At 65.4% G+C, this 113723-nt stretch carries 107 protein-coding genes and 1 tRNA gene (2 of these 108 cut by a window edge); 55 read left to right on the forward strand and 53 right to left on the reverse strand.

Going from position 1 to position 113723, the window contains the following annotated elements; genetic code table 11:
- From WG901_RS19245 to WG901_RS19285, 9 genes are all read left to right on the forward strand, one after another.
- On the forward strand, window positions 1-253 hold the 3' end of the coding sequence (locus tag WG901_RS19245) for a thymidine kinase (RefSeq protein ID WP_339588735.1). 335 nt of this gene lie to the left of the window's left edge; only the last 253 of its 588 coding nucleotides appear in the window; its start codon lies beyond the left edge, outside the window; it ends in the stop codon at window positions 251-253.
- Window positions 250-927: a site-2 protease family protein gene (locus WG901_RS19250; protein WP_339588736.1), complete on the forward strand. Its 678-nt coding sequence runs from the start codon at window positions 250-252 to the stop codon at window positions 925-927. Before WG901_RS19245 ends, WG901_RS19250 begins: the two co-directional genes overlap by 4 nt.
- Window positions 928-997: 70 nt before the next feature.
- The gene (locus WG901_RS19255) at window positions 998-1504 is read left to right on the forward strand and encodes a DUF2239 family protein (protein ID WP_339588737.1); all 507 of its coding nucleotides are present in this window, start codon (window positions 998-1000) and stop codon (window positions 1502-1504) included.
- Window positions 1504-2403 (forward strand): tRNA pseudouridine(55) synthase TruB, encoded by a 900-nt coding sequence (truB, locus tag WG901_RS19260; protein WP_339588738.1) that lies wholly within the window; start codon window positions 1504-1506, stop codon window positions 2401-2403. The genes WG901_RS19255 and truB overlap by 1 nt, the downstream gene beginning before the upstream one ends.
- A 6-nt stretch (window positions 2404-2409) precedes the next feature.
- Window positions 2410-2679, forward strand: a complete 270-nt coding sequence (gene rpsO / locus WG901_RS19265) for a 30S ribosomal protein S15 (protein ID WP_339588739.1) — start codon at window positions 2410-2412, stop codon at window positions 2677-2679.
- Between the two features lie 164 nt (window positions 2680-2843).
- On the forward strand, window positions 2844-5162 hold the full coding sequence (pnp, locus tag WG901_RS19270) for a polyribonucleotide nucleotidyltransferase (RefSeq protein ID WP_339588740.1): 2319 nt from the start codon (window positions 2844-2846) through the stop codon (window positions 5160-5162).
- A gap of 247 nt (window positions 5163-5409) precedes the next feature.
- The gene (locus WG901_RS19275) at window positions 5410-6150 is read left to right on the forward strand and encodes an energy transducer TonB (protein ID WP_339588741.1); all 741 of its coding nucleotides are present in this window, start codon (window positions 5410-5412) and stop codon (window positions 6148-6150) included.
- A 203-nt stretch (window positions 6151-6353) separates the two neighbouring features.
- Entirely contained in the window at window positions 6354-8450 is a 2097-nt protein-coding gene (locus WG901_RS19280) for a PA5441 family protein (protein WP_339588742.1), read from the forward strand.
- Window positions 8447-9166, forward strand: a complete 720-nt coding sequence (locus tag WG901_RS19285) for a DUF3142 domain-containing protein (protein ID WP_339588743.1) — start codon at window positions 8447-8449, stop codon at window positions 9164-9166. The genes WG901_RS19280 and WG901_RS19285 overlap by 4 nt, the downstream gene beginning before the upstream one ends.
- A gap of 2 nt (window positions 9167-9168) precedes the next feature.
- On the opposite strand, the gene WG901_RS19290 is transcribed toward WG901_RS19285, so the two are convergent.
- From WG901_RS19290 to WG901_RS19310, 5 genes are all read right to left on the reverse strand, one after another.
- Window positions 9169-10410, reverse strand: coding sequence for a sensor domain-containing diguanylate cyclase (locus WG901_RS19290; protein WP_339588744.1), 1242 nt, complete (start codon window positions 10408-10410; stop codon window positions 9169-9171).
- A gap of 128 nt (window positions 10411-10538) precedes the next feature.
- Window positions 10539-11060 (reverse strand): DUF1993 domain-containing protein, encoded by a 522-nt coding sequence (locus WG901_RS19295; protein ID WP_339588745.1) that lies wholly within the window; start codon window positions 11058-11060, stop codon window positions 10539-10541.
- Window positions 11061-11168: 108 nt separating this feature from the next.
- Window positions 11169-12323, reverse strand: coding sequence for a GGDEF domain-containing protein (locus tag WG901_RS19300; RefSeq protein WP_339588746.1), 1155 nt, complete (start codon window positions 12321-12323; stop codon window positions 11169-11171).
- A 106-nt stretch (window positions 12324-12429) separates the two neighbouring features.
- A complete protein-coding gene (locus WG901_RS19305; protein ID WP_339588747.1) occupies window positions 12430-12924 on the reverse strand; it encodes a nitroreductase/quinone reductase family protein in 495 nt (164 codons plus the stop codon).
- A gap of 145 nt (window positions 12925-13069) precedes the next feature.
- Window positions 13070-13753, reverse strand: coding sequence for a GcrA family cell cycle regulator (locus WG901_RS19310; RefSeq protein WP_339588748.1), 684 nt, complete (start codon window positions 13751-13753; stop codon window positions 13070-13072).
- A gap of 91 nt (window positions 13754-13844) precedes the next feature.
- Here WG901_RS19310 and WG901_RS19315 point away from each other — a divergent pair, with 91 nt between their 5' ends.
- Window positions 13845-14738: an ABC transporter permease gene (locus tag WG901_RS19315; protein ID WP_339588749.1), complete on the forward strand. Its 894-nt coding sequence runs from the start codon at window positions 13845-13847 to the stop codon at window positions 14736-14738.
- A 25-nt stretch (window positions 14739-14763) separates the two neighbouring features.
- On the opposite strand, the gene hspQ is transcribed toward WG901_RS19315, so the two are convergent.
- The gene (gene hspQ / locus WG901_RS19320) at window positions 14764-15144 is read right to left on the reverse strand and encodes a heat shock protein HspQ (RefSeq protein ID WP_339588750.1); all 381 of its coding nucleotides are present in this window, start codon (window positions 15142-15144) and stop codon (window positions 14764-14766) included.
- Between the two features lie 155 nt (window positions 15145-15299).
- On the opposite strand from hspQ, the gene WG901_RS19325 reads away from it, so the two are divergent.
- From WG901_RS19325 to WG901_RS19350, 6 genes are all read left to right on the forward strand, one after another.
- A tRNA-Ser gene (locus WG901_RS19325) sits at window positions 15300-15389 on the forward strand.
- 166 nt (window positions 15390-15555) lie between these two features.
- Window positions 15556-16881 (forward strand): tyrosine-type recombinase/integrase, encoded by a 1326-nt coding sequence (locus WG901_RS19330; protein WP_339588751.1) that lies wholly within the window; start codon window positions 15556-15558, stop codon window positions 16879-16881.
- Window positions 16882-17016: 135 nt separating this feature from the next.
- Window positions 17017-17673 carry a helix-turn-helix transcriptional regulator gene (locus WG901_RS19335; RefSeq protein WP_339588752.1) on the forward strand — a complete coding sequence of 219 codons (657 nt, stop codon included), beginning with the start codon at window positions 17017-17019 and terminating at the stop codon, window positions 17671-17673.
- A complete protein-coding gene (locus WG901_RS19340; protein WP_339588753.1) occupies window positions 17670-19004 on the forward strand; it encodes a HipA domain-containing protein in 1335 nt (444 codons plus the stop codon). Before WG901_RS19335 ends, WG901_RS19340 begins: the two co-directional genes overlap by 4 nt.
- Before the next feature lie 124 nt (window positions 19005-19128).
- Window positions 19129-19608 carry an antitoxin Xre-like helix-turn-helix domain-containing protein gene (locus tag WG901_RS19345; RefSeq protein WP_339588754.1) on the forward strand — a complete coding sequence of 160 codons (480 nt, stop codon included), beginning with the start codon at window positions 19129-19131 and terminating at the stop codon, window positions 19606-19608.
- Window positions 19605-19931 carry an RES family NAD+ phosphorylase gene (locus WG901_RS19350; protein ID WP_339588755.1) on the forward strand — a complete coding sequence of 109 codons (327 nt, stop codon included), beginning with the start codon at window positions 19605-19607 and terminating at the stop codon, window positions 19929-19931. Before WG901_RS19345 ends, WG901_RS19350 begins: the two co-directional genes overlap by 4 nt.
- Before the next feature lie 449 nt (window positions 19932-20380).
- Here WG901_RS19350 and WG901_RS19355 read toward each other — a convergent pair whose 3' ends face one another.
- From WG901_RS19355 to hpaI, 5 genes are all read right to left on the reverse strand, one after another.
- Window positions 20381-22150 carry a TonB-dependent receptor domain-containing protein gene (locus WG901_RS19355; protein ID WP_339588756.1) on the reverse strand — a complete coding sequence of 590 codons (1770 nt, stop codon included), beginning with the start codon at window positions 22148-22150 and terminating at the stop codon, window positions 20381-20383.
- Window positions 22151-22378: 228 nt separating this feature from the next.
- Window positions 22379-22870 carry a Plug domain-containing protein gene (locus WG901_RS19360; RefSeq protein ID WP_339588757.1) on the reverse strand — a complete coding sequence of 164 codons (492 nt, stop codon included), beginning with the start codon at window positions 22868-22870 and terminating at the stop codon, window positions 22379-22381.
- Between the two features lie 220 nt (window positions 22871-23090).
- Window positions 23091-24359, reverse strand: a complete 1269-nt coding sequence (locus WG901_RS19365; protein ID WP_339588758.1) for a hypothetical protein — start codon at window positions 24357-24359, stop codon at window positions 23091-23093.
- A gap of 296 nt (window positions 24360-24655) precedes the next feature.
- Entirely contained in the window at window positions 24656-25690 is a 1035-nt protein-coding gene (locus WG901_RS19370; protein ID WP_339588759.1) for an amidohydrolase family protein, read from the reverse strand.
- A 204-nt stretch (window positions 25691-25894) separates the two neighbouring features.
- Window positions 25895-26686, reverse strand: coding sequence for a 4-hydroxy-2-oxoheptanedioate aldolase (gene hpaI, locus WG901_RS19375; RefSeq protein ID WP_339588760.1), 792 nt, complete (start codon window positions 26684-26686; stop codon window positions 25895-25897).
- 205 nt (window positions 26687-26891) lie between these two features.
- On the opposite strand from hpaI, the gene WG901_RS19380 reads away from it, so the two are divergent.
- Window positions 26892-28025, forward strand: coding sequence for an acyltransferase family protein (locus WG901_RS19380; RefSeq protein ID WP_339588761.1), 1134 nt, complete (start codon window positions 26892-26894; stop codon window positions 28023-28025).
- A gap of 182 nt (window positions 28026-28207) precedes the next feature.
- On the opposite strand, the gene WG901_RS19385 is transcribed toward WG901_RS19380, so the two are convergent.
- Window positions 28208-29200, reverse strand: coding sequence for a sugar phosphate isomerase/epimerase family protein (locus WG901_RS19385; protein ID WP_339588762.1), 993 nt, complete (start codon window positions 29198-29200; stop codon window positions 28208-28210).
- A gap of 242 nt (window positions 29201-29442) precedes the next feature.
- Between WG901_RS19385 and WG901_RS19390 the strand changes: the two genes are divergently transcribed.
- The 9 genes from WG901_RS19390 to WG901_RS19430 all read left to right on the forward strand — a co-directional run bounded on the left by WG901_RS19390 (window position 29443) and on the right by WG901_RS19430 (window position 45300).
- On the forward strand, window positions 29443-30483 hold the full coding sequence (locus WG901_RS19390; RefSeq protein WP_339588763.1) for an SIS domain-containing protein: 1041 nt from the start codon (window positions 29443-29445) through the stop codon (window positions 30481-30483).
- Window positions 30483-31637 (forward strand): N-acetylglucosamine-6-phosphate deacetylase, encoded by a 1155-nt coding sequence (gene nagA / locus WG901_RS19395; RefSeq protein ID WP_339588764.1) that lies wholly within the window; start codon window positions 30483-30485, stop codon window positions 31635-31637. Before WG901_RS19390 ends, nagA begins: the two co-directional genes overlap by 1 nt.
- Before the next feature lie 49 nt (window positions 31638-31686).
- Window positions 31687-34209: a phosphoenolpyruvate--protein phosphotransferase gene (ptsP, locus tag WG901_RS19400; RefSeq protein ID WP_339588765.1), complete on the forward strand. Its 2523-nt coding sequence runs from the start codon at window positions 31687-31689 to the stop codon at window positions 34207-34209.
- Window positions 34193-35860 (forward strand): N-acetylglucosamine-specific PTS transporter subunit IIBC, encoded by a 1668-nt coding sequence (gene nagE, locus WG901_RS19405; protein ID WP_339588766.1) that lies wholly within the window; start codon window positions 34193-34195, stop codon window positions 35858-35860. Before ptsP ends, nagE begins: the two co-directional genes overlap by 17 nt.
- Window positions 35861-35916: 56 nt before the next feature.
- Window positions 35917-38001, forward strand: coding sequence for a beta-galactosidase (locus tag WG901_RS19410; RefSeq protein WP_339588767.1), 2085 nt, complete (start codon window positions 35917-35919; stop codon window positions 37999-38001).
- A 41-nt stretch (window positions 38002-38042) separates the two neighbouring features.
- Window positions 38043-40223 carry a beta-N-acetylhexosaminidase gene (locus WG901_RS19415; RefSeq protein WP_339588768.1) on the forward strand — a complete coding sequence of 727 codons (2181 nt, stop codon included), beginning with the start codon at window positions 38043-38045 and terminating at the stop codon, window positions 40221-40223.
- A 172-nt stretch (window positions 40224-40395) separates the two neighbouring features.
- On the forward strand, window positions 40396-41145 hold the full coding sequence (locus WG901_RS19420) for a GntR family transcriptional regulator (protein ID WP_417603733.1): 750 nt from the start codon (window positions 40396-40398) through the stop codon (window positions 41143-41145).
- A gap of 289 nt (window positions 41146-41434) precedes the next feature.
- Window positions 41435-43963 (forward strand): TonB-dependent receptor, encoded by a 2529-nt coding sequence (locus WG901_RS19425; protein WP_339588769.1) that lies wholly within the window; start codon window positions 41435-41437, stop codon window positions 43961-43963.
- Window positions 43964-44364: 401 nt separating this feature from the next.
- Window positions 44365-45300 carry an SMP-30/gluconolactonase/LRE family protein gene (locus WG901_RS19430; RefSeq protein WP_339588770.1) on the forward strand — a complete coding sequence of 312 codons (936 nt, stop codon included), beginning with the start codon at window positions 44365-44367 and terminating at the stop codon, window positions 45298-45300.
- A gap of 25 nt (window positions 45301-45325) precedes the next feature.
- Here the strand turns inward: WG901_RS19430 and WG901_RS19435 are convergent, their stop codons facing one another.
- A complete protein-coding gene (locus tag WG901_RS19435; protein WP_339588771.1) occupies window positions 45326-45853 on the reverse strand; it encodes a helix-turn-helix domain-containing protein in 528 nt (175 codons plus the stop codon).
- Between the two features lie 136 nt (window positions 45854-45989).
- Between WG901_RS19435 and WG901_RS19440 the strand changes: the two genes are divergently transcribed.
- Both WG901_RS19440 and WG901_RS19445 read left to right on the forward strand, forming a co-directional pair.
- Entirely contained in the window at window positions 45990-47291 is a 1302-nt protein-coding gene (locus WG901_RS19440) for a sulfotransferase (protein WP_339588772.1), read from the forward strand.
- On the forward strand, window positions 47288-48313 hold the full coding sequence (locus WG901_RS19445) for a hypothetical protein (protein WP_339588773.1): 1026 nt from the start codon (window positions 47288-47290) through the stop codon (window positions 48311-48313). Before WG901_RS19440 ends, WG901_RS19445 begins: the two co-directional genes overlap by 4 nt.
- A 16-nt stretch (window positions 48314-48329) precedes the next feature.
- Here WG901_RS19445 and WG901_RS19450 read toward each other — a convergent pair whose 3' ends face one another.
- Window positions 48330-49367 carry an LLM class flavin-dependent oxidoreductase gene (locus tag WG901_RS19450; RefSeq protein ID WP_339588774.1) on the reverse strand — a complete coding sequence of 346 codons (1038 nt, stop codon included), beginning with the start codon at window positions 49365-49367 and terminating at the stop codon, window positions 48330-48332.
- Between the two features lie 189 nt (window positions 49368-49556).
- On the opposite strand from WG901_RS19450, the gene WG901_RS19455 reads away from it, so the two are divergent.
- Window positions 49557-50324, forward strand: a complete 768-nt coding sequence (locus WG901_RS19455; protein ID WP_339588775.1) for an SDR family NAD(P)-dependent oxidoreductase — start codon at window positions 49557-49559, stop codon at window positions 50322-50324.
- A gap of 115 nt (window positions 50325-50439) precedes the next feature.
- Complete coding sequence (locus WG901_RS19460) at window positions 50440-50904, forward strand: VOC family protein (RefSeq protein ID WP_339588776.1); 465 nt, start codon at window positions 50440-50442, stop codon at window positions 50902-50904.
- A gap of 90 nt (window positions 50905-50994) precedes the next feature.
- Here WG901_RS19460 and WG901_RS19465 read toward each other — a convergent pair whose 3' ends face one another.
- The 7 genes from WG901_RS19465 to WG901_RS19495 form a co-directional block, all read right to left on the reverse strand.
- Complete coding sequence (locus tag WG901_RS19465; RefSeq protein WP_339588777.1) at window positions 50995-52143, reverse strand: cytochrome P450; 1149 nt, start codon at window positions 52141-52143, stop codon at window positions 50995-50997.
- A 316-nt stretch (window positions 52144-52459) separates the two neighbouring features.
- Window positions 52460-53200, reverse strand: coding sequence for an SDR family NAD(P)-dependent oxidoreductase (locus WG901_RS19470; protein WP_339588778.1), 741 nt, complete (start codon window positions 53198-53200; stop codon window positions 52460-52462).
- Between the two features lie 22 nt (window positions 53201-53222).
- Window positions 53223-53780 carry a nuclear transport factor 2 family protein gene (locus WG901_RS19475; protein ID WP_339588779.1) on the reverse strand — a complete coding sequence of 186 codons (558 nt, stop codon included), beginning with the start codon at window positions 53778-53780 and terminating at the stop codon, window positions 53223-53225.
- A gap of 17 nt (window positions 53781-53797) precedes the next feature.
- Window positions 53798-54667, reverse strand: coding sequence for an SMP-30/gluconolactonase/LRE family protein (locus tag WG901_RS19480; RefSeq protein ID WP_339588780.1), 870 nt, complete (start codon window positions 54665-54667; stop codon window positions 53798-53800).
- A gap of 74 nt (window positions 54668-54741) precedes the next feature.
- On the reverse strand, window positions 54742-55047 hold the full coding sequence (locus tag WG901_RS19485; protein ID WP_339588781.1) for an antibiotic biosynthesis monooxygenase family protein: 306 nt from the start codon (window positions 55045-55047) through the stop codon (window positions 54742-54744).
- Between the two features lie 44 nt (window positions 55048-55091).
- Entirely contained in the window at window positions 55092-55958 is an 867-nt protein-coding gene (locus WG901_RS19490; protein WP_339588782.1) for an SDR family NAD(P)-dependent oxidoreductase, read from the reverse strand.
- A 111-nt stretch (window positions 55959-56069) separates the two neighbouring features.
- A complete protein-coding gene (locus tag WG901_RS19495; protein WP_339588783.1) occupies window positions 56070-56939 on the reverse strand; it encodes a TauD/TfdA dioxygenase family protein in 870 nt (289 codons plus the stop codon).
- Window positions 56940-56993: 54 nt separating this feature from the next.
- Between WG901_RS19495 and WG901_RS19500 the strand changes: the two genes are divergently transcribed.
- Complete coding sequence (locus WG901_RS19500) at window positions 56994-57662, forward strand: TetR/AcrR family transcriptional regulator (RefSeq protein ID WP_339588784.1); 669 nt, start codon at window positions 56994-56996, stop codon at window positions 57660-57662.
- Window positions 57663-57698: 36 nt separating this feature from the next.
- On the opposite strand, the gene WG901_RS19505 is transcribed toward WG901_RS19500, so the two are convergent.
- On the reverse strand, window positions 57699-58346 hold the full coding sequence (locus WG901_RS19505) for a carboxymuconolactone decarboxylase family protein (protein ID WP_339588785.1): 648 nt from the start codon (window positions 58344-58346) through the stop codon (window positions 57699-57701).
- Window positions 58347-58715: 369 nt separating this feature from the next.
- Between WG901_RS19505 and WG901_RS19510 the strand changes: the two genes are divergently transcribed.
- Both WG901_RS19510 and WG901_RS19515 read left to right on the forward strand, forming a co-directional pair.
- A complete protein-coding gene (locus tag WG901_RS19510; protein WP_339588786.1) occupies window positions 58716-59339 on the forward strand; it encodes a VOC family protein in 624 nt (207 codons plus the stop codon).
- A gap of 35 nt (window positions 59340-59374) precedes the next feature.
- Window positions 59375-60163, forward strand: coding sequence for an SDR family NAD(P)-dependent oxidoreductase (locus WG901_RS19515; RefSeq protein WP_339588787.1), 789 nt, complete (start codon window positions 59375-59377; stop codon window positions 60161-60163).
- 143 nt (window positions 60164-60306) lie between these two features.
- Here WG901_RS19515 and WG901_RS19520 read toward each other — a convergent pair whose 3' ends face one another.
- The 4 genes from WG901_RS19520 to WG901_RS19535 form a co-directional block, all read right to left on the reverse strand.
- Complete coding sequence (locus tag WG901_RS19520) at window positions 60307-61227, reverse strand: SDR family NAD(P)-dependent oxidoreductase (RefSeq protein ID WP_339588788.1); 921 nt, start codon at window positions 61225-61227, stop codon at window positions 60307-60309.
- 85 nt (window positions 61228-61312) lie between these two features.
- On the reverse strand, window positions 61313-63601 hold the full coding sequence (locus tag WG901_RS19525) for a TonB-dependent receptor (protein WP_339588789.1): 2289 nt from the start codon (window positions 63599-63601) through the stop codon (window positions 61313-61315).
- Window positions 63602-63779: 178 nt separating this feature from the next.
- Window positions 63780-64784, reverse strand: coding sequence for an alpha-ketoacid dehydrogenase subunit beta (locus WG901_RS19530; protein WP_339588851.1), 1005 nt, complete (start codon window positions 64782-64784; stop codon window positions 63780-63782).
- A 10-nt stretch (window positions 64785-64794) separates the two neighbouring features.
- On the reverse strand, window positions 64795-66057 hold the full coding sequence (locus WG901_RS19535) for a thiamine pyrophosphate-dependent enzyme (RefSeq protein ID WP_339588790.1): 1263 nt from the start codon (window positions 66055-66057) through the stop codon (window positions 64795-64797).
- 131 nt (window positions 66058-66188) lie between these two features.
- Here WG901_RS19535 and WG901_RS19540 point away from each other — a divergent pair, with 131 nt between their 5' ends.
- A complete protein-coding gene (locus tag WG901_RS19540; protein ID WP_339588791.1) occupies window positions 66189-66659 on the forward strand; it encodes an Lrp/AsnC family transcriptional regulator in 471 nt (156 codons plus the stop codon).
- Window positions 66660-66834: 175 nt separating this feature from the next.
- The gene (locus tag WG901_RS19545) at window positions 66835-67713 is read left to right on the forward strand and encodes a TauD/TfdA dioxygenase family protein (protein ID WP_339588792.1); all 879 of its coding nucleotides are present in this window, start codon (window positions 66835-66837) and stop codon (window positions 67711-67713) included.
- A gap of 236 nt (window positions 67714-67949) precedes the next feature.
- Here WG901_RS19545 and WG901_RS19550 read toward each other — a convergent pair whose 3' ends face one another.
- Window positions 67950-68864 (reverse strand): AEC family transporter, encoded by a 915-nt coding sequence (locus tag WG901_RS19550; RefSeq protein WP_339588793.1) that lies wholly within the window; start codon window positions 68862-68864, stop codon window positions 67950-67952.
- A gap of 11 nt (window positions 68865-68875) precedes the next feature.
- The gene (locus tag WG901_RS19555; RefSeq protein WP_339588794.1) at window positions 68876-69448 is read right to left on the reverse strand and encodes a cysteine dioxygenase family protein; all 573 of its coding nucleotides are present in this window, start codon (window positions 69446-69448) and stop codon (window positions 68876-68878) included.
- 124 nt (window positions 69449-69572) lie between these two features.
- On the opposite strand from WG901_RS19555, the gene WG901_RS19560 reads away from it, so the two are divergent.
- On the forward strand, window positions 69573-70445 hold the full coding sequence (locus tag WG901_RS19560; protein WP_339588795.1) for a LysR family transcriptional regulator: 873 nt from the start codon (window positions 69573-69575) through the stop codon (window positions 70443-70445).
- Window positions 70446-70760: 315 nt separating this feature from the next.
- On the opposite strand, the gene WG901_RS19565 is transcribed toward WG901_RS19560, so the two are convergent.
- The 4 genes from WG901_RS19565 to WG901_RS19580 are packed head-to-tail and all read right to left on the reverse strand — an operon-like array spanning window position 70761 to window position 72462.
- On the reverse strand, window positions 70761-71414 hold the full coding sequence (locus WG901_RS19565) for an SOS response-associated peptidase family protein (RefSeq protein ID WP_339588796.1): 654 nt from the start codon (window positions 71412-71414) through the stop codon (window positions 70761-70763).
- Between the two features lie 2 nt (window positions 71415-71416).
- Entirely contained in the window at window positions 71417-71776 is a 360-nt protein-coding gene (locus WG901_RS19570) for a hypothetical protein (protein ID WP_339588797.1), read from the reverse strand.
- Between the two features lie 14 nt (window positions 71777-71790).
- The gene (locus tag WG901_RS19575; protein WP_339588798.1) at window positions 71791-72114 is read right to left on the reverse strand and encodes a hypothetical protein; all 324 of its coding nucleotides are present in this window, start codon (window positions 72112-72114) and stop codon (window positions 71791-71793) included.
- 3 nt (window positions 72115-72117) lie between these two features.
- A complete protein-coding gene (locus tag WG901_RS19580; RefSeq protein WP_339588799.1) occupies window positions 72118-72462 on the reverse strand; it encodes a hypothetical protein in 345 nt (114 codons plus the stop codon).
- A 140-nt stretch (window positions 72463-72602) separates the two neighbouring features.
- On the opposite strand from WG901_RS19580, the gene WG901_RS19585 reads away from it, so the two are divergent.
- Together WG901_RS19585 and WG901_RS19590 are read left to right on the forward strand one after the other, a co-directional pair.
- Window positions 72603-73016, forward strand: a complete 414-nt coding sequence (locus WG901_RS19585; RefSeq protein WP_339588800.1) for a LexA family protein — start codon at window positions 72603-72605, stop codon at window positions 73014-73016.
- On the forward strand, window positions 73013-74281 hold the full coding sequence (locus WG901_RS19590; RefSeq protein ID WP_339588801.1) for a Y-family DNA polymerase: 1269 nt from the start codon (window positions 73013-73015) through the stop codon (window positions 74279-74281). Before WG901_RS19585 ends, WG901_RS19590 begins: the two co-directional genes overlap by 4 nt.
- A gap of 175 nt (window positions 74282-74456) precedes the next feature.
- On the opposite strand, the gene WG901_RS19595 is transcribed toward WG901_RS19590, so the two are convergent.
- The 16 genes from WG901_RS19595 to bioB form a co-directional block, all read right to left on the reverse strand.
- Window positions 74457-75101, reverse strand: coding sequence for an SOS response-associated peptidase (locus tag WG901_RS19595; RefSeq protein WP_339588802.1), 645 nt, complete (start codon window positions 75099-75101; stop codon window positions 74457-74459).
- Window positions 75102-75224: 123 nt separating this feature from the next.
- Window positions 75225-75482, reverse strand: coding sequence for a hypothetical protein (locus tag WG901_RS19600; protein ID WP_339588803.1), 258 nt, complete (start codon window positions 75480-75482; stop codon window positions 75225-75227).
- A 436-nt stretch (window positions 75483-75918) separates the two neighbouring features.
- Window positions 75919-76215: a hypothetical protein gene (locus WG901_RS19605; protein WP_339588804.1), complete on the reverse strand. Its 297-nt coding sequence runs from the start codon at window positions 76213-76215 to the stop codon at window positions 75919-75921.
- Window position 76216: 1 nt separating this feature from the next.
- Window positions 76217-76693, reverse strand: a complete 477-nt coding sequence (locus WG901_RS19610) for a c-type cytochrome (protein ID WP_339588805.1) — start codon at window positions 76691-76693, stop codon at window positions 76217-76219.
- A gap of 31 nt (window positions 76694-76724) precedes the next feature.
- A complete protein-coding gene (locus WG901_RS19615) occupies window positions 76725-77240 on the reverse strand; it encodes a cytochrome c (RefSeq protein ID WP_339588806.1) in 516 nt (171 codons plus the stop codon).
- Window positions 77240-78571 carry a DUF1552 domain-containing protein gene (locus WG901_RS19620; RefSeq protein ID WP_339588807.1) on the reverse strand — a complete coding sequence of 444 codons (1332 nt, stop codon included), beginning with the start codon at window positions 78569-78571 and terminating at the stop codon, window positions 77240-77242. The genes WG901_RS19615 and WG901_RS19620 overlap by 1 nt, the downstream gene beginning before the upstream one ends.
- A complete protein-coding gene (locus WG901_RS19625) occupies window positions 78568-80280 on the reverse strand; it encodes a DUF1592 domain-containing protein (protein ID WP_339588808.1) in 1713 nt (570 codons plus the stop codon). The genes WG901_RS19620 and WG901_RS19625 overlap by 4 nt, the downstream gene beginning before the upstream one ends.
- A gap of 5 nt (window positions 80281-80285) precedes the next feature.
- Window positions 80286-81506, reverse strand: a complete 1221-nt coding sequence (locus WG901_RS19630; RefSeq protein ID WP_339588809.1) for a hypothetical protein — start codon at window positions 81504-81506, stop codon at window positions 80286-80288.
- Between the two features lie 288 nt (window positions 81507-81794).
- Window positions 81795-82829 carry a winged-helix domain-containing protein gene (locus tag WG901_RS19635; RefSeq protein ID WP_339588810.1) on the reverse strand — a complete coding sequence of 345 codons (1035 nt, stop codon included), beginning with the start codon at window positions 82827-82829 and terminating at the stop codon, window positions 81795-81797.
- A gap of 7 nt (window positions 82830-82836) precedes the next feature.
- Entirely contained in the window at window positions 82837-84144 is a 1308-nt protein-coding gene (locus WG901_RS19640) for a sensor histidine kinase (protein ID WP_339588811.1), read from the reverse strand.
- Window positions 84145-84972: 828 nt separating this feature from the next.
- Entirely contained in the window at window positions 84973-85623 is a 651-nt protein-coding gene (locus WG901_RS19645) for a GntR family transcriptional regulator (RefSeq protein ID WP_339588812.1), read from the reverse strand.
- Between the two features lie 67 nt (window positions 85624-85690).
- Window positions 85691-86476, reverse strand: coding sequence for an enoyl-CoA hydratase/isomerase family protein (locus WG901_RS19650; protein WP_339588813.1), 786 nt, complete (start codon window positions 86474-86476; stop codon window positions 85691-85693).
- Entirely contained in the window at window positions 86463-87539 is a 1077-nt protein-coding gene (locus WG901_RS19655; RefSeq protein WP_339588814.1) for a phosphotransferase family protein, read from the reverse strand. The genes WG901_RS19650 and WG901_RS19655 overlap by 14 nt, the downstream gene beginning before the upstream one ends.
- The gene (locus WG901_RS19660; protein WP_339588815.1) at window positions 87539-88750 is read right to left on the reverse strand and encodes an acyl-CoA dehydrogenase family protein; all 1212 of its coding nucleotides are present in this window, start codon (window positions 88748-88750) and stop codon (window positions 87539-87541) included. The genes WG901_RS19655 and WG901_RS19660 overlap by 1 nt, the downstream gene beginning before the upstream one ends.
- Window positions 88747-89571 carry a methyltransferase gene (locus WG901_RS19665; protein ID WP_339588816.1) on the reverse strand — a complete coding sequence of 275 codons (825 nt, stop codon included), beginning with the start codon at window positions 89569-89571 and terminating at the stop codon, window positions 88747-88749. The genes WG901_RS19660 and WG901_RS19665 overlap by 4 nt, the downstream gene beginning before the upstream one ends.
- Entirely contained in the window at window positions 89571-90665 is a 1095-nt protein-coding gene (bioB, locus tag WG901_RS19670) for a biotin synthase BioB (protein WP_339588817.1), read from the reverse strand. The genes WG901_RS19665 and bioB overlap by 1 nt, the downstream gene beginning before the upstream one ends.
- A 126-nt stretch (window positions 90666-90791) precedes the next feature.
- Between bioB and WG901_RS19675 the strand changes: the two genes are divergently transcribed.
- The 7 genes from WG901_RS19675 to WG901_RS19705 are packed head-to-tail and all read left to right on the forward strand — an operon-like array spanning window position 90792 to window position 98624.
- Window positions 90792-92339, forward strand: coding sequence for a hypothetical protein (locus WG901_RS19675; RefSeq protein ID WP_339588818.1), 1548 nt, complete (start codon window positions 90792-90794; stop codon window positions 92337-92339).
- Window positions 92336-92842: an acetyl-CoA carboxylase biotin carboxyl carrier protein gene (gene accB / locus WG901_RS19680; protein ID WP_339588819.1), complete on the forward strand. Its 507-nt coding sequence runs from the start codon at window positions 92336-92338 to the stop codon at window positions 92840-92842. The genes WG901_RS19675 and accB overlap by 4 nt, the downstream gene beginning before the upstream one ends.
- A 4-nt stretch (window positions 92843-92846) precedes the next feature.
- The gene (locus WG901_RS19685) at window positions 92847-94214 is read left to right on the forward strand and encodes an acetyl-CoA carboxylase biotin carboxylase subunit (protein ID WP_339588820.1); all 1368 of its coding nucleotides are present in this window, start codon (window positions 92847-92849) and stop codon (window positions 94212-94214) included.
- A gap of 4 nt (window positions 94215-94218) precedes the next feature.
- A complete protein-coding gene (locus WG901_RS19690; protein WP_339588821.1) occupies window positions 94219-95676 on the forward strand; it encodes a pyruvate carboxylase in 1458 nt (485 codons plus the stop codon).
- 15 nt (window positions 95677-95691) lie between these two features.
- Complete coding sequence (locus WG901_RS19695; protein ID WP_339588822.1) at window positions 95692-97242, forward strand: class I adenylate-forming enzyme family protein; 1551 nt, start codon at window positions 95692-95694, stop codon at window positions 97240-97242.
- Window positions 97242-98465 (forward strand): thiolase family protein, encoded by a 1224-nt coding sequence (locus WG901_RS19700; RefSeq protein WP_339588823.1) that lies wholly within the window; start codon window positions 97242-97244, stop codon window positions 98463-98465. The genes WG901_RS19695 and WG901_RS19700 overlap by 1 nt, the downstream gene beginning before the upstream one ends.
- A gap of 9 nt (window positions 98466-98474) precedes the next feature.
- Window positions 98475-98624 carry a hypothetical protein gene (locus WG901_RS19705; RefSeq protein ID WP_339588824.1) on the forward strand — a complete coding sequence of 50 codons (150 nt, stop codon included), beginning with the start codon at window positions 98475-98477 and terminating at the stop codon, window positions 98622-98624.
- 39 nt (window positions 98625-98663) lie between these two features.
- On the opposite strand, the gene surE is transcribed toward WG901_RS19705, so the two are convergent.
- On the reverse strand, window positions 98664-99437 hold the full coding sequence (gene surE, locus WG901_RS19710; RefSeq protein WP_339588825.1) for a 5'/3'-nucleotidase SurE: 774 nt from the start codon (window positions 99435-99437) through the stop codon (window positions 98664-98666).
- Between the two features lie 145 nt (window positions 99438-99582).
- Between surE and WG901_RS19715 the strand changes: the two genes are divergently transcribed.
- The 4 genes from WG901_RS19715 to WG901_RS19730 are packed head-to-tail and all read left to right on the forward strand — an operon-like array spanning window position 99583 to window position 103060.
- Window positions 99583-100335, forward strand: a complete 753-nt coding sequence (locus tag WG901_RS19715) for a PEP-utilizing enzyme (RefSeq protein ID WP_339588826.1) — start codon at window positions 99583-99585, stop codon at window positions 100333-100335.
- Window positions 100332-100934, forward strand: coding sequence for a hypothetical protein (locus tag WG901_RS19720; RefSeq protein WP_339588827.1), 603 nt, complete (start codon window positions 100332-100334; stop codon window positions 100932-100934). Before WG901_RS19715 ends, WG901_RS19720 begins: the two co-directional genes overlap by 4 nt.
- Window positions 100935-100936: 2 nt before the next feature.
- Window positions 100937-102655 carry a pyruvate, phosphate dikinase gene (locus WG901_RS19725; RefSeq protein ID WP_339588828.1) on the forward strand — a complete coding sequence of 573 codons (1719 nt, stop codon included), beginning with the start codon at window positions 100937-100939 and terminating at the stop codon, window positions 102653-102655.
- A gap of 3 nt (window positions 102656-102658) precedes the next feature.
- Complete coding sequence (locus tag WG901_RS19730; RefSeq protein WP_339588829.1) at window positions 102659-103060, forward strand: hypothetical protein; 402 nt, start codon at window positions 102659-102661, stop codon at window positions 103058-103060.
- Window positions 103061-103192: 132 nt separating this feature from the next.
- Here WG901_RS19730 and WG901_RS19735 read toward each other — a convergent pair whose 3' ends face one another.
- The 4 genes from WG901_RS19735 to WG901_RS19750 form a co-directional block, all read right to left on the reverse strand.
- Window positions 103193-104176 carry a phosphotransferase family protein gene (locus WG901_RS19735; protein WP_339588830.1) on the reverse strand — a complete coding sequence of 328 codons (984 nt, stop codon included), beginning with the start codon at window positions 104174-104176 and terminating at the stop codon, window positions 103193-103195.
- Between the two features lie 3 nt (window positions 104177-104179).
- Window positions 104180-105388 carry an Rv3169 family protein gene (locus WG901_RS19740; RefSeq protein ID WP_339588831.1) on the reverse strand — a complete coding sequence of 403 codons (1209 nt, stop codon included), beginning with the start codon at window positions 105386-105388 and terminating at the stop codon, window positions 104180-104182.
- 14 nt (window positions 105389-105402) lie between these two features.
- A complete protein-coding gene (locus WG901_RS19745) occupies window positions 105403-105726 on the reverse strand; it encodes an EthD family reductase (protein WP_339588832.1) in 324 nt (107 codons plus the stop codon).
- Between the two features lie 240 nt (window positions 105727-105966).
- A complete protein-coding gene (locus tag WG901_RS19750; protein WP_339588833.1) occupies window positions 105967-106704 on the reverse strand; it encodes a GntR family transcriptional regulator in 738 nt (245 codons plus the stop codon).
- A gap of 194 nt (window positions 106705-106898) precedes the next feature.
- Here WG901_RS19750 and WG901_RS19755 point away from each other — a divergent pair, with 194 nt between their 5' ends.
- From WG901_RS19755 to bioD, 6 genes are all read left to right on the forward strand, one after another.
- The gene (locus WG901_RS19755; RefSeq protein ID WP_339588834.1) at window positions 106899-109256 is read left to right on the forward strand and encodes a TonB-dependent receptor; all 2358 of its coding nucleotides are present in this window, start codon (window positions 106899-106901) and stop codon (window positions 109254-109256) included.
- Between the two features lie 120 nt (window positions 109257-109376).
- Window positions 109377-111296, forward strand: coding sequence for a linalool dehydratase/isomerase domain-containing protein (locus tag WG901_RS19760; RefSeq protein ID WP_339588835.1), 1920 nt, complete (start codon window positions 109377-109379; stop codon window positions 111294-111296).
- A gap of 3 nt (window positions 111297-111299) precedes the next feature.
- Window positions 111300-111674 carry a hypothetical protein gene (locus WG901_RS19765; protein ID WP_339588836.1) on the forward strand — a complete coding sequence of 125 codons (375 nt, stop codon included), beginning with the start codon at window positions 111300-111302 and terminating at the stop codon, window positions 111672-111674.
- Complete coding sequence (locus tag WG901_RS19770; RefSeq protein WP_339588837.1) at window positions 111671-112429, forward strand: SDR family NAD(P)-dependent oxidoreductase; 759 nt, start codon at window positions 111671-111673, stop codon at window positions 112427-112429. Before WG901_RS19765 ends, WG901_RS19770 begins: the two co-directional genes overlap by 4 nt.
- A gap of 28 nt (window positions 112430-112457) precedes the next feature.
- Complete coding sequence (locus tag WG901_RS19775; RefSeq protein WP_339588838.1) at window positions 112458-113597, forward strand: 8-amino-7-oxononanoate synthase; 1140 nt, start codon at window positions 112458-112460, stop codon at window positions 113595-113597.
- Window positions 113594-113723, forward strand: partial view of a dethiobiotin synthase gene (gene bioD, locus WG901_RS19780; RefSeq protein ID WP_339588839.1) — the 5' portion only. Its footprint extends 494 nt past the window's final position; the window shows 130 of its 624 coding nt (coding positions 1-130); it begins with the start codon at window positions 113594-113596; the stop codon falls past the right edge of the window. The genes WG901_RS19775 and bioD overlap by 4 nt, the downstream gene beginning before the upstream one ends.

Raw genomic sequence — 113723 nt, forward strand, 5'->3', positions numbered from 1 at the left:
GTGCTACGGTCTGCGTACCGATTTCCGGGGTGAGCTGTTTCCGGGCTCGGGCGCGCTGCTCGGTATCGCCGATGCGCTGATCGAGCTCAAGGCGGTTTGCCATTGCGGCCGCAAGGCGACGATGAACCTGCGTGTGGACGAGGATGGCGCCGCCGTGCGCGAAGGCGCGCAGATCGAGGTCGGCGGCAACGACCGCTATGTCGCGTTGTGCCGCAGGCATTTCGGCGAAGCATTGGGACGCAACAGCGCATGATCGAGACCGTGATTCAGGCGGCGGCGCTGATCGTGCCGCTGATCGTCGCCATCGTCTTCCACGAGGTCGCGCATGGCTGGGTGGCGCGCGCGCTTGGCGATCCGACCGCGGCCGAGATGAACCGCCTCAGCCTCAACCCGATCCGCCATGTCGATCCGATCGGCACGATCGTGCTCCCGGGCTTTCTCGCGCTGGTGAAGGCGCCGGTGATCGGCTGGGCCAAGCCGGTCCCGGTCAACAAGTGGCGGCTGCGCAATCCGCGCTATGGCATGATGATCGTCGCGGCGGCGGGGCCGGCGACGAACTTCGTGCTCGCGGCGATGGGCGCGGTGCTGCTCGGGCTGCTCGTGCGATCCTATGGCCGCGCCACGTCCGAATTCATCGTGACCAACCTGATCAACTTCCTGCAGATCAACGTCTTCCTGGCGCTGTTCAACCTGCTGCCGTTGCCGCCGTTCGACGGTTCACACATCGTCGAAGGACTGCTGCCCCCCGCCGCGGCGGAGAAGTTCGAAAGGCTGCGGCCCTACGGCTTCGGGCTGATCATCCTGCTGCTGATCGTGCTGCCCTCGCTGGTGCCGAGCCTTTCGATCGTCGAGAGCTTCGTGGTACCGCCGGTGCAGTGGGCGGTCGGGCACTACCTCGGCCTGGCCGAGGCCGTCGCGCATCTGTGATTTTTATCCGGGTTTAATATTGACATTAATACCCGGATTAAATTATCGGCGCGGGCAGGAGGATTCTATCATGCCCGTTACCGCTTTCGTCGAGAATGCCTTGTTCGCGCGCGGTGCGCCTGAGGAGGTCGCCCAGCGCCTGCGCGGGCTCGCACCGGCTGCGCGCTCGTCGGACGTGCTCGTGTTCGATGACGAGAGCGGCAAGCAGGTCGATCTACCCGTCGAAGCCGCGCCCGAGGCACCGCGCGGACGAGGGCGGCCTTCGCTCGGCGTCGCGGCGCGCGAGGTGACGCTGCTGCCGCGGCATTGGGAATGGCTGTCTGGCCAGCCCGGCGGTGCCTCGGCGACCCTGCGCCGGCTCATCGAGGATGCGCGCAAGCGTGGCCGTTCGGAACGCGATTGCCTCGACGCGGCCTATCGCTTCCTCACGGTCATGGCCGGCGACCTGTCGGGCTACGAGGAAGCGATCCGCGCGCTCTATGCCGGCGATCGCGCGCGGTTCGAAGCGCTCGCCGCCGCCTGGCCTCAGGCGGTGCGCGACCACGGCCTGACGCTTGCCTGGCCGGAGATCGCCTGATGCCGCACGGCTGGATCATTCTCGACAAGCCGCTCGAACTCGGCTCGACCCAGGCGGTGGCGGCGGTCAAGCGCAACCTGCGCCAAGCGGGGCTCGGCAAGGTCAAGGTCGGCCACGGCGGCACGCTCGATCCGCTGGCGACGGGCGTCCTGCCGATCGCGTTGGGCGAGGCGACCAAGCTTGCCGGGCGGATGCTCGACGCGAGCAAGGTCTATGCCTTCACCGTACGCTTCGGCGCCGAGACCGACACACTCGATCTCGAGGGCAAGGTGATCGCGGAGAGCGAGCATCGTCCCGCGCCGGCCGAACTGGAGGCGGTGCTGCCGCGCTTCACCGGGCCGATCGAGCAGGTGCCGCCGGCCTATTCGGCGCTGATGGTCGACGGCGAGCGCGCCTACGATCTGGCGCGCAAGGGTGAGGTGGTGGAGCTAAAGTCGCGCCATGTGACGATCCACGAGTTGCGCCTCGTCGCGGCGGACGAGCAGGAGGCGACGCTCGAAGCCCACGTCTCCAAGGGCACCTACATCCGCAGCCTGGCGCGCGACATCGCGCGGGCGCTCGGCACGGTCGGCCACGTCACGATGCTGCGCCGGCTACGCGCCGGGCCGTTCGATCTTTCGCAGGCGATTTCGCTGGACAAATTGAACGCAATCGGTAACGGCGCCCCCCTTGAGAACGTGATCTTGCCGCTGGAGGCAGGGCTGGTCGACATCCCGGCTCTAGACCTCGGCTCGGAACAGGCAAGCATGGTCCGCCAGGGCCGGGTTCTGTCCGAGCTGGCTTTTGACGATGGGCTCTACTGGGCGCGGATCGGGGATCGACCCCTGGCGCTGGTGGAGCTTTCGGGCGGCGACGCCCGCGTGGTCAGAGGCTTCAACCTTCCCGATGTCGCGGAGTGAATGATAATGTCGGTTACCGCTGAAAAGAAGCAGGAAATCATCGAGTCCAACGCCCGTGGCAAGGGTGACACGGGTTCGCCGGAAGTCCAGGTCGCGATCCTCACCAGCCGGATCATCACGCTGACCGAGCACTTCAAGGCTCACCACAAGGACAACCACTCGCGCCGTGGTCTGCTGATGATGGTCAACAAGCGCCGTTCGCTGCTGGACTATCTAAAGAAGAAGGACGTCGAGCGTTACAACGCTCTCATCCAGAAGCTTGGCCTGCGCAAGTAAACGAGTTTCGAAGCGGCCCCGAGTGGGCCGCTTCTTGTATCAGCCCCGTGCGCAATTCGGCGGCGAGGGCGGGACCGGGGCCAGGAGCGCCCCAACCGGACCGGGACGGTACACCCGGCAGCAAACCCCGCAGGCAATAGGGCAGGCGGGTTGAAGGAAAATACATGTTCGACACGAAAACCGTATCGGTGGAGTGGGGCGGAAAGACCCTCACTCTGGAAACCGGCCGCATTGCCCGTCAGGCTGACGGCGCGGTCCTCGCCACTTATGGCGAAACCGTCGTTCTTTGCGCCGTCACGGCCGCCAAGAGCGTCAAGGAAGGCCAGGACTTCTTCCCCCTGACCGTCCACTACCAGGAAAAGTTCTTCGCGGCCGGCCGCATCCCCGGTGGCTTCTTCAAGCGCGAACGCGGCGCCACCGAAAAGGAGACGCTGGTCTCCCGCCTGATCGACCGTCCGGTCCGTCCGCTGTTCCCCGAAGGTTTCTACAACGAAATCAACGTCATCGCCCAGGTCCTGAGCTATGACGGCGAAGTCGAGCCCGATATCCTGGCGATGATCGCCGCTTCGGCCGCTCTGACCATTTCGGGCGTGCCCTTCATGGGCCCGATCGGCGCCGCGCGCGTCGGTTACGTCGATGGCGCCTACACGCTGAACCCCAAGCAGGACGTCGCTGCCGCTGGCGATCTCGACCTCGTGGTCGCGGCCACCGGCAATGCCGTGATGATGGTCGAATCGCAGGCGCGCGAGCTGCCCGAGGACATCATGCTCGGCGCCGTGCTGTTCGCGCACGACGAGATCAAGAAGGTGGTCAACCTGATCATCGATCTTGCCGAAAAGGCGGCCAAGGAGCCCTGGGACGTCGCGGTCACCGACAATTCGGCGATCAAGGAAAAGCTCAAGGGCATCGTCGGCAAGGACATCGCCGCGGCCTACAAGCTGACCGACAAGTCCGAGCGGTCGAACGCGCTCAACGCCGTGCGCGCCAAGGCCAAGGAAGCCTTCGCGAGCGAGGACGGCCAGACCCAGATGGCGGCCGGCAAGGTCGTCAAGAAGCTGGAAGGCGAAATCGTTCGCGGCGCCATCATCAAGGGTGAGAAGCGCATCGACGGCCGCACCAAGGATCAGGTCCGCCCGATCGAGGCCATCGTCGGCCTGCTGCCGCGTACCCACGGTTCGTCGCTGTTCACACGCGGCGAAACCCAGGCGATCTGCACCACCACCTTGGGCACCAAGGACGCCGAGCAGATGATCGACGGGCTGGAGGGTCTCTCCTACTCGAACTTCATGCTGCACTATAACTTCCCGCCCTATTCGGTCGGCGAAGTTGGTCGTTTCGGTGCGCCGTCGCGTCGCGACACCGGCCACGGCAAGCTCGCCTGGCGCGCGCTGCAGGCGGTTCTGCCGACCAAGGAAGAGTTCCCCTACACGATCCGCGTGGTGTCCGACATCACCGAGTCGAACGGTTCGTCGTCGATGGCGACGGTCTGCGGTGGCGCTCTGGCCATGATGGACGCGGGCGTTCCGCTCAAGCGTCCGGTCTCGGGCATCGCCATGGGTCTGATCCTCGAAGGCGACAAGTTCACCGTGCTGTCCGACATCCTGGGTGACGAAGATCACCTCGGCGACATGGACTTCAAGGTGGCCGGCACGTCCGAGGGCATCACCACGATGCAGATGGACATCAAGGTCGCGGGCATCACGCGCGAGATATTCGAAGCCGCTCTGAACCAGGCCAAGGACGGTCGCGCCCACATCCTGGGCGAGATGACCAAGGCCCTGGGCACCGCGCGCACCGAGCTTTCGGCGCACGCACCGCGCATCGAGACGCTGCAGATCGACAAGTCGAAGATCCGCGAAGTCATCGGTACGGGCGGCAAGGTGATCCGCGAGATCGTCGCCGAGACCGGCGCCAAGGTCGACATCGACGACGAGGGCCTGATCAAGATCAGCTCGTCGGACCTCAACCAGATCGAGGCCGCGCGCGCGTGGATCCTGGGCATCGTGGAAGAGGCCGAAGTCGGCAAGGTCTACAACGGCAAGGTCGTCAACATCGTCGACTTCGGCGCCTTCGTGAACTTCATGGGTGGCAAGGACGGTCTCGTCCACGTCTCCGAAATGAAGAACGAGCGTGTCGAGAAGCCGACCGACGTCGTCAAGGAAGGCCAGGAGGTCAAGGTCAAGGTCCTCGAGATCGACCAGCGCGGCAAGGTTCGCCTGTCGATGCGCGTCGTCGACCAGGAGACCGGCGAAGAGCTGGAGGACACGCGTCCTGCCCGCGAACCGCGCGAGCCGCGCGGCGATCGCCCGGACCGTGGCGGTGGTGACCGTCGTGGCCCGCGCAGCGGTGGCGGCGGCCGTGATGGCGGTCGTGACCGTGGTCCGCGTCGCGAAGGCGGCGGTGATCGCGGCCCGCGTCGCGACAGCGGCGACAACGGTGGCGGTGACCCGGGTCACATGCCGGCGTTCCTCAAGGACGACTGAGTCCTTCGAGAGCCAGAAAACAAGAAGGGGGTCGCGGCAACGCGGCCCCCTTTTTCTTTGGGTGCTTTATGATCCTCCCCTGCAAGGGGAGGTGGCAGGCCGCAGGCCTGACGGAGGGGTGTCCCCGTCTCGGAAAGGGCGACACCCCTCCACCACCCGCTGCGCGGGCGGTCCCCCTCCCCTTGCAGGGGAGGACCACAAGAGACCAAACCTTGAACCGGCGCCACCGCGCACAGATATCCCCTAGGTGTACGTTTCCGCATCTCCCCGTGCGCGCGTGATGTCGGCGCTGGCTTCGGGCGCCGTCGTGACTTTCGTGATCTATGCGCTGGTCATGGGCTTGGCCTTCAACGTGGTCACCCACGGCCGCGAGGCACTGGTCTCGGTCTTCTCCGACCAGTCGCCGCCTCCGCCCCCCAAGCCCGAGCCCAAGCGCGAGGAGCGCCGCAACGAGCGGCCTGCGGCGAAGGACGAGGCGAGTCCGCGTAATCTGAAAAACGAGGCGACCCCGGTCGTCGCGCCGCCCGTGGTGCCGCTGATCGTGCCGCCGCCGATCGTGGCCGCCACGCAGGCGGGAACCGGCCAGGCACCGCAGACCGGCGCGTCCGACCGGCTGGGACCAGGGCGAGGGGCGGGTGGTTTCGGCAACGGCACGGGTGGGGGCGGCCAGGGCGGCGATGGCGGCGGCGGCGTGCCCGCGGTCGGCCCGCGTCAGATCCGCGGCAAGCTTTCGTTCAATGACCTGCCCGACGGCCTTCTGAGGCCCGGCAGCGAAGCGAGCGTCGGTGTGCGCTACGTGGTCGAGGTCGATGGCCATGTCAGCAATTGCCGCGCCACCGAATCCAGCGGCTATTCGCAGGTCGACTGGACCGCCTGCCGCCTGATCGAGCAGCGCTTCCGCTTCAAGCCCGCGCGCGACCGCGAAGGCAATCCCGTGCGCGCGGCGATCGTCGAGACGCATAGCTGGTATATTCGGGAAGAGGATTGATTCCTCTCCGATCCCGCATTGCCATTCCCGCGCCCCCGCAACGTCACCCCTGCGAAAGCGGAGACCGCTGGCTGTCTCGTTCTGCCATCTCGGCGTAAACCGCCGGCGGTCTCCGCTTTCGCGGGGATGACGGGGGCTTTTGCACTTGCGCGCCCGCGCCCCCGCTGGAATTCTCCCCGCTACAACCCAGGGAGAATACCGAAATGCGCCGCATCGCTTGGCTGGCAGGCACCTTGCTCGGCGCGCTCGCGCTACCCCAGGCTGCGGGCGCCAGCGGCGATTTCGGTTGTGACCCGGCCTGGCGGCTGTTCAATCGCGAATTCAACCGCTGCTCGAACACGGCTCTGCTCTCGCCAGGCAACGACACGCGGGTCAATCTGCTGTTCCTCGTCCGTGATCGCCAAGCGGCGCCGGCGACGCGCTTCGCTTATCCGGGCGAGAATCTGGCTGAGCCCGGCCTCGGTCACAATTTCTTCTCCTGGCGCATGCTGCGCGGGGCCTTCTATCCGCAGGCCGAGGCGGAAGATCCCGAGGCACCCTATGGTTCACGCTGCATCAGCTTGGCTTCGGGCACCAAGGCCTTCACCGCGGCAATGCAGGCCAATCGCGGCCTGCCCGCGGGCGAGCGCGACAAGCTTGCCGCCGCGCGTGGCACGGTCGCGAAGACCTGTGGCGAGGCCAGCGCCGGCTCGCTCGTCGCGCCCGCGGACATCGCCTCGGCGCCGGGGCGCGAGTACCTCGGCTATCTCCAGGCAGCGGATGCCTTCTATGCCGAGCAGTGGGACGCCGCGCGCGACGGCTTCACCCGACTACGCGCATCAAAGGATTCCTGGCTCGCCGAGACCGCGGCCTACATGGTCGCGCGGACCGAGCTCAACGCCGCGCAGAACGCCGCCTTCGACGAATATGGCTCGTTCGACGCGGGCAAGGTCGACAAGGCCGCGGTCGGCCGCGCGCGCGGCGGCTTCACCGATTACCTCAAGCGCTATGCCCAGGGACGTTATGCCGCTTCGGCGAGCGGGCTCGTGCGGCGGACCCTGTGGCTCGGCGGGGATGCCGTGGGGCTGGCGCGCGAGTACGAACGCTTGCTCGCGGCGACCTCGCCCACAACGGCGGCCGCCGCGGACCTGGTCCAGGAGGTCGACAACAAGCTGCTGACCAATGAGGGGGGCAGGGCGATCGACGGGCCGCTGCTGCTCGCCACGGTCGATCTGATGATGATGCGCGAGCCCTATGATAATGGCCCGCAGCCGATCGCGCTCGCGCAGATCGTCGCGCAGGAAAAGAGCTTCGCGGGCCGTGCCGACCTCTACGGTTATGTCCTCGCGAGCCATGCTTTCTACGTCGAGAAGAACCCGGCCAAGGTGCTCCAGCTGCTGCCTGACGACGCGCGCCAGCCGGCCTATGCGCCGCTGGCCTTCAGCCGCCAGGTGCTGCGCGGCATGGCCCTGGCGGCGAAGGCCGATCGCAACGAGGCCGGCTTCTGGCGCGAGTTGCTCGGCGGCGCCAACGGGCCATATCAGCGCCCGATAGTCGAACTCGCGCTGGCGATGAACCTCGAGCGCAGCGGCCGCCTGGCGGATGTTTTCGCGCCCATGTCTCCAATCGGCGAAACCGCCATCCGCGAGATCCTCCTGCAGAACGTCGCCGGGGCCGACCTGCTGCGCTCGCAGGCGCGCGACGCCAAGCGCCCCGTGCACGAGCGTGACCTGGCGCTGTTCACCCTGCTCCACAAGCAACTCGCTTATGGCAATTATGCCGGTTTCGTCAGTGACAGCGCAATGCTCGGCGCCTCGGCGAGCAACGAAGGAGGACTGTGGGACCTGCTCGTGCAGGACCGCGTGCCTGCGGGCCTGTTCCGCAAGGCGACCTGGTCTGACGGCTATGCCTGCCCGGCGCTGTCGGCCACTGCCGCTACCCTTACCCAGGACCCGCGCGACGTGAAGGCGCGGCTGTGCCTCGGCGACTTCTACCGGCTCAACGGCTTTGACGATTTCGGGGTCTTCGCCGACGACGCGATGCGCCCCAAGCGGGACGAGCTCGGCGGCACGCCGACGCTGTTCGCGGGCAAGCCCACGCCCCGCGGCGACTTCTACGCGCAGATTATCGCCGATCCGAAGGCCGGCGGCGAGGACAAGGCCTATGCGCTGTTCCGCGCGATCAACTGCTATGCACCGAGCGGCAGTAACGCCTGTGGCAATGCCGACGTGCCCGAGAGCCAACGCCGCACGTGGTTCCAGCGCCTGAAGAAGGACCACGGGGCGAGCCCCTGGGCGCAGAAGCTGCGCTACTACTGGTGAGGCGGTTCTGGGCCGCGTTGCTCGGCGCGGCCTTGGTTGCGGGATGCGGTTCGCGGGAGCCTGAGCGGGTCGACCCGGCTGACCACGATGCGGTGTTCCTCTGGGCCGGCGTACCCTCGTCCGCGGTGCCGAAACGCGCACGGACGGTTTATCTGCTCGCCGGCGAGGTGCGTGCCGACGACCCTGGTCGGCTCGTGTCGCTGCGGCCCGGTACGCCCAAGGGCAGCGGCATGTCGCTGTGGTACACGGTCCGGGTGGAGCGGCTCGATTGGGAAGAGGGAGTCTATGCCCGCGTTCTTGCCGATCTCGCGCGCTGGCGTGAGGCCGGGAACGCGATCGAGGGGCTGCAGATCGACTTCGACGCCGAAACCCGAGGTCTCGCGGACTACGCGCGTTTCCTCGAAGGGCTGCGCCGGAGACTGCCCCGAGACTATGATCTGTCGATCACCGGCCTGATGGACTGGAGCGCGCAAGGCCATCCCGCCGCGCTGGCGCGACTGGCGGGTACGGTCGACGAAGTGGTGATCCAGACCTACCAGGGCCGCAAGACGATCCCGGGCTACGAAGCCTATATGGCTTCGCTGGCGCAACTGCCGCTGCCCTATCGCGTCGGCCTGGTCGAGAACGGCGAATGGCGCCCACCCGCAGGTCTCGCGCGCGATCCCGAATTTCGTGGTTACGTGGTGTTCCTGCTGACGCGCCCTCAGGCGCGGTAGAATCAGGCGACGGCGAGCCGCAACTGATCGTCGCGGCCGCCGCGGCGATCGGCCATGCGGACGCAGTTCTTGCCGGCCTGCTTGGCCACATAGAGCGCGGCGTCGGCCATCGGCACGACATCGGCCGGGCTGGTCGATGTCTCGGGTACCGAGGCGATGCCGAACGAGGCGCTGATCGGCACGCCGTGTGCGTCCGACAGGCCTTCGATCCGCGCGCGCAGACCTTCGGCTTTGATTTCAGCGCCTTCGAGGCTGCAGCCGGGCAGGATGACCATCAGTTCCTCGCCGCCATAGCGCGCGACGACGTCCGAGGGACGCAGGCCACCGATGAGCTGGGCCGCGACGTCGCGCAGCACTGCATCGCCCTTGGCATGGCCGTTCTGGTCGTTGAGCCGCTTGAAGTTGTCGAGATCGATCATGATGACCGAAGTCGAGCTGCCCGTCCGCTCGGCGAGGCTGACGTAGCGGTCGAGCGCGTCTTCCATGTAGCGACGGTTATAGAGCCCGGTCAGCGGATCGCGCAGCGACTGCGTGCGCAGCTTCTCACGCAGGGCGATGTTCGACAGAGCGAGCGACATCGAATCCGCCATGGCGCTGGCAAGACGACGGACGCCGTCGAGCAGTTCGCTGGCATGCTCGGCTTCGACGGCCAGCATGATCAGGCCATAGACCTGTCCGCGCGCCATCATCGGCACTTCGATCGTAGCGGCGTCGCCGATATGATGCATGCAGCACAAGGTGCGCGAAGCGGGATCGTTGACGTGCGGCTTGCCGCGCTTGAGCGCCCAGCAATTGCCCGGCAGCAGCGCTTCGCTCGGATCGAAGCCTTCCGAGGTGTTCCAGCTCTTGGCCAGATCCAAGCGATCGCGCGAATTGTTGAAGACGTAGAGCGCGCCGGCGAACTGGGGTAGCAGGCGCATGGCCGTGGCCATCAGCACGGCGCCCGCGTCGTCGTGGTCTTCCGCCGCCTGGAGCATGTCGGTCATGGCGAAAAGCTCTTCGACCTGGGCATGCGCTTCGCGCGCGGTCTCGGCCATCGCGCTGCGCTCGTCGAGTTCGTCGAGGCTCTTGCTGGCCAGGATCGTCGACAGCGCCAGGATCGTCAGGATCATGAGCAGTGCCGCGATCGTGGCGATGCGGGGGAAGCCCGTGGTCTGATAGGCAGCCACGCCGAGCGCGGCGCAGATGATCAGCTGCATGCCGATGAACGGCAGGGTCCAGCCATGGACGCCGCCTTCGGTCACCTTTTTGATCGATCCCCAAGCCATTCGGCTACCCGCGTGATGAATCCCGGGCGGGCTGTAGCAGCAAGGAAGTTAAGAATTATCCCACGGGGAGTTAACCCCGACGTAAGCACATTCCATCGAAAGACTTAACGCTTCACCCGCACCGCGCCGAGGAAATCGCGCTTGCCGACCGCCACGCCATGATGGCGCAGCACCGCATAGGCGGTGGTCGCGTGGAAGAAGAAGTTCGGCAGCGAGAAGCTCAGCAGGAAGTCCTCGCCGCGATATTCCATGCGGCCGACGCTGAAATCGAACACGACATCGCGATCCGCCGCTTCGTCGACTTCGCCGGGTTCCACCGCCTTGAGCGCCGCGATCGCGCCGCTCACCGCCTCGCGCAGCGGTGCGAAATCGGTCGGCGGTGTCGAGGTGTCGGGGCCCGTGCGCCCGTCGCGGAGCGCCTGAATCGCGCCGGCCGAGCTCAACACACAGTATTGGATCTGCTTGCCGAAGTTCCACATGTCGGGGGCGAGCCGGGCGTCGGTCAGTGCTTCCGGCGGCAGGCCGTTCTCCCGGCAATGCGCCTCGGCCTTGTCGATCAGACGACCGACCGAGGGCAGGATCTGCAAGAACATGCCGACCGTGGCGTTGTGGAGCGGACTGGACATGCGAAAGCTCTCCCCGAGTAACGATGGGGAGGCTAGGCCAGCCTGCTCGGTGGAGCAAACCGGCTAATCGGCTTGGCTAACGAAACCTTGCCGAGGCGCTTCGACGACTCAGGCGGCTTCGCGCGCCGAGCCTGGTTCCTTGATGATGAGATTCCGGCCTGCCGCCTTGGCGGCATAGAGCGCATCGTCCGCGGCTTTCATCGCCTCGCGTGGACTTGGATGGGCGAACACGTCGGCGATACCGCCCGAGAAGGTGATTCGCCCAAAGGGTATGTCGGTGGCGCGGTTCACCAGTCGACGCTCGGCCATGGCATCGCGGGCTTCGTCGAGCACGGACCATGCTTCTTCGATGGACTTGCCGCGGAACAGGATGACGAATTCCTCGCCGCCGTGGCGGGCGACGTGGCAATTCTCGTTCGAAATCTTGGCGAGTGTCTGCGCGACGGCCCGAATGACGCGGTCTCCCGCTTCGTGGCCGTGGGTATCGTTGACTCGCTTGAAGTGATCGATGTCGCAGATCGCGACACAGAGCGGTTCGTTCAGATCGAGAGCCGTACCGGTCTCGCGCTCGAGCACGCTCTCGAAGGCGCGGCGGTTGGGCAGGCCGGTGAGGTGATCGAGCTCGGCGCTGCGGCGCGCTTCGTCAAGGCTGCGCTGGAGCGCACGGGTCTGCATCTCGGAGCGGTTCATCTCCTTCTCGATCTCGCGGGTGCGGTCGAGCATGAGACGGGCGATGTTCGCCAGCTCGGTGATGACGATGCCGGCCTTCGAGACCTGCTCGAGTTCGCTGACGTGCTGTTCGAGCGCCGAATTGTATTCGTTGGCCGCGCTTTTGGCCGCGACCGTGGTCTGACCGAATTCCTGGATCGAGTGTTCGAGCTTGGCCATCATGGCGTCGAGCTGGGCGACGCCATCGTTGCGGCCGGTGGCGCGGCAGGCATCCTCGAGCCAGTGCATGTTCACGGGCTGGCGCGAGATGACGCGCTCCTCGAGCAGGCAGGCGAGCTTGGGATCGGCGCCCGTCAGCACGTCATGCGCGATCGCGAGCGTGAACGAGTTCACTTCGAGGTGATGGGTCAGCAGGAAGCTGCCGATATCGGTGAGCAGTTGGCGCCGTCTGCGTTCGCGCGGATCTTCGTGCTCGGCGGGCGTCGGCGTGTCGCCGGTGGCCTCGACCGTGTCGATGTCCTCGTCCCCGTGCGGTCCGGCGCCCAGCCCGAGCCAGCGCAGGATGCCCTTCGATTTCGCCTCATGATCGCTCATGCGCTGGTTAACGACGATTTTGCCATGAAATTAAGGCGCGGGGGCCGCTTTGCGCGGCTTTTTTCGCAGGCTGGCGCGATTTTTTTCGCGCGAGCGCCATCGGCGCTCAGGGCTGGAGCGGGGCAATCTCATCGCCGGGAGAGAAACAGACGATCGGTATCTCGCGATCGGTCGCCGCCTGATAGTCGCGGTAAGGTGGGTAGAGATCGGCCATGAAGCGCCAGATCGCCGCGCGTTCCTCGCCAATCGGCTCGCGCCAGCGGCAGCGAAAGGCCTGGCCGCCGATCTGGATGGTCACTTCGTCCGCGGCCCTGACGTTGTGATACCAGGCGGGATGGACGTCGGCGCCGCCCTTCGACGCGACGATCGCCACGTCGCCGCCGGTGTCGCCATAGATCAGCGGCGTCACCCGTCGCTCGCCGCTCTTGCGGCCGCGGGTCTCGAGCAGCAGCGTGGTGGTGAAGCGGTGCCCGCCGAGGTGGCGATAGTCGAGGATGTGACCTTCGCGTCCGCCCGAGGACAGATAGGTGTTGCGGTGCTGCGTCACGAATTCGAGCGTCGCGCGCTCGACCTCGGTCATCTCGACTTTGTCCCCGCCCATGCCTTCCTCCTTCAGGTCTTTGCCAGAGTGTCAGAGATGGCGATCCGGGAAAACGCGAAATGCTTGTCGGAGGCGGAACAGACAAGGCAACGGCGGCCGAGCGAGAGCCCGGCCGCCGTCTGATACTTCCTGGCTTTGCGGGTACTTAGCGCACGCGCGGACCGCCGAAAGGTAGCGGCGGAGGAGGACGGCGCGCGCCGCGCGGCAGCTGCGCCTGATAGGCGCGGCCGCAATGCTCAACGCAATAAGGGAACCCGGGGTTCACCTTCTCGCCGCAGAAATGGAAGTCGGGCTCGCCCGGATGGCCCATCGGCCAGCGACAGATGCGGTCGTTCAGATCGAGCAAGCTTGTCTTGTCGGCGATTTCGGCGCTCGGCTTGGCGGGCACCAGGCGACGCGGCGGAGCTGGGGGAATCGGCGCTTGCTGGTCGCCGGGACCCTGACGCAGGAAGCCGCCAGGGCCGACCGAGACGATGCGCGGGGTCGGGGCAGCCGGTGCGGGGGTGCCCGCTGCCGCTGCCGGCGCCGCAGGTGCGGCGGCGACGGGCGCGGGGCGCGATGGTGCGGGTGCCGGCGCGGGGCGTGGCGTGGCTTCGGCGCGCGGAGTCTCGGTCGCAGCCTTGGCGGGCTTCGCCGCAGGCGTGGCAGGAGCTTCCGTCTTCTCGTTCGGCTTGACCGGAGACGGGCGTGCCTTGAGACCGAGGCGATGCGCCTTGCCGATCACGGCATTGCGGCTCACGCCGCCGAGTTCGTCGGCGATCTGGCTGGCGGTGGAGCCGCCTTCCCACATCTTGGTCAGCTTCTCGATGCGTTCGTCGGTCCAGCTCATGCCTATTCCACTCGATCCATTCCGTGACGATGGCCGCCACATTGAGAAGGCGCGCTTGCCACGGCAAAGCGCACCCGATAGTCGCCGTCCCATGGCCGATCAACCCCACCGCGATCCTCAGCGCATTGAACCCGCCGGCACAAACGATGCCATTCCGGGACTGCGCAAGTTTCCGCCGCAGGGAGAAGCCGTGATCCACCAGGTGAACTGGCTGGGGCTCAAGACGCTCTATATGAAGGAGGTGCGGCGCTTCTTCAAGGTCCAGACCCAGACGATCTGGGCCCCTGCCGTGACGACCCTCCTGTTCCTGGTCATCTTCACCGTCGCCATGGGGCGCGGCGACCGCCAGGTGCTCGGCGTCAACTTCGCGACTTTCGTCGCGCCCGGCCTGATCGTCATGGGCATGATGCAGAACGCTTTCGCCAATGCCAGCTTCTCGTTCCTCTCTGGCAAGCTGCAGGGGACGATCATCGATTTCCTGATGCCGCCGCTGACCGAGGCGGAACTGATGGGCGCGATGATCGCCGCTGCCATGACGCGCGCGGTGCTGGTCGGCTGTGCACTCGCCCTCCTGATGGCCTTCTGGCCCGGAGTCTCGCTGCACGTGGCGCATCCCTGGGCGGTCGCCTGGTTCGGCCTGATGGGGGCGCTGTTCCTGTCGCTGCTCGGCTTCCTGTCGTCGATCTGGGCGGACAAGTTCGACCACAACGCGGCGATTACGAGCTTCGTTATCGCGCCGCTATCCTTGCTGTCGGGCACCTTCTACGTGATCGACAACCTTGCGCCGGCGTTTCAGACGGTTAGCCGGCTCAACCCGTTCTTCTACGTGATCTCGGGCTTCCGCTTCGGTTTTCTCGGTCAGAGCGACATCGGCAGCACCAACATGGCCGTATTGCACAGCGCCTTGGGGCTGGGCGTGCTGAACCTCGTGCTCGGTGTCGTGACCTATCTCGTCCTGCGTTCGGGCTGGAAGCTCAAGAGCTGACCGCCGGCGCGCCTCCTTGGCGCGATCAGTGGGTCAGGCCGCGGCGAAGCTGATAGCGCTCGCCGTTGAAATCCTCGAACAGCTGCTGCAGCGAAGGATGATCGACAGGGCCGCCGGCACCGTCGGCGAGCAGGTTCTGCTGGCTGACATAGGCGACGTAGCTCGAATCGCCATTCTCCGCGAGCAGGTGATAATAGGGCTGCTCGCGGGCGGGGCGCGATTCGGCTGGAATAGCCTGATACCATTCCTCGCTGTTGGCGAAGACCGGATCGATATCGAAGATTACGCCGCGAAAATCGTAGAGCTTGTGCCGCACGACGTCTCCGATCGCGAAGCGGGCTCTCGTCTGGAGAGGGGCTTCGATCAGGCGGCCCGCTTGGGGCGAGAAGAAATTGGCACGTTCCATGGGTGGGATATAGGTTCGAGGCCCAAGTGTAACAAGCAAGTGGTAAAAACGTTCCACGGATTTCGCATGACGGGGCTTGGCAAGCGCCACCTTCTCCGCTAACCGCCCGCTTCCGACCCGGCAGCCCCATCTTTGGGGGCGCTGAGACACTTCACGGAGAGGTGGCAGAGTGGTCGAATGCGCCGCACTCGAAATGCGGTGTACGGGTGACCGTACCGTGGGTTCGAATCCCACCCTCTCCGCCATCACCGCTTCCGCAGCGGTCCGCAGCAGTCCGGTAAGATTGTGTTTTTGCTCGAAAAATTGACTTTTAGCTGATCGATTCGGCCATAGCCGTTCGCCACGTTCCGGTCCGGAATATGGTACGCGGCATGGTAACGGCATCGGAAAAACATGGTCTGGAGATGAACCATGCTCAGCGACGCTAAAGTCCGGAATGCAAAGCCAAAATCCAAGCCCTACAAGCTCACCGACAGCGAGCAGCTCTATGTCCTGGTAACGACGGCCGGGGGCAAGAAATGGCGCTGGAACTATACTTACGAAAAGAAGCAGAAGACCCTGTGTCTTGGCGCATACCCCGCGCTGAGCATTGTCGAGGCTCGAACCAAGCGCGACAAGGCCAGGGCCGTTCTCGACGAAGGGCGCGATCCCGGGGTCGTCAAGAAGCTCCGGATCGAAGAGAACCTGGAGGCCGCGCGCAGCACCTTCGAAAAGGTCGCCCGCCTCTGGCATGCCCATTCGAAGTCGCAGTGGTCGTCGCGGCACGCAGACGACGTCCTCAGGAGTCTTGAGCGCGACGTCTTTCCGATGATCGGCAAGCTCCCGATCTGCGATATCACGCCGCCGCTCGTGCTCGAGCCGCTGCAAGTCGTCGAGGCGCGCGGCGCGAAGGAGACGGCGCACCGTCTGCGTCAGCGAATCTCGGCGAGCTTCGAATATGCGATCGCGCAGGGGTGGGCGGAGAAAGACCCCTCCGAAAAGCTCGGCTCCGTCCTCAAGTCCGTGAAGCGCGGGCGGCAGCCGGCGATCACCGATCTTGCGCGCCTGCAGAAGATGATCCGGGACGCCGAGGCGGACTATGCCCGGCCCATCACGCGCTATGCCTTGCGGTTCATCGCGCTCACCGCCGTACGCCCCAATGAGCTCCATGGCGGGGCATGGGCGGAGCAACAGGAGCTGGACAGTGCCGAGCCGCTCTGGTGCATTCCCGCGTGGCGGATGAAGGGAGACCAGGATCGCAAGGAGGATCCCAATGGCGATCACCTCGTGCCGCTCGCCCGGCAGAGCGTCGACGTGCTTCGCGCGATCTGGCCGCTGACCGGCGGCGGGCCCTACATCTTTCCCAATGCCCGCAATGCCCACAAGCCGATGAGCGAGAACGCCATCGGCTATCTGCTGCACCGTGCGGGCTATCATGGCCGCCACGTGCCACACGGGTTCCGGGCGTCGTTTTCGACGATCATGAACGAGTGGGTGGAACGGCACGGCAAGAAGCACGACCGCGAGGTGCTTGACCTGATGCTCGCCCATGTGCCCGAAAAGAAGGTTGAGGGCGTCTACAACCGTGCGGCCTACCTGCCGCGTCGTCGCGAGCTCGCGCAGATCTGGGCCGACATGCTCTGCGAGGGCCTGCCCGAGCCCGAACTGCTGATGAACCTGCCGGCGCGAGAAGTTGGACGCCATCGGCGCCGTGGCCGGCCTTTGGCGGTGACCGACAATTTTCGGTTCGCTGCGTAAGGGAGATTTGGCTTCGATCCCGTTCGGGAACATTTCGGTGATAGGCGCAGGCAAATCCGTTAAATGTTCCCGAACGGGACTTATTGAAAATTTAGCGCTGAACGGCTATTAAAGTCCCCGAACGGGAACAATGGTATGGTGAAAGTCCACAAGTCTGGCCTTGGCATTTCGCCTGACGTGCTACGCGCGGCGGAGCTGGCGGCGCAGTATGCCGAGATCGAAAAACATCAGAAGTTGTTCGATGAGACCGAAGAAGCGCGCCGCATGGCCGAGCTTGCCTCGATCATGGCGCTTTCGCAGGAGGGCTCACCCCTCGAACGGTCGCTTGGTCTGTCCGCAGACAAGCTTGCTGACATCCTGGGCCACGACACCTTCGGTCGCTATGCGCACATCGGTACGACGCCGGCGATGGAGGAGGACCTGCGCATCATGCGCGAGCTGAGACAGCTCCAAGGGCTCGACATATATCGATCTCCTGCCAGCGATGTCCTTGCCGCTATGGAAGCGCCCGTAGCGCCAGCGCGCGAGCATGGCGAAAGCGTGACGAAACCGGTGGCATCCAGGCCCGCGCCGAACCCAGCGGCAACACCAATCTCCTCAATAGCCGAAATCGGGCACCGGGTGCGCGATGCTCGCAAGGCGATGGGGATGACCCAGCAGCGCTTTGCGGATCTGGCCGGCGTGGGGCGCCGGTTTCTGGGCGAACTCGAACGCGGAAAATCCAGCCTCGACATCGGCCTGGTTCTCACGGTTTGCGAAGCGGCCGGCATCAAGATCGGCTTCCTGCCGTGACCATAAGGCTCTCGCTGGACGTGCGTCTTGATGGGGTGAGGGACCCTGTCGGGCGTCTCGATGCGCATGATACCGGTTCAGTGTCGTTCACCTACGCGCAAGGATATGCCGCGGGCGGTCGTCCGATCTCCATGTCTTTGCCGCTCGGCGCGGAGCCGATCGGCGATGGCCTTGCCCGGGCGTTCTTCGACAATCTCTTGCCCGAAAACGATCAGATGCAGCGCGTGATCGACCGCGAAGGTCTCGACCGTGCCGACATCGTCGACATCCTCGCTCATGTCGGCGGTGACTGTCCGGGCGCGATCTCCTGCGTTCCCGTGGGCGCCCCCGCGATCAAGGTTCCGGGAGACCTAGCCGCCGATTACCGGCCGCTCGAAAAGGACGAGATCGCCTTGATCGCGCAGCGCCTCGCGGACCGCGAGCCCTTGCCGGCCGAATTCGACGATCCCTCGCCGGTAGCAGGGGTGCAGCGCAAGATTGCGATCACGGTACTTGAGGACGGTCGATTTGCCTTTCCGATCGACGGTCGCAAGGTGCCTACGACGCACATCCTCAAGGTGCCGCGGCGCGGTGAAGCGGGCGAGGCGCTGCAAGAAGATGCGGCCTGCCGCATTGCCCACGCATGCGGTTTTGCCGTTTCGCGATCGCACCACACGGTCATCGAAGGCGTCGATGCGCTCCTGATCGAGAGGTTCGACCGCCTCGTCCACGAGGGCACCGTCTATCGGGTTCACCAGGAGGATTTTGCCCAAGCTCTGGGACTGCCGGCGCGGCTCAAATACGAGAGGAATGGCGCCGAAGGCCGGCGCTATGACACGCAGCAGGCTCGCTCGGTGCTCGACCGTCTCGCCGCTCCTGCCAAAGCGCGCGAGACGTTCGTCCTGGCCACGCTTTTCAACCTCGCCATCGGTAACACCGACAACCATGCGAAGAACCATGGTGTTCTCTATTCCCCCGATGGCAGCATCCACCTCGCGCCGCTCTACGATTTGCTGCCAATCCGCTTGCATGGACGCTTCACGCATCAGCTCGCCGTTCATCTCGGAGGCGCGACCGATTTCGACGACATGACAACGGACCACATGCTGGCCTTTCTCGCCGAGTTTGGATTGCAGGGGCCGCGTGCCAGGAGGTTCATCAACGGCCCGGTCCGCGAAATGCTCGAAACGATCGAGGCGCGATCTGGAATGCTTCGCACGATCGGGCTGAGGCTGTTCGATGATCTGATCGGGCGCGAGATCGATCACCTGGCGCAGATACTGGAAATTGATCTCGACATCCGCGAGCGCGACTACTTCGAGCCGGCCGGAGGGGGCTGGCTCGCGAGCTAGGGCAGCTATTCACCCAGTTTTCGTTTCAACGCGGCGTTGAAAATGCCATTTCAGTGAAGTTGCGGGGCGGCTTCAGTTGTATGGATGCCCAAGTGGGCTATCACTTTGCCCAAGGAGCATCAGTGTGGAGAGGTCCGTCATCACCCGCAAATCCCCTCCCGCAAAGAACGGGCAGGCATTCGACTTCTCGGCTGTTTATAAGGCGATGCCCGCGGATCGGATCGCGTTCATCAAGAACGGCGTGTCGGCACGCAAAGCCAAGCTGCTCTTCACTCGCTTCCAGCTTGACCAGAAGGTCATGCTCGACGCGCTGGGCCTGAAGACCGCGACCGTCAATCGCAAGGCGGTCAACGACGAGTCCCTATCGACCAACGAGGGTGAGCGGGTCATCGGGCTCGTGAAGCTGGTCGGCCAGGTCCAAACCATGGTCGAGGAGTCCGGGGATCCGGAAGGGTTCGATGCAATTGAGTGGCTATCGTGGTGGCTGAGAAACCCCCTCCCGGCTTACGGGGGGGCGATGCCGATTGACTATCTCGAAACCATGGAAGGGCAGGCCGTCATCTCGCGAACGCTCGCACAGATGCAGTCTGGCGTCTTTGTTTGAGCGGCAGCTTCTGGCGCATCGCAGCCGATACGCCTTCATACGAGGCGGATGACGTCTCGGGTGCCGACTTGCTGGCATCGGCTGAGCAAGTCGACCCCGCCAAGCACATCGGTTGGGAGGCCGAGCCTTCAGGGCGCGCAAGCATCGCTTTCGGCACGGAGTGGGTGAAAAGCCGGCGGTCGCTTCTGCTTGAGGTGCCGTCCGTTATCGTCCCCGAGGAGCGGAACCTGCTGATCAATCCGGTGCATCCCGATGCGGCTCGCGTTTCCGCGCGCAAAGTCAGGAAGTGGCTCAACGATCCGCGCGTTCTGCGCGGCGCCTAGTTCAGGGTAGTAAAACTATCTGATCTGCCACTAGGCCCACTTGTGGGGCGGGCACCCGGGCTTCGAGGCATGCTTGGTCATGAGCCGGAACTTTTAGCCAATCGCCTGTACAGAGATCCGGCGGCCCGGATGCCCTGGCGCCAAGACTCTTACTTTTTGCGCGGCTCTGCAACAATTCGCCGTGCCTGGCGGGCATCTGTTGCGTCCGATCTGAAGCAATCGCGCACGTTTGGTGAATTGCATTCAGGCGCTGGCGATGGTCGACAAAAGCCCAGAACTAGCGGTGCGTCTTGCAAAGCGGAGCCAAGACTCGAAATCGCCTTTCCGATCGCGTCGGGAGGCGAGGCGCTGATATCAGTCAAAGTCCCGGCGACGCAACTTGGGGACTGCGTCGCCGGGAGGAATCCCGCTGCCAGGGCTTAAGTGGCAGCGGGCAGGGACCTCGTTGATCAGAAGAAGAACCGTGCCGACGCAGACACGAGCCGACCGTAGAGCGTGCGGGCGGTCGCGATGCCGCTCGCGGGCACGGCACCGCTCGAGATCGCCGTGATGGCGCGCTTGTCGAAAATGTTGCTCGCGTTGATGCCGAGGACAAGCCGGTCGACCGGACGGATCTGGGCGAAGAGGCCGACCGTTGCATAGCCCGGCATCTTCAGCTGATTGATGTCCTGCGCGTAGCTGGCGGTCTGCCCCAGCAGGTTGGCGCCGACGGTGATCTTGTCGAGATCGATTTGCGGCGTGAGCGTGTAGAGCAGCGTGGCCTGATGGCGCGGCTTGTTTCCGACGAGGGTCGGTGTTTCCGCGGCCGTGATCTCGCCGCCGGTCAGCGTCACGCTGCCAACGACACTGAAGGGACCGCGGCGAATGCTGCCTTCGAACTCCGCACCGTAAGTCCGGTAGCCGCGCGACACGAGCGTCGGCGTCGGTATCCCGAGGTAGTCGGGGATCATCTGCACGTTGGTTTCCCGGGTGGTCGCGTAGAAGCCGGTGACGTTCAGCGAGATGCCATTGTCACGGTACTTGAGGCCCACTTCGCTCTGACGAACGGAATCGTGTCCCGCGCTATCGTCGAGCAGCGCGCCCGTGGTTGCGCTGATTGCCGGGGAGAAGAGGAGGGCGTCGGCACCCGCACGACCGCCCAGGCTGTGACGAGCGAACAGCGAGAAGTTCTCGGCAACACGGAAATTGATGCCGCCCGAATACGACACGTAGTCGTAGCGATAGTCGACGGGGCGCGAAGCACCGGCACCGATCAGGGGAACGCTGGCCTCGGCGCGGTCGATGATGCCGTTGCGGTCGATGTCGATCGCTGCCGAGCCCGAACCCTGAGCCTGAAGGCCCGAGACATTGCCACGATCATAGCGGATGGAGCCGCCGATCGCGATCTTGCCCTTGTGGAAGTTGAAGGAGCCATAAGGCGCCAGAACGTCGTAGTCGACGTTGACGCGCTGCGGTCCGGTGCCGGCGGCGAATGAATAGATGCCGTTGCGCACGATCGCGGTGCCGTTCGCTGCCGTGAGGTTGAGGAGCGCGGAGTGGCCGTTTCCAACGATGTCCTGAAGGATGACCGAGCCATAAGTTTCGCGATCGATCTTCTGGGTCGATGCATAGACGCCCGCAGTCGTCGTCAGGTCGCCGCCGGCGATCTCCCACACCCTGCTCGTGCGCAGATCGTTCGTCACGTTGCGCAGGCTGTTGATCTTGGTGTGACCAACCGAGGTGAGCGCGATGACGCCATTACCGCTGATGCTGGCCGGATTGGCGACGGTACCGGACTGGGGGCCAGTGGCGTAAGAGATACGGCCTCCAGGGCCTGCAAAATAGCTGATCAGCACATCACCGGAGAACTGGATCGAAGGATCGAACAGGTCGGCTTCGCCCGACATGTCCGAATAGCGGAAGCGGTTCGTGAAGTTCCAATCGCCCAAGGAGAACTGCAACTCGGCGCCGAGTGTCTTGGCCTCGACGCGATAGCCGTTCTGCAGGTTGTTGGTGACGATGTTGCCCGTGCCGTCAGCTTGCGTGATGCCGCCGATGTAACGCGACATCACCGTGTCCTGCGTCGCATCGAACTGCGGCATCGCAGCGATCACCGGCTTGTCGTTCGTGCCCGTGACCGACATCGGGCCAGTCGCGTAGCCGGGAAACTTGTCGTCGAGCACCTTGCCGTAAACGCGCAGGTAGCCACCTTCGAACTGCTTGGTGAGGTTGAACTTCACCTGGCCGCCGCGCGTGGCCGTATAACCGGTCTCGCGCGGGCCTTCGCCCTGGCGGTAGAATCCACCGACATGGAAGCGCCAGCCCCCACCGAGGCGGCCGCCGTAGTCGAAATCGACGCGCTTGTTGTCGTGGTCGAGGCCGGCCGAGACCTGGATCGAGCCGCCCTCGACTTCGCCGGTCTTGGAAATGAGATTGATTACGCCTCCCGGAGCATTCGAGGCGAACGTCTAGGCCGAGCCGCCGCGGATGGATTCGACCGAGGCCAGGTTGAGATCGGCGCGGACGAACAGGTCCGGACCCATGTTGGCGAGATCGCCGAATTCGAGAACCGGCAGGCCGTCTTCCTGGATCTGCAGATACTTCGCGCCGCTATTCACGAGCGGCAGTCCGCGGACGGTATAACTGTTGAGGCCTTCGCCTGCGCCGCCCTCGACCCGGATGCCGGGGATGTTACGGAACAGATCCGCGAGCGACGGCGCGCCGAGCTTCACGATTTCGTTTTCCTTGATCGAGCTCGTGGAGGTGGCGCTGTCGAGGCGATCTCGGCCACGGGCCACGCCCGTCGTCACCATGTCGCTGTCGTCGGCCTGGCGGCTTGCTTCCCAAGCCGTGACGGGCTTGGCTGCGTCCTGCGCGAAGGCGGCCGAAGCCTGCGCGGCCACGGCGATGGCGGCCAGCGAAACACAAGAATTGAAGATCGTGATACGGGTATTGAACATCATGCCCCCTGAAACGGTCACTCCGCATTTTTGCGGTGGTAGCGCTATCAGGGCGAATGGTTAAAATTGCCTTACTGGTATGCATGATTGTTCATGTGGTATTGAATTGGCATGCATTCATTAGCAGCGCACCAGGCAGAGTTTTGGCGGTCGTCGCGGATCTGCGCGTAACCGGCGATTATCTGCAGATACGTGCTAATCGAAATCTAGTTCGACGCGTCTAGCGCAGCGCGAGCGGCGCGTTGGCGCTCTGGGTCTTGGCTTCGACGACGAAGGCCGGAACCAGGTGGACCTTGTATTGGGTGGAGATCGAGGTGCAGCGACCCGTCGCCGGGTTCCGGTGGCCGTCGGCCGCCCGCTCCAAAGCCTGGTAAGCGCCATTGCAGGTATGACCGAGCACCGCGGCGCGGCCGACCGATGTGCCCAGGCGCAAGCCCAAGGGCGCAAGCTCGCCCTTGGCCGTGCGACTGTGACGGGCTCCGTATTGCAGGTCGTACATGTCGTCGATCGGCGTGTAGCCCGCGAGCAGGCCTTCCAGACCACCGTCGGGCGCGAACTTGAAGCGCACGCGCGCGGAGCGCAGCACGCGGTCGTCGGTCATGCTGTTGACGATGTTGTGGAAGCGCACGTCGACGGGATCGATCATCAAGACGCCGTCAACGATCCGCCCTCGGGTTGTCGCGCGGTATCGTGCGTCGGGCGTTGCCGCGTAGGTGGCGTAGGGCAGGGCGCTGCGTGTCGAGCTGAGCTCGATCGGATCGGCATTGGCGTAGAACCCGACCTCGACTTCCGGATCGTTGTCGAGGTCATCGACGTTCTTGAGCGTCATCAGGATACCCCAGGAGCCCGTGTACATCTCGGTTTGAAAGCCGTTCGAGCTCCCACTCGACTGGAAACTGGGCGAACAACCGACGACACGGTACCATTGGTTGTCGATGCCGCGTTCGCCATTCGTGCCCTGGAATTCCTCATGCGAGCACGTATCGACGGATCGCGTACGGCTAGCGCCCGGCTCCCGCGCATCGAGATCGAAGCCGTCGACCTTCACGCGGCCCGTCACCATGCGCCATCCCGGATCGACGGGAGCACTCGCGGGATTGAGGCAAATGTTCGTGCCGTCGGGCGCGGTTTGCACAGCGAGGGACAGGCGGCGCTCGTAGCTCTCCTTATCCTCGTCCGCTTTGCGCTGGCCCGCAGCCGTCTTCGAATAGGTCTCGATCAAGCCGCGCACGCCAGCGGACATGCCGGTCGGGCAGGCTCCATCCTTGCCGTCGGGCCCCAGGGCATAGGCGAACTGGGTCACCACGAAACCCGCCTCGCCGTTGCGGAACACTTCGTTGGTGATGCCGCGCGTGGAGTTTGTCTTCGCCGGATCGGCGGGGGAGGCCGCCGCAGGCAGCTGGGATGCGCCGGCAAGCAGGAGAGAAATGGACAGGGCAAGGCTCGTGCGAGCGAGAATGCCGCAGCGTTGGACTTTCCCAGCTATCACGCGCGCGCTCCCGTCAACGGATCAAGGTCGATGTGAGAGGATACCCAAGGTGCGCCGAGACGGCCGGGCAAGGTCGTGCATCGGCAGTCTGCCTTCGCTCCTGCGGAGAGATCGGGCGAACGCGGACCTTCGGATATCCTCTCGAGAAAACGGGTGCCCGCTGAAGCCTTGCTTCGCCAGTGCCTTTACACGAACTTTACATTCGATGGCGTACGGAGCGTGCGGTGAAAGCCTCATACTCCATCGAGTGAGACGGGCTCACGAGACGAGGCTAGGTTGCCGCGTCGGCGCGGTTCTTATCCTGGATCAAGCTTGTAGACCCGCTGGGCGTTGCTCCAGGCGAGCTTGCGGAATGTCGGCCGCTCTACTCCGGTCCACATGATCTTGAGCAACTCGCGCGCGATGCACTTTCCGGCGAGCCCGCCTTGGGCTGCCATCCGCGTCTGCATCGCCGAAGTCCCTACCGCAGCCAGGGTGCCACCGCGACCATCGATGCATCCACAGTCGCTGCCGAAGAGCAATTTGTCCTGGTGCCGGTCGAGAAAGCCGGAGGTGAACTCGGAATCCCGAGCGAGTTGGATCAGCCCCGACGGAGCGCCAAGGTCACCGAACATGTTGGGGTAGTCTGCGAGAAGTTTCTCGGTGAGACCACCGCGATTGACCTTGCCGGTCGGATAGGCTCCGCCATCGTGGAACTGGCTGTCGATGTTCCCCCAGAAGTCCGATGCATGGCAGACGAAACGGGTCTTGGGAAAGGCGCGAAGCATTGCCTCGATGCGGCTGAAACCCGCTATCCCGTAACGTGGCAGATTGGGCACGCTGCTTTCCTGGAAATGCATCATCACGGGTACGTCGAGTTCTGCGGCCAGCGCATAGAGGCGCTGCAGTTCGGGCCCGTCGACCGCGACCACACCCACGGTTTCGGCAAAGCCCTTTGCTCCGGCCCGAACGGCTTTGCGAAGGTTGATGGCCGCTTCGGGCGACGGAATGCGGGCCATGCCGGCGACCGATTCCTGCTGCTGCGCGCCGTCGGCGGCGAGCACCGTGCTCATGGCCCATCCCGAAATTCGTCCCGGATACTTCGCTGCAGTCGCTGCGAACCGATCGGCGGACGGGACCCCAGCAAGTACCAGGCCGTTCGAAATTCCCGCCCCGTCGAGATGTGCGATCAGCGCCGCATCCGTTGGGCGGTCGTGGAAATGACAGTCGACGATCTTCTCGCCGCGCCAAGGAGTATCGTCTTGTTGGGCGAGGCCGGCGGTGCCGACCATCATCGTGCCGCCTGCGGCGCCTGCTGCCACAATAAAGTCTCTTCGCGAAAGTGCGCTCATGTCCATCTCCCCAAATATCACAGGAGGCAGCAAACAACATTCGCATGCGTATGGAAAGGGGGGGCGTAATGGGGCGGCTGTTGCTGCCATCAGGTGGCATCGCGCACAGACGACGTGGTCGACACAGTTGCAAGCCAGCAAGCCCGCGGGTCGAGCGCTCGGACCAAGAGAATCATGGGCTGCGGCGCGGTTAGCGTCTGGCGCTCAATATCCTCGCGATGGAGGTCTTGTCGCCGAGGCGGAATAGGGTGCGAGGAGATCGCCAAGCGCGGCGGTGAAGATCGGGACGTCCGCGCCGACCGCCACGAAGGTTGCGCCAAGTTCCAGATAACGCCGGTTCAGGTCGACGTCGAAGGTCAGTATTCCCGCGGGCTTGCCGCAGGCCTGAATGCGGCCAATCGCTGACTCTACAGCGGCCTGGACGGCCGAGTGGTGCATGTTTCCCGTGTGCCCCATATCGGCTGCGAGATCCGCGGGACCGATGAACAGTCCATCCACGCCTTCGATCGCGGCGATCGCCTCTAGGTTGTCCAGTCCCTGACGGCTTTCGATCTGGACGAGCAGGCAGATCTGGTCATCTGCCGCATCGACGTAGTCGGGGATCGTGTTGAAGCGCGAGGCTCGCGCTATGCCAGCGCCCATCCCTCGGCGGCCCCGAGGAGGGTAGCGACATGCGGCGACGAGCTGGCGAGCCTGCTCGGCGTTCTCGACCATCGGAATGAGCAATGTCTGTGCGCCGATGTCGAGCAGCTGCTTTATCATCCAGCCTTCGCCCTGCGGCGGGCGTACCACTGGCATCGAAGGCGTGCTCTCTATCGATTGCAGCTGCGCGAGGATGCTGCGCAGATCGTTGGGGCCATGCTCGGCATCGATCACGAGCCAGTCGAAACCGGCCTGGCCGGCGATCGAGGCCGCATAGGCGTCAGCCATGGCAAGCCAGAGGCCGATCTGCCGTTCGCGCGCCAGAAGCTTTCTCTTGAAGACGTTCTCGATCACGTTCTCGCATCCCCAGCCCAGTCGGGCCCTTTTCCCTAAGACTCAACGGCCCGCATGGCGGGTCACTTCTCCAGCCGGATCAGCGCCACGAACGAACGATCGTCATCTTGGAACGTACGGCCATGTGGGTCTCATGATATATTGGTATTGACACCACTTCAATTGGTATGATGGTTGGCGATATAGCTTTGAACGGGAGAAGAATATGGCGAGCGTCGCACAAGCCGGGTCAACGGACCAGGCTCGGGATCGTGCGAGGGCGGTCCGGCTACCGTCGCTTGATTTGCTGCGCGGGCTTACGGTCGCGGGCATGATCGTGGTCAACGCCACGGCCGCGTTGAACTACGTGGCCGGGCCGGTCTTCCCAGTTCTGCTGCACGCGCGTTGGGCCGGCTTCACGGCGGCCGACGCCGTTTTTCCGGCTTTCATCACGATGGTGGGTGTCTCGATCGCGATCTCTGCGAGACCGGACGCGCCGCTGTCTGCGCGGCGGATCGCCTGGCGCGCATTGCGGCTGATCCTCCTCGGCCTTGTCTTGGTCAATCTGTACCTGCCGTTCTCGCCCGATCCTTGGCCGCCGCGGCTTCCCGGCGTTCTCCAGCGCATCGCAATCGTCTACGCGATCTCGGCGCTCGTCTATCCGCGCACGAGCTGGCGGTGGCGATCCGTTGCCGCGGCCACAATTCTCGCGCTCTACGCTCTACTTTGTCTTCTGCCCGTGCCCGGAGGTGTTCCAACGGATCTGTGGGAGCCGGGCCAGAACTTGGCATCCTGGCTCGACCGGCAGGTGTTCGGTGACTGGATGGGCGAGAAAGGACCGTTGGGCTACGATCCCGAAGGACTTCTCAGCACGCTGCCCGCACTCGCCCAGGCCTTCATCGGCACGATCGCCGGTGATCTGTTGCGAAGCAAGCTGTCGGTATCGCGACGATCGCAGGGACTGGCGGCCGCGGGTGTCGTCGGTATCGCGGCGGCTATGCTGCTCGATCCTGTGATCCCGATCGCCAAGCCGATCTGGACGACGAGCTTCGTATTCCTGAGCGCCGGCATCACGCTCATCGGGCTAGCGTTGTTTCACCGCGTGTTCGACGGCCGTGATCATGGGATGCGCAAAGGGGGGCTGCTTGGCAGCTTCGGCCGCAATGCGATTACCGCTTATGCACTCCACTATGTGATCATCAATTTCGTCATGAGCGCGCCGCTGCGCGCGCCGATGAAATGGCTCGCTCCGATCGTCGGAAACGAAACAGCTGCGCTCGCGCCGGTGGCGATCTTTCTCGCGATACTCTGGTTGCCCTTGGCCATCATGGATCGGCGTGGGTGGTATGTAAAAATCTAGTCGCCGAGGATCGCCGCGTCCCAGCGCGGGCTCTTCAGTTCGCAGTCTTCTTCGCCGAGTGTGTTCGAGAGGTCCGTTGGCCCGCGATTGTCCGTATCAGGCGAAAATGGCGAAGAGGGAAGCCGCGCACGGTGCAGGGCGCAAAGTCCTGTTCTGCATTGGTCGGCCTCCTTCCGACGAAGTCAGATCGGATTTTTGCGGACCATTCCCCGCAGATAGTCCACCGCCTGGATTTGGGCGGCCAAACTATCGGTACCACTTTGCGCTTCCTGTTCGACTATGATGTCGGCCACGTGGAATTGAGAAAGCGCCCGCATGATCGCATCCCAATCGATGGCGCCTGCGCCGAGCGGGGCGGGGGCCGGGAAGCGCAGGCCAAGCGACGGCGTGAAGCCGGCTATCCAATCCTTGACGTGGACCGAGCGCACCCGGCCACGATAGCGGCCGAGGAGCGCGATCGGATCCGCCCCGGCAAGTACCGCATTGCCGAGGTCGAGTTGTAGCGCCACCGCACCGGGCTCGGTCAGGCGCATCAGCCAATCGAGGATCGTGCGGCCTTCGACGAGCGCGAAGTCGACGTTGTGCGAATGGTAGCCGTAGATCAGCCCGCGCGCGCTGGCCATGTGGGCGAAATGGTTCATCCGTTCGGCAGACCATCGCAGGTCGTCACCCGACATGCCGGAGAATACAGCCGACAATGGCGGCTTCGGGCGGTCCTTGGTCGGCATGACCGACGGCAGGGCGGTGGTGACCCGCCAGGCTCCGATCGCGGCGCAGGCGTCCATCTGGCGCGCGGCTTCTTCGTCGGAGAGAGTTAGAGGCAGGCAGTGGGCTCCAAATGCCTGAAGGCCGGCCTGTGAAAGCGCCGAGCGGATCGCCGATGGGCTGTGCGGCGCAAAACCCGCGAATTCGACGGTGCGGAAGCCCGCCCGCGCCAAAGTGGAGAACAGGCCCGGCATGTCGGAGGCGAACGGCGCCTGCAGAGGGTAGAGTTGAACGCCGAAACGGATCGTTGGCGCTTCGCCAGGCCGTGCCAAGGCAGGGGCGGCAAGAAGCGCAGTGTACATCAGCAAAGATCGGCGGCTCACGGCTCCGGACATTTCACTCGTGTCGAGCCGCCCCGCGCGCTGATCCGCGCTGGAGGCGCGCGCCTGGTTCTTCTCATCTGGCGGCATCTGGCGTTCCCTTTTCCGCGACTCGAGCTCCCTCTAGGGAACCGAGTTCATGCCAATCTCTATCCCAATTCTCGATCTGCTCGCGGATCGTTCAGCCTGTTTGAGCAGGTCTGCGCTCGTGTGTTGCTAAGTAATGAGACCAATTTTGAGCTTGTGCAATACCAATTTCCGTGGAATTGAATTCGCCGCGTCGTCGTACCGCGAGGGCGAGGGAGAGGCCTGTTTCGTGATAAGAGAATCGAATGCCTGATCCCGATGTCGCGGCCCGCACGCTTATGTATGCCGAGGCGAAAGAGTCGGGCGATGCCGTGGCCCGTTTGCTCGAGGGCAATCGCGCGTGTGTCGAGCGCATTGCGGCTCGCCTTTCGGCCGTACCCCCCGCTGTCGTCTTGACGGCCGCACGGGGAAGCTCGGACCACGCATGCACTTATGGCCGTTACCTCATCGAGAATCGGCTCGGCATCGTCACGAGCTCGATAGGCCTGTCGACGGCCTCGATATACGACGCGCCAGCGCCCCATACAGCGGGTCTGTGCATTGCCGTTTCGCAATCGGGTGCCAGCCCGGACCTGCTTGCGGCCGTCGCGCGCGCCAAGGCGGGCGGAGCTGTAGTCGTCGGTCTGATCAATCAGCCTGATTCTCCCTTGGCTGCCATGTGCGACGAAGTCATCGCCCTGTCGGCGGGTCCCGAGCGCAGCGTTGCCGCGACCAAGTCCTTCATCTGCTCGCTCGCGGCGCTGGCCTGGATCGTTGCTGCCTGGTCGCGCGACGAAGATCTGCTTTCGGCCATCGAGGAACTGCCCCTACATCTCGCGAGCGCATGGGAACAGGATTGGTGGGAGCTTGCTGCGGCCCTTGTCGATGCGAGGCAGCTTTTCATCCTCGGTCGCGGACCGGGTCTCGGCATCGCGCAGGAAATGGCCTTGAAGCTCAAGGAAACCTCTCAGCTTCATGCCGAGGCCTTCAGTTCGGCCGAGGTCGTCCATGGTCCCATGGCGCTGGTGGGGGCCGGCTTTCCCGTGCTCTCGCTGGTGCAATCGGATGCTTCGGGCGCGACGTCGCGGGCGACTGCCGCGGATATGGCTGAGCGCGGGGCGAACGTGATGATCGCGGGGGGCGAAGCGGTAGGCGCGAAGCCTCTGCCGACGCTGCCGGGCCATCCGGCGCTCGAGCCGATCATGATGACCCTTTCCTTCTATCGGGCGGCGGCGAGCCTCAGCCTTGCGCGCGGGCTCGATCCAGACCAGCCCCCGCATCTCGCTAAAGTCACGAGGACTCGGTGATGCCGCGCGAGGCCTTGTGCGGAGCCCGCGTGCATGTCGCGGGGAAACTTGTAGAGGGCTACTGCGTCGTAGTCGAAAACGGCAGGATTGCCGCGATCGTTGCCGAGGCGGCCTTGCATCGCAGCGTTAGGCGCCGCGAACTCGCCGGCGGAACGCTCGCGGCGGGCTTCATCGATTGCCAGGTCAACGGCGGCGGCGGCATCCTGTTCAACGATGCGCCCGAGCTTGAAGCGCTGGAGACGATCGGCGCTGCTCACCGGCGTTTCGGCACAACAGGATTCCTGCCAACCATCATCAGCGACGACATCGAGGTGGTCGCGCGCGCAATCGATGCAGTTCGGTCCGCGATCGAGGACGGCGTGCCCGGCATTTTGGGCATCCATATCGAAGGACCCATGCTGGCGCCCAGCCGGCATGGCATCCACGATCCGCGTTTCTTCCGCGGTGCCGATCGTGCGATGCTGGAACTGGTGGCGAAACCCGGTCCTGGTCGTAGGCTCGTGACCGTCGCCCCCGAGATCGTGGGCGAAGCCGCTATTCGCGAGCTGGCGGCGAACGGGGTCATCGTTTCCGTCGGCCATACGGAAGCGACATACGACGAGGCGCGAAAGGCTTTCGCTGCCGGGGTGACGGGAGTTACCCATCTGTTCAACGCGATGTCCGGGCTCGTCAATCGCGCACCAGGCGTTGTCGGCGCGGCGCTGGAAAACCAGCACGCCTGGTGCGGCATCATCGTCGATGGGGTGCACGTGCATCCGGCCATGCTGAGGGTGGCGCTCAGATGTCGGCCGATCGATCGGTTCATGCTCGTGACCGACGCCATGTCTCCGGTGGGCACCGAGATGCGGAGCTTCAATCTGCAAGGGCGCGAGATTCAGGTCGGCATCGACCGTTGCGTGGACGAAAACGGTATCCTCGCAGGGTCCAACCTGACCATGGGACAAGCCGTCCGCAATGTAGTCGGCCTGCTCGAGCTGCCCTTGTCCGACGCCCTGACCATGGCAGCTGCGGCGCCAGCAGACTTCCTGGGCTTGCGGGGGAGGCGGGGGCGCATCGCCGTTGGCGAAGCGGCCGATCTCGTGTGGTTGGACGAGGACGTGAAGGTCGGCGCGACCTGGATCGGCGGCGAGGAATATCGCGAAGGGGAACTTTGATGCCTAGGGTCCCGGTCACCGCCATCCGCTCTCGCGAAGCTGACGAGGCATGACCGACGCGATCCTATCCGCGCCCTTCGATGGCTGGCTGGCGCCACTGGGCGAAGTGCCCGACGAGGCCTTCGCCACGGAGCTGCTGGGCGGCGGCGTCGCTCTTGATCCCCTCGAAGGTACGGTCCGAGCGCCTTGCAATGGGGTCATTGCCGTCGTGGCCGCGACCGGACACTCGGTAACCCTGCGCCACCAGAATGGCGCGGACATCCTAATCCATATCGGTATCGACACCGTGGTCTTGCGCGGCTCGGGGTTCGAGCGGGTCGTCGCGGTCGGCGATCGTGTAGCGAGCGGGGACGTGCTGCTACGCTTCGATCTGGACCAGGTTGGGCGAAATGCGAGAAGCCTTCTCACGCCGCTCGTCGTCTTGGGGGAGGACTTCGAGGTTGAGGCCTTCGCTGTCGATAGGCGCGTCAGCGCGGGCGAACCGATCGGCGTCTTTCGGCCCCGCGGCGACCGGTCGGATCGGCCTGCCGGACCCGTGGTGCCCGACCATCTGTGCCGCCTGCGAATTCCCTTGCTCCACGGCATCCACGCCCGTCCGGCCGCACGCATCGCCGCGACCCTCAAACCCTTCGAGGCTCAGGTGACGATCCAGGGCAATGGCGGCGAGGCAAACGCGCGCAGCGTCACGGCCCTTCTCAAGCTCGACCTGCGTCATGGCACCGAGATCGCGATCGCGGGAAGCGGAAGCGATGCCGTCCTGGCGGTCGAGGCGCTCGCCGCATCGATTGCGAGCGGCCTCGCCGACGAAGCAGCCGCCCGCGGCGATGGGTTCGAGTCCTCGGATGTCGTCTCGGACCGTGAGCTGAGAACACATCCCGATGCCGGCGCCGTGACCGCCGACCGTCATCGGATCGCGGGAATTCGAGCCGCGCCGGGCGGAGCGGAAGGCGTCGCCTTCCGCCTGCGAAGCGAGGATCGCTTGGTCCCCGAGCTTGGTCACGGCGTGGATGCGGAGCACCTTGTCCTGGAGACCGCGATCGAAGCTTTGCGCCAACGTCTCGCGAAGCAACCGGGCAACGAGATCGCCGAGGCCCATCTTGCCATTTGCGAGGACCCAGAGCTGCGAAAGGCCATGGATGACCAGCTCGCCTCGGGGCTTAGCGCCGCCGCGGCCGCGCGGGCAGCGCTGCGCGCAGAGGCCGCCGCGCTGCGGTCTTCGGGCAACGCGATACTGGCGGAACGTGCCGCCGACCTCCTCGATGTGGAGCGTCAGCTGATCGGGCTCATCCTCGGCGAGGTGGCCAGCACCGTGGAACAGCCCGACGGGGCCATTGTCATCGCCGAAGACGTGCTTCCCTCGCAATTCGTCAGTCTGGATCCAGCCCGCCTTGCCGCGATCGTGACCGCGGGTGGCGGGGCGACCTCCCATGTCGCGATCCTCGCGGCCAGTCGCGGCGTGCCCATGATCGTGGCTTGCGGGGATGCGATCCTCGACGTTGCGGACGGAACCGTGGTCGTCGTCGCCCCTGTTCGCGCCGAGGTGCTCGTCGATCCGCAGCCCGCGGCCCTGGCGGCGTTCCGCGCCGACATGAGTGCAGCCGATCAACGGGCTCGTGCCGAAGCGGCGAGCGCGCAGGAAGACTGCATTACGCGCGATGGTCGCAGGATCGGCGTGTTCGCCAACTGCGGATCGGTCGACGACGCACGGCGCGCCGCGATCAACGGCGCCGAGGGGTGCGGCCTGCTAAGGACCGAATTCCTGTTTCTTGGCCGCACGACCCCACCCACGCGCGAGGAGCAGGCCGCGACTTATGCGGCCGTCGGCGCGGCGCTCGCCGGGCGCCCGATTATCGTGCGAACCCTCGACGCCGGTTCGGACAAGCCGCTGGCCTATCTGCCAACGCCGGTGGAGGAGAATCCGGCGCTCGGGGCCCGGGGTATCCGGCTGTCGCTATCGCGGCCAGAAGTGCTGGCCGAGCAGTTCGAGGCGATCATAACCGGCCTTGCGGCGGACCAGCGGCGCATCATGTTGCCCATGGTCACGGATCTGGCGGAACTTCGCGCGGCCAAGGCGATCCTGCGTGATGTCGAGGCGCGGGTCGGGGCGGAAAACCCGACCGAACTCGGGATAATGATCGAGACGCCGAGCGCCGCCCTGCTCGCCGAGAAGATGGCCGAGGAAGCCGATTTCCTGTCGATCGGAAGCAACGATCTTACCCAGTACGTGCTCGCCGCCGATCGGCAGAACCCCCTTTTGACGGCAATGGCAGATCCGCTCCACCCCGCCGTCCTGCGCCTCTTTGCCCAAGCTGCCAAAGGGGCCCGGGCTCACGGTCGCTGGATCGGCGTTTGCGGAGGTGTCGCTTCTGACCCCGCGGCTACGGCGATCCTCGTCGGGCTGGGAATTGACGAGCTGTCGGTCAGCCCGCCGGCCGTGCCGGCGGTCAAGAGCGCCGTGCGCAGGCTGGTGGCCGCAGGCTGCGAGCCACTCGCGGCGGCAGCCCTTGATGCGACGAGCGCGAGCGAGGTCCGCAATCTCGTCGAGGAGCATTTTCATGCGTTTGCGCTTTGATCCGCTACAGCGCGTGGGACGCGCGCTCATGCTGCCAATTGCGGTCCTGCCTCTCGCTGGCTTGCTCCTGCGCCTCGGCCAGCCCGACCTGCTCGATCTCGCGTTCATGGCAGCAGCCGGGAACGCGGTGTTCGCACACCTGGGCCTCCTGTTCGCCGCTGGCGTCGCGGTCGGCCTCGCGCGGGAAAACAACGGCGCGGCGGGCGTCGCTGGCGTGGTGTGTTTCCTCGTCCTGACCGAGGGCGCAAAGACCTTTCTCGTAGCTCCACCAGGCATAGCGGCAGGATTACCTTCGCAGGCATGGGCCGATGCCGCGATCGCCAAGCTCAGCGTCCCCTCGGGGATCGCCGCTGGCCTCGTCTCGGGCCTGCTTTACAATCGCTTCCACACGATCCGCGTCCCGGAATACCTCGCCTTCTTTGGCGGTCGCCGCTTCGTGCCGATCGCGGCTGGCGCAGCCGGCGTTGTCGGAGCGGTCGCGCTCGGCCTTGGACTTCCCGCCATCGAAGGGGGCGTCGATACGGTCAGCCGCTGGGCGCTCGGTTCGGGGCCGGTGGGCCTGTTCATCTACGGCGCCCTCAACCGATTGCTGCTGGTCACGGGGCTTCATCACATCATCAACAACGTGGCCTGGTTCGTGCTCGGCGACTTTGGCGGTGCGACTGGCGATCTCAAGCGTTTCTTCGCTGGAGATCCCACAGCCGGGGGCTTCATGTCGGGCTTCTTCCCCGTCATGATGTTCGGCCTGCCGGCCGCCTGCCTCGCCATGTATCGCGCGGCGCCGCCGCACAGACGCGGTCAGGTCGGAGGTCTGCTGCTGAGCCTCGCGCTGACGTCCTTCCTGACCGGCGTCACCGAGCCGATCGAGTTCACGTTCCTGTTCCTCGCGCCGGCACTCTATTTGTTCCACGCGCTCATGACGGGCCTCGCGATGGTCGTCATGGACGCGCTCGGCGTGAAGCTCGGCTTCACCTTCTCGGCGGGCCTCGCCGACTATCTCGTGAACTTCGGGCTCGACCAGCGCCCACTGCTGCTGCTGCCGGTCGGTCTCGTCTACGCGCTCGTCTACTACACGGTCTTCTCTTTCGTCATTCGCCGTTTCGACCTCGCCACGCCGGGACGCGAGAGTGGGGCCCAGCTGGTCGAGGAACGGCCCGCCGAGACAGGCGGACGCGGGCTCGCCTTCCTCGAGGCCTTGGGCGGCAAAGAGAACGTGGTCGAGGTCGACGCTTGCACGACGCGACTGCGCCTCACGCTCATGACGCCCGCGAAGGCCGATGAAGCAGGGTTGCGATCTCTCGGTGCGCGGGGCGTGCTGCGTCCTGGCGGGGGGGCGGTGCAAGTCGTGCTGGGGCCGATGGCGGACATTGTTGCGGGTGAAATCCGCGAGGCCATGGGCGGCGGGAGAGCACCATTCGTCGCGGCCCATGTCGCCGCCGAGGAAGGGCTTGCGCGGGAGGATGTCCTCGCGATCATCGCGGCATTCGGAGGAGCTTCGAACGTGACCGAGCATCTAGTCCGGGGGAACCGGGTCATCGTTTCAGTCCGCGACGCGCCGGCCAAGCCGCCCACGATTGCGCTCGCCGGGCTGCGGGGCGTCGTGCGCGCGGCGCCAAATTCATTTCACGTCATCATGAAAAGCCGGCGGTGACGCCGCGGAAAAGCCAAGAGGCGCACGCGCGCCTGCCGGCGAAACGGGAGAACAAGATGAAGCTCGAACGCTCGGTCACGGCTGCCCTGGCTTGCCTCGGAATGACGCCGATCGCTGCCTGGGCTGAGGGCACAGGCAAATCGGCCGACACGATCCTCTACGGGGTCGCCTACTATGACGAGTACACCCCCGTCGACCGCGTCGAGAAGGACGCCGAGCTGATGAAGGCCGCCGGCATCAATGTCGTGCGCATAGCGGAATCGACCTGGGGGACGCTCGAACGGCAGCCCGGCGTCTTCGACTTCTCGCACGTGGATCGAACGCTGGCGGCGATGCATCGGCAGGGTATCAAGGTGATCGTCGGCACGCCGACCTATGCCATACCGACCTGGCTGGCGCACGAGCATCCCAACGTCCTCGTCCAGCCCGGCACCTACGGCCGTCGGCAGAACATGGACATCACCGATCCCGACTATCGTGCTGCCGCCGAACGCGTGATTGTCGCTCTCGTCGATCACGTGAAGGATCATCCCGCGGTGATCGGCTATCAGATCGACAACGAGACCAAGCACTACAACACCAATGGACCGCGCGTGCAGGCGGGCTTTGTCGAGGCAACGCGCCGGCGTTTCGGGAACCTCGATGCGCTCAACAAGGCTTGGGGGCTCGACTACTGGAGCAACCGGATAAACCGCTGGGAGGATTTCCCCTCGACGGTCGGCACGATCAACGCGAGCGTCGCCAATGCCTTCTCGGCCTACCAGCGCAGCCTCGTCACCGACTATCTGGCCTGGCAGGCCGGACTTGTGCGCGGTCGTGCCCGGACAGGTCAGTTCGTCACGCAGAACTTCGACTACGAGTGGCGGAACTATTCCTTCGGCGTTCAGCCCGACGTCGACCACTGGGCGGCCGGCAAGGCACTCGATATATCTGGCGTCGATATCTACCACCCAGGCCAGGACAAGCTCACCGGCGCCGAAATCGCATTTGGCGGCGACATAGCGCGTTCGGTAAAAGGGAAGAACTACCTGGTCGTCGAGACACAGGCACAGGGCATGCCCGAATGGACGCCCTATCCCGGGCAGCTGCGTCTTCAGGCCTACAGCCACCTCGCGTCGGGCGCCAACGGGGTCATGTACTGGCACTGGGCGACGACGGCCAACGCCGTCGAAACCTACTGGCGCGGTCTGCTGGGCCAGGACTACCAGCCCAATGCCGTCTACGCCGAGGCCAAGGTGGTGGGCGCTGAGCTCAAGCGCCTCGGGCCCAAGCTCGTCGACATGGAGAAGCGCAACAGCGTCGCGGTCTACGTCAGCAATACTGCGCTCAGCGCCTTCGATTCCTTCAAGATGGAAGCAGGCGGGCGCGGAGTTGGCTACAACGACGTGTTCCGAGGTTTCTACGACGCGCTCTACCGTCAGAACATCGAGGTCGACGTGCTGTCGCCCGCGACGACCACCCCGCTCGACAAGTACAAGCTCATCATCGTTCCGGCGCTCTACGCCGCGAGCGATGCCGAGATCGAACGGTTGAACGCCTACGCGAAGGCCGGGGGGCATCTCCTCTACACCTTCAAGAGCGGGTTCTCCGACGAGAACACCAAGGTCCGCTATGCGGCGCAGCCAGGCGGCATCGCAGAGGCGGCGGGGGTGAAGTATCAGCTCTACACCCGGCCGGTCGACGTATCGCTCCAGGGTGATCCGTTCTCGGTTGGGGCCGCCGACAACAAGGCACGCTGGTGGATGGAAATGCTCGAGCCGACCACGGCCACCGTCATGGCGCGCTACGACCACCCGGCCTGGTCGCGCTATGCCGCCATGACGCGCAATTCGTACGGTGCGGGCGAGGTCGAATATGTCGGCTTCATGCCGAGCGATGCGCTCGCCGAGAAGATTGTCGCCGATGCGGCGAGGCGAGCTGGCGTCGTCTGGGAAACGGGAAGCCGGTTTCCGGTGATCGTTCGCAGCGGCTATCTCAAGGGCGGGCAGCGCGTGCGCTACGTCCTCAACTTTTCCGGCGAAGCGCGCCAGGTGAACCTGGCCGCGACCGAAGGCAGCGACCTTCTGTCGGGACGCCGCGTCGATAGCGGCACGGCCTTGTCTCTGGCGCCCTGGGGCGTGGCCGTCATCGAAGCAAAATAATCGGGCGCCCGATGGCGCCTCGGTATCGCGAGAGGATCACAATGAACGACACCAAGCTTGGGTTGCGGCCCAGCACCCGCGCGGCGCTGACCGCTGCTGCGGCCCTTTGCGCTCTTGCCGTCGCTGCCTCGGCCAAGGCTGACGTCCGCCCGGCACTGATGCCGATGCCGCGCGAGGTCGAGCAGGTGGAAGGAACCTTGCGCCTCGACGCGAGGCTCGAGGCGAACATTCAAGGCTGCGCGCAGGGCATGGTCTCTTCGGCCACGACGCGTTTCCTCCGCGACGTGGTCACCCTCGCCGGTAGTCCCCTTGGATCCGGGACGGTACCGCTCGCGATCCGCTGCCTGTCGCACGATTCCAATGCCCTGGGGATCGGCGCCCGCGAAGGCTATCGCTTGTCGGTCGCGGCTTCGGGAATTTCGATCGAAGCCGACGGCGAGGCGGGCGTTCTGCGCGCTCTGGCGACCCTCCGGCAACTGGTCGGCCGTGATGCGCGCGGCCGCATGATCCCCGCGGTCCGGATCAGTGACGCGCCGCGCTTCGCCTGGCGCGGGGTCATGATCGACACGGCCCGGCATTTTGTCAGCGTCGCGACGATCAAGCGGCAGATCGACGCCATGGAGCTCGCCAAGCTCAACGTACTCCACCTCCATCTCAGCGACAACGAAGGCTTCCGGGTCGAGAGCCGCGTCTTTCCCAAGCTGACGACAATCGCGTCGCACGGGGAGTACTACACCCAGAACGAGATCCGCGAACTCGTGCGCTACGCTTCCGATCGGGGGGTGCGGATCGTTCCCGAGTTCGACCTGCCCGGGCACAGCCATGCCTTGCTGACCGCCTACCCCGAACTCGCCGTGGCTCCGATCGATCCCAAGGATCCGTTGGCGAAGCCCAAGAGCGCGCTCAATCCGGCGTCCGAACGCACCTATCGGTTCCTCGAGAAGCTGATCGGCGAGATGGCCCCCTTGTTCCCGGACCGACAATTCCACGTGGGCGGCGACGAGGTCTCCGACGTTGCCTGGGCGGGCAGTGCGGAAGTCGAGGCCATGAAGGCGCGGTATGGTCTGAAGACCAAGATCGAAGTCGAAGCCCGATTCCACGAACGGTTGCGCAAGATTCTCGCCGCCCAGGGCAAGACCACGGTCGGTTGGGACGAGATGGCCGATACGCCGCTGCCGCGCGACGTCATCGTCCAGGCGTGGCGCTCATCCAATCCGCTCTCGACGGCGACCGCCAAGGGGAACCGCGTCATCGTCTCGGCCGGGTTCTATATCAACGACCTCAGAACCGCCGAATACTACTACGGCCACGACATGCTCGATCCCATGGCCTATTCGACCATGTCAGCCGAAATTCTCGCCAACGTTCGCAAGAATCCCGTGACCGCGGCTCAGGTTTCCGATGGTCTCGTGGCGCGTCCGGTCCCACCTTTGACCCCCGAGCAGGAAAAGCTCGTGATCGGCGGCGAGGGGCCGCTCTGGGCAGAAGGGGTGAACGACGAGCTGCTCGATGGACGGTTGTGGCCCCGCGGCCTCGCGCTCGCCGAGCGGTTCTGGTCGTCGGCCGCTCTGACCGACACGACGGATATGTATGCGCGCATGCTGCCGGTCATGGAGCAGCTGCGCAGCCTCGGGCTTGCCGACGACAGCCGTAGGCGGGCCATGGTGTCGCGCCTGGCGCCCGACGCGCCCGAAGTGGTCCTTCGCCTGGTCGATCTGGTGGCGCCGACGCGGCTTGGCGCCAACCACGTCGAGGCAATGATGGGCGGAACGCCGGATCTCGTGGAGCTGACCGACGCCGCATCGACCGACGGGTCGCCGGCGCGCCGCTTCAGGGTAGACGTCGCCGCTTTTCTGGCGGGTGACAAGTCTCGCGGTATGCTGCTGAGGACCGCCATGCGGGGCTGGATCGACAATCGGCCCGCATTCGAGAAGGTGGCCGCGGGGCGTCCACTTCTTGAGAAGGCGATACCCACGGCGCGCGACCTGGCCGATCTCGCCCAACTGGGCCTGGCGGCGCTCGATGCGATCGAACTTGGCAAGCCGCTGGCGGTCAGGCCGTCGAACGATGGGCAGGAACTGCTGCGCAAACTGCGTGACTACGAGGCCGCCTCGGCAGACTTTGGCGCCATCGCGCGCCTCAAGCAGCCGCCCGCGGCGCTGATCATACTCCCGGCGCCCGATGTCGCGCGGCTGGTCGAGGTGGCGCGCAAGCTTCGATGAAAGCCGCAGGAGCGGCGAGCGCGGCGGCGCGATCGTGCGAGGCCGCAGCGGCAGGATCACATCTGCAGCGACGGTCGTGTCGAGCCATCCTGCAATGCGCTCTTCCTTACTGGTCCTCAACTGGTCTAGACAGGGAGGCGCATTCGGCCGTCCGGCGGATGCATTCAGGATGATGACCGCGCTCATGCTCAAGACCTTCGGCCGCCTCGACGATACGGACGCGACCCCGAAATACATGCAGATCGAGCGCATGCTGCGCGCCGCGCTCGCAAGCGACAGCCTGCGTCCCGAAGACGCCCTTCCGACCGAGCGAGACCTTGCGGAAGAATTGGGCGTGTCGCGTATTACGATCCGGAAGGCCATTGGCGCGCTCGTCGACGAGGGCCTGTTGCACCGGCGCCATGGCGCTGGAACCTTCGTTGCCGGCAACGTCGATCGCATCGAGAAGAGTTCGTCGAAGATCAGTTCGTTTTCGGAGGACATGATCGCCCGCGGCCTCAAGCCGCGGAGCGAGTGGGTCAGCAAGTCGAACGGGAGCGTGACGCCCGAAGAGGCGATCAATATGGGCCTGTCGCCAGGAACGCCGGTCTACCGTTTCAATCGCATTCGGTTCGCCGACGACCTGCCCATGGCGCTCGAATATTCGACGATCGATGCGACCTGTCTTGCCTCGATCGATACCGTCGACGCGTCGCTCTACGAAGCGCTCGCCCAAGCCGGCCATCGCCCGACCCGAGCCCTGCAGCGCCTCAGGGCGATCGGCTTCGACGACGATCGCGCGGCCCTTCTCGGCATGCCGTCCGGTTCGCCGGGGCTGTTGATCGAGCGGCGGGGCTTCACCAAGGCAGGTCGCCTGATCGAGCTGACGACTTCCTATTATCGCGGCGACGCCTACGACTTCGTGGCTGAATTGTCGGATTGACCCGGGCAGCCGCGGATCGTCGCGTCGGCTGACTTCACCATACCAATGAAATAGGCGTGCCCGTTCCGCGATTGCGGGCGGGCGCGATGCGATCGGCCGCCCTCTCGCCATGGCCGGCGCTCCGATCGTCACTTCCGCCCGCGAAATTGGTATTTAAATGGTACAAAAAGGGCTTCTTTTGTCTTGCTTGGAGGTATTGCGGAGGGTACCGATGCGATCGGTCGAGCACGCTGCTCGTCGTTTAGGTAGCGGGCGCCCAAAGGTGCCGCTGTCACAGGGGAGGGATCAAATGCGCAGAATTCGCGTCATCGCCTTGCTGGGGGCCAGCATTCTGGCGACGCCGGTCGCGGCACAGGACATGCCCGGCACGGCCCAGGCGCGCGAGGAAGACGGCCTCGCGGTATCGAACGACATCGTGGTGACGGCACGCCGGCGCGAGGAAACGCTCCAGGACGTTCCGCAGACGGTCAATGTCGTCACGTCCGACCAGATCGACAAGCTTAACGTTCGCACGCTCAACGACATCCAGTCGTTGGTCCCGGGCCTCACCCTTTCGGGGGGCGGCAGCTTCTCGACGACGGCGACCGTGCGCGGCGTTGCGTTCAACGTCGAGGCCAGCGGCAACAATCCCACGATCGAATTCTACCTCAACGACGCGCCGATCAGCTCGAACTTCCTCTTCCAGTCGCTGTTCGACGTCGGCCAGTTCGAATTGCTCCGCGGCCCGCAGGGCACGCTTCGCGGCCGCGCTTCGCCTTCGGGATCGATCACGGTCACGACGAAGCGGCCCGATCTCACCCAGGCCGGCGTGATCATGAACGCCACGGCCACCGACACGCATGCCTACAAGATCGATGGCGCTCTCAACGTCCCGATCATCGAGAACGTTCTGGGCCTTCGCATCGCAGGTGTCGCCGACTGGAACCAGAACGATCGCGTCCGTACGATCCGCGCGATCGACGACCCGACCCATAGCCTCGATCCCTTCCGATCAACCCAGGCGATCCGCGCGAGCGCGCGATTCGAGCCGGCCGACTTCGCCTCTTTCAACTTCATGGCCCAGATCCTCGACCAGAAGAATGGGAACTACCAGCAGGTCCAGTCCGCATCGCTGGTCACGGGGCAGCCGCTCACCGGTCAGCTGATCCGGCCCTACGATCGCCTGGCGATCACCGACCTCGGCAGCCGTGCGGGGCAGTATCAGCAGATGTACGTGTGGAACGCCGAGTTCCGGTTTGCCGGCCAGAAGCTGAATTACACCGGGACCCACAACAAGCAGGATCTCGTCTCGATCAGCGACAACGATTCCGCGGACTATTTCGCGCCGCCGCGCTTTGCCGTGCGAGAGCGTACTTTCGCAGATCCGGTGGGTAACCGCCAGGTCTGCTCGGGCAACCAGGATGGCCTGAGGCTGTCGTTGACCAACGGCGAATACTATCAGTGCACGAATTCGCTGGCATCGCGCAATTCGCACGAGCTCAGGCTGTCGTCCGACGCGCCGATCGCGGGCATCTTCGACTACGTCGTCGGCGCCCTCTACGACAAGAACACCAATCAGAACTACCTGACCCAGGAAACGCCGCTGCTCGCCGCGCCGACCTTCCTCCTGGCTGTCAATCTCACGCCGATCATCAGCCTCAGCGGCTCGACCGAGAAGTCGTTCTTCGGAAACCTCACCGCCAAACTCGGTGGTTTCGAGCTGTCGGGCGGCCTTCGCCACATCAACTACAAGAACTATTCGAGCATCAGCGTCAGCGGCGCGACGCTCAACGACGTGACCAACGACGACAAGGCGACCGTCTATACCGGCTCGCTGAAGTACAAGTTCAACGACAGTCTGATGGCCTATGCTCTCGTCGGAAGTTCCTGGCGGCCTGGCGTGCGCGTGGTCGGCAACTTCAGTGCCCGGCAGAGCGCCCGCGAACGCTCCTTCCTGAACCTCGACCCCGAAACCTCGACCTCGTACGAAGCGGGTATCAAGGCCAGCTTCATGGATGGTCGCGGCCGCATCAATCTCAGCGTCTTCCAGCAGGACTTCGACAACTACGTCTTCCGCGGACCGGGCGTCTACTACGTTAACTATCGCGCGCTCACTGCGACCGTGACCGTGCCCGAAGTCGCGAGCTTCAACTATGTGGCGGCTGTTCCCGTCCGCGTTCGCGGCATCGAAGGCGAAGCCTCGTTCAAGATCACGCCGAACTGGGGGATCACCGCGAACGCCAGTTATGCCGATGGAAAGATCCGCGGCGGTACCATCGCCTGCAACGATCTGAACGGCGACGGCATTCCCGACGCGAACTCCGTGCAGCCCACTCTCGCGCAGCTGCAGGCCGCGGTCGGCGCGGGTCAGAACGTCGCCCAGTGCTCGGGCTTCCGGAGCCGCGCGAACCTGACGCCCAAGTTCAACGCGAACCTGCAGACCGAGGCAGGCTTCAAGATCGGCCCCGTCGATGCCTTCGCCCGCGGCCTTGCGACCTACACCGGTTCCAATGACGGCGATCCCAACAACAGCTTCGACGATGTCGGCGATTACACGGTCGTCAATCTCTATGCGGGCTTGCGCGATCCCGAGGGCGCCTGGGAGATCTCGCTCTTCGCCAAGAACGTGTTCAACAAGCGGGTCGTCTTTGCGGGTGGCGGCAATTTCGGCGTCGGCACGGCGCCCGAGACCACCACTCTGACCACTCTGACCTTCGGTCCGACCGGTCAGCCGACGGGCAGCGTGTCGTCCTCCTTCTCGGCACCCTATTACCCGGTGTCGATCCTTCCTCCGCGTGAGCTCGGCATCTCCATGCGGTTTGCCTTCGGTTCGCGGTAAAAGGACTATTGTTGCTCCGGGACTATCCCGGAGCGGTTCGGCGAGGCCGATCGGGTCGTCCCGGTCGGCCTCGTTCGCGTATGCGTGTGTGTGTAGGGTTCGCGCTCGCCCGCAACGCGCCAAAGGCCAGTGAACCCGCGAAACCAGCCTGCCCCCGAGGGAGCAGGCTGGTACCGCCCGGAGGAGTTACTTCCCCAAGGCCCCGCCGGGCGGATGGTGTGAGCGAAACCTTCTTCGGCGACCTCGCCGTCCTGAACCGCGAGGAACCAAGCGCGAGGCATTCTACGGAGCGGCGATGCTAACAGATTGACGAGCTTCTTCCTGTCGCCCAGTTCGGTGCAGGTCAACGCCCGATTGCCCCTACGATCAACGAGGGGGCCGCAACAGTCTCAGGAGTTTCCATGTTCGCCGCCCCTCCCGCCGTCGTCGCCGAAGTCTTTGCCGAAATTCCGGTGAAGTATCGCAGGCGGGCAGCGTCTTCTCACTGGATCGACGTTCAGTTCCCAGGCCAGGAAATCCCGAGTTTTCTCGAGGGCCCGTGCTTCGATGCGGCCGGGAACCTATGGGTCGTCGACATACCTTGGGGCAGGCTCTTTCGCATCAGCGCGGCGGGCGAGGTTTCGCTGGAAATGGAATACGACGGCCATCCCAATGGCCTCAAGTTTCTCGCGGACGGCAGGGCGCTGATCGCCGACGGGCAGAACGGGCTGATGCTGTTCGATCCGGCGCGCGGGACAATCGAGCCTCATGTTGCGCGCGACCTGCTCGAGCCGTTCCTCGGGCTCAACGATCTCACCGTCGCGCGCAGCGGCGACGTCTGGTTCACGGACATGGGACTGTCGGGCCTGCAAAATCCCAATGGCAAGCTCTACAAGCTATCGGCCGACGGCCGGCTCGAATGCATGCTCGACGGCTTGCCCAGCCCCAATGGTCTCGTGCTGAACAAGGCGGAGACGGTCCTCTTTCTCGCCTGCACGCGCGCCAATGCCGTGTGGAAATGCCCGATCATGCCCGACGGCAGCCTGCGAAAGGTCGGCGTATTCGTGCAACTCTCCGGCGGGACGAGCGGCCCCGACGGCCTGGCGATCGACGAGGACGACAATCTTGTGGTCTGCCACAACGGGTTCGGAGCGGTCTGGGTCTTCAGCGCGATATTCGGTGAACCCAAGCTCCGCATCAATTCGCCGCGGGGGATCTATACGACAAATTGCGCCTTCGGAGGCCCGGGCAATCGATCGCTGTTCATCACAGAATCGCAGAGCGGCACGATCCTCAAGGTGGATCTCGAGGTGGCTGGCCGTCGGCTTCATCCGCCGGTCCTGGCATCGTCTCGTTGACCAGCCTGACCGAGGTCAGACAGGGCTATTCAGGCTCTAGCGAGGTCAGGAACTGCTCAATCACGGTCATGATCTCGGCGTGGCCGGAATTCACGCCGAGCTGCTGTTCGCGGCTGAGCGACAGGGCGACGCTCGTCGCCAGTAGAGCCAGGCCCGGAGCGGGGATCGCGCTTCGTACTGACCGTCGCCGCATCGCGGCCATGATTTCGGCAACCTGGATCGCGCGCGACTCTTCGATGAAAAGAATGACTTCGGTGCGCAGACCCTCGATCCGATTGGCGAGCGCCATGAACTCGGAAATCAGCCGGCTGTCGGTGGACGCGATCGCGGTGTTCCAAATCTCGCGAAGCGTGTGTTCGGACTTGGCCGCGTCGCGCAGGCGTTGAAGATCGCGATCCGCCGATCGCCGGAATAGCGCGACGACGAGCTCGTCCATCGTGCGAAAATAGTAGTAGACGAGGCGTTGCTTGACGCCGATCCGCTCGGCGATCCGGCGCGAGGTGAGGGCGGCATGACCTTCTTCGCGCAGCACGTCCTCGGCCCCGTCGAGCATCGCGTTCCAGTTCTCGGAACCGGGTTGTCCCATCCGTCGGCTGGGCGCGGTATCGGCGCTCGTCATAGGCCCCCTATCTTGCCGGCGCCTGCGTAGAGCTCCGCGGCTGCGACGTAAAGGCCGCACCCTGGCGGGCTTGACTTGGGATGCCCATGCTAACAAATTGACGAACATTAGCGCCGATCAATGGCGCCATGGTTTGGGAGAACCATTGATGAGCGATATCGACCGCGACCGGTGTCCGGACGCACAGGCGCTGATGGAGCATGCTGCGTCGCGAACGGGGCTCGACGACTTCGGGGATCCCGCGCGCAACCTCGGGCTTGGCATGCTGACGCGCTCGATCACCGAGGAAAGTTGGGCGGGAATGACGCCAAGGTCGCGCGTGCTCGCCATCGACTACCTGTCGCATCTCCTCGAGAACCGACTGCGCATGGCTGCGGATCGCAAGGCCCACCCGCAAATCGCGAGCGAGGCGATAACCAGGCCCCTGATCGTCGTAGGGCCGCCGCGTTCCGGCTCGACCCTGCTTCACAACCTTCTCAGCCTCGATCCCGACAGCATGGCTCCCGAGCACTGGCTGTGCAGCGAGCCATCGCCGCCGCCAGCGCTGGGCAAGCCTTCCCCGGCCCGGCTCGAATCCGCGAACCGGCAGATGACGACCCTGTTCGGGCTCATCCCGGACATATTCGTCACCCATCCCTACATGATCGAGGAAGGAGCTGGATCGCTCGCCGAGTGCGGCAGCGATATCATGAGCCTGGTATTCACGAGCCAGCAGCTCTGGTGCTTCTGGGGCGGCGAGACCTATCGGCGCTTCCTGCTCGATGCAGACCACACGGCCGCGCTATCCTTCCACCGCGAGTTCCTGCAGGCCGCGCAATGGCGGATCCCAGGCAAGCACTGGGCGCTCAAGGGGTCCGATCACATGCTATGGTTGCGCGAGCTCGCGCGTCTCTATCCCGACGCGACGCTCGTCTGGACCCACCGTGATCTCGCACAGCAACTCGGCTCGCTCGCTTCGGTCCAATCCATCTTGCGCGGGCTTCACGGCCGTCCGGTTACGCCCGAGGCGCGGCGCAGTCAGGGGCGAAAGGCCATCGATCTCCAGCATGCCGCGATCGAGAAGGCGATGAGGTCGCGTGACGCCATCGGCGAGGAGCGCTTCGTCGACGTTTCCTACCACGACCTGCTCGCTGATCCCGTCGCGTCTGTGCGCCGCATCTACGAGAAGAGCGGAAGGGCCGTTTCACAGGAACATGAGCAGCGGATCCGCCGCTGGCTCGCCGATCACCATCAGACCAAGCACGGCGTGCACCGGCATAGCCCCGAGGAGTTCGGCATGGACGGCGAGGAGATCAACACGCGCTTCGCGGCCTATCGAGATCGTTTTGGCTTTGGCTTCGGGGTGAGGCCCGAGCTGATGAGCGGGCAATGAGCTTCGTGCATTCCGGCGGCCTCGACGTGGGTTTCGACCGCTTTCTTGCGGAATGCCCCGCTGACCCTGAAATGCGCGATTCCGCGACGATCTGGTTCATGGATGACAGCGGCGATCTCGCGTTGCCGCGCGTTACGATCGATGCAGTTGCAGGTGACTGGAGCCGGCCCTGCCTGCAGCTGAACTATGTAGACGCCCGCGGCAGGACGCTCCGTATTTGGACACAAGGGCGCGGCTTGACGGGAGAATTCGAGGCTGGTCGCGCTTCGCTGCGTGGAGCCGGCCCGCTGAAATTTCGCTGCAGGGAGCCCTACGCCCGGTGGTCGGTGTCCTTTGCCGGCACGGCTCTCGGATCGACAACGACACGGCAGCTCGAAGGTCTGCCCGACGGCGCTCCCGTGGACCTCGCCTTCGAGCTCGAGGCGACCATGGCCGCGCCGCCGTGGCTGATGGGCGGGCTCACGCCCGAAGCGGCCAACCAGATGGCGGACGAGGGAGCCGCCGTGCTCATGGGCGGGCTGCGCTACGAGCAGCTGTGCCGCGTCGTCGGCACGATCGCGGTAGCGGGAGAGGCGCGGGCCGTTCGCGGCACCGGCATGCGTGTGCGTCGCCAGGGGGTAAGGCGCATGGGCGGCGCCCAGGGACATTGCCAGCACTCCGCGCTCTTTTCATCGGGACGCGGCTTTGGTGCAATCATCATGGCGCCCGGACCTGAGGGGCCGGTCGTGTTCAACGAGGCCTTCGTCCTGCGAGATGGCAAACGCCTTCCCGCGCGGGTGATCGAGGCGCCCTGGATGACGAGACTCGTCGAGAAGGGTGACGATGCTTCACTGCTTCTGGCGACGGAGGACGGGCCTGTGCGCATCGAGGGTGAAGTCCTGGCCTCGGTTTTCGACCGCGAGCATTTCGAGATGGCGGACAGTTCTATTCTCCATCAGGGCACGGCCCGCTATCGCTGGGACGGCGAGGAGACGATCGGGCTCCTGGAACGATGCACCCTCAGGAGCCGGCTCGACGTGTGAGCGCGTGAAATGACGCTCAGTCGCGGAAGTGCGGCATGACTTCCCTGGCAAAGAGGCGCAGTTCCGCAATTTGCTGTGCGACGTCGGGAACGCCGGTCGGCGTGATGAAGAACCACTCGGGATCGATGAGATCGCGGATCCGCGACATCTCCCGGCAGCAGTCCTCGGGCGAGCCGACCACCGCGCGGTTGGGCGCGAATTCCTCCAGCGAGACTTGTCGTCCCCCGAACATCACCTCGTCGGCGAGAGGGTCGCGGTCGGCCTTCGAGCCGAGGCTTTCGTAGCTCTGCCAGACCTTGACGATGTTCGGCAGGAATGCCGGATCGAGTTGCGCGCGTGTGGGCGCGATGTGCACGTCGCGCATGAGCGCGAGCGTCGCGGGACGCCGATGCTCGGCTGCGATGGCCTTGTAGGTACGGACCTTGTCCTGGAGTTCGAGCAGATGCTCGGCGAAGCTGATGAGCCAACCGTCCCCAAGGCGGCCGGCGCGCTTCATCGCGGGTTCGCTGACTGCGCCGATCCAGATCGGCGGGACCTCTCCGCGAAGGGGTGGGGGCACGACCGTGACGTCGTCGATGTTGAAGTGCTTGCCCTCATAGGAAAAGGGCTCGCCGCGCATCGCAAGCGGCAGGATCTCGAGGCATTCCTCGAAGCGCTTCGCGCGCGAACGGAAGTCCCATCCGCAGTTCTCGAACTCGTCCGGCTTGTAGCCGATCCCCGCGCCGAGGATGAAGCGATTGCCCGACATCTCGTTGATCGTGTTGATCTCCTCGGCGATCTCGAGGGGATGGCGCGAAGGTAACAGGAAGATGTTCGTGCAGAACTTCATCGTGCGCGTCCGTGCCATGAGCGCCGCCAGCATGGGGAGAGGCGCCGAAGGCTCGCTCGCCTCGTTGCCGCCGAAGGCGGTCGTCGTGGAAAACCGGTGGTGCCCGCACCAACCCAGATCGTAGCCCAGATCCTCCATCTCGTTGAGGTAGTCGAACAGCTTGCCATAGGGGTCGGCCGCCGCGCGATCGACCATCTTGCGATTGATGATGATGCCGAACTTCATGGCCCCAGGTCTCCCAGCCCGTGCGCATCTCATCGTGCGCCATCGCATTTTGGTTCGTCAGTTTGTTAGCGTCTGGGTTTGCTGTCAAGCGCAGGCGAGCCTCTGCTGGAATTGGTCGCGCGACCCGCGATTGACCCTCAACTGGCGCAATGCTACCAATGTGACGAACAAAAATTAAAGGAGAGGGTGATGGGCGGATCGGAAGGCCGGCTGGCCGGCAAGGTGGCGATCGTCACCGGTGCGGGGCAGGGCATCGGCGAGGCAATCGCCGTCGGCTATGCGGCGGCGGGCGCGCGAGTGATCGTAACGGGCCGCACCAAGAGCAAGCTCGACGCGGTGATCGAGAAGATCGCGGCCGCCGGCGGTACCGCGATCGGTCTCGAGGCCCTAGCCGGCGAGCGGAAGCATGCCGAGGCGACGGTTGCCCGCGCCATTTCCGAATGGGGGCGGGTCGATGCTCTGGTGAACAATGCCCATACCTTCACCGACTACCTCCCCCTTGACGATCCGAAGATGGAGGAGAACTGCATGGTCGATTTCCAATCGGCCTTCTTCGGTTCGTTGCAGCTGATGCAGCTGTGCTTCCCCCACATGGTCGCGCAGGGCGGGGGCTCGATCATCAACATGGGAACGGGCTTTTCGATCCGGTGCGAGCCGGGATTTCTCGCCTACGCGGCGAGCAAGGAGGCGATCCGCGCGCTGACCAAGACCGCGGCGCGCGAATGGGGCAAGCACAAGATCCGGGTGAACACCATCCTGCCCTCGGCGCTGACCCCGAAGTCGATCTGGTATCTCGAAGAGTCGGGGACATACGATCTCGAACTCGCGAAAGTACCGATGGGGCGCTTCGGCGAACCCCACGACATCGCGCCGACCGCGATCTTCCTCGCAAGCGACGATTCCGATTTCGTCACCGGCCAAACGATCGGCGTAGAGGGCGGCACGACGATGCTGTGACGGCGGGGCCTGCGATGTCGTCGTCAGTGGCCCTCCACGGGAGGACCGATGTCCGTCGATGCCAGCTTGGCCGACGATATCTCGTGAGAGATCCAAAAAAGGTGGGAGTGAAGCCGTGAAGAAGTTCATCAATCATGTCGATCACGTCGCCTGGCTCTCCCGGCCCGAGAACCTCGATGCGAACGTCGCCGAGCTCGAGAAGATCACTGGGGCCACCCTGACGCGTTTCGTGCGCAAGGATATGGGGTTCACCATGTGCATCAGCTGGGAGGCTGGCCTGGAGGTCGTGTCTCCGATGGTGGAGCGCACCGAATTCAACGCCTGGTTGTGGAGCGAGCTCGAGGCCAAGGGCGAGGGGATCAGCTCGGTCGTGTTCGGCGTGCGCGACCTCGAAGCTCACAAGGCCCGCCTCGAAAAGCTTGGCTTGGTGGTCGGGCCGTTGATGGATGACCATCCGGATTCGCCCTGGCACGACAAGCTCGTTCTCTGGGAGCGGATGGCCGGCGAGGTGATGAACACCAATATCGTCCTGGGAGACATCGACTACGCCGATGACGTCATACCCTTCGGAGACGCCTGACAGCGGCGCTTTTTCAAGGCGGCGACGATAGGCCGCATCTCCGCGGCCGGCCGACATTCCTCGGCACGCGCCCTTGCGAGAGGCGTCGCATCATCGCGGCTTGAGCGTCACGTGCAGTTCGGCGAGGCTGCGGAACGTGTAGGTGGGTTCGAAGCTGAAGCGACGCGCGCCGATCGGGCCATGATGCTCCTCGCAGATCGAGATGTCCTCGACCCGTGCGAGCAACCGCTCGATCGCGATGCGCGCTTCCATGCGTCCGAGTGGCGCCCCGAGGCAGCCATGGGCGCCTCGTCCGAATCCCATGTGGTCGCGCACGTGCTCACGATCGATGTCGAAAGCGCCGGGATCGGCGAACCGGGCGGGATCGTTGCTCGCGGCATTGTAGCACACGGTCGCGATCGTTCCTGCCGGAACGGCGAGATCGCCGATGCGCGTGTCGATGACGGCGAGCCTGTAGGCGACCTTCACAGGGCCATCGAAGCGCAGGACCTCCTCGACGAAGTCGGGGATGCGCTCGGGCTCGCGCTGGAGACGCCGTTGCAGATCCGGATTTTCGCCGAGGATCAGGATCGCCATGGCTATCAGCCGCGACGTCGTGTCCTGGCCGGCGCCGAAAAGGAAGCGCGCGAGGTTGGACAAGGTGGCGAAGTCGGGGCTCGACCCGTCCTTGAAGCGCGCCCCGACGAGGTCGGACATGAGGTCGCCGCGGGGCTGTACGAGCCGGTCGGAGAGGTATTGGTCGAACCGCGGCTTCATGAAGATCAGCGGATCGGGCCCGACCTTGTGAACGGCATCACCCTCGATCTGGCTCGGAGGCGCACCGATGAGATCGAGCAATTCCGCCCGGTCGGCCTCTGGAATGCCCATGAGATCCGAGATGGCATAGATCGTCGTGGCATGGGCGTATTCGGGCATCACCGAGCACCGGCCTCGCGTGACGAAACCGTCTATGAGCCGGTCGCACAGACCGCGCAGATAGTCCTCGTTCTGCTTGAGCCGCTTGTAGGTGAGCAGGCTGCCGAGCAGCATGCGCAGCTCCGTATGCCGCTTGCCATCCATGCAGACGAGGTGATCACCCCAGGGCATTTCGCTGCGGTGCTCGGCGAGCTGGGCGCCGATGTCGCCCGAGGCAGGCTCGAAGGGCAGGCCCGGAAGCGGGCCCACCACCGAGCAGGCGTTCGACCAGATGCCGGTGCGGTCGTTCAGTATCTCGAGCGCTTCGGCAAAGCCCGTCACCATCACGGTGTCGCGATACGGCTCTCGGAATACAGGCCCCCGCGATCGCAAGACGTCGAAATACCCGCGCGAATCCGCGATCACAGCCGGGTCGCTGTAGAAATCTGGTAGCGTCTGGCCCATCCGCCCTCTCACCGACGATGCTCCGCATGTTGCGGACACAAGTTGTTCGTCAACTTGTTAGCAAGGTTGCGAAGCCATGGCAATCGTCACGCCTCGAATGACGCGCGCTGGCGTCATCGCACCAACGACGGGACGTCGCCGGAGAAATCGATCAGATTGCTGGATCGTCGGCGCTGCCCAAAGCAGCGCCGACCCGCTAGTTCAGGTAGCGACCACCGTTCACGCTCAGAGTGTGGCCGGTGATGTAGTCAGCGTCCTCGGAAGCGAGGAAGGCGACGGCCGCGGCGATGTTCTCGGGCCGGCCGGGCCGCTTCATCGGCGTCATGGGCGCGAAGGCCTCGACGTCGACCGGCGATTCCTGCAGCCCCTCGGTGTTCACGAAGCCAGGCGGCACGTTGTTCACCGTGATCCCGCTCGTCGCGTATTCCATCGCGAGCGACTTGGTGAAGCCGATGATCCCGGCCTTGCTGGCCGCGTAGTGGGTCTGGCGCGCCGAACCCGTCTGGGCCGACGAGGACGAGATGTTGACGATCCGGCCCCACCCGGCCGCGACCATGTCGGGAAGGACGGCCTGGCAGCACAGGAACGGCCCCTTGAGATTGATCGCCATCAGGTCGTCCCAGATCTGTTCGGTGAGGTCTTCGAACTTGCAGAAGGGCGAGAGTGCGGCATTGTTGACCAGGATGGCGATGGGGCCGAGCACGTCGCGCGTCGCCGCGACGGCCTTGGCGATATCGACGGCGCTCGCCGAGTTGCCGCCGCAAGCCATGGCCTTGCCGCCACGATCGCGGATGAGCGCGGTCGTCTCCTCCGCACCCTCCCGGTTGAGATCCCAGACCGACACGGCGGCGCCGTCCTTGGCAAGCTTCAGCGCGATCGCGTGTCCCAGTCCACGTGCACCGCCGGTGACGACCGCGACCTTACCCTTCAACGACATGACGATTTCCTTCCTTGACGACTTACCAGCGACCGCCCGTGCCGGCTGCGAGCGGGCGCTCGTAGGACGGATCGGTCCGGTCGCGATTGCCGCGCAGATAGCCCGAGCCAGGCAGGGCCGCGCCATTGGGCAGGGTCGCCTTGCCTTCGAGCGCGATCTCGACAGTCGCGCGCCGCAGCGCGATCCGCCATTCGCCGTCGCGCTTCTCGAGGCGATCGATGTAGCGGCCTGCGAGAATCCGGCCGGTCTCGCCGCCCTGATCGAGGAAGATGCCGAGGCTGTAGCTCTCGGCATGAGCGACGTCGCCGTCGATCTCGCACATGTGCATCGTCACGTTGTGGAGGTTCGCATCGAACAAACGGCCGTGCGCGGTGTTGGCGTGTTCGCCATATTCGCGGCCGGAGATTTCCTTCTGGCCGAGCTCGTGGATCCCGTCGGCATGATAGCTGCTCGTCACGAGATCGACGTCGAAGCGGTCGTTCCCGCGTGAATTGCGCTTGATGCAGTCGAAGATCGCTTGGCGATCTTCGACTTCCTGCATCTTCGCCTCGAGCGCGGCGAGACGGTCCTCGGTGGTCATGTTGCCTCTCCTTCCAATCAGCCTGCGAAACGGTTTTCGAGGCGGCCTTTCGCGCCGAGCCCGTCGATGACGTAGAGCGCGCCGGCGCCTTCCTCGGTCGGCTCGCCCTGGGTGCCGTGGGCAATCGTCGTGACGAAGAGCCGGTCGAGATCGGGGCCGCCGAAGGCGACGCTCGAGACGAGCTTGACCGGCATGTCGATCACGCGCGCGAGCGTGCCGTCGGGGCGATAGGCGGCGACCTTGCCGGCCTGGTAGACCGCGACCCAGTAGAGACCGTCGACATCGACCGTGGCGCCGTCCGGCAATCCGCCGATCTCGCGGGTGTTCACGAAGACGCGGCGATTGGACACGCCGCCCGTCTCGATGTCGTAATCGTAGGCGAAGGTCGTATCGACCCAGCTGTCGGAGAAATAGAACGTACGTTCGTCGGGCGACCAGCAAGGGCTGTTCGAGAAATGGATATTGGAATCGAGCCGGGTGACCGTGCGGTCGGGATCGAGCCGAAAGAGACCGCCATCGGGCGCGGGCGCGGTGAAATTCGCGGTGCTGCCACCCATCAGGAAGCGACCACGGCTGTCGACCTTGCCGTCGTTGTAGACATAGGGCGGGGGATCGGGAAGCGGATCGACCATTTCGAGCGCGCCGGTCTCGAGGTCGAGGAAATGAATGCCGCTGCGCAGGGTGACGACCGCGCCGCCGCCTTCGCGCAGCACGAGCGTGGTCACGACGGTAGGCATGTCGAGCGTGCGCGTCGCGCCGGTCGCAGGCTCGTAGGAGTGAACCTTGCACCCGGAATTATCGATATAGTAGAGCCGCTGTGTCGCGGCATCCCACATCGGGTTTTCGCCGCCCTGGCATATCGGGGCCTCGAGCCTCGTTATCTTCATCGTCCTCTCCTGATCGTTAGGGCCCGATTTTTTGGGCCTGGCCGTAACGGGCCTTGTCGTTGCGAATGCGATCTTCAGCGCAGCCGTGTCTCACCGACGGGATCGAAGTGGACCGTCGTCTTCGCGCTCGCGACATAGGGCAGCACGTGGCTGCGGAACTCGGCGTGCGAAGGCTCGGGACGCGAGGCTAGATGTGCCTCGATCGATTCCCAGTAGGCGAGGAACATCACGTTGTTCTCGTCCTCGACGCCACGCAGCGCGGTGAAGGAGATGATGCCGGTAAAGGTCTCGGTGAGCGGCAGGGCCTTCTCGGCGAGCACGCCGAGGAATTCCTCCATCATGCCGTCCTTGATGACGATTTCGGCGCGTTCCAGAACCATGTCGTTACTCCCTGTCGCTGCAAATCGGCTCGCGGCGATGCGCGTCACTTGACCTTGTGAGGATAGTAGGTAGCCGGCACCGCGCCGGTCGTCTCGCGGACCGAGGGCGGGTACTTGCCGTTGGCCTCGGTGATGCCGAAGCCCTTGCCTTCTTCGGCGCCGATCACGGTCGCGCCGTTGAAGCGCATCATCTCGGGATCGTTGTAGATCGCCCAGGCGACGTGGCCGGTATAGTCGGGCGATTCCAGCGTGCCTTCGAGGTGCGCGAAGCGTTCGGGCATGGCTTCCATCATGCCGGTAAGCCGCTCGGTCGTCAGCGCGCCCATCCAGATCGAGACCGCGGCGACGTTGGCGCCAGCGTCAGCAAAATCTACGCCCATGTCGAAGGCCATCTTGTCGAGCCCGGCCTTGTGCGCGCCGTAAGCAGGACCAAAGCAGTAGTGCATGGCGCCCGGCGACGAGGTGAAGACGATGAGGCCCTTGTCCTGCTTCACCATATGACGGGCGGCGAACCAGCTCGCGGTGAAGCCGCTCTTGATGCCGACATCGATCATGTTGCCGATCTGGCGCGGCTTTTCCCAGAACTGACCCGGCGCGCTGAGCGCGTCCGAGACCGCGGCGGCATTGTTGACGAGGATGTCGATCCGGCCCTGCTCGGCGATGACCCGCTCGATCAGGGCTTCGACATCGGCGTCGTTGGCATGGTCGCAACGCGCGGCGATACCCGTGCCCCCTGCGGCGGTGACTTCAGCCGCGGTGGAATGGATCGTGCCGGGCATCTCGGCCGATCCTTCCTTCTCCGACCGGCCCGTGACGTAGACGATGCAGCCGTGGCTGCCGAGCGCGCGCGCTATGCCTCGTCCCGCGCCGCGGCTTGCGCCCGTCACGATCGCCACGCGTTGCTCGCTCATTCTGGTCTCTCCCGTCGCTGGACGCCGTCTTCGCGCCGCGCTTCCTTTGCGTGCCTCCCCGGGGGAGAGGCGATCATGTGTCGATGCTGCTTCGTCTCGTTTGCGAAACGCTCAGTAGCCCGCGTCTTCCGATATGCCGGCGCCGATCGCCTCGGTGCCCTTCAAGGTCGTGCGGTGCATCACACGGCCGGCTTCGTCGTCGTAGGGGTAGGAGCGGTGCAGGAGGCCCGGATTGTTGAAGATCACGAGGTCGCCATCGCGCCACTGGTGACGATAGGTGAAGCGCTCCTGGGTTGCCCATTCGAGGAGCTCGTCGAGGAGCGCGCGGCTCTCGGCCTCCTCCATCCCGGTGACGTCGTTGGCGGTCGAGCCGATCAGCATGGCCGAGCGACCATCGTCCTGGTGCCAGACGAGCGGATGCTCGAGGCGCGGGAAGATCGCGTCCCAGCGGGCGAAATCCTCAGGCGTCGGCGCTTCGTAGAGCCGGCGCAGCGACGAGGACAGGCAGTGGCCGACCTTGAGGTCCTGGAGGGCCTGCTTGCGATCGTCGGGAAGCGCCTCGTAGGCGGCGTGAAGGCTCGCGAAACCCGTGTCGCCGCCCTCGCGCGGCGCGCTCTCGCACTTCAAGAGCGTGGCCTTGACCGGGACCGTGTAGGACATGCCGTCCATGTGCCAGAAGTCGTTGCCGAGAATGAACTCGCGCTGCGTCTTGTCGTCCTTGTCGAGCGCGATGCGGAAGATGCCCTTCTGGCTGACCGCGGTGCCATCGTCGGTGTTCTTGTTGTCGTGCATCACGCCCATGGCGGCGGTCAGAGCGAGGAAGATGTCGTCGCTCATGTGGACCTCGGGAAAGACGAGGACGTTGTACCGGTTGAGCGCCTCGAGGATCCGACCGGGAGCACCATCCTGGATGACGTCCTCGGCCTTCGCGCGAACGTAAGCGCCGATCGCCGGCGTGATGGGCTCGAACTCAACCGTCATGATCCAGGTATCCTCAGAATCGCTTTCATCTTACTCAACATCTGTTTAGTAGTGATGGCGATTGCCGTCAACCGCCCGGTGCTCCATGCACGCGGCGAGCAGGTGGAAACCGAGGAAGCGGGATTGGACACGGTCAAGAAGAAGCGAATTCGGCGGGACCCCGATACGGCCCGCAAGCTCATCCTCGACGCGGCCGAGAAGGTCATGCTCGAGGAAGGCTATGCCGCGGTCAGCTCGCGCCGCGTCGCTCAGGACATCGGGGTCAACGGGGCGACGGTCCACTACTACTATCCCACGACCGACGATCTGTTCATAGCGCTCCATGCGCGCATGACCGATCAGCAGCTCATCGAGCTGGGGGCTGTGCTGGCGCAACCCGATCCGCTCCAGGCCCTATGGGATTTCCAGTCAAACTGGGGGCAGTCGGCTCTTGGCGTCGAGTTCATAGCCCTATCGAACCATCGCAAGGCGCTCCAGAGCAAGTTCGCGATCGCGACCGACCAGGCCCGTGAACAGCAGGCGGACGCGCTGCAGCGCGCCGTGGCGGGCGCTGGAGTCGATACGTCAGTCGTCTCGCCCTTGGCTCTGACGACGATCCTCGTGGCGATCGCCCGCACGCTCGCCAACGAGGAGCGCGTGGGGATCACTCGCGGTCATGACGAGGTTCGCGCCGTGGTCAGCCGGGCGCTCTCGGGGCTGGTGAAACAGCCGGCACAAGACTGAGTTGTCGATTCTCCCAGCGACCCGGGGGATTGGGCATCACCGCGCGGCAAGACCCTTGCCGCCCTCGAGCCGCAGGCGCAGCGCGTTCTGGAAATAGGCGGTCGCGGTAAACTGGCCGACGATCACCAGGAGCTCGAAGAGCTGGCGCTCATCGAGCCGCAGGGCGAGCGTCGACCATGTCGCGTCGCTCACCATGGCATTGGTGTGAAGCTCCTCGACGAGGGCGAGGATCGCTCGATCATGTGCGTTCCAACCTTCAGCCGACGAGCCCTCGACGATACGGTCGATGTCCGCCTCGTCGAAGCCCATGCGCCTCGCCTGATCGACGTGCTCGCCGAATTCGTAGGGCGCCTGGCAGAGCCAGCCGGTACGCAGGATGGCCAGCTTGCGGTCTCGCGGTTCGACTGTGCAAGCCGGTCCCTGGATCTGCGTGGTCACGTCCATGATGGACTGCCAGAGCGAGGGAAACCGGCAGAGGGTGAACATGATCTCCGGGATCGCGGAGACCGGGAGGTCGGGCATGGGGGCCTCGGGCCCGACGATCGATCGAAGCAGCGCGGTCGTCGTCGCGCGGACCTCTTCGCCGACCGTCTCGCGTGGAAGCGGCGCAAGACGCGGAGGCTGTCCCAGGACTTCGGCATGGCGCGCATCGATGCGCGATCTCATTTCGGAATTGAGCGCCATGACATGTCCTTTCCCGCCGCGGATCTGGAGCCGTCGCCTCGTGCTGGCGGCCTCCGCGTTTGATCGTCTATTTGTTAGCGGGGCGCCGTGCTGTCAATCGAGCGATGAGACGGCTGTGCCAGGTGGATTGGGGCATTTCTCGCGAGAATGAAGGTTATCAATATGATTTAAAATAAAAAAAGTGAGTATTTCGGCCGATCGGAAGTCATCCTGGGTGATCTTGTGGTGCGCCTTTCGCGTTCGGATTGACCCGTTGTGCGGCCGATGCTACCAAAATGACGAACACGACGCCATCTGGCTCGATGTGGGGAGGGTGAGATGCCAAGCGCGCTGGCGGTTGCGCCGATCTGTCTGTGCAGCACCTGTTCGTTGACGCGTCGCGATGTGATTGCGGGCAATGCCGGGAGCGCAGCTCCGGCCGCGAACGATGCGAGCCAGCCAAGCGCGCGCGCAGCGGCTCGGGGCAGATATCCAGGGGCTCGGGCTGACGGCACGGGACTGCCGCCCGTCCACCATGTCGGCCTCGTCGTGAAGGATTGCGAGCGTGCCCTCGCCAAGCTCAGCTATGCCATGGGCTTCGGAGCGGCCTATCGCTTCGAGGGCAATTTCGCCGACGCGGTCCTCGCCAATGGCGACAAAGGCCTCCACCTGCGTGGTGCCTTCGTCTGGATGAACAACACCGCGCTCGAGATCGTCGAGCCCGTCGACGATCGCTCGCCGCATCATGAGTTCCTCGCGGACCATGGTGAAGGTCTTCACCATCTGGCCTTCTGGGTGGACAGCGTCGCCGGCGAAATCGCCGCGATGCGCGCGGGCGGCGCCGACGCCCGCATCCTGGTCGACGGAACGGGGCCCGGGAACGAGGTGCCCTGGTGTTACGTCGAAGGCGACATGATGGGCGCCGCGATCATCGAGCTCATCGAGCGTAATGAGGGCTCGGAGCAATTCTACGCCGAGGTGTTCAAAGCCATCGGCGGCACAATTCCCGTCTGACGCCAGGCCGACGGACACTTCGAAAAGGACAGGACATGAAGCTTGCAGGCAAGGTCGCGATCGTAACCGGCGGGGCCGGCGGCATGGGCGAGGCCTCGGCGATCCTCTTCGCCAAGGAGGGCGCCAAGGTCGCTGTCGTCGACCTGAAGGAAGAGGCCGCGGCGCCGACCGCGGCTGCGATCCGGGGCGCCGGCGGCGATGCTATCGCCATTGGCGCCGACGTGACCTCGAGCGCCGACGTTGCGCGCATCGTCGCGCGCACGGTCGCCGAGCTCGGCGTGCCGACGGTCCTTCTGAACAACGCGGGCACCGACACCGAAGGCAAGTTGCCGCTTCACGAGGTTGCCGAAGAGGCCTTCGACCGCGTCATCGCGGTCAATCTCAAGGGGCCGTGGCTGCTCATGAAGCATGTCGTGCCACACATGATCGAGGCGGGCGGCGGGACGATCGTCAACACGGCTTCGATCGGCGCCTTCATCGCCGCTCTGACCGCGGGATACTGTGCCTCGAAAGCAGGGCTCGTCGCGCTTTCGCGCGTGGGGGCGGTACAGCTCGCCAAGTACAACATCCGGGTCAATTCGCTCTGCCCAGGCGCTACCATGTCGCCGCTGACCATGCGTGAACTCGAAGAGATGGAGAAGCATGGCCTGGTCGACCCGGACATGATCTACCGCATGTCGGCGTTGGGTCGGATGGCGGAGCCTATCGAGCAGGCCAAGGCGGCGCTTTTCCTGGCATGCGACGACTCCTCGTTCGTCACGGGAGCGCCGCTCATCGTCGACGGCGGCTGGACTTCGTTGGCGGGTGTCGCAACGACCGCATGAGGCATCGTCGGCAGGATCGGGGACCGGCATATCAGCAGACGCCGACATCGGCGTCGATCGGTGCCGAGCCCAGGATCGCATGACTCTCGACCTGCGGGACGCCGACCGCGCAGTGCCGGTCATGGGGTGACGATGCCCAGTTCTCAGGGCGAGGCGGGAAATCCCGGAGCGAGCTGTTCTGCGCCCAGCGAGCCGCTCGTATCGCCGATGGCGCGCCAGAACGCGCTGGAGCCCCCGTCGACGGGAACGTCGATGCCGCTGATGAAACTCGCCGCGTCGGAGGCGAGGAAGTCGACGACGCCGACCACCTCGAGCACTCTGCCCTGGCGGCCAAGCGGGACCTCGATGCGGGCCTTTTCCTCGCGCGTGCCGAGGCGGGGTTCCGCGCCCCCCGCATAGATCGGGATCTCACTCCCCCCGGTCCGGCCCATCGTCGAATCTATCAGGCCCGGAGATACCGAGACGGCCCTCATGCGTCTCGGTCCCCAGGCTATGGCCAGGCGTTCGACCAGCCTGTTCACGCCCATTTTCGCGATGAAGTAGGCTTCGAGGAAGTTGAGATCGCGGCCTGCGAGTTCACGCAGGCGAGCGCAGAGATTGGTGCGAAGCGGATTGTCGATGAGCTCGTGAAGCATCGGGTCTCGCGGGCAGCGCTGGGCGCCCGTCGAAGAGATGAAGATCGCGACGGCGCCCGCGACCAGCGCGGGCTCGACGGCGCGCGCGACGAGGCCTGCCGCCACGAGATCGACCTCGATGACCCGTCGCCAGTCGGCGCCGCTGTTGCCGATCGCCGCGACATGGGCGAGAACCTTCACGCCGGGGCTGCGCAGCAGCGCCCAGGCCAGTCCCTCGACATCGACTTGCTTCGAGATGTCGCAGACATGGCCCGTGACATCATAGCCGTCATGCTTGAGCGCGGCGACGCAGCCCGCTAGCCGCTCTCGATCGATATCCACGAGCAGCAGGGGATGAACTCGGCCCAGGGCCCTCGCGATGCCCATGCCCATGTCGCCGCAGCCGACGACAAGGGCCAGCGGGGCATTGTTCTCGAACCGACCGTTCATGATCAGAGCTCCTGCCGTCGGACGACCGTCGGGTCCACGAATTGAGTGGCGCGCACGGACGCAACGTCCGCGCGCGCCGGCGGCATCAGAAGCGTGCGCTCAGTTCCACCCCATAGGTGACGGGCTGGTTCCAGTTCGCGTCGAGGCCGAAGCTGTTGTACTGGACCGCAGTCAGGAACCGCTTGTTCGTCAGGTTCTCGCCCCAGAGCGCAAGCGTGTAGGTCTCGCTCGGATCGGTCCACTGCACACGGGCCGAGACGACCTCATATCCCTTCTGCGGGAACTGGACGCCCGAGGGGCCGAAGTTGAAGCTCGAAGTGTAGTAGAGATTGCCCGAAACCTGCAGCTTTCCGCCCGCCAGGTCCGTGCGATAGCGCGCGCCGATATTGCCGGTGAACTCGGGCGTGCGCTGCATGGTCGTGTTGCGCAACGTCGTGCCGGAAACGACGGGGAAGGTCGCTTCGAACGGGAAGACCGGGCCCACAGCGCTGCCCGAGCATCCGCGGTTTCCGGGGCAGCGCGCATAGATCGGCGCGTTCACGAACTCCTTGTAGCGAGCGTGGGTCCAGGACGCGCCGAGGTTGATCTCGAATGCATCGCTGAACTCGTACCGCAAGGCTCCCTCGAGGCCATAGATCTCCGAGGTGGCGGCATTGGTGATCGAGGCCAGGCCGCTGCCCGAATAGACCGAAATCTGGAGGTTCTTATAGTCGTAGTAGAAACCGGCCGCCTCAAGCGACAGGCCTTGGCTACCGTACTTGAAACCGACCTCGTAGGCGTCGATCTTTTCGGGCTTCACGTCATTGCAGGTGAAGCCAGCGCCGGTGGGGTTGGACGGCGAGGGCAGGTTGACGGGGTTCTGGCACGAGCCGCCCGCGTCGATGACCGCGGCCTTGTAGCCGCGCGTGAACGAGGCGTAGATGCTCGACTGGTCGCTGGGCTTGTAGCGCAGCACGAAGCGCGGGGTGACGCGGTCGCTCTTGATCGACGGCACGGAAATCGCGGTCAGCGGCGCGCCGCCGCTCGACAAGGGCCCCACCACGTATTTCGCGTCGACGACTTCGTCGTGCGCATAACGCGCGCCGGCCGTGACGAAGAGCTGCGGCGAGATCTCGTAGGTCGCGTCGATGAAGGCTGCTGCGCTGCGCGTCGTCGTGCTCGATCCGCCGAGGCGATTGCCCAGCGTGCGGGCGATCGCGAAGAGATCGAGATAGGTCTCGTAGGTGTCCCGGTTGCTGAAGTAGAAGAGACCGGCCGTCCACTGCAGCTTGCCGCCCGGCTTGGAGTTCAGCAGGAATTCCTGGCTGAAGGTCTCGTTCTCGATCGGAATTCCGATCTGGAAGACTTTCGCCGCGGTGCCGTCGAGATCCTCGGAGATGTCGCTGTTTTCGCGGCGGTACTGGCTGTAAGAGGTGAAATCGGCAAAGCCCGCGTCGATGTTGAGCGTCGCCTGGACGACGTTGCTGATCGACTTGAAGAAGGTGCGCTGGTCGAGGGCGACCTCGTTGGGCTTCGTCGTGAAGCTACCGGCCGGCGCGAAGCTCGGCGCGCCGATCCCCAGGACGGGATCGACATAGCTGTTGAACACCACCGAGGTCGGATCGTTGATGTCGCTGTGCTGGTAGCGCACGAGCAGTGACGCGCCGTCGGTAAGATCGGCCTTCAGGCCCGCGCGCACCGACCACGAGCGGTATTTGCCGACCTTGTCGTTGCCCGTGACGATATTGGTCTGGAACCCGTCACCGCGGCGGTACATGCCTTCGAGATCGACCGCGAAACCGGGTGCGAGCCCCGTCGTCGCATAGCCCTGCGTCTGGAGCTGATTGAAGCGGCCATAGGACGCCTTGAACTGCGCGCTGGTGTCCTCGCTGGGCTCGGCCGACTGAATAAGAATGGCGCCGCCGGTGGTGTTGCGGCCGAACAGCGTGCCCTGCGGCCCCTTGAGGACCTGTACGCTCTGGACGTTCATGAGCTGGCCGTTGGCGGCGAGCGGGTTCGGCGAATAGAAGCCGTCGACGTAGATGCCGACGTTGGCGCCGCCGCCCGGCGTGACGACCGAGGTGCCGACGCCGCGGATCGTCGGCTGGAAGAAGGCAGCCGCACTGTCGAAGCGCAGCGAAGGCGTGATCTTTGTGATGTCGGCGAGGTCGCGGACGTTGGCGGTCGCGAGCTGTTCGCTGCCGAGCGTGGTGACGGTGATGGGCACGTCGACCGAGCGCTCTGCGCGGCGCTGCGCAGTCACGATGATTTCGCTGGTGACGTCGGCCGCATCCGAGCCGGTTGCATCCGCCACCGATTGCGCCTGCGCTTGCCCCGCGGCGAGCGCCATGACCGTCGCCAAAGTGATTACGGTCGTCGAGCTGAAAAGCTTCATCAAACATCCTCCCTGTAGGCACCGGTCTTTGGCACGCCGCCCTTATGGGAAGGTCTTTCGCGACCCCCGGGACGATCCTGCACGGCGCCAGCATTACTAAACGACCGTTTAGTAATGTGCAGAGAAGGGGTCAAGCCTTACTGAACATTTGTTGGATAAGCGGTTCCTGCAGCGATCGTCAGGCGGCGACACTCTGTTTCATCGCCTTCGCCACGCGCTGCGGGCCCGGGAAATATTCCCATTCGAAAGCGTGGGGGTAGGGCGTATCCCAGCCCGTCACGCGCTCGATCGGGGACTCGAGGTGGTAGAAGCAGTGCTCCTGGACCAGGGCGGACAATTCCGCGCCGAAACCGCAGGTGCGCGTGGCTTCGTGCACGATGAGGCATCGGCCCGTGCGCTTTACCGAGGCGACGATCGTCGCGAGATCGAGCGGGACAAGGCTTCGCAGGTCGATGACCTCGGCATCGACCTGCGCGAGCTCGGCGGCCGCGAGAGCAACGTGAACCATCGTGCCATAGGCGATAACCGTGAGCGCCTGACCCTCGCGCACGGTACGCGCTTTGCCGAGTTCGACGCGAAAGTGACCGTCCGGGACTTCCGCATCGGCGTGACCCGCCCAACTCGTCACCGGGCGGTCGTGGTGGCCGTCGAACGGGCCGTTGTAGAGGCGCTTGGGCTCGAAGAAGAGCACCGGGTCATCGTCCTCGATCGCAGCGATGAGCAGGCCCTTGGCGTCGCGCGGGTTCGACGGGATCACCGTTTTGAGACCGGCGACGTGGGTGAAGATCCCTTCCGGGCTCTGGCTGTGTGTCTGGCCGCCGAAGATGCCGCCGCCGTAGGGGCTGCGCACGGTGATGGGACACCACCATTCGCCCGCGGTGCGGTAACGCATGCGCGCGGCTTCCGAGATCAGCTGGTCGGTGGCCGGATAGATGTAGTCTGCAAACTGGATCTCGACGACGGGGCGCTTGCCATAGGCGCCCATGCCGACAGCTGCGGCGACGATCCCGCCCTCGGAAATCGGGGCGTCGAACACGCGGTGCCGGCCGTGCCGGCGCTGAAGGCCGTCGGTCGCACGGAAGACCCCGCCGAAGAAGCCGACGTCCTGGCCGAAGATCATGACGTCCTTGTCGTGCGCGAGGGTCACGTCCAGGGCGCTGTTGATCGCCTCGATCATGCTCATCTGCGGCATGTCAGAGTCCCGAAGCGTAGAGCTGGCGGACGAGATGGTCGGGCATGTCCTTGTAGACGTCCTGGAAGAAGGTGCTGGCAGGGATGCGGGGGCCGTCCTTGAGCGTGCCGAGCCGTTCGGCCTCGCGCCCGGCCTGACGCACTTCCTCGTCGAGCGCGACCTCGAGCTCGGCATGACGTTCGAGCGACCATTCGCCCTGGGCGATCAGGTGATCGCGAAGCCGGGCGATGGGATCCCCCAGCGGCCAGATCTCGGCCTCGGTCTCCGGGCGGTAGCGCGTGGGATCGTCCGAGGTCGAATGGCCTTCGGCGCGATAGGTGAAGAGCTCGACGACCGTCGCGCCGAGGCCCGCGCGAGCCCGTTCGGCCGCCCAGGACGTCACGGCGTAGACCGCGAGGAAGTCGTTGCCGTCGACCCTGAGCGAGGGAAGACCGAAGCCGATCCCCCGGGAAGCGAAGGTCGACTGCTCGCCGCCCGCGATGCCCGAGAAGGAGGAGATCGCCCACTGGTTATTGACGATGTTGAGGATGACCGGCGCGCGGTAGACGCTGGCGAAGGTCAGGGCGTAATGGAAGTCTCCCTCGGCCGTGGCGCCGTCGCCGATCCAGGCGGCGGCGATCCGGCTGTCGCCATCGGAAGCGGCCGCCATCGCCCAACCCACGGCCTGGCTGTACTGCGTGCCCAGATTACCCGAGATCGAAAAGAACCCGGCTTCGCGGCTCGAGTAGAAAACGGGCATCTGGCGCCCCTTCAGGCGGTCGCCGCTGTTGGAATAGACCTGGTTCATCATGTCGACGAGGGGCCAGTCGCGGGCGACGAGCAGACCTTGCTGCCGGTAAGTCGGAAAGCACATGTCGCCGCGCTGCAGCGCGCTCGCCGCGGCGACGGCGACAGCCTCTTCGCCGGTCGATTTCATGTAGAAGCTCGTCTTGCCCTGGCGCTGCACGCGCACCATGCGCTTGTCGTAGGCGCGCGTCAGCATCATCGCGCGCAGGCCGCGGCGCAGCACGTCGTGGGTCAGGCCCGGATCCCAGGGGCCGACGGCGACGCCATCCTCACGGAGAACGCGGATGAGCGTAAAGGCCATGTCGCGGATCGTGGACGCCTCAACGTCGATCGGGGGGCGGGCGACGCTTCCCGCCTCGGGCAGCTCAAGCCCCGCGAAATCCGGTCGGTCGCCCGGCCGCGCTTCGGGTTCGGGCACGTAGAGGTAAGGCGCATTGCGCAGCAGCGCCGGTGCGCCATCTCGCTTATTTTCGTGCATACATTGCGATCCCAGACAGGCCGTCGTTGCAAGAATACCCGGACGCCTGACGAAAGAATTTTCTTTCTCGCGCCATTTTTTGGATACATTCTAGGCATTCTTGCGGAGATTCGTTCGTCGGAGAAAGAAGCATGCCCGAACCGCTCGATGCCTATGAGCTTCGCATTCTGGCCATCCTTCAGGTCGATTCGTCGCGATCGAACGCAGACATCGCCAGGGAGATCGGCCTTTCAGAGGCGCCGTGCTGGCGGCGGATCCAGCGCCTCAAGCGCGATGGTTTCATCCGCGCGCAGGTCAGCCTGCTCGATCGCAAGATGGTGGGCCTCAATGCGCAGGTCTTCGCTCTCGTGAAGCTCAATCAGGTCGGGCGGTCCAATCTCTCCGAATTTTCGGAGACGATCCGCCAATTCCCGGAAGTGATGGACTGCCATGTTCTGATGGGCTCGGTCGATTTCATGCTGCGCATCGTGGCGAAGGACATCGAGGCTTACGAACGGTTCTTCTTCGAGAAGCTGTCGCAGCTTCCGGGAATCCAGGACATCAACTCGATGGTCGCGCTCTCGGAGATCAAGTCGACGACCGAGCTGCCATTGGTGCCGTAATCGGCCGCACCGGTGCCTCGGTGACAGGGATGCCACGCAATTCGAAGGCCTGTGAGGACCGGGCCAACTGGCCGAGAGCGTCCACCCTTGCGGGGCGGAAAAACGGGGGGGGGTCGGCGGGCGACGCGAGCAATGATGGTCTGCGCATGGCGGGCCCTGGAGAGGAGAAGACGTGATGAGCGATGCCGCGTTCGAGGTGGTGCAGGATCTGACCCCGGCGCTGGGCAGCGAGCTACGCGTGGACCGCGAGGCCTTGCTCTCGGGACGCGTTGCTGCGGACATTCGCCGGCTCCTCGACGAGCGACTGGTTCTGAGCTTTCGCGCGATTGGCCTGTCGCCCGAGGAACAGGTGCGGTTCGCAAGCACGCTGGGGCCGATCGGCAACCAGGATCGAGGCGGCATTTTGCAGGTGTCGCAAAATCCCGACGTCAATCCCGACGCCGAGGTTGCTGACTATCAGCGTGCCTCGCTGACCTGGCATTTCGATGGGTTCTATGGCGGGATTCCTGACTACGCCACGATGCTGAACGCCCGCGTCCTGCCCGAGACTGGCGGAGAAACCCATGTTGCGAATGCGGTCATGGCGTTCGCCGATCTTCCCGCGGACGAGCAGGAATATCTGGAAACGCTTTGGGTCGTCCATGACGTCGAATCTGCCATGCGGTCGGTCTATCCCTGGCCGACGCATGCGCAGCTACAGACTTGGCAGAAGTCGGGCCAGCGCCTCTTTCCGCTCGTCTGGCGAACGAAGTCGGGACGCAAATCGCTTTTGCTCGGACACAGCGCCTCGCATGTCCGGGGCATGAGCCTGCCAGCCGGGAGAACCTTGCTTTGCCGGCTCTGCGAATGGGTGACGCAGCCGCGTTACGTTTACACCCACAGCTGGCAAATGGGCGATCTCCTTCTCTGGGACAACGCGGGGAGCTTGCACAAGGCCTCGCCCTATCCTGAAACTAGCCGCCGCTTGATGGACCGCACGGCCCTGCTGGGGGACAACGGCTGGGAGGGAAGGTCGTCCTATTTCTTTACGGCAGAGGATGACGCTTCGGTATAGCCGGTACCGCGCGGAGGACGGCATCCTATTCGTCGGCTTTGAAGCCATCGTCCTTCTATCGACGTCTTAAGCGCGAATTTTCCGACCTCCTTGTCTGTCTGGCTACAGCTTGCCCATCGGATGTATGAGAATACCGCAACAGACGGGCACGAGGCGTGATCCGTCGGGCGAGCTCAGCAGGACTGCACAGTCGCGCGAGTACCTGGCGGGGTGAAGCGGGCGCGCTTTGCCCGTGTTCAAAGTAGCAATGCGGCCACGATGGGCATTGCCAGCATCGCCAGAAGGGTCTGCGCCGCCGTAATCGTTGCCATAAGTGGTGCATCGCCGCCAAGCTGCCGGGCCATCACGTAGGACGACGACGAAGTGGGAAGAGACTGAAATAGCATCGCGGTCATCAAGGCCACGCCGCAAAGGCCAAATATTCGGCCAAGCACCAAAGTCGCGACCGGCATCGCCACGAATTTTGCCATCGAACACCAAACGATAGGCTTCAACCAGGAGCGAAACTGGCCGAATTGCAGGGCGCTGCCCACGCAAAGGAGACCCAGGGGCAGTGATGCGAGGCCCAGCAAGCGCAAGGCAGAGCTCAACCCATCGGTGACGGACCACCCAGTGACTTGCCATAACACGCCGGCAAGCGACGCAATGATGAGGGGATTTGACGCAATCTGCCGGACGGTTGCTCCTGGGCCGAGGCGCGTGATGCCGAAGCGGGAGAAGATGAGAACACACAGGATGTTCACGGTCGGGACAACGGCGGCATTGCAGACCGCGGCCAAGGCAACTCCGCTGGCGCCGAAGAGCTCCGACATGAGCGATACCCCGATGAAGTTGTTGAAGCGTACGCTGCCCTGGAAAACCGATGTGAATGCGGGGCCGTCGACGTGCATGACTGGCCGCAACGCCGTGACGATCGCGGCCACCAGTGCCGTGGCCGCGATCAGTGTCAGAACGAGTTCGTAGATCGGGATATGACCGACCTGCGCTGTCGCCAGATCATGGAAGAACAGGCACGGCAAAAGCACATAGTACCCCAGCCGCTCGGCTTGCGGCCAAAAGTCATCTGCAAGCAGCGACGTCCGCCGCAGCAGCGCGCCCAGCATCATCAGGAGGACGATCGGAACGAGCGCGACCAAAACACGGTCAGTCATGCCGATCGGACTCAGGTCGCAGGTTGGGCGTTCGAATACCCGGACACGAAATCGCGCGTTTCGCCGGTTGTTTCGTCGAAAACCCTGCGCTTCAATCGCCCGATATCGCCTCCGTACACATGGATGCTGATGGAGATACGATCCTCAAACATGTTGGACACCCGGTGGATGTCGCCTGTGCGGAGGGATATCTGTTCGACGTCGCCGGGCTGCAGGACCTTTTCGCCCGTGCGGCACAAGGCTTGGCCTTCGCCGCCCAACGAAAACTCCTCGCTGCGCTCTGCGCCCCTTAGCATACCGATCAATGCCCAGATCCCGTGGTCGTGTATCGGGGTGCGTTGGCCTGGGCCCCAGACGAAGCTCACCACGCAGTAGCGGTCTTCCGGATCGCAGTGCAGGAGATATTGCTGGTAGTACTGCGGATGAGGCCGCGAGAGCTCCTCGGGCAGCCAATCGTCGGTCGAAACGAGATCTCGCAGCAGGGCGCTGCCCTGGTTCAAGATGCCGTGTTCATCAATCCAAGGTTGCTCGACGAGCTGCGAGAACTGCTCGGTGAATTTCTCGAATTTCGGCGTTGCTGCCATCGGTTTCTCACTATCGTGCTAAGGTCGATGGCCGCTGGTTGACGGGTACGGCTTTGCAATTCAAATTCATAATATTTCGAGGTATCATCACGAATCTGAATGATATGGGATGGTCAGGAACACCATGGGCCTCAAAACCCTGCGCACGCTCATAGCCATCGCCGATCATGGCGGCTTCAGCGCAGCTGCCGAAGCTCTGTTCGTGACGCAGTCGGCCGTGAGCATGCAGATGAAGGCGTTGGAGGAGGAGTGGCGCATGCCGCTCTTCGATCGTGGACGCCGGCCTCCAGTTCTCAATCAGGCCGGTTGGAAACTCGTGCAGCACGGTCGAAAGCTGATCGATCAATACGACGCGCTTAAAAGGTCGGATGCGCTTCTGCGGCCGGATGTGGCGGGGCTGCTGCGTGTCGGCGTCGTGCCGAGCGTAGCGACTGGCATATTGCCGGGCATGCTTGCCTGGCTTGGCGGTGCCTATCCTGATTGTCGCGTCCATGTGCGTAGCGGGCTCTCTCAGGATCTGATCCGGGAACTGGGCGCGGGCACGATCGAGGCGGCGGTCGTGACCGAGCCGGACCGCGTAGCGAGCGGTCTGGTGGCAAGGTCGATCAGGACTGATGAGCTGAAGATGTACGTGCACCGCGAGCTGGCGGAAGGCGACGTCGCGCGCACGCTGGCTGCCGTGCCATTCGCACGGTTCACAAAGGAGATCGGTATCGGCCGAACGATCGATCGCGCGCTCAAGGATCGCGAGATCGAAGTAAATCCCTACGTCGAACTGGACTCAGTCGATGCCATGCTGCGGATCGTCAGGATGCGTCTTGCCGCCACCATCATACCCGAAGCGTCCGTTCCCGAAGATTGCGGTGACACGGTCCTGGCCATGTCGTTGAGCCCGCCCGTGTTCCGCAAATTATCGCTCGTCCTGAAGCAGGAATATGCCGAAGCTCCGATGATCGAGGCGCTTCTCGAGGCGCTGGCCGCGACAGCCCGCGCCTGACTGCAAAGTGGCGACGAGGGCATGGACCGCTTTGGGATCCATAGGGACTAGCGCAAAGATTTCTGGCTCCGTGTTCAGCGCCGACTCTACGCCCGTTCATAAGTCCTCGAGGTCTTCTGAAAGCCGTCCATATCTCCCAACCGTCGCCTCGGCGGAGGCACGGGCCAATCGAGCTCTCCATCCTGAAGCGGAAGGCGCTTGGAAGCGCGGCCGGCTGGGTCCCGCCTTCGCATATGCGACCCGGAAGAGTTTGGACGGGATCGGTTCTTCTTGCACCACAACGGGATAGCTGCCGGCCCCCCGACAAAGTGGCCTTCACAGCAGCGTGAGCTGCTCAACGAAGGGAAGCTTACCGCTTCGCCAGCGGTCTCGGGTGCGATTGACGAACATGCGCTTGGATGAAAGAGGTGGGGCGAACTGCAGGCCGATCACGTCTCGGATCCCACTGTTCAGCCAAACGCCCCATTCATGCCGTTCCAGGAGGACCGGCATGCGATCGTTGGTCGGCATCACCGCTGCGTTCGCATTCATGGTCATGCCGGCATAGACCGGCCCGATCTCCTCGGTTTCGGCCCAGAAGCCGGCCCATGCGACGATCGGCTGCTCCTTCACCGAGAACCAGGTCCGCGCCTTCTCGCCGGAATCGCCCGTGGGGTTCGCAAAATGGGTGAGGGGGATCAGACAGCGATTGCGCCGGTCCTGGACCACGTCTTCCCAGAGCGGATTCGTCAGGTCGGCGACGAGCCCGATGATGTCGCTGTGCTCGCCGCGTTCGCGCATCTCGCGCGTCATGCGCGGAAATCCCCAACGCATCGCTTCGAGCCGGCGGTCTCCGCTGCGTTGGGTCACCACGAGACCCTGCAGTCCTTCGACGACGTCGCTAGGATGATAGTCGGCGATGTCGCACTCGGCATCGAAGTGATCCGCCACGTCCTGGGCTGCGGCGAGGAGCGCGTAGAGCCGGGTCATGGCTAGTGCGCGGTCTTTGCGATCGGCGACGCGAAGTCCCCGAGCAGCTGCTCGATCGGATGCTGGCCGGTCTTCTCGTAGACGCCGCGGAAGAGCTTTGCATGGTAGTGAAGCTGCTTGCCGAACTGCTCGCACTGCTTGCGCAGGTCGCGGGGCGTGGCGCCTTCGGGCGACTGCTCGAGTACGAGGGCGAGCGCCATCAGAACGCCGTCGATCGCTGCATCGGGATCGCGGCCGGCGACCACGCCCGGCATGGAGCCGCTGACGATGATCTTCGTGACGAGCTCGGCGACCTTGAGCGAGATCTCGTTCTCTGGGGTGGTCTCCTCGCCGCCGCCAGCGACCAATTCCTGATAGTCCATGGGGCTCTTTCCTTTCAGGCTCGAAAGCGGCTCAGCGCGCGCTTCCATTCGCGTTCGTCGGGCATCTTGAGCTTGATCGTGGGCAGTTCGTCGCTCGCCTCGATCGTCCGCGGGCGGACCTTGCGATACCGCTCGCGCCAGCACCGCGAGCAGTAGAGGTGAGGGCGCAGGTCGCGAAATTCATCGCTCCAGCCCCGCTTCTCGCACAAATTCCATAGGCCGTGCGGCTGAAAGCAGGCAGCCTGCCCGCACGAGCAAGCGGCGCGCACGCTGTTCTTCCACAAGGCCGCCTCGAAGACGTTGGTCGCGACTCTGAGACCGTCCTGGTTGCGGCTCATGGGTCACGCCGCGGCATCCGCGGCAAAGTCGAACAGCGGCAGGCTTGGCGGCTGCCTCTCGGCGAGCGCGGTCGAGGCATGATCGGAGGCGACATTGACCCATTCGATGCTCCAGTCGAGCGAGAAGGACTTGCCCGCGCGGTCGATCGTCACCGCGCCAGCACCTTCGACGACGACCTCGAAGCGCGGATCGGAATGGTAGCTCGCGCGGATCAGCGACCCGTCCGACAGGGCGATGCAGTATGTGTCGACGAGCTCGGTCTCGCCGAGGAAACGCGGCGCGGCGGCGGGAATCGCGAGGCTCGCCTCGACATCGCCAACGACGCACAGCCGCGGCTCCTTGGGCATGGGAATTATGGTTATGGCCAATGCAGCTCTCCGACTCGGAACGAGGAATTATTATAGAACAAAATAGGTACAAAACCAATGACGTCCTCGCCGGCATCCGATACCCCAGGCCGGGTCCTCCTGATTCGCTGCAGGCTCAGATGCTCCAGATAGTCCCCATTCACCTCGCCCTGATCGAGCTGCCGATCCTGCTCGTCAGTGCTTCGGCGGGCTTTCCCTCGCCTGCCCACGACGACATGGAAGAGCCGATCAATCTGGGCGACTGGCTGATCGAGCACCCTGCCGCGAGCTACGTGATGCGCGTCGAGGGACGCTCGATGGAAGGCGCGGGGATCAACGATGGCGACCTGATCGTGGTCAGCCGCGCGAAAAAGCCCAGGCCCGGGCATATCGTCGTCGCCCTCGTCCATGGCGACCGGACATTGAAGCGCCTGCGACGCCGCGGCGACCGCCGGTGGCTCGTCGCCGAGGCGGACGGCTATCCCGACATCATCGTCGACGAGCACGTCGAAATCTGGGGCGTCCTTGCTGGCCTCGCCCGGCGCTACCCATGAGCGCGCCGGTCGCCCTCATCGATTGTAACAACTACTACGTCTCGTGCGAGCGGGCCTTCGACGCGAGCCTCGTCGGCGTACCGGTGATCGTACTCTCGAACAACGACGGCTGCGCCATCGCGCGCTCCGCTGAAGCCAAGGCGCAGGGCGTCAAGACGGGCGATCCGATCCACCTGATCCAGGGCAAGGTGAAGGCTCACGGCATTCGGGTGCTCTCGTCGAACTACGCTCTCTACGGCGACATGCAGCGCCGTGTCGTCGCGGCGATCCAACCCTTCGCGCGCGATTTCGAGATCTACTCGATCGACAAGACCTTCGTCGATTTCGCGGGCTTCGAGCATCTCGACCTCGTCGCGCACGCGCGGGAGATGAGCGCGCAGGTCCGCGAATGGACGACGATCCCGACCTGCGTCGGCATCGCGCCGACCAAGGCGCTCGCGAAACTCGCCAATGCCGCGGCCAAGAAGAACCCCCTGTTCGAAGGCGTCGCCGACCTGCGCGACGAGACGACGCGCAACTGGGTCCTCGACCGCTTCGCCGTCGGCGATGTCTGGGGTGTCGGCCGCGCGACCGCGACCAAGCTCCAGGGGCTCGGCATCCGCACAGCAGGACAGCTCCGCGACATGGCGATGAAGCAGGCCCGGGGCATAGGCACGGTCGTGCTCGAGCGACTGATCGCCGAGCTGCGCGGTGTGCCCGCCGCCGCCGTCGAGACGGTAGAGCCGCAGCGCAAAGGCATGGCCGTGACGCGCTCGTTCGGTACGCCGGTTGCCGACATCGACACGCTGATGGGCGCCGTCGCGCAATATGCCATGCGGGCCGGAGAGAAGCTGCGCCAGCACGGCCTCGTTGCGCGCCGCGTAACGGTCTCCTTCCATACCAACCCGCATAAGCCCGAGCGGCCGCAGTATTCCGCGACGCGCACGCTCAGCGCTCAGCCCATGACCAATGATGGCTTGGTGATCCTCGGCCTTGCCCGCCGCGGCGTGGAAAGCGCTTGGCGCGAAGGCTATGGCATCACCAAGGCCGGGATCATGCTCGAGGACCTCGTCGAGGAGCGGCTACGGCCTCTGGCGCTCTTCGAGGGCGATACCGAAAAGCGCGCGCGGCTGATGAGCGCGATGGACGAGGTGAACGGTCGTTTCGGGAAGTTCGCCGCGGTGCCGGCGACCCAGGGGTTCAAGCGCGACTGGGCCGCGCGATCGGATGCGCGGTCACCGAGTTACACGACAAGGATCGCCGAGGTGCCCGCAGTGCGCGCCTGACCTTTCCGCAAGACTGGAGGAGGGCAGGCCGATCTCGCGCGCAAGGCGAGGCATTGGCCTCGGTGCTTGGCCTGGGATTCAGGTCAGCACGTGGATGAGCAAGGGAATCCAGAACGCTGCGATCATCGCCCAGACCAGGATCCGTTCGGGCAGCGATGGCTTCTCGCGCCGGCGACTAAAGCAGGGTGGCGGTGGCATTGGCCGTGCTCCTCTTAGTCCAGGGCTCGGGCGTGCGATCGAACCGCAAATCGGCGTGAGAAGTTCGAACGAGCCCGAAGGCCTCCTCAGGCAAGCCGTGCATCCACTGATCGTACTCGTCGGGCCGGAGCAACACGGGCATCCGCGTGTGAACAGACAACATCTGAGGCGATGCCTCGACCATGACCATCGAATAGGCCTGGCCCCATTCGGCAGTGTCGCGCCAGATGCCGCCGACCGCAAAGATGTCCGTGCCCTCGATCGAACACCAGGTTCGTGTCATTTGGCCCTTGGGACCTTCGGCCTCGGCCCAGCCCGTGAGCGGGATCAGGCAGCGCCGCTTGGCAAAGCTGTCCCTCCAAAACGAGGTGTTTAGCTTGTCGCCGCGCGCGTTGTTGACCTTCTGCGGCTTGGACTCGGGTTTCATCGTCGGCGGACGGTACGGAAACCCCCAGATCATCGTCTCGAGCCGGCGTCGGCCCTCGACCTCGCGGATCACCATGCCGGGATAGCCGGGATAGGTTTCCTCGGCCGCGTTGAACGCGGCGATGTCGGGCGGAGCGACACTGAAATAGGCGGCTACCTCGGCAGCGCTCTTACGGACCGTGGAGAGGTTGCACATGCGCCATATCTATCATGCCAACGGCGATTGCGCAGGAGAATCGAAGAGGTGGAGGGTGGCGGGGGCAGGGCAATCTGCCATAGCGGATGTCGCGCTGAGCAGACTCGGGGAAGGGCGGGCCGGTTATCGCGGAACCGAACCCACTTTGGCTTCGCTCAGGATGTGCCTGACGCCTGCGATCACCACTTCGAGGAGCGCTTCCGTTGCGCTGGCGGGCGGAGGCGTGAGACTGTCACTGAGCAGGTCGGATGCGGCTCGCGCGCCGCTCCGGGCCAATTCCCGCTCGGGCCCCAAGGGCAGGTCTTCCAGTCTGCGCACGATGGCGCGGAGTTTCGCCGCGGCCTCCGTGGCGCGAACGGCATCTGAATACAAAAGGTCCATTCGCGATCCCGTACGCGTAAGGAGGCTGTAACGATTTTCGGTGGCGGACCCGGTCGGTCGATCATTGCGAAGGGCCGCCGGATCCGCGGCTGCTTGCCTAAGCGAAGGCGATTGAGAATCCGTTACGTCACCGGGGGCATCCTGGCTCCGCCCGTCGCTGACACGCGGCGACCTGCCGCAGTCGTAACAATGTGTTTACGCTGTGGAAGATCAATGGCGCCGCTCGTTGGCCGCTAGCGACCCGGGTCAACGGGCATCCCGGTCTCCCCGCCATTTCAACCGAAGTGGCGGGGGGATTTGAATCAGGTCATGTCTGCCGACAAGGTTACTGCCCGACGGCCGCATTGGGTTTCCCAATAGCGGCAGTTCATTCATGAACTGTGCTTGCGGGTTGGCCGATCCATATCGGGCAGCCGACGGATAACCTTTGCCGCTGCTATTTGCCGCGAGGCGCGAACGATCCGCACGAAGCGCCGGCGTTCACCGTCGCGTTCAGCATCAGGCAGTTGCCGCAGCCTTCTTCCGCCGCCGTGAAAAAGGCACAGCCGGCACAGCGGCGCGCAGGATCGGCGGCCGCCTCCATGTAGCCGATTGATCGCCGTCGGTTCTTCTGGCTGAGCGGCAGGGTTGCGGAATCGTAGCAGGCGGCGGCCCAGGCGGAGGAAGCCCCGAGCGCGGCGAGCGGGACGGCCGTGGCGGCGAGGCCGAGGAAACGGCGGCGATTGCTGTTCATCTCAGTTCGCCTCCACACGGAATTGGTCGTGGCAGGCCTTGCAGCTGCCACCGAGACTGCGTGCGGCCGCGCGGATCGCTGCGGCGTTGCCAGTGCTGACCGCGCGCTCGAGCGCGGCTGCCTGGACGGCGAAGCCATCTTGGAGCTGGCGGAAGCGCGCGCCCTGCGCCCAGATCTCAGGCTTGGCCGCCGTCTTCACGCCCGGTCGCGGGCCGCTTCCGGCCGGATACCAGCCATACTGGCGACCGGCGGCGGCGCGGATCCTCTGCACCGCGGCTCGCAACACCGGGGGCTGGGGCGAGGGCGCGCGCAGGCCGTCGTTGAGCGTCTTGAAGGCGGCGCCGAGATCGCGGTAGCCATCGATCCGCGTGCGGATCTGGTCCGCGGGTGCAGCGAGGAGCGGGGCGGCCGCAATTCCGGCAAGGGCGATGGCGGCGAGAGCCCGAAGCTTCGCCGGTTTCGATCGGTCGATGGTCATTGTCGTTTCCGTTTTCTTCCCTCTGACGTCTTCAGGTCGGCTTCTTGGGACCGCGATAGACGTCGTGGCATTCCTTGCACTGCAGCGCGCCGCCCAGCATGTTGGTGACGCTGGTCAGATCGCCCTTGGCGCCGAATTCGGCGAGCTGCTTGGTGTTCTTCTCGAGATCGTCGAGCCGGCGGGAATAGTCGGCCCAGTTCGACCAGACCTCTGGCTTGGCGCGGCCACCGGGCACCCGCGGCGCGAAGGCGGCCTTCGAAGCCGCCGCGGTCTCCGCGATCGACGCCGTGACTTCGGCAAGCTTGTCCTTGGGCTTGAGCCCGGCGGCGATCTCACCGAGCAGTTCAGCGTCCTTGTCGAACTGAAGCATGAGGTTCTGCCGTTCGAAGATGATCCCGTCGGCTTCGGCCTTGGCCATCGCCCCCTCGGCGGCATCGGCGCGTGGCGAGACGATCGCCGCGAAGGCGAGAGCGGGGACGACCATCGCCGACAGGGCGACGAGGCGGCGGTTCTTCATCTTGGTGATCTTGCGGTTCCTATGCGTCATCAGGCGACCAGTTCGGTGACCGTGCGGTTGGTGTCCATCGAGCCCGTGCCCCATTTCTCGACCTGCACGCCCATGGCCTGCTGGATCGACAGGCCCACGCGCGATGCTGCGTCCGCGCGCCCAGCCTTGTGATAGCCAGTGCGGATGCGGCCGCCCGCCTTGCCGATGACCATCATCGGGATGCCTTCGACCGCGTGCGACTTGGCGATCGAACAGTCCGAATGTGCGAAGAGCAGGGTATTGTCGAGCAGCGTGCCGTCGCCTTCCTTGATGCCCGCCAGCGCATCGACGAAGTCGCGGCAAGCGACCATGGACTTGGCCGCGAACCAAGCCACTTGCTCCTGATAGCCGAGCTTGGGATTGACCGGCTCCTCGTGGGTGAGCGTGTGGTGGGTGTCAGACGAGGCCGAGCGGCGCAAGTTGGAGGCGGTGTCCGAGAACAGCATGTTGAACACCCGCGTCTGGTTGCAGGCGAGCGCCTGAGCGAGCAAACCGGCCATGATCTTGTGGTTGACCATGACGTGCTCGACGTCGGCATCGACCACGGTCTTGGCCGGCGCCTGCGGCAAGGTGAAGTTCTCCACCTTGGCCGGCGGCTGCAACTGGAGTTCGAGCTGCTGTTCGAGCTGGCGAACCGAGGTGAAATACTCGTCCATGCGCTGCCGATCGGCCGCGCCCAGCGCCTTCATCAGCCGCTGGCGGTCTTCGCTCACTGCCGAGAGGACGCTTCGGCGCACCATCGTGCGCGGATCGGGCGTGAACGATGCGGCGTTCGGATCCTGGAAGCCCTCGCCGAAGATTCGCTGATAGAGCGCCATTGGCGAAACCTCGCTGGGATTGGGCGAGCCGGCGCCGCGGAACGAGTACGAGCGCTCGATTCCCGAGGCGCTGAGCTCGAGCGAACGAAAGCGTGAACCCTGGCCGATAGCCTCGCCGACCAGCACGTCGATCGTCGGCGCACGGACCGTTTCAGTCGGCACGGGAATGCCCGTGCGGAGTCCGAGGTTGCCGGTCATGTGCGGCTTGTTGGCGACGCCATCAAGCTTGACGTCGAAGCCCGAGAACAGCGCCATCTGATCGCGGTAGAGCGCCAGCGGCTCGAGATCGGGCGGCATCGTGTAGCCCTTGCCTTCGCTCGTCGGAATCCAGCGTTCGGGGACGAAGCCGCAACCCCAGATCCAGGTGCCGAAACGCACGGGCAGGCGTTGCCCGGTCGCGGCCAGGGCTTCGCCGTTCACGTCGAGGAACATGTCGAGGAAGGGCAGGGCCATGGCTACCTTCGCGCCATTCACCATGCCGCGCAGGATCGTCCTGCGGTTGAGCTGCGTCATGAGCGGTTTCCTTTCTTCGCGGCGGCGGCCGTGCGTTGCGGTCCCTGATCGAGCGCCGGGGATACGGCGTAGAACGTCCTGCTGAGCGCTATTGCGCGCATCAGCGCGGGCACGCGGAAGCGCTCGGCCTCGAAGCGTCCCATCAGGTATTCGACGAAAGGCTCCTCGTTGCCGGCGATGTCGCGGCCGATGGCCGAACGATAGAGTTTCTCGGTCAGACAGCCCGTCACGCTGGAATTGTCGTGCATGGCCTGGCCGAGACCGGTCGCGCCTGAGAAATCCTTGCCGTCGAGCGAACCGCTGAGGTCGAGTTCGGCGCCATTTTCCTTGGCGCGGAAGCTGCCGGCGCCGTCGAAGCTCTCGAGCGTCAGGCCGATCGGATCAGTCAGCTTGTGACAGCCCGCGCAGACCGGATTGTCGTTATGTTCGGCCAGCCGCAAGCGCGCGGTCGATCCCGGACGGTTCACGGCGTCCTGCACGATTGAGAAGTTCACGTTGGCCGGCGGATCGGGCACCTTCTGGCAAAGGAAAATCTCGCGCAGCGACTTGCCGCGCAGGGTCGGCGACGAGCGGCCCGGGTGCGAATGCAGCGCCAACATCGAGACGTCGGTCAGGATGCCCGCGCGCTGGCTGTCGGCCGGATACGCACCGCGCTCCCAGCCGTTCCGCGTCGTGACCGGCACGCGATAGAGGATGCCGAGCGGCCGCGAGAGCCAGGTTTCGCGCGTGGTGAACAGATCGCGATAATCACCCTGCTGCGTCACGAGGAGCGATACGACCGTGCGCAAGGTCTGTTCCTGCGCGTCGCGTGCGACGGTCGTTGTATAGGCGGGATAGATCGCTGGGTCCTTGAACAGGTCGTTGAACCCGTCAAACTGGAACATGTCCCAGAAGAACGCGCGTACCGAGCTGGCGAGGCGGGGCGAGGCGAGCAGGCGATCGACCTGGCGCGTCAGGCCTTGCTCGCCGTGCAGTTCACCCTGTGCGGCCGCGCGCAGGAGCTCGGCATCGGGGGTGGTGTTGATCAGGAAATAGCTGAGCCGGACGGCCTTCGACCAGCCGTCGAGCCGGGTCGCCCCGGGCTGATGCGGATCGGGTTCGGCGCGTTCCATGCGCAGCAGGAAGTGCGGCGAATCGAGCATGCCGATCAGCGCATATTCGAGGCCGTGGTAGAAGCCGCCGAGCTTCGCCTGCGCGGCCTGCGCGACCTGGACGAAGCGGTCACGTTCCTGCGGAGACAAAGGCCGGCGGAAGAGCTTGAGACCGTAGTCGGTGACGAACCGCGTGGCGCAGGCCTTGTCGAAGACGGTTTCCGATTTCGGCTGGCAGGGAACGAACTGCGCGCGGCGCTTCTCGCCTGTGACTTCCGCGGCGATGCCGCGCGCAGAGACATCGTACTGTTCGACGCTGAAGGCGGACATAGAGCCGTGGCTGGTGCCGACCGCGATCAGGCCGTCCTCGCGCAAGCCGCGCTCGAAGCGCCCGGCGATGGCGACGTCGGGCGCGAAGACGTCGGCGATCGTCGCGCGATACTGCGATTCTGTCAGGCGGCGCATCAGCAGCGGGCCACCCGCGGGCTTGGGCTCGACAAGGGCCGCGGGCTCAGGCTGTGCGCCCTGCTGGGCCCAGCCGATGCCGCCTGCCAGAGCCAGGCAAAGTCCCAGGCCGATCCGGCGCAACGATGATAGTCTGAGGGTTCTGGCGATCATGGTGCTCATTTCAGCGCCAGCGGCGCGTTGACGCTTTGCGTGCGCGCATCGACGACGAAGGCGGGCGCGAAGCGGATCTTGTACTGGGTGGATATCGAGGTGCAGCGCCCGGTCTTGGGATCGCGATCACCGTCCGCGGCCTGGTAAAGCGCTTGGTGAGCGCCGTTGCAGGTGTGCCCGAGCACTGCTGCGCGGCCGACCGAGGTGCCGAGGCGCAGGCGCTCGGGGGCGAGCTCTCCCTTAGCGTTGCGGCTGTGCCGGGCGCCGTACTGCAGGTCGTACATGTTCTCGACCGGGGTGTAGCCGGCGAGCAGTCCGGTGATGCCGCCGTCGGGGGCGAACTTGAACCGCACCCGCGCGGCGCGCAGGACGCGGTCGTCGGTCATCGAGTTGACGATGTTGTGGAAACGCAGGTCGACCGGATCGATCATCAACACGCCGTCGACGATGCGGCCGCGCGTGGTGGCGCGGTAGCGCTCATCCTGCGTTGCCGCATAGGTCGCAAAGGGCAGCGCGGTCCGCGCGGCGCTGAGTTCGATTGGATCGGCGTTGGCGTAGAAGCCGATCTGGACCTCGGGATCGTTGCGCAAATCGTCGACGCCCTTGAGCGTCATCAGGATTCCCCAGGAGCCCGTGTACATCTCGGTCTGCCAGCCGTTGGCCTGTCCGGAAGACTGGAAGCCGGTGGTGCATCCGACGACGCGATACCACTGATTGTCGACGCCGCGCTCGCCCTGGGAGCCTTGAAATTCCTCGTGCGAGCAGGTCTCGACCGTCCGCGAGCGGCTCGCGCCCGGCTCGCGCGCGTCGAGATCGAACCCGTCGACCTTCACGCGGCCCGACACCATGCGCCAGCCCGGATCGGCGGGTGCCCCCTGCGGATTGAGGCAGATGTTCTGGCCGTCCGGCTTGGTCTGCACGGCCATGCTCATGCGGCGCTCGTAGGTCTGCTGGTTCTCATCGGCACCGCGCTGGCCGGCCGGGGTCTTCGCCAGGGCCTCGATCAGGCCGCGTACGCCGCCCGACATGCCGGCGGGGCAGGCGCCGTCCTTGCCGTCCGGCCCGAGCGCATAAGCGATTTCGGTGACGACGAAGCCGGCCTCGCCATTGCGGAACACCTCGTTCTGCACGCCGCCGGCTGCCTGGTGCGAGACCTCGGGAGACGGCGAGGCCTGGGCAGCGCGTTCCGAAGATGCGCTGGCCAGCAGCAGGCCGGCCGACAGCACGACACACCCTTTAAGGAAGGCGGGCCTCCGGTATCCGTCACCTGCTGTCACACGCACCCTCCAGTTGATCTTGCGGCCTGTGCCGGTGCGAGAGGATAACGACCGGCGGCTCAGAGTCTGTCCGTCCCGGCAGGCTCGTATCGGCAATCTGCGACCGTCCAAGCAGGGGCGTGGCGGGTGCAGACCTGGGCTATCCTCTCAAACGAGGGACTGCCTTTCCAACGCAGGCGGAGCCAGCGGTTTTACATGAACTTTACACTTGCCCGCCCGGTGTCCCGGAGGCCGGGGTCAGGAGTTCACCAGCTTGTAGCCGACCCGGCGGATGGTCTCGATCGAGATCGCTGGAAAGGGCGAGAGCTTGTTGCGCAGGTTGCTGACGTGCACGTCGATGCTGCGGTCGAACGATCGCCAGGGGCGGCCGAGCACCTCACGCGAAAGCGCGTCTTTCTCTACGACATTGCCCTTGGCTTCGACCAGAACCGCGAGAAGCGCGAATTCCGAGAACGTCAGGTCGAGCCGGCGCCCGCCGACGCTCGCCTCGCACGCGCGCGGGTCGATCCGGATCTCGTTGGTGCCCGGCAACGCTTGGGGGGGCGGGGCATCGCCGGCGGCAGCGAGCGTCACCGGCGGGAGGAACATGTAGCCTTCGCCGCGCAGCGTCCGGATCACCTCTTCCCCCGCGGCGCCGTGCAGCTTCTGGCGGAGCCGGCTGACCTGGGTGTCGATCGCGCGATCGAAGGCATCGGAATCGCTGCCACGGGCCAAGTGCAGCAGTTCGTCGCGACTCAGCGCGCGTTGCGGATGCTCGACGAAAGCCAGGAGCAGACCGAATTCGCCGTCCGAGAGGCTGGTCAAGACGCCGCCTGGATCGCGCAGCACCCGCCGTACCGCGTCGAGCTGCCAACCGGCGAACTCGAACAGAAGCCCGCCGGGCGGATTGACGCCGGCACTCTTGAAGCGGCGCTGGAGCGCGCGGATGCGGGCGAGCAGTTCGCGTGGCGAGACCGGCTTTGGCAGATAGTCGTCGGCGCCGAATTCAAGGCCGGCGATGCGGTCCGCCTCGCTGCCGAGCGCCGAGATCATGATGACGCCGACATTCTGGCGATCGGCGAGCGACTGGGCCAGGCTCAGGCCGTCCTCGCCCGGCAGCATCACGTCGAGCAGCACGATGGCGACCGCGTGTTCGTCGAGCACGCGTCGCATCGCCACTCCGTCGCCCGCTTCGAGGACATGGAAGCCCTCGCGCGCGAGATAGTCACTGATCGCCGACCGCACCGACGGTTCGTCGTCGACGATCAGGATCTTGGTCTGGGGCGTTTCCATCCTGCGCTCACGTCACCGCGACGACTGGGGCGCCAATCGGCAGGCGGACGCGCGCGCGAAAACCTCCGGGGACGTTGCGCAGTTCGATCATGCCGTCGTGCGCGCGGGCGGCGGATTCGGCGATCGCGAGCCCGAGGCCGATGCCGCCCGTGCTGCGGTTACGCGATCGCTCGCCGCGGAAGAAGGGATCGAAAGCGCGGGGCAGGTCGTCCTCGGCTATGCCCGGACCGTCGTCCATGAAATCGACGACGACCTCTTTACCCTCGACATTGTAGGCGAGGTCCACGCGGTTCCCGAACTTGATCGCGTTCTCGATCAGATTGGTGAACAGGCGTCGCAGGCGGACGATGTCGCCGCGAACGGTGATCTTCCGCGCTGGGTTAAAGCTGACGTTAGCCCCGCGGTCACGGCAGTCGTCGGCCAGGGTCTGGAGCAGCGAGCCGAGATCGAGCGGCTCGGTGATCAGCGGCCGGCCCTCGCCGTCGACATAGTCGAGCGTCGATCCGATCAATTGCTCCATGTGCCGGATCTCCGCCTCGGCGGAGGCCCGAGTTTCGGCGTCGGCATTAGCGACACGGAAGCGCAGGTTGGACAAAGGCGTGCGCAGATCGTGCGCGATGGCGCCGACCAGCGCCGTGCGCTCCCGAACGAGATGTGCGATCCGCTCCTGCATGTCGTTGAGCGCCACCGCCGCCTGGCGGATCTCAGTAGGGCCGACCACCGGCACCGGCCGATCGTAATGCCCGTCGCCGATCCTGCCCGCGGAAACCGCGAAAGCCTTTACCGGCCGATTGAACCGCGCGCTGAACAGCATCGCCAGCGGCAAGACGATGGCGATACCGAGGTAATAGGTTGCATAGCGCCAGAACCGCACCGAGCGAGCCTGCCAATAGTCGACGATCCGCGAATGGGTCTGCCACGCGCCGTCGGCCTGCCGCACGTAGATCGTGAAACCGCCGAGCAGGATCGGATTGGCCGCGCCTTCGTCGGCATAGATCCGCGCCTCGTCGACGATGACCTGCGGGCGAAAGCGGTCGGACTGCAAGCGCACGCGCACGTCGCGTTCGGGAAGCGACAGACGGGCCGCCAGCAGCCGCGATACCACGCGCTCGGCGCTTCCTTCGCTTGACGGCGCTTGTTCTGCCCGGCCGCGCTCGATGAGCTTGGGCGGGATCTGCACGACGTCCAGGCCACGGACGATCCGAGTCATTTCGTAGAGCGAGACCGGGCTCGACGAAGGGCCATAGTTGAAATTGATCGCGAGGATGTTGATCGCCGTGATGGCGGCGATCGTACCCAGCGCGAGGAGAATCATGTGTGCCCGGATCGAATTGAGTCCGGGCCAGAGGCGTCCCCTCACCAGTGGTGCGGTCCGTCGGCAAAGTCGGCCATTCCGATCGGCATCTTTCTCTCCCTCGGGCACCGGTCGCTTCTACGCGCGGGCCCGACCCATAATTTGTCCGGTCAGACACAAAAGCAATGTCCACTGCCCCAGGCGGTAAGCGATTTCGCCGACGTAGCGGTCGCTCGGCTGCGCACAGGCACTACCTGAAAGCTGCCGCTCATTTACCGAGCAGAAGGCGCGAACGGAGTTCGAGTTCGCCCTAGTTCTTCGGTGAGTTACCGTCGCGAATAAGCTGTTCAACCTCCCCGATCTTTAATCTGCGATAGAAGCATTGCCGCTGATTCAGCGTCGCCTAGCGATCGAGATAGTAACCCCCAATTCGGAGACCAAGGGGAAAGCTGGGGTGACACTGACGCGATGCGTGCTGGTCAAGCATGCCTCGGCAGTCTTCTCGACCTGTTCACAATTCGGACTCGGAGGTGGTTGAGACGCGACCGGCGCGCTGATGACCGCGCAGCAGGCAGTAACGTTTATTGATCGCATTATCTCTCGGTCCCTCACACAGCGATCCGCCTGCCGTTTTTGGCCAACACGGAAGAGGCCGGTGATAGCATTTTGGCAGCGTGCCTAGGCTAGCGAACAAACGCGACCTACGCTATTGCGCTGCCGCCGACACGCCGTTGTGGTAGAGATAAGGTCGGATTTTCCGAACCGTCCGAGCGGTTCCGCAAGAAGATCGAGAGACTGTCCAGGAGCCGATTTCGCTCATGGCTTGCGATTTCTGGCAGCCGGTCCGTGTCACGGCAACACGCCAGGGAAGACGTCTTCAGGCAGTTCGCGGATGGTTTGCCGGGTGCCGCCGAAGTGGCTTTGCACAGCGCGATCTGCGGCGCCGACATCCTGCTCCGTCACGGCCTTGGTGACTTTGGCATAGCCGGAGATGTGGCGAAGGCGCTGCTTTTCCGATTTGCGCGCTTCCGCCTGTGCACGAAACAGATCCGCACGCGTGAGCGGCATAGCTCGTTCGAGCTCGCAATTGCCGCCGATCCCGATGAGCACGGTGTAGAAATTGCGGCGCTGCTCGAGATATTTTCCACGGTTCAGGCTCTTGTTAGCTTCCTCAACCGCGAAAGCGGCGGCGCGCAGGGCCAATCGCTTTTCCTTGGTGTCGCAGTTCCGGGCGGCCAGCCGGGCCGCGAGGCGGGCAAGGGGTTCGAGGACGTCGAGCAGGTCGAGCGTGGTCTTGCGGTCGAGCGCGGCGATATAGGCGCCGCGGAATCGGGTCAGCGTGACGATGCCCGCGACCGACAGGTGCTTGAGCGCTTCGCGGAGCGAGCCGCGGCTTATGCCGATGCGGTGCATGAGGTCGGGCTCGACGAGGTGCTGGCCGGGAACGAACGTGCCCGACCGGATGCCGCGGATGATCGTATCGGCCACCTTGTCGACCACCCCGGCTCCCAATCCTTCCGAATCTTCGCTCATTTCCAGGCCATTCCCAACTCCGAGAGAAGCATGTTCATCGCCCGAGGAAGCCCGGCCGACGCCGTTCGAGGAAGGCCGATACGCCTTCGCGGGCGTCGTGGGTTGAGCCGCTGGCGATGATCGAAGAGGCCTCGTCGTCGAGCTGTTCGGCTAGACTGGCCGTGGCGCTGCGGGCGAGCAGGCGCTTGATCCGCCCGAAGCCTGCGGTCGGGCCTACGGCGAGGCTTCTGGCCACGGCAAGGGCTTCCGTCGCGAGCGCTTCGTCGGGCACGACGCGGGTGATCAGCCCGGCGCGCAGGGCTTCGTCGGCGTCGAGCTTGCGGTTGAGATAGGCCATGTCCTGGGTCAGCCGCAGACCGATCAGTCGGGGCAGCCGATGGCTGGCGCCGCCGTCGGGCGACAGGCCGATCGCCGAATAGGCCATCATGTAGCTGCTGCTTTCGCCGCCCAGCACGACGTCGCCGGCGATCGCGAGGCTGAGGCCGCCACCTGCGGCGCTGCCGTTGACCGCGGTGATCACCGGCGCGTCGAACGCTTCGAGCATCTTGAGCCCGTCGTGGAACGCGGTTGCCATCTTGCGCAGGGTCTCGGGCATGTCGGCGCTCTGGGCCATTCCGCGCAGGTCGCCGCCGACGCAGAAGTTGCGGCCCTCGGCCGAGATCAGCACGGCGCGTGTCGTGGCGGGCTCGATCGCGGCGATCGCCCGGGTGAGCGCGGCGATCATCGGCAGGTCGAGCGCATTGCCCGTTTGCGGGCTGTTCAGCCGCAGATGGACGAGGCCTGGCTCTTGGGTGGCGGTCAGCGGACTAGCGGCACTCATGCATCGCCTCCATCGCCAGGCTTACGAGCCGGGGAAAATTGTTCGCGCGCTCGCGGGCATGGGCCGAGGCGGCGGTGCCGCGGATCACCCGCCCCTTGATCCCGTGGAAGATCGCGGCGAGGCGGAAGAAGTTGAAGGCGATGCAGAAACCGTAGTCGGCGAAATTGCCGCGGCCGGTGCGTTCGGCATAGGCGGCGAGGTAGTCGGCTTCGCTCGGGATCCCCAAGGCGCCGAGGTCGGCCCCGCCCAGACCCGCGACGATGTCGGGCGGCATGCGGTACATCATCGCGTGATAGCCGAAGTCGGCCAGCGGATGGCCGAGCGTCGAGAGCTCCCAGTCGAGCACCGCGAGGATGCGCGGCTCGGTCGGGTGGAAGATCATGTTGTCGCAGCGGAAATCGCCGTGGACGATCGACGTCTCGTCGCCCGCAGGAATGGCGGTGGGCAGCCATGCGATCAGCGCGTCCATGCCGGGATCGCGCCCCGCGTCCTGATCCTCCAGGTACTGGCGCGACCAGCGGCTGATCTGGCGGGCGAAGTAGTTGCCGGGCTTGCCGTAGTCGGACAGGCCGATCGCGGCATAGTCTATCGTGTGGAGCCGGGCGATCGCCGCGTTCATCGCGTCGAAATGGGCGGCGCGCTGCTCGCGCTGCACGTCGGGGAAGGTCGCGTCCCAGACAATGCGCCCTTCGACCAGCTCCATCACGTAGAACCAGCTGCCGATCACGCTGTCGTCGGTGCAGAGGCCATGGACGTGGGCGACGGGGAAATCGGCGCGTTCTAGCGCCGAGAGTACGCGCGCCTCGCGATCGACCGCATGGGCGCCCTGGACGAGTTGGCCCGGCGGCTTGCGCCGCAATACGTAGGCGCCGCCCGGCGTGGTCAGCTTATAGGTCGGGTTCGATTGCCCGCCCTTGAACTGCTCGACCGTCAGCGGTCCGCGATAGCCCGCGACATGGGTTTCCATCCAGCGCGCGAGGGCGGCCTCGTCGAAGCGGAACCCTTCGCGCACGGCGGCGCTGCCGGCATTGGCGGCGGTATTGATGGCAGAAGCGCTGGTCATCACTGCGTTCTCCGCCAGTCGCGCTTGATCTTCTTGGCGAGGCTCCATTTGTGGACCTCGGTCGGGCCGTCGTAGATGCGGAACGCGCGGATCTCGCGGAACACCTGCTCGACGATCGTGCGGTCGGTCACGCCCGTGCCGCCCATGACTTGGACGCAGCGATCGGCCACGCGCATCAGCGCCTCGCTGACCGCGACCTTGGCCATCGAGCTTTCGGCCGTGCCCAGCGAGCCGCCGTCGAGCACGCCGGCGCACCAGTCGATCATCAGTTCGGCCTGCTTCAGGTCGATCAGGTTCTCGGCGAGCATGAAGCCGACGCCCTCGTGATCGACCAGCACCTTGCCGAAGGCCTCGCGCTTGCAGGCATAGTCGGTGGCGATCTCGTTCGCGCGGATGCAGGCGCCCAGCCAGCGCATGCAATGCGATAGACGCGCGGGGCTGAGGCGGACCTGCGCATAGGTGAAGCCTTCGCCGGCCTCGCCCAGCATCTGCTCGGCGGGGACGCGCAGGTCGTCGATCGTCAGGGTGGCGTGGCCGCCGGGCATCGAGCTGTCGATCGTGTTCGGCACTTCGTCGATGCGGATCGCCGGGTCGGGCAGGTCGACCAGGAACATGCAGGCGCCCTTGCCGGGTTCGGCTTCTTCCGCGCGCGCCATGACGATGCCGACGCGTGCGCCCGAGGCGCCGGTGATGAAGCTCTTGCGGCCACGGATCACCCAGTCGTCGCCGTCGCGGCGGCAGATCGTCTTCATCATTGAAGGGTCCGATCCCGCGCCGCCTTCCTCGGCAGGCTCGGTCATGAAGAAGGCCGAGCGGGCCTGGCCCGAGACCAGCGGCGCGAGAAAGCGCTCTTTGACCAGCGGTGATCCGACTTTGCCGAGCAGGTACATGTTGCCCTCGTCAGGCGCGGCGGTGTTGCAGGCGAGCGGGCCGAGCGGCGAGAGCCCGGTCGCGATCAGCACCTTGGCGGTCTCGCGCTGGGTGAGGTGGTCACCGCCGGGCAGGATGTGCGGCGTGAGCACCCCGGCCGCGCGGGCCTTCTCGCGCAGCTCGAACACGAGCTCGTCGGTCGGACCCCCGTGATGATCGCGCCGGGGATCGCGCTCGTAGGGCGCCACCACTTCGCGGACGAAGCGCTCGACCCGCGTGGCGATCTCAGCCGTCAGTGCCGGGCCGGCGCCGGCGGGCGGTTGAGCGGAATGGTCTGTCATGCCGAGAGTTCATCCTTTGCGGTAGGGGAGGTCCAATTGCAGAGCGCCACCCGGTAGGTGGCGGCCGCGCCCATGCGGTCGAAGGCCTTCATGACCCGGCGCAGCGAGGCGGGGGGCAGCGGGCGGTGATCGGAGCGCGGCGTCGCCGCGCCGATGCGCTTGAGCGCGCGCAGGAAATCGCCGGCGCCGGCATAGGCGTCGCGCGCGTGCAACTCGCGCGCGGAGAGATTGCCGCCGCGAGGGAACAGGCCCGACAGCGCGTGCAAGCTCGGATAGCGGAGACCACCGGCATCGAGGCCTTCGCGGCGATGGGCTTCTTCCCATTCGGCGAAAGTGCCGTCGAGCAAGGTGCTGAAGGCCAGCGTGCCGCCGGGGGCGAGGAGGTCCGCGAGGCGGGCGAGCGCGGGGCCGAGATCCGCGAACCACTGGAACGCCATGCTCGAGCAGATCAGATCGAAGCTGCCGGGCGTGAGCGACGCGGGCGGGGCGCTGCCGTCGAGCACCGCGAAGGTCAGCGCGGGGGCAGCGGCATGGTCGGCCATCGCCGTGGCGCAGCGACTGACCATGCGCGGGGCGATGTCGGTGACCAGCCAATGCCCGCCGATGCCGCGATCCTGGAGCGCGCGCGTGAGCAGGCCGGTGCCGCAGCCGATTTCAAGCAGGCGCAGCGTATCGCCGCGCGCCGCGACGACTGGCAGCGCGGCAATCCGGTCGGCGAGCGCCTCGGCGACGCGGCGCTGGACTCGGGCGTGCGTCTCGTAGTTCTGCGCTGCGTCGAAGGCTGCCTCGATCCTCGGCCTGGTCTGGTCCGAGCAGATCATCACTCTGTCCCAGCCTTTTCCTGGAGCGCCATCGCGCGCAGGCCCAGCTTGGCGAACAGGACGCCGTCGGCGTCGTCGCCGGCGTTGGGTGCGGTCAGCAGGGTGTCGCCGGTGAAGATCGAGTTGGCACCGGCCAGGAAGCACAGCGCTTGGGTCGATTCGCTCATCGATTCGCGGCCCGCGGAGAGCCGGACCATCGACAGCGGCATGGTGATCCGCGCGACCGCGACGGTGCGGACGAATTCGATCTCGTCGATCTTGGCGAGCGGGGTGTTGGCGAGCATGTTGCCGAGCACCGTGCCTTTGACCGGGACCAGCGCGTTGACGGGCACCGACTGCGGATGCTCGGGCAGGGTGGCGAGCGCGTGGATGAAGCCGACGCGGTCGGGCCGCGTCTCGCCCATGCCGACGATGCCGCCCGAGCAGACGTTCATGCCCGCCTTGCGGACGTTGTCGAGCGTCTCGAGCCGGTCCTCGAAGCTGCGCGTGGTGATCACGTCGGCATACTTCTCGGGGGCGGTGTCGAGGTTGTGGTTGTAGTAGTCGAGCCCGGCGGCGGCGAGCATTTCGGCCTGCTTGCTGGTCAGCATGCCCAGGGTCATGCAGGTTTCCATGCCCATCGCGCGCACGCCGTGGACCATCTCGATGATCGCGGGCATGTCGCGATCCCTGGGATTGCGCCAGGCGGCGCCCATGCAGAAGCGGGTCGAACCCGCGTCCTTGGCGCGCGCGGCGGACTGCAGCACCTGGCGCACGTCCATCAACTTGGTCGCCTTGACGCCGCTGTCGGCCGAGCTCGACTGCGAGCAGTAGCCGCAGTCCTCGGGACAACCGCCGGTCTTGACCGAAAGCAGGGTCGAGAGCTGGACCGCGCCGGCGTCGTGGTTCGCGCGATGAACCTCCGCGGCCCGGAACACCAGTTCGGTGAACGGCAGATCGAACAGCGCCGCAATCTCGTCATGGGTCCAGTCGGTGCGGGTTCCGCCCGTCCGCGGCGAGTCGCGTTCGGCCGCGATTCCACTCGCGTTCGTGCGCGAGGTCGCATCGTGGGTTCGTTCCGGGCGAAAGTCGCGAAACGGTTGATTTTCGAGCATTCCTCTCGTTTCCCTGTCCGCGGCGCAGTTTCATTTTGGCGCCAATTCGATCAAAATCGTCAGACGATATTGACAGACCAGATGCGCCTAGTCCACAAGGAATGACAGAAGAGAGGATCGGGGCTGATGCTTGATTACGTTCGCCTGCTGGAAACGAATAATGCGATCCAGACGATCGGTGACGACACCTATTGGCTCTGCGTGACGCGCACGGTGCAGGAATCGAAACTGTTCCCCGTGCCGTCCTACATGCTGCTGTCGTACCTCTGCTGTTTCTACCGCTATCCCGAGTTGCTTCGGAAGGTCGAGGCGCGGATGAAGGCCGAGGAGGTCGGTGACCGGGCTCGGCTGATGGGCGGCAAGCTCGGCAACCTGTCGGGCTGGTCGATGCCGACCTTCTACCTGCTCGGCCGCGAGATGCTGATCAACTTCGGCATGCTCGGCCCCGAGGATGCGGCGGAGGACGTCGCCTACGTCATGGACTTCTGGCGCCGCTTCAAGCTGGCGCAACAGCGCGAGGACGGGCACCTCAATGCCCGCGAGTTCGGCCAGCGCGTTCAGCACATGCCCGAGCGCCGGATCCAGCGCTTCCATGCCGAGCTGCAGCCCTGCCAGGCCGGCGACCGGCTGAACAACGCGGCGCAGACTTTCCTCGCGACGATCTCGCAGTATGGCTTCCTCGTTTCCTGTGAGAGCCGCTGCGCGCTCAACAATTCGGGCCCCTACAAGCTGGGCGAAGACCGCGAGATGGTCATCCGCGACTTCTCGGACCTGGCCGAGGGCGACTATCCCTGGCTCGACGGCGTCGCGGGCGACATCCCCTTCAGCAACCTGACCGTGACGATGGAAGCGACCGGCGGCCACTTCTACCTGATGGACGACTGGGGTTCCTTCGAATCCCGCCCCGAATTCACCGCCGACAAGCTGACCGGCGTCGGCCTTTACACCACCGACGCCTTGTCCGACGGGTTCGTGCCCGTGGGCATGGGGTCGGCCGACGAATTGGCCGATACCTTCGAGGATCTGACCGAGCGGCTACGCAAGGCCACGGTCGAGCTGTGGAAGCGCATGGCCGGCTGGAGCCGCGACCAGATGATGGACGCGGGCGCGATCGTCTATTTCTCGATGATCAAGGACTTCGCGCACCTGGCCGGCGTTTACGACGTCAACGACTGGATGACGATTGACGTCCGCGCCGACCGCTTTCGCGGCCTGTTCAACGACGAATTCGGCCGCGACTTCTTGGGTGAGATGGTCGGCCTGGTCTCGCTGCCCACGCAGCAGCTCCATTCCTATGCGATGATGCAGCACAACAACAATCCGGTGCGCTACATCTCGCATGTCCCCTACGCGGCGATCGATCGCGGCGCTGACGTGCCCAAGCTCGCGCCGATCGGACCGGGGACCAGCCACCACGCCGCCAAGCAGGACGTCTACACCACCAGCGCGGGCCGGATGCCACTTGCCGAATACAATGCAAGGGCAGCCGAATTCCGTCCCGCGCAGATGGCCGAGCAGTACCGTTTCATCTGCGACACCAAAGCCAAGTACACGCCGAACGACGAGAGGGTGCAGGCGCTCTACCGGCTCGAGCAGGAAGGAACGCCGCTCGCCGGCCGTGGCGCGGGGCTGAGCCGCGCCGATGTCGAAACCAGCCGGAGTGCCAAAGCATGAGCGCGGGCAATAGCCTTTCCGATCTCGAACAACTGATTGAGGACTTCAAACGTTCGGGCCTGCGCGAGCTTCACGCCCGCCATGGCGAGTTCGAGATCTATCTCTCGCAGGATGCCGATGCGCCGGGGCTCGCTGGCCCGCAGGTCGCGGTGACGCGCAAGCCGGCGGCCAAGGCTGCCGCGACTGCGGCGCCCGCCGCACCGGCAGCCCCCGCCAAGGCGGCGTCGACACCGGCAGCGGCCGAGCAGGCCTGGCCCGACGGCTCGGAAGTGATCCGCGCGCCTTATCTCGGCACCTTCTACCGCTCGCCCAAGCCGGGCTCGCCGGCCTATGTCGAGGTCGGCAGCGTGGTCGAGGCCGACAGCGAACTCTGCCTGGTCGAAGTGATGAAGCTGTTCACCACGGTGCGCGCCGGGGTGGCGGGCAAGATCACCCAGGTGCTCGCCAGCGACGGCGAACTGGTTGCGGCCGACCAGCCGCTGTTCGTGATCGCGGCGGCCTGAGGCCATGGCGATCTCCCGCCTCTTCATCGCCAACCGCGGCGAGATCGCGCTGCGCGTGCTGCGGGCCGCGCAGGCGCTCAATCTCGAGACGGTGATCGGCGTTTCGGATGCCGACCGCGAGTCCATGGCCGCGCGGCTGGCTGACCGCCGGCTGGTGCTCGGTCCGGGGCCCGCGGCTAAGAGCTATCTCGACGCGCGCCTCGTGGTCCAGGCGGCCAAGGCCAGCGGCTGTGATGCACTTCATCCTGGTTATGGATTTCTATCCGAACGTGCTGAATTGGCGCGTCTCTGCGATGAGCACGGCATCGTCTTCGTCGGTCCCGAAGCCGATATGATTGACGCCTTGGGCGACAAGCTGCGCGCCCGCGAAATGGCCGCGGCCGCGGGCGTGCCGCTGGTGCCCGGCAGCGGCGAGATCGCCAGCGCCGCCGATGCGCGCAAGGTTGCCGACGAGATCGGCTATCCGGTGCTGCTCAAGGCCTCGGCCGGCGGCGGTGGGCGCGGCATGGTCATCGTCAACGGCCCCAGCGAGGTCGAGGCCGGTTTCAACCGCGCCAGCGCGGAAGCCCTGGCCGCGTTCAACGACGGCACCCTGTTCATGGAGCGCTTTGTGCCCGAGGCGCGCCATGTCGAGGTCCAGCTCGTGGGTGACGGCCAGGGCGAAGTCGTCCACTTCGGTGAGCGCGACTGCTCGGTCCAGCGCCGCTACCAGAAGGTCATCGAGGAGGCGCCCTGCGTCGCCATGCCGGCCGAGCTGCGCGCTCAGTTGCATCAGGCCGCGGTGAACCTCGCCAAGAGCGTCAACTACCGCAACGCCGGCACGGCCGAATTCCTCTACGACGTCACCCGCGGCGAGATCTACTTCATCGAGGTCAACGCGCGTATCCAGGTCGAGCACCCGGTCAGCGAGATGATCACCGGCCGCGATCTCGTGCAGGAACAGCTGCGGATCGCCGGCGGGCAGGGCCTGTCGGTGACGCAGGACCAGATCGTCGCCACGGGCCACGCCATCGAATGCCGGATCAACGCCGAGGATACGCGGCGCGACTTCGTGCCTGTGCCCGGCACGATCACCCGCTGGCGCCCGCCCGAGGGTGAGGGGATCCGGCTCGACAGCCACATTACCGAGGGCGCGAGCATCCCGCCGTTCTACGATTCCATGATCGGCAAGCTGATCGTCCACGCCGATACGCGCGAAAAGGCGATCGACCGGCTGATCGGCGCGCTCGACTCCTTCGAGGTGGAAGGCGTGCCGACCACCATCCCGCTCCACCGCGCGATCCTGCAGGATCCGCGGTTCCGATCGAACACCATCCATACCCGCTGGCTCGAACAGGACCTGTTCGCGAGCCAGCCCCTGGCAGCGGAGTAAGCGCGTGGCGCATATCCAGTTCCTCGACGAAACCCTGCGTGACGGTCAGCAGAGCCTCTGGGGCATGCGCATGCAGGCCGGCATGGCCTTGCCCGTGGCGCCGATCATCGACCAGACCGGCTATCAGATCATCAGCCTGGCCGGCTCCTCGCTGTTCGAAGTGCTGATCCGGCACTGCCAGGAAGATCCCTGGGCCGGGCTCGACATGCTGGTCAAGGCGATGCCCCAAACGCCTCTGCGCGCGGGTTGCCGCTCGAACGGATCAGTGACCTTTGGCTTCACCCCCGATGCGCTGATGGACATCTGGGTCGACCGACTCTGCGCTCACGGCATCCGCAGCTTCTGGCTCTATGACGTGCTGTTCAACATCGACAAGATGCAGCGGCTGGCGAAGCAGGCGAAGAAGTACGATTGCCAGGTCGCGGGGACGATGCTGTTCACGCTCTCGCCCGTCCACGACGATGCCTATTACGCCGACAAGGCGGACAAGCTCTCGGCTCTGCCCGAGGTCGACAGCCTGTTGCTCTACGACACCGGCGGTGTGCTCGATCGCGCGCGCATCTCGACCCTGGTGCCCGCGATCGTCGCCAAGGCGCGCGGCAAGCCGATCGAGATGCATGCCAACAACATGCTCGGCCAGTCGGCCAAGTCTTACATCGATGCCATCGAGTTCGGGGTCACCACGATCCACACCGCGGTGCGGCCGATGGCCAACGGCCCGTCGATCCCCTCGGTCGAAATCATGGCCCGAAACGTCGAGATGCTGGGGCACACGCACAACCTCGACACCAGCAAGTTCGCGCCCGTCGCCGATCACTTCGAGCGCGTCGGCAAGGCCGCCGGCTTCCTGGTCAACCAGCATTTCGAATATGACGTGACCTCGCTCAAGCACCAGATTCCGGGCGGCATGATGGGCACCTTGCGTGCGCAGCTGGTCCAGCAGAACATGCTCGACAAGCTGCCCGACGTGCTCGAGGAAGTCGCCCGCGTGCGCCGCGAGCTCGGCTATCCGGGCATGGCGACGCCGTTCGCCCAGCTCGTCGGCACGCTCGCCGTGCTCAACATCGTCACCGGCAACCGCTATTCGGTCGTGCCCGACGAGGTCATCCAATACGCTGCCGGCTACTACGGCGATCCGGTCGCGCCGATCGATGCCGATGTGATGGACCGCATCATGGCAAAGCCGCGCGCCAAGGAGATCGTCGGCAGCCCGCCCGAGCAGCCCGACCGTGAGGAACTGCATCGCCGCCACGGAACAGCTGGCGACGACGACGAATTGCTCCTGCGCGCGCTGGTGCCGGCGGCGGACCTCGACCGGATGCGCCTGTCGGGCGCGCCGCGGCAGGACTATCCGACGCTGTCCTCGCCCGAGCTCGACCAGGTTTCGCGCCTGCTGCGCGTGGCGAGCCTGCCGATGGTGCAGATGCGCTCGGCCGAACTCGAACTCGTGATGCGGCGCTAGTCGGAGGCTACCGCCATGCGGATGATCGATTTCTTCGATCGCGGCGCCCGCATGGCGCACGATCGGCTCTGCATGATAGAGGGCAATACCAGCCGCACCTACAGCGAGGTGCAACGGCGTAGCAACGCCATTGCAAGGGGGCTGATAGCGGACGGCTTCGCGCCTGGCGCGCATGCCGCAGTGCTCAGCGGCAATTCGATGACCGCCTTCGAGGCGATTCTCGGCGTGCTGCGCGCCGACGGCGTCTGGGTGATGGCCAACAACCGCGCCTCGGTGAGCGAGAACGCCTACCTGCTCGACCTGCTCGATGTCGATACGCTGTTCGTCCATTCGGACCTGGCCGACCGCGTCGAGACTTTCCGCCGCGACTGCCCGAACATCCGGCGCTACGTTGCGATCGATCGGCCGATCGATGGGGCCGACGTCTGGCTCGGCGATCTCGTGATCGAGGGCGACGCGACCATCCCGCAGCGCCGCTCGGGCGCGAGCGAGGAGCTGGGCTTCCTCGCCAATACCGGCGGCACGACGGGGCGCTCGAAGGGCGTCATGCTCAGCAACGGCAACTGGCAGGCGCTGGTCTCCAGCCTCGTCGCCTCGATGCCGATGAAGACCCCGCCGGTGAACCTGGTGGCGGCGCCGATGACCCATGCCGCCGGACCTCTGGCGCTGGCCTCGATGGCCTTGGGTGGCACCGTGGTGGTGCTGCCGGCCTTCGATGCGGGCGCGGTGCTGCAGGCGATCGAACGGCATCGCGTGACCTACATGTTCCTGCCGCCGACCGCGGTCTACATGCTGCTGGCGCATCCCGACGTGCGCAGCGCCGATCTCTCGAGCCTCGAATACATTTCCTACGCCGGTGCGCCGATGTCGCTCGATCGGCTCAAGGAAGCGATCGAAGTGCTCGGGCCGGTGATGAACGCCAGCTTCGGCCAGACCGAGGCGCCAATGTGCGTCACCGCCATGCCGCCGCACGAGCATCTGAACGCAGCGGGCGAACTGGCCCATCCGGGCTCTTGCGGCCGCGCCAACCTGCTGTCGATCGTCGAGATCATGGACGATGCCGGCAATATCCTCCCGCCCGGCGAGCGCGGTGAGATCGTCGTGCGCGGGCCGCTGGTGATGCAGGGCTATTACAAGAACCCCGAGGCGACCGCCGAGGTCTCGACCTTCGGCTGGCACCACACCGGCGACATCGGACTGCGCGATGAAGGCGGCTGGTTCTACGTGGTGGATCGCAAGAAGGACATGATCATCTCGGGCGGGTTCAACGTCTATCCGGCCGAGGTCGAGCAGGCGCTGATGGCCGATCCGCAGGTGCAGGACTGCGCCGTGATCGGCGTGCCCGACGAGAAATGGGGCGAGGCGGTGGTTGCCGTGGTCGAGCCCAAGGCGGGTTGCACGATCGACGTCGCCGCGCTGCTCGCCGCGACGCGCGAAGCGCTCGGGCCGGTCAAGACGCCCAAGGCGATCGAGGTAATGGACCAATTGCCGCGCAGCAATGCCGGCAAGGTGCTGCGCGCCGAGCTACGGAAGCAGCGCTGGGCTGCGGCGGGAAGGACGATCTGATGCGCGATGCCGTGATCCTGGGCATGGGCATGACGCCCTTCGGCCGCCATCTCGACAAAAGCCACGAGCAGCTGACCCAGGCCGCCGTGCGGCTGGCGCTCGAGGACGCCGGCGTCGAGGGGCAGGCGATCGACATGGCGGTCTATGCCAATGTCATCCAGGGCTTCTTCGCCGGCGAGATGTCGATCCCCGGCGAATATGCGCTGCGCCCGCTCGGCATTTCGGGCGTGCGCGCCTTCCATGTCGAAGCGGCCTGCGCCAGCTCGACGATGGGTCTGCATCTCGCCATCGACCACGTCCGCGCCGGGCTCGCCGAAATGGCGCTCGTGGTCGGGGTGGAGAAGCTCTACAGCCAAGACCGCGCCAAGCGCTTCGCCGTGTTCCAGCAGCCGCGCGACATCGAAGAGGCCGAAGGCTATCTCGCGCGCACCCGGGACCTGCTCGAGCCGGTGCCCGAGGGGCTCGATCTCGAAAGTCCCAACGCGCTGATGGAGGCCTATGCCGCGCAGGCGCGGCTGCACATGGCGACCTATGGCACGACCCAGCGCCAGATCGCGGCGGTCGCGGCCAAGGATCACCAGGCCTCGGCGCACAATCCGCTGGCGCAGTACCGCGAGGCGATGAGCGTGGACGAGATCCTCGCCGCGCCGCAGGTCGCCTGGCCGCTGACCAACCCGATGTGCGCGCCGATCAGCGACGGTGCCTCGGCGGCAATCGTCTGCTCGGCCGAACTGGCCAAGCGCTTCTCGGGCGCGGCGATCCGCGTGCTCGCGGCCGAGAGCCAGACGGGCAGCGACCGCGCGCCCGACGACTATGCCAATCACGTGACGAGGCTGGTGTCCACGCGCGCCTACGAGAAAGCGGGGCTGGGACCGGCGGACATGCACGTCGCCGAAGTCCACGATGCCAGTTCGATCGGCGAGATCATCCAGACCGAGGCGCTGGGGCTCTGCGCTCCCGGCGAGGCCGGCGCCGCCGCCGAACGCGGCGAGACCGCGCTGGGCGGGCGTATTCCCGTCAACGGCTCGGGCGGGCTGGTCTCGAAGGGGCATCCGCTCGCGGCGACCGGCATCGGCCAGATCCACGAGCTGGTCACCCAGCTGCGCGGCCGCGCCGGTCCGCGCCAGGTCGAAGGCGCGCGCATCGCCGTGGCCGAGAATTCGGGCGGTTTCTATGGGGTCGAGGACGGCATGTCCGCGGTCACCATTCTCGCGCAGTCATAGAGGATCGTCATGAAGCTGATGCGCTGGGCCATGGCGGGTGCGACCGTCTACGTCATCTATCGCTATTCGATCGGCCGGAAGGGGCCGGGGGCCAAGGTCTTCACGTCTCAGGACGATGTGCCCCAGACGGCCGAGCCGCCCTTGCGCAAACGGCGCTGAGGAAGCGGCCCGACCGCCAGGCGGCCGGGCCACCCCTCGTCAATCTGCGAACAAGCGGTCGAGCCCCGGCATGGCGAGGCGATCGGTCATGTCCAGTTGCAGCGGCGTGATCGACACTTCCTTGTCGAGCGCGGCCTGAAGATCGTTCCCCGGCGCGTGGCCGCCTTCGGGGTGTTCGATCTTGATCCAGTAGTAGGGGATGTGCCGCTCATCGACGCGGCGGATCGGGCGGAAGGCGCCGGGCGGACGCAGGCCCTGGGTCGTCGTGCGGATGCCGCGCACCTCTTCGGGCGGGCAGTCGGGGAAGTTGACGTTGACGAACATGCCGGGGCGCCATTCGGCGCGCAGCAGCTTCTCGATCACCTCTCCGGCGAAGGCTTCCGCCGTGGCCCAGTTGGGCTGGTTGGGCGGCCGGAAGACCTGGCTGAGCGCGATGGCGGGAATGCCCAGCATCGCGCCTTCCATCGCGGCCGAGGCCGTACCCGAATAGGTGATGTCCTCGGCCAGGTTCGGGCCACGGTTGATGCCCGACACGATGATGTCGGGGCGCCGGTCGGGGATGAGGTCGTGGACGCCCAGCAGCGCGCAGTCGGTGGGCGTGCCCTTGACCGCGAAATGACGCTCGTCGCGCTGGCGGACGCGGATTGGGTGATAGGTCGACATCGAGTGACCGGCGCCCGAGCGTTCCTCGTCGGGAGCGATCACCCAGACGTCATCGGTGAAACGGCGCACGATCTTCTCGAGCAGGACGATGCCCGGTCCGTCGATGCCGTCATCGTTGACGATCAGGACGCGGGGTGGGGCGGCTGACATGGGCATTCCTCTTCCCAATGGCTGGTCCTCTTCCGCTACGCTGTCACAATTAATCGGTCAATATCGTCGGACGATTTCATCCAAAAATGTTGACAGGCGATCCGGGAATCGGCAAATCTGGGGAAACAGCACGAGGGAAGAGGGTGTGACCTCCGATAAATTGCCGATCGACGATGCGCTCCATGTTCGGCCGCCGGCTTCGCCGCTGGTCGAGGCGGCGCTGGACCTCATCAAGGAGCGGGTGCGCCTGCGGCTGCGCGAGTCCGGAATGAGCTGGGAAGAGTTCGTCTTTTCGGGCTCAGACCGGCTGGTGACGGCGGCCGATATCGCTTCGGTAGAGAGCGCAATCCTGGGCTCGGGCTATCGCTTCGACTGGTCTTCGCGGACCTCCGTGACCGAGCGTCCCGAGGCCTACAAACCGCTCGCCGGGGCCGAGGAGCAGGATGCGGGCTTCGCCCATCCCGAAGCGCCCTCGGCCGAACCGGACGAGGCGGGGCGGGCCCTGCGCGGCGTCGGCGATAATGTCGTTCGTTATCCGGCCGACGTCAGCGGCAAGGCGCTCTACGTGCGGTCGAACGAGCGGGTGCTCGAACTGCTCACGGGCGGCGTGCCCGCCGGATCGATCGCCATCATCGACGACTCGGGCGGTACCCTGACCGCACCGATCATAGATCAGTTCACCGGCGTCATCTGCGCGGGCGGCAGCGTCCGCTCGCATCTCGGCATCCTGACGCGCGAGTACAACATCCCCTGCCTGATGAACGCCAAGGTCACCGGTATCCGCGAGGGTGACCGCATCGCCATCGAGGCGACGGCCGAGGCCAAGACCACCGAGGACTATCAGCAGGGCGTCGAAAGAGTCGGCCGGGTCTGGCTACTTGAGGAGGCAGGCCGATGAACGATCGCGATCTCGTTTTCCATGCCACCGCGATCAAGCGCCACGCGCCGCCCGCGGCCATCGCCGGCCTGGCAGGGGTGTCTGAGGCCACGGCGCGCGCCGAGCTCGACGCTGCCGTCGCCGCGGGCAGGGCGTTCGAGGCCAAGGGCGCCTATGCGCTGACCCCGCTCGCCGGTGTCGCGCTGCACGCCCGCTATGCCCGCCATTTCGCCGATCTGCGTAGCGATGCCGCTTTCGTCGGCGCCTATGAGGGCTTTGAGCGGATCAACGTCACGCTCAAGCAGATCATCACCGACTGGCAGACGCTCGACGTCGGCGGCGCCAAGATCGCCAACGACCACCGCGACAAGGCGCACGACGCGGCGGTGATCGACCGGCTGGGCGGACTGCACGAGCAGGCCGAGCCGATCCTGGCACGCCTGGCGGGCAAGCTGCCGCGGCTGCGCTACTATGCCGACAAGCTGCTCGCGGCGCTCGAAGCGTCGGAGGACGGCGATCCAGAATGGGTCAGCGATATCCGCCGCGATTCCTATCACACCGTCTGGTTCGAGCTGCACGAGGAGCTGCTGCGGATCATGGGCCGCGAGCGCGAGGAATAGACATGACGAACTGGACGATCCTGCTCGACGGCAGCGGCATTCCCGACCGCGCTGTCATCGGCGGCAAAGCCTGGTCGATCGCGCGGATGGCCGCGCTCGGCCTCGATGTGCCGCCCGCCTTCGTCATCTCGACCAAGGCCTGCCTCGCCTATTTGGAAAACGGAGACTTCCTCCCGGGCCTCGTCGACGAGGTCGAGCAGGGCATTGCCTGGCTCGAAGCGCGCGCCGGGCGCCGCTTCGGCGCTGGCGACCAGCGCCTGCTCCTGTCGGTGCGCTCGGGCGCGGCGGTCTCGATGCCCGGCATGATGGACACCGTGCTCAACCTGGGCATCGACGACGCCGGCGAAGCCGCGCTCGCGAGCGAGACCGGGCTGCCCGATTTCGCGCGCGACACCCACCGCCGCTTCCTCGAACTCTACAGCGCGATCGTGCTCAAGGCGCCGGTCGAGCTCGAGCGCATGGGCGATCCCGCCGCCTGGCGCGGCGCGGTGAGCGCCGCCGGCGGCGAAGTGCCGGGCGACGTGCGCAGCCAGCTGCTCGGCGCGATCCGCGCGGTCTTCGAGAGCTGGAACACGCGCCGCGCCAAACGCTATCGCGAGCACAATGGCATCCCGCACGACATGGGCACCGCGGTCACCGTCCAGGCGATGGTCTTCGGCAATCTCGACGAGGAGAGCGGCACCGGCGTGCTGTTTAGCCGCAATCCGCTGGCAGGCGAGCCCGTGCCTTATGGCGAATACCTGCCGCGCGCCCAGGGCGAAGACGTCGTCTCGGGCAAGTTCACGCCTTTGCCGCTCGATGCCATGCGCGATCACGCGCCGCAGGCCCATGCCGAGCTGCTGGCGGCCAGCGACCTGCTCGAGCGCGAGAACGGCGACGTTCAGGACATCGAATTCACCGTCCAGTCGGGCCGGCTCTATCTGCTGCAATCGCGCTCGGCCAAACGCGCGCCGGCGGCGGCGGTGCGCATCGCCGTCGACATGGTCGCCGAAGGGCGGATCGATCCCGCTACCGCGCTGTCGCGCGTCAGCGCCGAACAGGTCGCGACCTTGCTGTTGCCGCGCCTCGCCAATGGCGCCGCGGATAATGCCGAGATCGCCGCGCAGGGCGAGGGCGCCTGTCCCGGCGTCGCCAGCGGCGTACTCGTTGCCGACGCCGACGAGGCCGAGCGCCGTGCCGCCGCGGGTGAAGCGGTGATCCTGGTTCGCGCCACCACCAGCCCGGATGACGTCCACGGCATGATCGCCGCCAAGGGCGTGGTGACCGAGCAGGGTGGTTCCACCTCGCACGCCGCGGTCGTCAGCCGCGCGTTGGGTCGGCCTTGCGTGGTCGGTGTCGGCGTGGGTGCGGTGGCGCGCGCCGGGCAGATCGTCACGATTGATGGCGCTGCGGGCAAGGTCTACCTCGGCGCGCTGCCCACCGAACGGCCGCGTGAGGCCGACGACGCGCAGCTCGCGCGTTTGATCGAATGGGCGCGTGAGCGCAGTTCGGTTGCGGTGATCGCGCCCGAGAGCGCGCCGGCGGGCGAGGGGGTCGACGTCGACTTGCTGCTGGCCGACGGCTCGCTGGAAAGCCTGGGCGATGCGCTCGCCGGCAAGGCGTCGGTGCGCGGCTCGGGTCTCGCCAATCCCGAGATCGCCCGCGCGGCCCGCCGCGCCGGCGTCACGACCATGATTACCGAGCCGGTGCTGCCCGCGCTGCTCGTCGCGCTGGAGGGCTGAGGCATGTATTCCGATATCCAGGAAATCCGCGCGCTGCTGCTCCAGTTCGAGCGTTCGCGGCTCAAGGACATGTACCTCAAGGCCGGCGACTGGGCGGTGTTCATGGCCCGGCTCGAAGGCGCGGGCAATCCGATGCTCGCGCCTGTCCTCGCGGGCGAGGAACTGGCGGACCAGCCTGAAGCCAGCGCGCATGTCACCGCCGCCAAGGCGCCGCATCTGGGCTTGTTCGAGCCGGCCTGCGCCGTGGGCGACGTCGTCGCCGCGGGCGCGGTGATCGGCGCGATCGACGTGCTCGGGCGCCGCACCGAGGTGACCAGCACGGCAACCGGCACGGTGGTTGCGCTCAGCGCTGCCGCCCTCGTCGAATATGCCGACAGCTTGATGGAACTCGCGGCCGCAGCCTGACCCCCGATCTGCGGCACGAGAAAGGCCCGCCCCTGGAGAAGGGGCGGGCCTTTTTATTGATCGTTGCGGGTGGGGAGGAGGTGGAGCCCGTTCCGGGTGGGGTGCTGGGGGGAAAGGGAACGGGCTCCGTGCTCAGCCGGCTGTCATGGCGCGGCGTTCGAGCAATCCGACATAGGCGGGCAGGACCGCGCCGAAGGCCTGGAAGCGCGGATCGGCGATGCGACCGCTGTTGAACAGGTGCGCGCCGACCGAGATGATCGCTGCGACCTTGGCCTGGCCGAGCACGGCGTAGCGCTGGACGTCGACCGCGGTGCGGCCCGTGCCCTTTTCCCACTCGGCGACCATCCGTTCGGGCGACCACCAGCCGGGCAGTTCGAAGCCGGCATTGGCGAGCGAGGCTTCGCCCTGGTCATGGAACATCAGGATATAGCCGAGGTCGAGCAACGGCTCGGAGATCTGCGCCATTTCCCAGTCGAGCAGCGCGGTCAGCCGGCCGCGATCCCACAGGCAGTTGCCGTGCTTGGGATCGCCGTGGACCGGCGTCGCCGGGCCCGAGCTGCGCGGCGGGCGCTGGGCCAGATCCTCGAGCACCGCGACCAGCACCGGCATGGACTCGGCGCCGCGCGCGACGTCGAGCCAGTGCTGGGCTTCCTCCTGCACGGTCCGCCTGCCTGCGGGCATCGCCGCGACGGGCATGGTGTGCAGGCTCATGACCGCGTCGAACCACTGCCGGCAGACGCGCTCGGCGCCGTTGACGGGATCGGTGGCCAGCCAGTCGGGCACGCTATATTCGAAGGCCTCGCCCGAGACCTTGCCCATCAGGAAGAACGGATCGCCGAGCACTTCGGGATCGGCGCAGAGCTCGAGCATCGGTGGCAGCGGGACCTGCGGCGCCGAGCCGGCCACGGCCGACAGCACCTGGTGCTGTCGGACCATGTCGTAGGGCGGCAGCAGGCCTTCTTCCGAGGGGGGCATGCGCAGCACCTCGTCCAGCCCCTCGACGAGATAGGTCTCGTTCGAGTGGCCGGCCGAAAGCGTCGTAACGCCGGTGATCCGGTCACCTCGCGGCAACCAATCGCGCAGCCCCTGGGCGAGCCTTTCGGTATCGCGCGCCATAGCTCAGACCAGCGAGTTCGCGGCGGTCAGCCCGAGTTCGGGATGCTCGCCGTGGATGATGGTCTCCATGATGCCGTAGCCTACCGAGTCGCCCTCGGTGACGCGGATCGGGCAGTCACGGAGCTGGCGGATGCGCTTGAGCGTCTCCCGGTCCAGCGTGTTGTCGAACTTCTCGCCCTCCAGCGTCAGCGGCCCGTGCCACGAACCGTGCTTGCGACCGTCGAAGCCCAGGTAAAGGCCGGGCCCGAGGTGGACGCCCGAAGTGCCCATGACTTCGACCTCGATCGTATGCGAGCCGCCCTGAAGCATGTCGAAGTGGACGCGGCCGCCGAGCAGGCGCCGGGTGGTGTCGTCGAAGCGCAGTTCGGGACGGACGCGCGCAACCTTCTCCTGCGTCCCGTCGGGAAGATTGCGATAGCCCGAGGAATAGAAGATGCGGCCCTGCTTCGACTGGAAGTAGAAGTGATAGGCGGTCTTCTCGCCCGTGGGCGAAACCAGCATGAACGGGCTCCAGAGCAGCACGAATTCGCCGTCGCCGAACTTGACGTCGCCGAAGTTCGACGTGGGCCGAACGTCGGCGTTGTGCGCGCCGACGTCGAGGCGCGTGCCCCAGCTATGATCGCGATATTCGGTCCATTCCTCGGGCCGGATCTCGATCCGCTCGCCTTCCAGTTCGAGCCAGCCCGAAGGCGTGCCGATCTGATGGTAGCGGATGACGTCGGAGCCGATGCGGAAGCCATCGCTTTCGCGCTGCTTGTGGCGGTCCTCGAAGAACGGCGGCATCTCGGCCGTGAAGGTGATGTCGTAGGCGATCGGCTGGAGATCGTTCTTCGCCAACGCGAAGCGGACCTGCTTCAGCGGTTCGATGACTTCGTAAGTCAACGGGCCCACTTCGGTGACCAACGGATCGTCACGCAGTTCGCGATTGGCGCGCACGGTCCACTGTTCGGCCCCGCGCGAGACCGCGGCCCAGCCGTCGAGCACGCCTCGGTTGTGATAGCGGCCCAGGCCGAAGTCGATGCCCAGCGCGCCGTCCTTGCGCACAATGGCGGTCCAGATCTTCTCGGTCCAGCTCAGCTCCGACGTTGACACCGAGGCGAAGGTGTCGACGATTTGGTGGTTCAAGTATTCATCGAGCGCGGTGATCATGCCGATGTCTTCCATCGCGTTTCGCACGAAGCGGACTGGTACGTTGCGCAGCAGTGCATCCATCTTTCAGACTCCTCTCAAGGCGCGGCGTCGCTGCCGAGCTCGCTAAATTGCAGCACGGGCACGACGTCGGTGTAGTTGGGAATGTCGGCGAACAGACGTTCGCCGCAGTGCTCCATGGCGCTGTCGAACTGGCCGCGCGTGGCGAAGACCATTTCCGAAATCGCCCAGAAGGCGGGTGGGGTTCCGTCGAGTGCGGAAAGGCCGAGCGTCGTCCGGATCTCGCTGAGGCCGAAGGGCTCCAGCAGGTTCCGGGCGAAGGGCTCATGCCGCTCGGCATAGTAGCACGCATCGAAGCGGCTGCCGTCCGAGTTCGGGTAGAGGGCCGAAACGCGAATCATCCTCAGCCTTTCCGATACCTCTCTTGTCCCGTTCGAATTGCTAAAACCGTCTGACGATTTCGTCTAGTCATTTTTACCGACGGTATGGCAACGGGAGCGGCGATCGGCCGTTTTGCGTACACATTGCGACGCCATTTCAAGGAATATGGGCGCGTTTATTGCTCGGTTTGGGAGGGATTCGCGGCGGCGCTGTCACGTGCGGCGGCCACGCCTCGCGGGCTGGCGGCGCGCGGGAAGGGGCTAGGAGCTGAAGCTCGGGAAGGCATCCGAGGGCAGTTCCTCGATCGTGTCGCGCGTTCCGGTGAAATGCTTCTGCACGGCACGCTCTGCAGCGCTCGCATTGCCATCGACCACGGCCTTGGCGATGCGGGTATAGCCCGAGGCGTGGCGATTTCGCTGTTTCTCGGACTGGATCGCTTCGATCTGCGCGCGGAACAGGTCGGTGCGGGTGAGGGGCATGGCGCGCTCCAGCTCCTGGTTGCCGCCGATGCGAACCAAGGTCGAATAGAACACGCGACGGCATTCGAGGTACTGGCCACGGTTGTGGCTGCGATTGGCCTCGTCGGTCGCATTGGCGGCGGCTAGCATCATCTCGCGCTTCTCGTCGGTGTCGCACTGGGCTGCTGCGAGTCGGGCGGCTAGGCGGGCGAGGGGCTCCAGCACTTCGAGCAGGTCGAGCACCGACTTGCGATCGAGCGAGGCGATATAGGCGCCGCGAAACCGGTTGAGCGTGACGATGCCGGCGGCGGCGAGGTGCTTGAGTGCCTCGCGCAAGGAGCCGCGGCTAATGCCGAGTCGGCGAGTCAGATCGGGTTCGACCAGGTGCTGGCCGGGCACGAAGGCGCCCGAACGAATGCCGCGGATGATCGCGTCCGCCACTTTGTCGGCGGCGCTGCCGAGACCGCCATCGGTCGCCTCGGTTTCGGCGTCGGCCGCATCCTCCCGTTCCTCAATCTGCTTCTTCGATCTGCCGGCCATGTCGCGCGTCGCCCTGGAAATTTCCCAATTCCGTAACTCCATTCGTCAGCCTCGTCCATGCTGCAAACCAAATAATCGGGCGGTACCATCACACGAAATCGTCTAACGATATTGACAGACCTCTGTTGATGTGGGAGTTCAATGAGCAAGGCGGCGGAACGAATCCGCTCGAATTCAGGGAAGTGGAGGATGCTATGAATACGTCCAAGCGTCGTATTGCCGTGTCGGCGGCGGTTTCTTTGGTGGCGCTCGCCGCTGCGGTTCCGGCCTGGGGCCAGGAGGCCGCCTCTCCGGCTGCCGCGCCCAGCTATGGCGACGAAATCGTCGTCACGGCGAACAAGCGTGAGCAGTCGATCAACGATGTCGGCCTTTCGATCACCGCCGAGACCGGCGAGGATCTGCTGAACCGCGGCATCAACTCGCCCACCGATCTGGGCAAAATCGTTCCCGGTCTCACGGTCCAGCCTTCGCCGTTCAACACACCTGTCTACACGCTGCGCGGCATCGGTTTCTACGAGACCACGCTGTCCGCCGCGCCTACGGTCGCGGTCTATACCGACGAAGTCGCGCTGCCGTTCAGTGCGACGACGCGCGGCGTGGCCTTCGACGTCCAGCGCGTCGAGGTCCTGAAAGGGCCGCAGGGCACGCTGTTCGGCCAGAACACCACCGGCGGTGCGATCAACTACATCGCGAACAAGCCGACCGACCAGTTCGACGCTGGCGCCGATCTCAGCTTCGGTCGTTTCAATACGCTCGACGGCCAGGCATTCGTCAGCGGGCCGATTACCGACGGAGTCAAGGCACGTCTCGCGGTCCGCGGAGTCCACGGCGACGAGTGGCAGAAGAGCTTCACGCGCAACGACAAGCTCGGCCGCACGCGGCAGCTGCAGGGCCGCTTCCAGCTCGAGATCGATCCCGGCAGCAATTTCCGCCTGCTGCTCAACGCCAACGGCTGGATTGACAAGGGCGACACCCAGGCGGCGCAGATCGTCGAGGATACCTGCCGCCTATCGACTGCGGGTACCTGCGGTAGCCCGGCGGCTCTGGCTTTCAAGGCTTATCCGCGCGCGCCAAACGACGCCCGTGCGGCCGACTGGGGCTACGGCATCTTCGGGCGCCGGCCCAAGCGCGACGATCAGTTCTGGCAGGTCAGCGCCCGCGCCGACCTCGATCTCAGCGACAAACTGACGCTGACCTCGATCACCGCCTATTCGGACTACAAGACCGACTCGGTCCAGGATTTCGACGGCACGACGCTATTCTCGGTCGACACCAACACCACCGGCTTCATCAAGGACTTCTCGCAGGAACTGCGGCTCTCGGCGCGGCTCGACAATCTCAACATCATCGTCGGCGGCAATTACAATCGCGCGCGCACCTTCGATCGCCTTTTCTACAATTTCAGCGAGGGTCCCTCGTCCGATCCGCTGTTCGCGATCCCCGGCGCTCCGAAGGGCGAACTGACGTTCAACTACTCGCGACAGAATGTCACGACCTATGCCGCGTTCGGCAACGTCGAGTTCCAGGTCAGCCCCAATCTCACCCTGCTCGGCGGTGCCCGCTACACGAAGAGCAAGCGCAGTTTCGAGGGCTGCACGAACGACTTCGGCGGCGACACGGCGATCTGGTGGAACGCGCTGTTCGGAACCAACGTCCAGCCGGGCGGATGTCTGACTTTTACGGCCAATTTCCCGGTTATCTTCGACCCGGCCGCTTTCGACCAGCTCAACGAGGACAACGTCGCCTGGAACGTCGGCGTCAACTACAAGACAGACAACGACATCCTGCTCTATGCGCGGGTCAGCCGCGGCTACAAGTCGGGCAGCTTCCCGACCGCCTCGGTCGCCAGCTATACCGGCTACACGCCGGTCAAGCAGGAATCGGTGACGGCTTACGAAGCCGGCATCAAGGCGCCCTTCGCCAATCGTGCGGTCGAGATCGCCGCGGCGGGCTTCTACTACGACTATACCGACAAGCAGCTCCGCGGCCGCAAGCCCGATCCGGTCTTCGGCACGCTCGACGGGCTCGTTCAGATCCCCAAGAGCCGCGTCTACGGCATCGAGGCCCAAATCAACGTGCGGCCGCTAGATGGTCTGACCCTGTCCGCCGGCGGCACTTACATCAACACCAAGATCAACCAGTTCGAAGGTTACGACGCGCTCGGTGTGCTGCGCAACTTCGCCGGGCAGAAGTTCCCCTATGCGCCCGATATCACCGCCATCGGTGACATCGAGTACGAGTGGGCGGTGGGTGATACGTCGAAGGCCTATGCCGGCGCCTCGGTCACCTACAACAGCCAGACCACTACCGCCCTGGCGAACACCAATACCCAGTTCGTGGACCGCGACGCGCGCTTCATCGTCAAGGAATATGCGCTGCTCGACCTGCGCGCCGGCGTGCGCTTGCGTGACGACAAGATCCGCATCGGTGGCTACGTCCGCAACGTAACCAACACGTTCTACTGGACCAATGTCCAAGACAACCTCGCGTCGATCTCCCGCTTCGCCGGCATGCCGCGTACTTACGGTGTGCAGTTGAGCTGGCGTTACTGAGCTCTCCCGACTGCCCCGGCCTTCGGGTCGGGGCATTTTTATGTTTGATGAAATCGTACTACAATATAGTTTGAGTCCTGCCCGCGCGGGAGTCGCGGTGCCGGGACGGGAGAGGTCCAAATGGCAACCCAGTTCATCGAGCCTGCGGGCATGGCTTCCGCGCCACCTTCCGATCGCCTGATCGGCACGATCCCGGCGATACCCGAGCGGCGGCGTGCGCATGGACCGCTGACCGCCTATCGCCTGCGCCGCTTCTATGCCGGCCTCGCGATCCTGTTCCTGCTCGGCATCGCGCCCGTCGTCCTGGGCATGAGCGCACAGTGGAAGGCCTTCGGCCTCGGCGTGCTGCTGCCGGGCGGCGGCTTCCTCTTTGCCGGCGGGCTGGTCGGCGGGATCGGCGCCATGCTCTCGATCGTCGCCTTCGCCGTGATCATGTTCATCTGGTGGGCGCGTGGCGTGATTCTGGGGCCGCCCGCGGTGCTCGTCGGTACGGCCTTGCTCTCAGCCGCCTGGATCGAAGGACGCGAAGGCGTGGCGGCGATGGAGTATGCCGTTCCCGCGGCGCTCCTGGCGCTGCACGGCTACCTCGCGCTGCGCCGGCGCAGCCGCTTTGCGACGCAGCGCGCACGCGGCATGGAGCTCAACGGAATCTTGGCACGGACCGAACCGATCCTGCGCGAGACGCCGGTCGAAGCCTCGCCCGAGATGCCTGACGGCCAGATCCGGGAATATCGCCGGATGCTCGATCTCGCGCTGCAACCGGTCGATACCTGGAAGGGCTTCGCCACCGACGACACCTGGCAGGATGGCGCGCTACGCTATCAGGTCTGCACGATGTCGTGGAACCTGGCCTTTGGCCAGTACACGCAGCTGCCCGCGTTTCATGGCTATCTCAACCAGGCGCAGGAAAACCTGATCCGCAAGCACATCGACCGTAAGACCTGGAACTATTGGTTCTGGGAAAGCCTTTGGGGCAACTTTCGGATCGAGAAGAACCCAGTCACGACCGACAACATCATGCTCTCGGGCTTCCTTGGCGTATCGCTCGGGCTGTTCGAGACCGCCAGTGGCACTTCGCCTTTCGCCGCGCCTGGATCGCTGACCTTCCGCTGGGACGAGAAGACTGCGTTTCCCTACGACCACACGGCCCTGCTCGAGGAGGTGGTCAAGAATTACCAGCGCTACGATCTCGGCTGGTTCCCCTGTGAGCCGCGCTGGATCTACTCGATGTGCAACCTCGTCGGCCATACCGCGCTGGCGCTCCACGACGCGCGCCACGGCAGCGACATGGTTGGCCGCGTCGGCGGGCGGTTCGAGCAGACCATGGAAGAGGAAATGATGATGGCCGATGGCCGCATCAAGGTCTGCACGTCTACGCCTTTCGGCTTCGAAGTTCCAAGCCTGTCGGGCCTGTTCGGCGAGACCTGGGGAATCCGCTTTCTCACGCCGCACGCGCCCGACCAGGCCGAGCGCCTGTGGCAGGTGCTCAAGCAGGACTTCATCAAGCGCCGGCCCGATGGTTCGCTCGAATTCAAGCTGCTGCCGCTCGGTTGGGACACGCGCAAGCCCGCCAATTTCTCGTTCGAGCAGTGGCCCGAGCTCAATCCGCTGACGATGGTGCTGTGGTCGGCGGTGGAGATGGGCGACGATGAGATCGTCTCTGCGACGCGACAGACGATCGACGAAATGTACAGCCCAGGCATGGCCGATGCCCTGACCTGGACGCGCCGTAACACGGTTCGCGACATGGTCACCAAGGGGCTGCCCGAGGCCTGGAGTAAGGGGCCGCTGCTGGCCGAGGCGGTCTATCCCGAAACGATCGTGACGCGCGCGGTCAGCGACGGCCGCGCGCTGAGCCTGGTCCTGCGTGCAGGCGAAGGGCCCAAGCGCGTCAAGCTGGGCTTCGCGCGCCTGGTGCCTGAGCGCGGCTATCGCGTGGTCCAGACCGGCCAGCGCGTGACCGCCGACGCGCTCGGCAAGGCTGCGCTCGACTTCAATCTCGACAGCCGCAGCGAACTCGACCTCGTGCCGGAGAGCTGAACCATGGCCTGCTGCATCCTCGCGACCCTGCTCCTCGCCCATATCGTGGCACTGCTGCGGCGCTGGGGCATGTTCTGGGGGATCGTCCAGGTTCCGGCCGACGTCGAGTTCGACACGGCCTATGCGCGGTTGCGCCGCTGGCTCGCGCTGCCGCGCGTGCGCCTGGCCGTGGCGGCGCTGCTGGTTGTCGAGATGGCCGCCTTCGGCAGCTGGCTCTATGTCGCGCACGGTAATCATCTCTACCGGATCGGCGATCAGGCCATTGGTCAATTGCGCGGGCAGACGATAGTCTATGCCGACGTTTGCGGCAGCAAGGGCACGCGCAGCGTCCGCCTCGTGCTGCGCGGAGACGATAGGCCGATGAGGATCTTGACGTGAACGGTGAACTCGCGGGACGGACCGCGCTCGTCACGGGCAGTTCGCGCGGCATTGGCTTGGCGGTTGCGCAGCTTTTCGCCGAACAGGGCGCCGATCTGGTCCTCGTCGCGCGCAATCGCGAGCGCCTCGAAGCAGCTGCGAAGAAAATCGCGGACACCATCGGTCGCCGGCCGGCGCTGGTGTTCGGCGATATCACCTCGGCCGAAACCGCCGAGCGCGCCGTCGTCGAAGCGCTGTCCAAATTCGGCCGGCTGGACGTGCTCGCCAACGTCGCCGGCTGGTATCCGACTGCGCGTATCGAAGAGACGCAGGACGGCGATTTCCGTGAGACGATCGACAGCAATCTCTACGCTACTTTCGCGATGTGCCGCGCGGCCCTTCCGACCTTGCGCGAAAGCCAAGGCAGCGTGGTGAACATGTCGTCGACCGCGGCGCGGTTCCCGACGCCGGGTCTGGCTGCATACAGCGCGAGCAAGGCAGGGATCGAAGGATTTAGCCGCGCCATGGCCGCCGAGGCGGCGCCCGACGTCCGGGTCAACGTGGTTTCGGCCGGGCCGACTCTGACTGACTCGGTGCGCGCCTTGATGCTCAGCGACACGACGGGCGCCGTGGCGGCGGTGACTGCGCAATTGCCGCTTGGGCGTCTCGCCGAGCCGCGTGAGATCGCCGAGGTGTTCCTGTTTCTCGCCTCCCCGCGCGCGACCGTCATCACCGGGCAGGTGATCCAGGCCAATTGCGGCGGTCACATGGCCTGACGACTGCCGTGCTTTTGAGGACAGACTCTTGACCGCGGATTTCCTTTACGACCGGCATGCCCGGCATCTCGCCCGACTTGCTTCGAGCGCCCGCCGGCGCCGCCTGATCCCCGAGGTCGGGGTTGATTTCGCTTCGAACGACTATCTCGGGCTCGGCCGCTCGGGTCTGCTGGCCGAAGCTGCACGCGCGGCGCTCGACCGCGGCGTCCCGGTCGGCTCAGGCGGATCGCGCCTGTTGCGCGGCAACTGCCCCGAGCACGAGGCGCTTGAGGCCGAGGCCGCGGCCTTCTTCGGCAGCGAGTCCGCGCTGTGGTTCGCCACCGGCTATGCCGCCAATTCGGCGCTGCTCTCGACCCTGCCCCAGCGCGGCGACCTCGTCGTCTACGACGAACTGGTCCACGCCTCTGCACACGAGGGCATGAAGCTCGGCCGCGCCGAGACCGTCGCAGTACGCCACAACCAGGTCGACGCCTTCGACCATGCAATCCGCCGCTGGCGCGCCGAAGGCGGCATGGGCACGCCTTGGCTCGCGGTCGAAAGCCTCTATTCGATGGACGGCGATCAGGCGCCGCTCGCCGCGCTGATCGAGGTCGCCGACCGCCACGACGGCGTGCTGCTGATCGACGAAGCCCATGCTACCGGCGTGTTCGGCCGCGACGGCCGCGGGCTTGCCGATACGATCTCGGATCGCGAGAACCTGATCACCCTGCGCACCTGCGGCAAGGCGCTCGGCGCCGAGGGCGCGCTGGTCTGCGGCTCAGCCGTGGTCACCGACTTCCTCGTCAACCGCGGCCGCGGCTTCATCTTCTCGACCGCACCCTCGCCGCTGATGGCCGCCGTCGTGCGCGCCGCGCTGGGTCTCGTGCGCGATCGGCCCGACCTGCGCGAAGCGCTGTGGACGCGCGTGCGCCAGGCCGAGACCCTGCTTGCGCCGCTCGGCGCCGCAGTGGCAGGCTCGCAAATCTTGCCGCTGATCGTCGGTCCCGACGACCGCACGATGGAACTGGCCGGTGCGCTCCAGGCCGCGGGCTACGACGTGCGCGGCATCCGCCCGCCGACGGTCCCCAACGGGACCGCCCGGCTGCGCATCTCGATCACCAACAATGCGGCGCTCGCCGACATCGAGGGTCTGGCCGCCGTGCTCGCGGAAGCCACGGCCAAGGCATGAGCCGCTACGTCGTTACCGGGACCGACACCGGCGTCGGCAAGACCCTGGTCGCCGCCGGCCTCGCCGGCCACCTGCGCGCGCGCTACTGGAAGCCAGTCCAGGCCGGGCTCGACGAGGAGAGCGACA

This window comes from Novosphingobium anseongense (assembly GCF_037482895.1).
In the GTDB taxonomy this organism is placed as follows: Bacteria; Pseudomonadota; Alphaproteobacteria; order Sphingomonadales; family Sphingomonadaceae; genus Novosphingobium; species Novosphingobium anseongense.

Coding starts and splice junctions, on each gene's coding strand:
- WG901_RS19315 (WP_339588749.1), top strand. CDS start 13,845: ATGGCCGATCAACCCCACCGCGATCCTCAGCGCATTGAACCCGCCGGC.
- WG901_RS19495 (WP_339588783.1), bottom strand. CDS start 56,939: ATGACGGTTGAGTTCGAGCCCATCACGCCGGCGATCGGCGCTTACGTT.
- WG901_RS19620 (WP_339588807.1), bottom strand. CDS start 78,571: ATGACGCAGCTCAACCGCAGGACGATCCTGCGCGGCATGGTGAATGGC.
- WG901_RS19600 (WP_339588803.1), bottom strand. CDS start 75,482: ATGGACCTTTTGTATTCAGATGCCGTTCGCGCCACGGAGGCCGCGGCG.
- WG901_RS19590 (WP_339588801.1), top strand. CDS start 73,013: ATGAGCGCGCCGGTCGCCCTCATCGATTGTAACAACTACTACGTCTCG.
- WG901_RS19310 (WP_339588748.1), bottom strand. CDS start 13,753: ATGAGCTGGACCGACGAACGCATCGAGAAGCTGACCAAGATGTGGGAA.
- WG901_RS19720 (WP_339588827.1), top strand. CDS start 100,332: ATGAACGATCGCGATCTCGTTTTCCATGCCACCGCGATCAAGCGCCAC.
- WG901_RS19370 (WP_339588759.1), bottom strand. CDS start 25,690: ATGAGCGCACTTTCGCGAAGAGACTTTATTGTGGCAGCAGGCGCCGCA.
- WG901_RS19530 (WP_339588851.1), bottom strand. CDS start 64,784: ATGAGCATGATCGAGGCGATCAACAGCGCCCTGGACGTGACCCTCGCG.
- nagA (WP_339588764.1), top strand. CDS start 30,483: ATGCCGCGCGAGGCCTTGTGCGGAGCCCGCGTGCATGTCGCGGGGAAA.
- WG901_RS19430 (WP_339588770.1), top strand. CDS start 44,365: ATGTTCGCCGCCCCTCCCGCCGTCGTCGCCGAAGTCTTTGCCGAAATT.
- WG901_RS19560 (WP_339588795.1), top strand. CDS start 69,573: ATGGGCCTCAAAACCCTGCGCACGCTCATAGCCATCGCCGATCATGGC.
- WG901_RS19445 (WP_339588773.1), top strand. CDS start 47,288: ATGAGCTTCGTGCATTCCGGCGGCCTCGACGTGGGTTTCGACCGCTTT.
- pnp (WP_339588740.1), top strand. CDS start 2,844: ATGTTCGACACGAAAACCGTATCGGTGGAGTGGGGCGGAAAGACCCTC.
- WG901_RS19385 (WP_339588762.1), bottom strand. CDS start 29,200: ATGCCGCCAGATGAGAAGAACCAGGCGCGCGCCTCCAGCGCGGATCAG.
- WG901_RS19480 (WP_339588780.1), bottom strand. CDS start 54,667: ATGAAGATAACGAGGCTCGAGGCCCCGATATGCCAGGGCGGCGAAAAC.
- surE (WP_339588825.1), bottom strand. CDS start 99,437: ATGTCAGCCGCCCCACCCCGCGTCCTGATCGTCAACGATGACGGCATC.
- WG901_RS19575 (WP_339588798.1), bottom strand. CDS start 72,114: ATGAGCCGCAACCAGGACGGTCTCAGAGTCGCGACCAACGTCTTCGAG.
- bioB (WP_339588817.1), bottom strand. CDS start 90,665: ATGCTCGAAAATCAACCGTTTCGCGACTTTCGCCCGGAACGAACCCAC.
- WG901_RS19420 (WP_417603733.1), top strand. CDS start 40,396: ATGACCGCGCTCATGCTCAAGACCTTCGGCCGCCTCGACGATACGGAC.
- rpsO (WP_339588739.1), top strand. CDS start 2,410: ATGTCGGTTACCGCTGAAAAGAAGCAGGAAATCATCGAGTCCAACGCC.
- WG901_RS19740 (WP_339588831.1), bottom strand. CDS start 105,388: ATGGATGCACTGCTGCGCAACGTACCAGTCCGCTTCGTGCGAAACGCG.
- WG901_RS19475 (WP_339588779.1), bottom strand. CDS start 53,780: ATGACCACCGAGGACCGTCTCGCCGCGCTCGAGGCGAAGATGCAGGAA.
- WG901_RS19330 (WP_339588751.1), top strand. CDS start 15,556: ATGCTCAGCGACGCTAAAGTCCGGAATGCAAAGCCAAAATCCAAGCCC.
- WG901_RS19580 (WP_339588799.1), bottom strand. CDS start 72,462: ATGCCCAAGGAGCCGCGGCTGTGCGTCGTTGGCGATGTCGAGGCGAGC.
- WG901_RS19660 (WP_339588815.1), bottom strand. CDS start 88,750: ATGACAGACCATTCCGCTCAACCGCCCGCCGGCGCCGGCCCGGCACTG.
- WG901_RS19515 (WP_339588787.1), top strand. CDS start 59,375: ATGAAGCTTGCAGGCAAGGTCGCGATCGTAACCGGCGGGGCCGGCGGC.
- WG901_RS19735 (WP_339588830.1), bottom strand. CDS start 104,176: ATGGCGCGCGATACCGAAAGGCTCGCCCAGGGGCTGCGCGATTGGTTG.
- WG901_RS19730 (WP_339588829.1), top strand. CDS start 102,659: ATGTATTCCGATATCCAGGAAATCCGCGCGCTGCTGCTCCAGTTCGAG.
- WG901_RS19485 (WP_339588781.1), bottom strand. CDS start 55,047: ATGGTTCTGGAACGCGCCGAAATCGTCATCAAGGACGGCATGATGGAG.
- ptsP (WP_339588765.1), top strand. CDS start 31,687: ATGACCGACGCGATCCTATCCGCGCCCTTCGATGGCTGGCTGGCGCCA.
- truB (WP_339588738.1), top strand. CDS start 1,504: ATGCCGCACGGCTGGATCATTCTCGACAAGCCGCTCGAACTCGGCTCG.
- WG901_RS19605 (WP_339588804.1), bottom strand. CDS start 76,215: ATGAACAGCAATCGCCGCCGTTTCCTCGGCCTCGCCGCCACGGCCGTC.
- accB (WP_339588819.1), top strand. CDS start 92,336: ATGAGCGCGGGCAATAGCCTTTCCGATCTCGAACAACTGATTGAGGAC.
- WG901_RS19595 (WP_339588802.1), bottom strand. CDS start 75,101: ATGTGCAACCTCTCCACGGTCCGTAAGAGCGCTGCCGAGGTAGCCGCC.
- WG901_RS19415 (WP_339588768.1), top strand. CDS start 38,043: ATGAACGACACCAAGCTTGGGTTGCGGCCCAGCACCCGCGCGGCGCTG.
- WG901_RS19435 (WP_339588771.1), bottom strand. CDS start 45,853: ATGCTCGACGGGGCCGAGGACGTGCTGCGCGAAGAAGGTCATGCCGCC.
- WG901_RS19335 (WP_339588752.1), top strand. CDS start 17,017: ATGGTGAAAGTCCACAAGTCTGGCCTTGGCATTTCGCCTGACGTGCTA.
- WG901_RS19745 (WP_339588832.1), bottom strand. CDS start 105,726: ATGATTCGCGTTTCGGCCCTCTACCCGAACTCGGACGGCAGCCGCTTC.
- WG901_RS19305 (WP_339588747.1), bottom strand. CDS start 12,924: ATGGGCGGGGACAAAGTCGAGATGACCGAGGTCGAGCGCGCGACGCTC.
- WG901_RS19425 (WP_339588769.1), top strand. CDS start 41,435: ATGCGCAGAATTCGCGTCATCGCCTTGCTGGGGGCCAGCATTCTGGCG.
- WG901_RS19380 (WP_339588761.1), top strand. CDS start 26,892: ATGGCGAGCGTCGCACAAGCCGGGTCAACGGACCAGGCTCGGGATCGT.
- WG901_RS19300 (WP_339588746.1), bottom strand. CDS start 12,323: ATGAGCGATCATGAGGCGAAATCGAAGGGCATCCTGCGCTGGCTCGGG.
- WG901_RS19295 (WP_339588745.1), bottom strand. CDS start 11,060: ATGTCCAGTCCGCTCCACAACGCCACGGTCGGCATGTTCTTGCAGATC.
- WG901_RS19500 (WP_339588784.1), top strand. CDS start 56,994: ATGGCGATTGCCGTCAACCGCCCGGTGCTCCATGCACGCGGCGAGCAG.
- WG901_RS19490 (WP_339588782.1), bottom strand. CDS start 55,958: ATGAGCGAGCAACGCGTGGCGATCGTGACGGGCGCAAGCCGCGGCGCG.
- WG901_RS19655 (WP_339588814.1), bottom strand. CDS start 87,539: ATGACCAGCGCTTCTGCCATCAATACCGCCGCCAATGCCGGCAGCGCC.
- WG901_RS19685 (WP_339588820.1), top strand. CDS start 92,847: ATGGCGATCTCCCGCCTCTTCATCGCCAACCGCGGCGAGATCGCGCTG.
- WG901_RS19520 (WP_339588788.1), bottom strand. CDS start 61,227: ATGAACGGTCGGTTCGAGAACAATGCCCCGCTGGCCCTTGTCGTCGGC.
- WG901_RS19705 (WP_339588824.1), top strand. CDS start 98,475: ATGAAGCTGATGCGCTGGGCCATGGCGGGTGCGACCGTCTACGTCATC.
- WG901_RS19650 (WP_339588813.1), bottom strand. CDS start 86,476: ATGAGTGCCGCTAGTCCGCTGACCGCCACCCAAGAGCCAGGCCTCGTC.
- WG901_RS19755 (WP_339588834.1), top strand. CDS start 106,899: ATGAATACGTCCAAGCGTCGTATTGCCGTGTCGGCGGCGGTTTCTTTG.
- WG901_RS19565 (WP_339588796.1), bottom strand. CDS start 71,414: ATGACCCGGCTCTACGCGCTCCTCGCCGCAGCCCAGGACGTGGCGGAT.
- WG901_RS19360 (WP_339588757.1), bottom strand. CDS start 22,870: ATGTTCAATACCCGTATCACGATCTTCAATTCTTGTGTTTCGCTGGCC.
- WG901_RS19280 (WP_339588742.1), top strand. CDS start 6,354: ATGCGCCGCATCGCTTGGCTGGCAGGCACCTTGCTCGGCGCGCTCGCG.
- WG901_RS19390 (WP_339588763.1), top strand. CDS start 29,443: ATGCCTGATCCCGATGTCGCGGCCCGCACGCTTATGTATGCCGAGGCG.
- WG901_RS19545 (WP_339588792.1), top strand. CDS start 66,835: ATGAGCGATGCCGCGTTCGAGGTGGTGCAGGATCTGACCCCGGCGCTG.
- WG901_RS19555 (WP_339588794.1), bottom strand. CDS start 69,448: ATGGCAGCAACGCCGAAATTCGAGAAATTCACCGAGCAGTTCTCGCAG.
- WG901_RS19465 (WP_339588777.1), bottom strand. CDS start 52,143: ATGGTGACGGGCTTTGCCGAAGCGCTCGAGATACTGAACGACCGCACC.
- WG901_RS19505 (WP_339588785.1), bottom strand. CDS start 58,346: ATGGCGCTCAATTCCGAAATGAGATCGCGCATCGATGCGCGCCATGCC.
- WG901_RS19665 (WP_339588816.1), bottom strand. CDS start 89,571: ATGATCTGCTCGGACCAGACCAGGCCGAGGATCGAGGCAGCCTTCGAC.
- WG901_RS19455 (WP_339588775.1), top strand. CDS start 49,557: ATGGGCGGATCGGAAGGCCGGCTGGCCGGCAAGGTGGCGATCGTCACC.
- WG901_RS19250 (WP_339588736.1), top strand. CDS start 250: ATGATCGAGACCGTGATTCAGGCGGCGGCGCTGATCGTGCCGCTGATC.
- WG901_RS19410 (WP_339588767.1), top strand. CDS start 35,917: ATGAAGCTCGAACGCTCGGTCACGGCTGCCCTGGCTTGCCTCGGAATG.
- WG901_RS19550 (WP_339588793.1), bottom strand. CDS start 68,864: ATGACTGACCGTGTTTTGGTCGCGCTCGTTCCGATCGTCCTCCTGATG.
- WG901_RS19570 (WP_339588797.1), bottom strand. CDS start 71,776: ATGGACTATCAGGAATTGGTCGCTGGCGGCGGCGAGGAGACCACCCCA.
- WG901_RS19625 (WP_339588808.1), bottom strand. CDS start 80,280: ATGATCGCCAGAACCCTCAGACTATCATCGTTGCGCCGGATCGGCCTG.
- WG901_RS19610 (WP_339588805.1), bottom strand. CDS start 76,693: ATGACCATCGACCGATCGAAACCGGCGAAGCTTCGGGCTCTCGCCGCC.
- WG901_RS19635 (WP_339588810.1), bottom strand. CDS start 82,829: ATGGAAACGCCCCAGACCAAGATCCTGATCGTCGACGACGAACCGTCG.
- WG901_RS19585 (WP_339588800.1), top strand. CDS start 72,603: ATGCTCCAGATAGTCCCCATTCACCTCGCCCTGATCGAGCTGCCGATC.
- WG901_RS19525 (WP_339588789.1), bottom strand. CDS start 63,601: ATGAAGCTTTTCAGCTCGACGACCGTAATCACTTTGGCGACGGTCATG.
- WG901_RS19540 (WP_339588791.1), top strand. CDS start 66,189: ATGCCCGAACCGCTCGATGCCTATGAGCTTCGCATTCTGGCCATCCTT.
- WG901_RS19535 (WP_339588790.1), bottom strand. CDS start 66,057: ATGCACGAAAATAAGCGAGATGGCGCACCGGCGCTGCTGCGCAATGCG.
- nagE (WP_339588766.1), top strand. CDS start 34,193: ATGCGTTTGCGCTTTGATCCGCTACAGCGCGTGGGACGCGCGCTCATG.
- WG901_RS19765 (WP_339588836.1), top strand. CDS start 111,300: ATGGCCTGCTGCATCCTCGCGACCCTGCTCCTCGCCCATATCGTGGCA.
- WG901_RS19675 (WP_339588818.1), top strand. CDS start 90,792: ATGCTTGATTACGTTCGCCTGCTGGAAACGAATAATGCGATCCAGACG.
- WG901_RS19640 (WP_339588811.1), bottom strand. CDS start 84,144: ATGATTCTCCTCGCGCTGGGTACGATCGCCGCCATCACGGCGATCAAC.
- WG901_RS19615 (WP_339588806.1), bottom strand. CDS start 77,240: ATGACGCATAGGAACCGCAAGATCACCAAGATGAAGAACCGCCGCCTC.
- hspQ (WP_339588750.1), bottom strand. CDS start 15,144: ATGGAACGTGCCAATTTCTTCTCGCCCCAAGCGGGCCGCCTGATCGAA.
- WG901_RS19255 (WP_339588737.1), top strand. CDS start 998: ATGCCCGTTACCGCTTTCGTCGAGAATGCCTTGTTCGCGCGCGGTGCG.
- WG901_RS19700 (WP_339588823.1), top strand. CDS start 97,242: ATGCGCGATGCCGTGATCCTGGGCATGGGCATGACGCCCTTCGGCCGC.
- WG901_RS19750 (WP_339588833.1), bottom strand. CDS start 106,704: ATGGCCGGCAGATCGAAGAAGCAGATTGAGGAACGGGAGGATGCGGCC.
- WG901_RS19450 (WP_339588774.1), bottom strand. CDS start 49,367: ATGAAGTTCGGCATCATCATCAATCGCAAGATGGTCGATCGCGCGGCG.
- WG901_RS19725 (WP_339588828.1), top strand. CDS start 100,937: ATGACGAACTGGACGATCCTGCTCGACGGCAGCGGCATTCCCGACCGC.
- WG901_RS19695 (WP_339588822.1), top strand. CDS start 95,692: ATGCGGATGATCGATTTCTTCGATCGCGGCGCCCGCATGGCGCACGAT.
- WG901_RS19760 (WP_339588835.1), top strand. CDS start 109,377: ATGGCAACCCAGTTCATCGAGCCTGCGGGCATGGCTTCCGCGCCACCT.
- WG901_RS19470 (WP_339588778.1), bottom strand. CDS start 53,200: ATGTCGTTGAAGGGTAAGGTCGCGGTCGTCACCGGCGGTGCACGTGGA.